At 69.7% G+C, this 111,797-nt stretch carries 97 protein-coding genes and 2 pseudogenes; 40 read left to right on the top strand and 59 right to left on the bottom strand.

Annotated features, from left to right (window positions below; translation table 11 throughout):
- Positions 1 to 342: 342 nt before the first annotated feature.
- From AB0I66_RS42255 to AB0I66_RS42205, 11 genes are all read right to left on the bottom strand, one after another.
- Entirely contained in the window at positions 343 to 900 is a 558-nt protein-coding gene (locus AB0I66_RS42255; RefSeq protein ID WP_363213422.1) for an XRE family transcriptional regulator, read from the bottom strand.
- Positions 901 to 907: 7 nt separating this feature from the next.
- Positions 908 to 3,073, bottom strand: coding sequence for a transcriptional regulator (locus AB0I66_RS42250; RefSeq protein ID WP_363213421.1), 2,166 nt, complete (start codon positions 3,071 to 3,073; stop codon positions 908 to 910).
- Between the two features lie 94 nt (positions 3,074 to 3,167).
- The gene (locus tag AB0I66_RS42245) at positions 3,168 to 3,848 is read right to left on the bottom strand and encodes an HAD-IA family hydrolase (RefSeq protein ID WP_363213420.1); all 681 of its coding nucleotides are present in this window, start codon (positions 3,846 to 3,848) and stop codon (positions 3,168 to 3,170) included.
- 11 nt (positions 3,849 to 3,859) lie between these two features.
- The gene (locus AB0I66_RS42240) at positions 3,860 to 5,080 is read right to left on the bottom strand and encodes a hypothetical protein (protein WP_363213419.1); all 1,221 of its coding nucleotides are present in this window, start codon (positions 5,078 to 5,080) and stop codon (positions 3,860 to 3,862) included.
- Between the two features lie 7 nt (positions 5,081 to 5,087).
- Positions 5,088 to 6,317, bottom strand: coding sequence for an MFS transporter (locus tag AB0I66_RS42235; RefSeq protein WP_363213418.1), 1,230 nt, complete (start codon positions 6,315 to 6,317; stop codon positions 5,088 to 5,090).
- Positions 6,314 to 7,414 (bottom strand): GNAT family N-acetyltransferase, encoded by a 1,101-nt coding sequence (locus tag AB0I66_RS42230; protein WP_363213417.1) that lies wholly within the window; start codon positions 7,412 to 7,414, stop codon positions 6,314 to 6,316. Before AB0I66_RS42230 ends, AB0I66_RS42235 begins: the two co-directional genes overlap by 4 nt.
- A complete protein-coding gene (locus tag AB0I66_RS42225; RefSeq protein WP_363213416.1) occupies positions 7,393 to 8,313 on the bottom strand; it encodes a phosphotransferase in 921 nt (306 codons plus the stop codon). Before AB0I66_RS42225 ends, AB0I66_RS42230 begins: the two co-directional genes overlap by 22 nt.
- The gene (locus tag AB0I66_RS42220; RefSeq protein WP_363213415.1) at positions 8,310 to 9,467 is read right to left on the bottom strand and encodes a radical SAM protein; all 1,158 of its coding nucleotides are present in this window, start codon (positions 9,465 to 9,467) and stop codon (positions 8,310 to 8,312) included. The genes AB0I66_RS42225 and AB0I66_RS42220 overlap by 4 nt, the downstream gene beginning before the upstream one ends.
- Positions 9,468 to 9,777: 310 nt before the next feature.
- Positions 9,778 to 11,397: an MDR family MFS transporter gene (locus tag AB0I66_RS42215; RefSeq protein WP_363213414.1), complete on the bottom strand. Its 1,620-nt coding sequence runs from the start codon at positions 11,395 to 11,397 to the stop codon at positions 9,778 to 9,780.
- Positions 11,398 to 11,674: 277 nt separating this feature from the next.
- Positions 11,675 to 12,379 carry an HAD family phosphatase gene (locus AB0I66_RS42210; protein ID WP_363213413.1) on the bottom strand — a complete coding sequence of 235 codons (705 nt, stop codon included), beginning with the start codon at positions 12,377 to 12,379 and terminating at the stop codon, positions 11,675 to 11,677.
- A gap of 53 nt (positions 12,380 to 12,432) precedes the next feature.
- Complete coding sequence (locus tag AB0I66_RS42205) at positions 12,433 to 12,855, bottom strand: nuclear transport factor 2 family protein (RefSeq protein WP_363213412.1); 423 nt, start codon at positions 12,853 to 12,855, stop codon at positions 12,433 to 12,435.
- A gap of 242 nt (positions 12,856 to 13,097) precedes the next feature.
- Here AB0I66_RS42205 and AB0I66_RS42200 point away from each other — a divergent pair, with 242 nt between their 5' ends.
- Both AB0I66_RS42200 and AB0I66_RS42195 read left to right on the top strand, forming a co-directional pair.
- Positions 13,098 to 14,543, top strand: a complete 1,446-nt coding sequence (locus tag AB0I66_RS42200; RefSeq protein WP_363213411.1) for a multicopper oxidase family protein — start codon at positions 13,098 to 13,100, stop codon at positions 14,541 to 14,543.
- A gap of 306 nt (positions 14,544 to 14,849) precedes the next feature.
- Positions 14,850 to 15,500, top strand: coding sequence for a ScbR family autoregulator-binding transcription factor (locus AB0I66_RS42195; RefSeq protein ID WP_363213410.1), 651 nt, complete (start codon positions 14,850 to 14,852; stop codon positions 15,498 to 15,500).
- 11 nt (positions 15,501 to 15,511) lie between these two features.
- On the opposite strand, the gene AB0I66_RS42190 is transcribed toward AB0I66_RS42195, so the two are convergent.
- Positions 15,512 to 16,282: a glucose 1-dehydrogenase gene (locus AB0I66_RS42190; RefSeq protein WP_363213409.1), complete on the bottom strand. Its 771-nt coding sequence runs from the start codon at positions 16,280 to 16,282 to the stop codon at positions 15,512 to 15,514.
- Positions 16,283 to 16,445: 163 nt separating this feature from the next.
- Complete coding sequence (locus AB0I66_RS42185; protein ID WP_363213408.1) at positions 16,446 to 17,096, bottom strand: ScbR family autoregulator-binding transcription factor; 651 nt, start codon at positions 17,094 to 17,096, stop codon at positions 16,446 to 16,448.
- Between the two features lie 634 nt (positions 17,097 to 17,730).
- Here AB0I66_RS42185 and AB0I66_RS42180 point away from each other — a divergent pair.
- From AB0I66_RS42180 to AB0I66_RS42150, 7 genes are read left to right on the top strand one after another with little or no spacing between them, the layout of a single operon-like run.
- Entirely contained in the window at positions 17,731 to 18,885 is a 1,155-nt protein-coding gene (locus tag AB0I66_RS42180) for an inositol-3-phosphate synthase (RefSeq protein ID WP_363213407.1), read from the top strand.
- Complete coding sequence (locus AB0I66_RS42175; RefSeq protein WP_363213406.1) at positions 18,882 to 19,835, top strand: SCO3242 family prenyltransferase; 954 nt, start codon at positions 18,882 to 18,884, stop codon at positions 19,833 to 19,835. The genes AB0I66_RS42180 and AB0I66_RS42175 overlap by 4 nt, the downstream gene beginning before the upstream one ends.
- Positions 19,832 to 20,788, top strand: a complete 957-nt coding sequence (locus AB0I66_RS42170; protein ID WP_363213405.1) for a sugar phosphate isomerase/epimerase family protein — start codon at positions 19,832 to 19,834, stop codon at positions 20,786 to 20,788. Before AB0I66_RS42175 ends, AB0I66_RS42170 begins: the two co-directional genes overlap by 4 nt.
- Entirely contained in the window at positions 20,782 to 21,384 is a 603-nt protein-coding gene (locus AB0I66_RS42165) for an EboA domain-containing protein (protein WP_363213404.1), read from the top strand. Before AB0I66_RS42170 ends, AB0I66_RS42165 begins: the two co-directional genes overlap by 7 nt.
- Positions 21,384 to 22,238 carry a TatD family hydrolase gene (locus tag AB0I66_RS42160; RefSeq protein WP_363213403.1) on the top strand — a complete coding sequence of 285 codons (855 nt, stop codon included), beginning with the start codon at positions 21,384 to 21,386 and terminating at the stop codon, positions 22,236 to 22,238. Before AB0I66_RS42165 ends, AB0I66_RS42160 begins: the two co-directional genes overlap by 1 nt.
- A gap of 3 nt (positions 22,239 to 22,241) precedes the next feature.
- A complete protein-coding gene (gene eboE, locus AB0I66_RS42155) occupies positions 22,242 to 23,411 on the top strand; it encodes a metabolite traffic protein EboE (RefSeq protein WP_363213402.1) in 1,170 nt (389 codons plus the stop codon).
- Positions 23,408 to 24,793, top strand: coding sequence for a nucleotide pyrophosphatase/phosphodiesterase family protein (locus AB0I66_RS42150; RefSeq protein ID WP_363213401.1), 1,386 nt, complete (start codon positions 23,408 to 23,410; stop codon positions 24,791 to 24,793). Before eboE ends, AB0I66_RS42150 begins: the two co-directional genes overlap by 4 nt.
- Before the next feature lie 29 nt (positions 24,794 to 24,822).
- Here the strand turns inward: AB0I66_RS42150 and AB0I66_RS42145 are convergent, their stop codons facing one another.
- Complete coding sequence (locus AB0I66_RS42145; protein WP_363213400.1) at positions 24,823 to 25,311, bottom strand: PhzA/PhzB family protein; 489 nt, start codon at positions 25,309 to 25,311, stop codon at positions 24,823 to 24,825.
- 185 nt (positions 25,312 to 25,496) lie between these two features.
- Between AB0I66_RS42145 and AB0I66_RS42140 the strand changes: the two genes are divergently transcribed.
- Complete coding sequence (locus AB0I66_RS42140) at positions 25,497 to 26,501, top strand: methyltransferase (protein WP_363213399.1); 1,005 nt, start codon at positions 25,497 to 25,499, stop codon at positions 26,499 to 26,501.
- A gap of 31 nt (positions 26,502 to 26,532) precedes the next feature.
- On the opposite strand, the gene AB0I66_RS42135 is transcribed toward AB0I66_RS42140, so the two are convergent.
- The 4 genes from AB0I66_RS42135 to AB0I66_RS42120 form a co-directional block, all read right to left on the bottom strand.
- Positions 26,533 to 28,458 (bottom strand): anthranilate synthase family protein, encoded by a 1,926-nt coding sequence (locus AB0I66_RS42135; protein WP_363213398.1) that lies wholly within the window; start codon positions 28,456 to 28,458, stop codon positions 26,533 to 26,535.
- Entirely contained in the window at positions 28,455 to 29,078 is a 624-nt protein-coding gene (locus AB0I66_RS42130; protein WP_363213397.1) for an isochorismatase family protein, read from the bottom strand. The genes AB0I66_RS42135 and AB0I66_RS42130 overlap by 4 nt, the downstream gene beginning before the upstream one ends.
- A 31-nt stretch (positions 29,079 to 29,109) precedes the next feature.
- Positions 29,110 to 30,288 (bottom strand): 3-deoxy-7-phosphoheptulonate synthase, encoded by a 1,179-nt coding sequence (locus tag AB0I66_RS42125; RefSeq protein ID WP_363213396.1) that lies wholly within the window; start codon positions 30,286 to 30,288, stop codon positions 29,110 to 29,112.
- A gap of 205 nt (positions 30,289 to 30,493) precedes the next feature.
- Positions 30,494 to 30,685, bottom strand: a complete 192-nt coding sequence (locus AB0I66_RS42120; protein WP_363213395.1) for a hypothetical protein — start codon at positions 30,683 to 30,685, stop codon at positions 30,494 to 30,496.
- A gap of 319 nt (positions 30,686 to 31,004) precedes the next feature.
- Here AB0I66_RS42120 and AB0I66_RS42115 point away from each other — a divergent pair, with 319 nt between their 5' ends.
- The gene (locus tag AB0I66_RS42115; RefSeq protein WP_363213394.1) at positions 31,005 to 31,991 is read left to right on the top strand and encodes a BTAD domain-containing putative transcriptional regulator; all 987 of its coding nucleotides are present in this window, start codon (positions 31,005 to 31,007) and stop codon (positions 31,989 to 31,991) included.
- Positions 31,992 to 32,013: 22 nt separating this feature from the next.
- On the opposite strand, the gene AB0I66_RS42110 is transcribed toward AB0I66_RS42115, so the two are convergent.
- Positions 32,014 to 33,153: a ParB N-terminal domain-containing protein gene (locus AB0I66_RS42110; RefSeq protein ID WP_363213393.1), complete on the bottom strand. Its 1,140-nt coding sequence runs from the start codon at positions 33,151 to 33,153 to the stop codon at positions 32,014 to 32,016.
- Between the two features lie 498 nt (positions 33,154 to 33,651).
- Here AB0I66_RS42110 and AB0I66_RS42105 point away from each other — a divergent pair, with 498 nt between their 5' ends.
- Both AB0I66_RS42105 and pcaB read left to right on the top strand, forming a co-directional pair.
- Positions 33,652 to 35,649, top strand: a complete 1,998-nt coding sequence (locus AB0I66_RS42105; RefSeq protein WP_363213392.1) for an FAD/NAD(P)-binding protein — start codon at positions 33,652 to 33,654, stop codon at positions 35,647 to 35,649.
- On the top strand, positions 35,646 to 37,082 hold the full coding sequence (gene pcaB / locus AB0I66_RS42100; protein WP_363213391.1) for a 3-carboxy-cis,cis-muconate cycloisomerase: 1,437 nt from the start codon (positions 35,646 to 35,648) through the stop codon (positions 37,080 to 37,082). The genes AB0I66_RS42105 and pcaB overlap by 4 nt, the downstream gene beginning before the upstream one ends.
- Before the next feature lie 61 nt (positions 37,083 to 37,143).
- Here pcaB and AB0I66_RS42095 read toward each other — a convergent pair whose 3' ends face one another.
- From AB0I66_RS42095 to AB0I66_RS42065, 7 genes are all read right to left on the bottom strand, one after another.
- Entirely contained in the window at positions 37,144 to 37,548 is a 405-nt protein-coding gene (locus AB0I66_RS42095) for a GNAT family N-acetyltransferase (protein WP_363213390.1), read from the bottom strand.
- Positions 37,532 to 38,818: an adenylosuccinate lyase gene (gene purB, locus AB0I66_RS42090; protein ID WP_363213389.1), complete on the bottom strand. Its 1,287-nt coding sequence runs from the start codon at positions 38,816 to 38,818 to the stop codon at positions 37,532 to 37,534. Before purB ends, AB0I66_RS42095 begins: the two co-directional genes overlap by 17 nt.
- A gap of 57 nt (positions 38,819 to 38,875) precedes the next feature.
- Entirely contained in the window at positions 38,876 to 40,375 is a 1,500-nt protein-coding gene (locus AB0I66_RS42085) for a glutamine synthetase family protein (RefSeq protein ID WP_363213388.1), read from the bottom strand.
- 3 nt (positions 40,376 to 40,378) lie between these two features.
- Entirely contained in the window at positions 40,379 to 41,788 is a 1,410-nt protein-coding gene (locus AB0I66_RS42080) for an amidase family protein (RefSeq protein ID WP_363213387.1), read from the bottom strand.
- Positions 41,778 to 43,772 (bottom strand): hypothetical protein, encoded by a 1,995-nt coding sequence (locus AB0I66_RS42075; RefSeq protein ID WP_363213386.1) that lies wholly within the window; start codon positions 43,770 to 43,772, stop codon positions 41,778 to 41,780. Before AB0I66_RS42075 ends, AB0I66_RS42080 begins: the two co-directional genes overlap by 11 nt.
- On the bottom strand, positions 43,772 to 44,098 hold the full coding sequence (locus AB0I66_RS42070) for a 4Fe-4S dicluster domain-containing protein (protein ID WP_363213385.1): 327 nt from the start codon (positions 44,096 to 44,098) through the stop codon (positions 43,772 to 43,774). Before AB0I66_RS42070 ends, AB0I66_RS42075 begins: the two co-directional genes overlap by 1 nt.
- 189 nt (positions 44,099 to 44,287) lie before the next feature.
- On the bottom strand, positions 44,288 to 45,109 hold the full coding sequence (locus tag AB0I66_RS42065) for an AfsR/SARP family transcriptional regulator (protein ID WP_363213384.1): 822 nt from the start codon (positions 45,107 to 45,109) through the stop codon (positions 44,288 to 44,290).
- 462 nt (positions 45,110 to 45,571) lie between these two features.
- Between AB0I66_RS42065 and rfbB the strand changes: the two genes are divergently transcribed.
- The 3 genes from rfbB (at position 45,572) to AB0I66_RS42050 (ending at position 49,066) form a co-directional block, all read left to right on the top strand.
- Positions 45,572 to 46,588 (top strand): dTDP-glucose 4,6-dehydratase, encoded by a 1,017-nt coding sequence (rfbB, locus tag AB0I66_RS42060; RefSeq protein ID WP_363213383.1) that lies wholly within the window; start codon positions 45,572 to 45,574, stop codon positions 46,586 to 46,588.
- Positions 46,585 to 47,889, top strand: a complete 1,305-nt coding sequence (gene rfbH / locus AB0I66_RS42055; RefSeq protein WP_363213382.1) for a lipopolysaccharide biosynthesis protein RfbH — start codon at positions 46,585 to 46,587, stop codon at positions 47,887 to 47,889. Before rfbB ends, rfbH begins: the two co-directional genes overlap by 4 nt.
- A 91-nt stretch (positions 47,890 to 47,980) precedes the next feature.
- Positions 47,981 to 49,066: a methyltransferase gene (locus tag AB0I66_RS42050; protein WP_363213381.1), complete on the top strand. Its 1,086-nt coding sequence runs from the start codon at positions 47,981 to 47,983 to the stop codon at positions 49,064 to 49,066.
- 66 nt (positions 49,067 to 49,132) lie between these two features.
- Here the strand turns inward: AB0I66_RS42050 and AB0I66_RS42045 are convergent, their stop codons facing one another.
- The 10 genes from AB0I66_RS42045 to AB0I66_RS42000 form a co-directional block, all read right to left on the bottom strand.
- Positions 49,133 to 50,680, bottom strand: a complete 1,548-nt coding sequence (locus AB0I66_RS42045; protein ID WP_363213380.1) for an FAD-dependent monooxygenase — start codon at positions 50,678 to 50,680, stop codon at positions 49,133 to 49,135.
- The gene (locus AB0I66_RS42040) at positions 50,655 to 52,223 is read right to left on the bottom strand and encodes an FAD-dependent oxidoreductase (protein WP_363213379.1); all 1,569 of its coding nucleotides are present in this window, start codon (positions 52,221 to 52,223) and stop codon (positions 50,655 to 50,657) included. The genes AB0I66_RS42045 and AB0I66_RS42040 overlap by 26 nt, the downstream gene beginning before the upstream one ends.
- 2 nt (positions 52,224 to 52,225) lie before the next feature.
- On the bottom strand, positions 52,226 to 53,167 hold the full coding sequence (locus AB0I66_RS42035; protein ID WP_363213378.1) for an aromatase/cyclase: 942 nt from the start codon (positions 53,165 to 53,167) through the stop codon (positions 52,226 to 52,228).
- Between the two features lie 35 nt (positions 53,168 to 53,202).
- Positions 53,203 to 53,988: an SDR family NAD(P)-dependent oxidoreductase gene (locus AB0I66_RS42030; protein WP_363213377.1), complete on the bottom strand. Its 786-nt coding sequence runs from the start codon at positions 53,986 to 53,988 to the stop codon at positions 53,203 to 53,205.
- An 11-nt stretch (positions 53,989 to 53,999) separates the two neighbouring features.
- On the bottom strand, positions 54,000 to 54,269 hold the full coding sequence (locus tag AB0I66_RS42025) for an acyl carrier protein (RefSeq protein ID WP_363213376.1): 270 nt from the start codon (positions 54,267 to 54,269) through the stop codon (positions 54,000 to 54,002).
- 43 nt (positions 54,270 to 54,312) lie between these two features.
- Positions 54,313 to 55,527 (bottom strand): ketosynthase chain-length factor, encoded by a 1,215-nt coding sequence (locus tag AB0I66_RS42020; protein ID WP_363213375.1) that lies wholly within the window; start codon positions 55,525 to 55,527, stop codon positions 54,313 to 54,315.
- Positions 55,524 to 56,795, bottom strand: a complete 1,272-nt coding sequence (locus AB0I66_RS42015) for a beta-ketoacyl-[acyl-carrier-protein] synthase family protein (RefSeq protein ID WP_363213374.1) — start codon at positions 56,793 to 56,795, stop codon at positions 55,524 to 55,526. The genes AB0I66_RS42020 and AB0I66_RS42015 overlap by 4 nt, the downstream gene beginning before the upstream one ends.
- Entirely contained in the window at positions 56,792 to 57,121 is a 330-nt protein-coding gene (locus AB0I66_RS42010) for a TcmI family type II polyketide cyclase (RefSeq protein ID WP_363213373.1), read from the bottom strand. The genes AB0I66_RS42015 and AB0I66_RS42010 overlap by 4 nt, the downstream gene beginning before the upstream one ends.
- A gap of 232 nt (positions 57,122 to 57,353) precedes the next feature.
- Positions 57,354 to 58,049: an antibiotic biosynthesis monooxygenase family protein gene (locus AB0I66_RS42005; RefSeq protein WP_363213372.1), complete on the bottom strand. Its 696-nt coding sequence runs from the start codon at positions 58,047 to 58,049 to the stop codon at positions 57,354 to 57,356.
- Positions 58,050 to 58,133: 84 nt separating this feature from the next.
- Positions 58,134 to 59,600 (bottom strand): FAD-dependent monooxygenase, encoded by a 1,467-nt coding sequence (locus AB0I66_RS42000; RefSeq protein ID WP_363213371.1) that lies wholly within the window; start codon positions 59,598 to 59,600, stop codon positions 58,134 to 58,136.
- A 140-nt stretch (positions 59,601 to 59,740) separates the two neighbouring features.
- On the opposite strand from AB0I66_RS42000, the gene AB0I66_RS41995 reads away from it, so the two are divergent.
- A complete protein-coding gene (locus tag AB0I66_RS41995) occupies positions 59,741 to 60,193 on the top strand; it encodes a nuclear transport factor 2 family protein (protein WP_363213370.1) in 453 nt (150 codons plus the stop codon).
- 99 nt (positions 60,194 to 60,292) lie between these two features.
- Here AB0I66_RS41995 and AB0I66_RS41990 read toward each other — a convergent pair whose 3' ends face one another.
- Positions 60,293 to 60,712 (bottom strand): TIGR03618 family F420-dependent PPOX class oxidoreductase, encoded by a 420-nt coding sequence (locus tag AB0I66_RS41990; protein ID WP_363213369.1) that lies wholly within the window; start codon positions 60,710 to 60,712, stop codon positions 60,293 to 60,295.
- Positions 60,713 to 61,049: 337 nt separating this feature from the next.
- Positions 61,050 to 61,193, bottom strand: coding sequence for a hypothetical protein (locus tag AB0I66_RS41985; protein WP_363213368.1), 144 nt, complete (start codon positions 61,191 to 61,193; stop codon positions 61,050 to 61,052).
- 84 nt (positions 61,194 to 61,277) lie between these two features.
- On the opposite strand from AB0I66_RS41985, the gene AB0I66_RS41980 reads away from it, so the two are divergent.
- On the top strand, positions 61,278 to 62,162 hold the full coding sequence (locus AB0I66_RS41980) for a sigma-70 family RNA polymerase sigma factor (protein ID WP_363213367.1): 885 nt from the start codon (positions 61,278 to 61,280) through the stop codon (positions 62,160 to 62,162).
- A 56-nt stretch (positions 62,163 to 62,218) separates the two neighbouring features.
- On the opposite strand, the gene AB0I66_RS41975 is transcribed toward AB0I66_RS41980, so the two are convergent.
- The gene (locus AB0I66_RS41975; protein ID WP_363213366.1) at positions 62,219 to 62,908 is read right to left on the bottom strand and encodes a type 1 glutamine amidotransferase; all 690 of its coding nucleotides are present in this window, start codon (positions 62,906 to 62,908) and stop codon (positions 62,219 to 62,221) included.
- A 252-nt stretch (positions 62,909 to 63,160) separates the two neighbouring features.
- Here AB0I66_RS41975 and AB0I66_RS41970 point away from each other — a divergent pair, with 252 nt between their 5' ends.
- Complete coding sequence (locus AB0I66_RS41970) at positions 63,161 to 64,321, top strand: nucleotide disphospho-sugar-binding domain-containing protein (protein WP_363213365.1); 1,161 nt, start codon at positions 63,161 to 63,163, stop codon at positions 64,319 to 64,321.
- Between the two features lie 116 nt (positions 64,322 to 64,437).
- Here AB0I66_RS41970 and AB0I66_RS41965 read toward each other — a convergent pair whose 3' ends face one another.
- Positions 64,438 to 65,352, bottom strand: a complete 915-nt coding sequence (locus AB0I66_RS41965) for an alpha/beta hydrolase (protein WP_363213364.1) — start codon at positions 65,350 to 65,352, stop codon at positions 64,438 to 64,440.
- Between the two features lie 186 nt (positions 65,353 to 65,538).
- On the opposite strand from AB0I66_RS41965, the gene AB0I66_RS41960 reads away from it, so the two are divergent.
- Positions 65,539 to 66,303: an SDR family oxidoreductase gene (locus tag AB0I66_RS41960; RefSeq protein WP_363213363.1), complete on the top strand. Its 765-nt coding sequence runs from the start codon at positions 65,539 to 65,541 to the stop codon at positions 66,301 to 66,303.
- A 73-nt stretch (positions 66,304 to 66,376) separates the two neighbouring features.
- Here AB0I66_RS41960 and AB0I66_RS41955 read toward each other — a convergent pair whose 3' ends face one another.
- The gene (locus tag AB0I66_RS41955) at positions 66,377 to 67,861 is read right to left on the bottom strand and encodes an FAD-dependent monooxygenase (protein WP_363213362.1); all 1,485 of its coding nucleotides are present in this window, start codon (positions 67,859 to 67,861) and stop codon (positions 66,377 to 66,379) included.
- Between the two features lie 132 nt (positions 67,862 to 67,993).
- On the bottom strand, positions 67,994 to 69,484 hold the full coding sequence (locus tag AB0I66_RS41950; protein WP_363213361.1) for an FAD-dependent monooxygenase: 1,491 nt from the start codon (positions 69,482 to 69,484) through the stop codon (positions 67,994 to 67,996).
- 298 nt (positions 69,485 to 69,782) lie between these two features.
- Here AB0I66_RS41950 and AB0I66_RS41945 point away from each other — a divergent pair, with 298 nt between their 5' ends.
- A complete protein-coding gene (locus tag AB0I66_RS41945) occupies positions 69,783 to 70,241 on the top strand; it encodes a TIGR03618 family F420-dependent PPOX class oxidoreductase (RefSeq protein ID WP_363213360.1) in 459 nt (152 codons plus the stop codon).
- 44 nt (positions 70,242 to 70,285) lie between these two features.
- Positions 70,286 to 71,242, top strand: coding sequence for an aromatase/cyclase (locus AB0I66_RS41940; RefSeq protein ID WP_363213359.1), 957 nt, complete (start codon positions 70,286 to 70,288; stop codon positions 71,240 to 71,242).
- Between the two features lie 11 nt (positions 71,243 to 71,253).
- Here AB0I66_RS41940 and metF read toward each other — a convergent pair whose 3' ends face one another.
- From metF to AB0I66_RS41915, 5 genes and pseudogenes are all read right to left on the bottom strand, one after another.
- The gene (gene metF, locus AB0I66_RS41935; protein WP_363213358.1) at positions 71,254 to 72,126 is read right to left on the bottom strand and encodes a methylenetetrahydrofolate reductase [NAD(P)H]; all 873 of its coding nucleotides are present in this window, start codon (positions 72,124 to 72,126) and stop codon (positions 71,254 to 71,256) included.
- 52 nt (positions 72,127 to 72,178) lie between these two features.
- A pseudogene (locus AB0I66_RS41930) lies at positions 72,179 to 72,918 on the bottom strand (PfkB family carbohydrate kinase); the annotation flags it as partial.
- Positions 72,919 to 73,044: 126 nt separating this feature from the next.
- Positions 73,045 to 74,271 carry a methionine adenosyltransferase gene (gene metK, locus AB0I66_RS41925; RefSeq protein ID WP_363213357.1) on the bottom strand — a complete coding sequence of 409 codons (1,227 nt, stop codon included), beginning with the start codon at positions 74,269 to 74,271 and terminating at the stop codon, positions 73,045 to 73,047.
- A gap of 135 nt (positions 74,272 to 74,406) precedes the next feature.
- Positions 74,407 to 75,282 (bottom strand): AfsR/SARP family transcriptional regulator, encoded by an 876-nt coding sequence (locus AB0I66_RS41920; protein ID WP_363213356.1) that lies wholly within the window; start codon positions 75,280 to 75,282, stop codon positions 74,407 to 74,409.
- 442 nt (positions 75,283 to 75,724) lie between these two features.
- Entirely contained in the window at positions 75,725 to 75,934 is a 210-nt protein-coding gene (locus AB0I66_RS41915) for an acyl-CoA carboxylase subunit epsilon (RefSeq protein WP_363213355.1), read from the bottom strand.
- 334 nt (positions 75,935 to 76,268) lie between these two features.
- On the opposite strand from AB0I66_RS41915, the gene AB0I66_RS41910 reads away from it, so the two are divergent.
- The 17 genes and pseudogenes from AB0I66_RS41910 to AB0I66_RS41830 all read left to right on the top strand — a co-directional run bounded on the left by AB0I66_RS41910 (position 76,269) and on the right by AB0I66_RS41830 (position 94,137).
- On the top strand, positions 76,269 to 77,171 hold the full coding sequence (locus AB0I66_RS41910) for a ScbA/BarX family gamma-butyrolactone biosynthesis protein (RefSeq protein WP_363213425.1): 903 nt from the start codon (positions 76,269 to 76,271) through the stop codon (positions 77,169 to 77,171).
- Positions 77,172 to 77,561: 390 nt separating this feature from the next.
- The gene (locus AB0I66_RS41905; protein WP_363213354.1) at positions 77,562 to 78,398 is read left to right on the top strand and encodes an AfsR/SARP family transcriptional regulator; all 837 of its coding nucleotides are present in this window, start codon (positions 77,562 to 77,564) and stop codon (positions 78,396 to 78,398) included.
- Between the two features lie 154 nt (positions 78,399 to 78,552).
- Positions 78,553 to 79,371, top strand: a pseudogene (locus AB0I66_RS41900) (AfsR/SARP family transcriptional regulator); the annotation flags it as partial.
- 359 nt (positions 79,372 to 79,730) lie between these two features.
- Entirely contained in the window at positions 79,731 to 80,885 is a 1,155-nt protein-coding gene (locus AB0I66_RS41895) for a ScyD/ScyE family protein (protein WP_363213353.1), read from the top strand.
- Positions 80,886 to 81,138: 253 nt separating this feature from the next.
- Positions 81,139 to 81,273 carry a hypothetical protein gene (locus AB0I66_RS41890; RefSeq protein WP_363213352.1) on the top strand — a complete coding sequence of 45 codons (135 nt, stop codon included), beginning with the start codon at positions 81,139 to 81,141 and terminating at the stop codon, positions 81,271 to 81,273.
- A gap of 121 nt (positions 81,274 to 81,394) precedes the next feature.
- Positions 81,395 to 81,685, top strand: a complete 291-nt coding sequence (locus AB0I66_RS41885; protein WP_363213351.1) for a DUF6059 family protein — start codon at positions 81,395 to 81,397, stop codon at positions 81,683 to 81,685.
- 324 nt (positions 81,686 to 82,009) lie between these two features.
- Complete coding sequence (locus AB0I66_RS41880; protein ID WP_363213350.1) at positions 82,010 to 82,849, top strand: PhzF family phenazine biosynthesis isomerase; 840 nt, start codon at positions 82,010 to 82,012, stop codon at positions 82,847 to 82,849.
- On the top strand, positions 82,842 to 83,546 hold the full coding sequence (phzG, locus tag AB0I66_RS41875) for a phenazine biosynthesis FMN-dependent oxidase PhzG (RefSeq protein WP_363213349.1): 705 nt from the start codon (positions 82,842 to 82,844) through the stop codon (positions 83,544 to 83,546). Before AB0I66_RS41880 ends, phzG begins: the two co-directional genes overlap by 8 nt.
- A 154-nt stretch (positions 83,547 to 83,700) precedes the next feature.
- Positions 83,701 to 84,504 (top strand): 4'-phosphopantetheinyl transferase superfamily protein, encoded by an 804-nt coding sequence (locus tag AB0I66_RS41870; RefSeq protein WP_363213348.1) that lies wholly within the window; start codon positions 83,701 to 83,703, stop codon positions 84,502 to 84,504.
- A 10-nt stretch (positions 84,505 to 84,514) separates the two neighbouring features.
- Positions 84,515 to 86,080, top strand: coding sequence for an acyl-CoA carboxylase subunit beta (locus AB0I66_RS41865; RefSeq protein WP_363213347.1), 1,566 nt, complete (start codon positions 84,515 to 84,517; stop codon positions 86,078 to 86,080).
- Positions 86,081 to 86,085: 5 nt separating this feature from the next.
- Positions 86,086 to 87,045: an alpha/beta hydrolase gene (locus AB0I66_RS41860; protein ID WP_363213346.1), complete on the top strand. Its 960-nt coding sequence runs from the start codon at positions 86,086 to 86,088 to the stop codon at positions 87,043 to 87,045.
- Positions 87,045 to 88,112, top strand: a complete 1,068-nt coding sequence (locus AB0I66_RS41855) for a glucose-1-phosphate thymidylyltransferase (RefSeq protein ID WP_363213345.1) — start codon at positions 87,045 to 87,047, stop codon at positions 88,110 to 88,112. The genes AB0I66_RS41860 and AB0I66_RS41855 overlap by 1 nt, the downstream gene beginning before the upstream one ends.
- A 103-nt stretch (positions 88,113 to 88,215) precedes the next feature.
- Positions 88,216 to 88,674 carry a carboxymuconolactone decarboxylase family protein gene (locus tag AB0I66_RS41850; protein WP_363213344.1) on the top strand — a complete coding sequence of 153 codons (459 nt, stop codon included), beginning with the start codon at positions 88,216 to 88,218 and terminating at the stop codon, positions 88,672 to 88,674.
- Between the two features lie 537 nt (positions 88,675 to 89,211).
- Positions 89,212 to 90,447 (top strand): class I SAM-dependent methyltransferase, encoded by a 1,236-nt coding sequence (locus AB0I66_RS41845; protein ID WP_363213343.1) that lies wholly within the window; start codon positions 89,212 to 89,214, stop codon positions 90,445 to 90,447.
- Positions 90,448 to 90,636: 189 nt separating this feature from the next.
- Positions 90,637 to 91,602 (top strand): NAD(P)-dependent oxidoreductase, encoded by a 966-nt coding sequence (locus tag AB0I66_RS41840; protein WP_363213342.1) that lies wholly within the window; start codon positions 90,637 to 90,639, stop codon positions 91,600 to 91,602.
- 21 nt (positions 91,603 to 91,623) lie between these two features.
- The gene (locus tag AB0I66_RS41835) at positions 91,624 to 92,775 is read left to right on the top strand and encodes a nucleotide disphospho-sugar-binding domain-containing protein (protein ID WP_363213341.1); all 1,152 of its coding nucleotides are present in this window, start codon (positions 91,624 to 91,626) and stop codon (positions 92,773 to 92,775) included.
- 423 nt (positions 92,776 to 93,198) lie between these two features.
- On the top strand, positions 93,199 to 94,137 hold the full coding sequence (locus tag AB0I66_RS41830) for a ScbA/BarX family gamma-butyrolactone biosynthesis protein (protein WP_363213340.1): 939 nt from the start codon (positions 93,199 to 93,201) through the stop codon (positions 94,135 to 94,137).
- A gap of 83 nt (positions 94,138 to 94,220) precedes the next feature.
- On the opposite strand, the gene AB0I66_RS41825 is transcribed toward AB0I66_RS41830, so the two are convergent.
- The 8 genes from AB0I66_RS41825 to AB0I66_RS41790 all read right to left on the bottom strand — a co-directional run bounded on the left by AB0I66_RS41825 (position 94,221) and on the right by AB0I66_RS41790 (position 103,390).
- Positions 94,221 to 94,640, bottom strand: a complete 420-nt coding sequence (locus AB0I66_RS41825; RefSeq protein WP_363213339.1) for a GAF domain-containing protein — start codon at positions 94,638 to 94,640, stop codon at positions 94,221 to 94,223.
- 95 nt (positions 94,641 to 94,735) lie between these two features.
- Positions 94,736 to 95,137, bottom strand: a complete 402-nt coding sequence (locus AB0I66_RS41820; RefSeq protein WP_363213338.1) for a DUF6009 family protein — start codon at positions 95,135 to 95,137, stop codon at positions 94,736 to 94,738.
- A gap of 127 nt (positions 95,138 to 95,264) precedes the next feature.
- Positions 95,265 to 96,671: a phage/plasmid primase, P4 family gene (locus AB0I66_RS41815; protein WP_363213424.1), complete on the bottom strand. Its 1,407-nt coding sequence runs from the start codon at positions 96,669 to 96,671 to the stop codon at positions 95,265 to 95,267.
- A 505-nt stretch (positions 96,672 to 97,176) separates the two neighbouring features.
- Positions 97,177 to 98,694 (bottom strand): phage/plasmid primase, P4 family, encoded by a 1,518-nt coding sequence (locus tag AB0I66_RS41810; RefSeq protein WP_363213337.1) that lies wholly within the window; start codon positions 98,692 to 98,694, stop codon positions 97,177 to 97,179.
- Positions 98,691 to 99,806 (bottom strand): bifunctional DNA primase/polymerase, encoded by a 1,116-nt coding sequence (locus AB0I66_RS41805; protein ID WP_363213336.1) that lies wholly within the window; start codon positions 99,804 to 99,806, stop codon positions 98,691 to 98,693. Before AB0I66_RS41805 ends, AB0I66_RS41810 begins: the two co-directional genes overlap by 4 nt.
- Before the next feature lie 464 nt (positions 99,807 to 100,270).
- Positions 100,271 to 100,660 carry a DUF6009 family protein gene (locus AB0I66_RS41800; RefSeq protein ID WP_363213335.1) on the bottom strand — a complete coding sequence of 130 codons (390 nt, stop codon included), beginning with the start codon at positions 100,658 to 100,660 and terminating at the stop codon, positions 100,271 to 100,273.
- 151 nt (positions 100,661 to 100,811) lie between these two features.
- Positions 100,812 to 102,377: a phage/plasmid primase, P4 family gene (locus AB0I66_RS41795; RefSeq protein ID WP_363213334.1), complete on the bottom strand. Its 1,566-nt coding sequence runs from the start codon at positions 102,375 to 102,377 to the stop codon at positions 100,812 to 100,814.
- The gene (locus tag AB0I66_RS41790) at positions 102,374 to 103,390 is read right to left on the bottom strand and encodes a bifunctional DNA primase/polymerase (protein WP_363213423.1); all 1,017 of its coding nucleotides are present in this window, start codon (positions 103,388 to 103,390) and stop codon (positions 102,374 to 102,376) included. Before AB0I66_RS41790 ends, AB0I66_RS41795 begins: the two co-directional genes overlap by 4 nt.
- A gap of 1,031 nt (positions 103,391 to 104,421) precedes the next feature.
- Between AB0I66_RS41790 and AB0I66_RS41785 the strand changes: the two genes are divergently transcribed.
- Positions 104,422 to 104,571, top strand: a complete 150-nt coding sequence (locus AB0I66_RS41785) for a hypothetical protein (RefSeq protein WP_363213333.1) — start codon at positions 104,422 to 104,424, stop codon at positions 104,569 to 104,571.
- Positions 104,572 to 105,496: 925 nt separating this feature from the next.
- Here the strand turns inward: AB0I66_RS41785 and AB0I66_RS41780 are convergent.
- From AB0I66_RS41780 to AB0I66_RS41765, 4 genes are all read right to left on the bottom strand, one after another.
- Positions 105,497 to 105,763 (bottom strand): hypothetical protein, encoded by a 267-nt coding sequence (locus AB0I66_RS41780; protein WP_363213332.1) that lies wholly within the window; start codon positions 105,761 to 105,763, stop codon positions 105,497 to 105,499.
- Between the two features lie 674 nt (positions 105,764 to 106,437).
- A complete protein-coding gene (locus AB0I66_RS41775; protein ID WP_363213331.1) occupies positions 106,438 to 107,631 on the bottom strand; it encodes a ParB/RepB/Spo0J family partition protein in 1,194 nt (397 codons plus the stop codon).
- Positions 107,628 to 108,782 carry a ParA family protein gene (locus tag AB0I66_RS41770; RefSeq protein ID WP_363213330.1) on the bottom strand — a complete coding sequence of 385 codons (1,155 nt, stop codon included), beginning with the start codon at positions 108,780 to 108,782 and terminating at the stop codon, positions 107,628 to 107,630. Before AB0I66_RS41770 ends, AB0I66_RS41775 begins: the two co-directional genes overlap by 4 nt.
- Positions 108,783 to 108,936: 154 nt before the next feature.
- Positions 108,937 to 111,450: a Helicase associated domain protein gene (locus AB0I66_RS41765; RefSeq protein WP_363213329.1), complete on the bottom strand. Its 2,514-nt coding sequence runs from the start codon at positions 111,448 to 111,450 to the stop codon at positions 108,937 to 108,939.
- Positions 111,451 to 111,797 lie beyond the last annotated feature (347 nt).

Raw genomic sequence — 111,797 nt, 5'->3', positions numbered from 1 at the left:
CCGATGGGTCCGCTCCGCTCCCCCACCTGACGGCCCCTCCGGCTTCGCCTCCTGGGCCCTACTAAGGCCCGCTGACGCGGGCCCAGCCAGCTACGAGCAGGAGATGGTCTTCATCTGGTGATGAGCCGCAAAGCCCCGCACGGTCACCGCCGCCCAGGCTTGCTATCAGCTTGGTCCTGTACATACCCCGGTATGTACGCCATGTGCGTGCTATAGCGCTCTCGCTGTGCGGAGTGACCTGAGGTTGTGGTGCTTCAAAATTATTCGCGGATTTAGTCTGGAATGGATGGATCACTCTGACCGCCTACCGGTTTTGGATATTGGTAGGGGACACGAGGCTGGCTACAGATCGAACTCCAAGCGCTCCACGTCCGTGAAGCGGACCTCCTCCAAGGAGCCCGCGCGGCGGCCGCCGTCCTGGAAGTACGTCTCCTTGAGTCCTTCGGCGGCGATCTGCCGCAGCTGGTCGTCACCGGCGCCCTGCTCCCGGGCGTCGAAGAGGCGAGCGGCGAACCGAGGGGGGAGCGCGACGGTCAGGTCCCTGATCCGGTTCTCGTCCGTCGTCCCGATCGGCGCGACGTAACCGAGACGGGCCCGGGTGTCGATGACGATGCCGTCCGTCGTCGCCGCCTTCTGCCGGGCCTTCGCCCGGATCTGCGGCTGCCACCGGGCACGGACCTCCCTCTCCAACCGGGCCGCGAGGTCCGCGCGGGGCTTCTTGATCTGGTCCTTCACGTACCGCTCCACGGTGCGCTGGGAGATCCGCAGCATCCGAGCGACCGCCTTGGTGCCCTTGAGCTGCTTGACGAGATAGCGCATTCTCGCGCCGGCCGACTTCGGAATGGGGCGCGTGAACGCCTTCTGTACCGCCTGGTCAAGGCCGTCACCGAACATGCTCATCGCCTACCTACTCCCCGTTGTCCTGGTCGGTGACGGTGCCGTCCTTGATGTACCGGGCGAGGTTGAGCTCCGGTGCATGGAACTGCTCCCGTACGCCTTCGCCCCACAGCACACTCTGGGTGCCCTCCCACTTGACCAGGCCGGGGTTGACCCCGAGCTTGAAACCGCCGGGCAGGGGCTTGCCCTCGCGGTAGGGCAGGAAGTCCAGCGGGGACTCGCCGTCGACCGCGTACACAACGCAGTCCGAGAGGATCGCCACCGGGTACTGCCCGGTGAACGCCGCGTGCCTGAGCAGCTTGCGGTGGAGGTTGATCCGGGTGCGGGAGATGACGGCGGCGCGGATGTCGGGCCGCCAGGTGGGCCTGGACAGGGCGCGCCACGGCAGGCCGGGCTTCCAGCCCTCGCCGCGCGGGCGTTCGCGGAGTTTGCCCAGGCCGCCCTTGACGGTCGCTTTGACGGCGGAGACGACGACGGCCAGTTCCGGGTCACGCTGCCGGTAGCCGTCCATCGCCGCCAGGAAGTCCTGCGGCGCGATGTCGGCGGGCACCCCGAGGTCGGCCATGGTGGCCAGGTACGCGTCGCGCAGTCGGTTGTACCAGCTGTCCAGGTAGCGGCCGTTGTCGTGCCGCACCCATGCCTCGGTCGGTCTCACCTCGTAGCCGAGCTCCACCGCGTACGCCACGGTGGGTGTCGCGTACCAGGCCGGCCCCTGCGGGTGCTCGCCCTTCGGCGTGAACGGGCTCGGCAGCAGGCTGCCGTCCAGTTCCACCTGCTCCTTGCCCAGCTTCACCCTCGACAGGTCGACGTGACTCAGGTCGACGAGCCAGGAGCCGGGCAGCTTTGGGTCGAACGCCGGAGCCTTGACGTGGGTCGGCGCGCCGAGGCCGACGATCAGGCCGTTCGCTCCGGCGGCGAAGGCCATGTTGACGTCGAGGCCGACCAGGTTGCGGCGCATGCACTCGGCGTCGGTGAGCGGGCGTGCCCAGTCATAGGCCTCCTCGAACAGCTTCTCCGCGGGTCCGCGGACGTGAAAGCGGGGGAGGTCGGCGAGGAGCGGGTGCCCATCGGGAGCCTCGCACGGTGCGCAGTCGACCGGGTCCTTGCCCAGGGAGCCGGGGTTGTGCTCGGAGTGGCGTTTGCCGTCCGTGTCCGGCGCGCTCGCGCGGGTCGGCGGCTGCAGTGCGGTCATCAGCTCCAGGCCGGTGACGGCAGTCGAGCCACGTGGCGTCATGACCCGGGAGGCGTATGTGCCAAGGAGCCGGGCCAGTTCCGCGGGTGGGAGCTGTCCGGCCGGGCCCCAGTGGCGGGTGTCGAGCGCGTGCCACGAAGGGACGCACAGCTGGACGCAGGAGCGTTCCGAGCCCTGCGCGGGGCGGTAGACACGCGCCCATGGGCCGAACCCTCGCTTCGTCAACTGCCAGTTCGCGCGCGCGAGTTGCTTGATGACCTTGTGGTTCTCCGGGATACGTCCGGCGAGCTGCTCGTCCGCGGTAAGGGTCACCGGCAGTCCGTAGCGCTCCAGTGCGGCCTCGGTGAGCACGAGCAGGGGATCGGCGTCTTTGCCCGGCCCGGACAGTCTCGGCGCCCCGAGCCTGGCCTCCTTCAGGGTCCAGTCGATCAGGGCCGGGATCGACTTCGCGGGCACGTCGAGGACCAGGCCGCCGACGCAGTACGCGACCACATGTCCGTCGGCGGCGTCGATGACCGCGAGGGGACCGTTCTCGAAGCGTGCGTCGACGGCGGCCTGGCCGGTGCCGGGCTTCGCCGCGGCCTTCTTCACCCCCGGCCGACGCTGGGCCGGGGCGGAGCGTGCCGTGGTGTCGACGGTCCGTGCGTCCTCGACGGCTGCGGCGGCCGGGGGCTCGGGGGTGTTGGCGGGGGCGGCGGTGTCGGCCGTGCCGATCGTGTTGGCGGAAGCAAGGGGTGGGGCAGGGTAGAGCTTCGCGAGCTGCTCCAGCAGGCGTGCGTACGCTTCGCGCTCCGGACCCCGCGGCTCCGTCCTGGTCTTGGGGGATTCCCAGCCACTGACGGTCGCGCGGCGCACCTGGAGGGCCCCGGCAACCTGATCCAGCGTCAGACCGTGGGCCTGTCGGAGCCGCTTGCGTTCTTCCGGCGGCGGCAGCGGGGAACGGGACGCGACCAGGGCGTCGACGGCGTCGAACAAGTCGGACAAGGGGCACCTCCTGCCCCACACCCTACCGCCGGAACCGTACAGACTGCGTACATTGAGCGCACGTCGCACGCACGAGTCGCGTACGGAGGTATCTCTAGAGGTCCAGGTGCAGGAGCAGGCCCGACAACGACTCGATCTTCTCACCCGGGTACGTGGGGTGCTTGCCGTCACGGTCGATGAGGATGCCGTGCAGTCCTGCGGCGCGAGCCCCGCCCATGTCCGAGTAGACCGAATCGCCCACATAGTGAAGGGTCGCGGGGTCTTTCCCGATGGCCTCGGCCGCAAGGTGGAAAATGCGGGGGTCCGGCTTGCTGATCCCGGTGCGGTAGGAGGTCAGCACGGTGTCGAAGACCGTGTCCAGCCCGGTGTGTCCGAGGACATCGAAGAGCAGGTCGTCGAAGTTGGAGACGATCGCCACCGGTATGCGTTCGGCCGCGAGACGCTCGATGACGGGTGCGACATCGGGAAATACCGCGTAGTTCGCCGGCTCCAGGATCGTCTTGGCGGCCGCTTCGGCGATCCGCAGTCGATCCACCTCGCCGGCGCGCAGGTCGGCCGCCTCGATGATCCTGCGGACGAAGACGGCCCACTCGCGTACGCGGTTGACGGAGTCCGGTGCGTCGTCGGGCCACCCGAGGGTGCTGCCCACATGGTCGAGGGCGTGTTCCACGCGGTCCGTGGCGCACACGTGACCGTGATCCGCCGCGGTCGAGGCGATGACGTCGTGGATGGGCGGCGTCAGGTCGAAGAGGGTTCCCGCAGCGTCGAACAGCACACCATCAGGTTTCAACGGAGCCTCCCCCTTTCAGAGATGGCCTGGTCGAGCTGCAGCTCTTCCAGGGCGGTTCGCAACCGACCCGCGCGCGCGAGCACACGGTGGAGCAAGGGGTCGGTGGCACGGAAGTAGGAGGTGAGACGGGTCAGGCTGCAGCCCCGGAGGGTCTTCGCCAGATAAGTGGAGTCGCCGTAGTGGATGCGCATCCCGCCCACTTGGGTGGCGTAGGCGATCAGCTCGTAATAGGCGATGTTGAAGTAGGCCGCCTTTTCGGCGCGGAAGGCACCAAGACGCGTCAGGATTCTGTGGGTCCTGTGGTCCTCGAAGAAGGCGATGAACCCCACAGGAGACGACGTCGGTGTATCTGCGGACGGCGACGTCTCCTCGGCGTCGGCGCGCAGAACCTTGAGCCCGGGGATGGTGGCGGCGCGGGTGAAGCGGTCCTGTACCGCGCGGGTGTCGGCCTGGTGGCCATAGCGGCGGTAGCGGGCCAGTTGGAGTGCGGCGAGATCCTCGGTCAGGCCCTCGGGGCCTTGGACACGGACCGTGGCGTGTTCGCCTTCGAAGAGGCTGCGCTCCTTGCGAAGGACCTTGCGGCGGTGGGCGCGGAAGCCGCCGAAGTACGCCTCCAGGTCCGCATAGGCGGAGGTGTCCAGGACGGCGTCCGCCCCCACGGTGACGGCGCTGTAACCGCGGGCCCGCAAGACCTGGTGCAGTGCTTGTTCCGCGGCGTTGTCCTCCCGGAGATTGCCGAACTGGACCACCGGCAGCCCCAGCTCCCCGGCCTGCGCCTCCACGCCGTCGACAAGGGTGTCCAGGCTGTCGGCGCGCGCCTTCGGGCCGAGGGTCACGCCGGAGAACACGCAGCCGGGTGTGACCACGGCCAGCGTGTCCGTCGCCCGGGCAGGCAGTTGCGAGCGCACATGGGCGAGCTCCGCCGCGGCGGACTCGCGCTGCGGCTGAGCCGTCTGCTGTATCAGCTCCTCCACAGGGGAACCACAGACGATCTCCCAGGTCGCGTAGGTGCGGTGGGCAGCGCTGTGCGGCACGGGGTAGCAGCTGGCGAGCGCTCCGCCCGCGCAGAGGTAGTACTGGTCGCGGCTGACGCGGCCTTCCTCCGCCGCCAGCCACGGCAGCGACCTGTGCAGCCCGCTGTCGCCGCCTTGTACGTCGGCGCCGTGCGTCATGGCTTCTCGTATGGACGTCCAGGTCGTCCAGGTCTTCGCACGCATCAGTGCGTCAGCACTCCTTCTGCCCGCGGAACTCACGCAGCCGACGGTCGGTGGCCAGCGCGGTGACCGACGCGGCAGTCCACGCCGCGGCCGCCCACAGCAGTGGTGTGGGCCCGGTCCACGAAGCGATCAGCGGTGCCAGCACATAGCCGGCGGGAAGGAAGGCGAAGGACCCGACGGACGCCAGGGCGCCGACTTTGGAGAGGTGCTCCTGGGGCACGGAACGCTGGACGGCCGTCGTGACCAATACGCCGTAGGCCCCTACCGAGGCTCCTGCCAGGACCTGCGCCACCGCCAGCGGGGCGAGCCCGGATCCGGCGGCCAGGAGCAGCGGTGGAAGTCCCATGGCGAGCAGGCTCAGTGCGGCCGTGAAGACCGGCCGGGGCAGCGCCGCTCTGCCGCTGACCAGGCTGCCGAGGAGTTCACCGGCCGCGAAGAGCAGCATGAGCAGCGCCCAGGAGTTCGCCGACATGCGCTGCGTCACCAGGCCCGGGCCAAGGACCATGAACGGCGCGGACACCAGCAGAAGAATGGTGCTGTCGACGAGGGTCATGCGCAGCAGCCAGGGAAGGCCCCGCATGGCGCGCCAGCCCTCCCGCATCGCGGACACGCCTTGCCCCTCGCCCTCCTCCACGGCCGCGGCGCCGCGGGGCAGGCCCCACAGGAGTACGGCCGCCAGGAGGAAGGACAAGCCGTCGAGCGCGAGCGCCCAGGCCGCATCCCCCAGGGCGAAGCAGACGGCAGTGATCACGGGGCCGAGCAGTGCGGCCGCCCCGGTCCACGCACCGATCAACGCGTTCGCGGCTCCCAGGTGTGGGGCCGGGACGCAGTGCGGGAGGTAGCCGAAAGTGGCGGGGTAACCGGCGGCCACCGAGATGCCGTAGGCGCCCTGGCAGAGCACGGCCCACCACAGGTCGGCCCCGCTGACCAGCACGATCACGGTGATGAGCTGGGCCGATCCGCAGACGATCGACGAGGCGACCATGAGGGGCCGCTTGGCCGTGCGGTCGGCGGCGATGCCGCCGAAGACCAGGAAGACGATCTTGGGGAGGATGGCCGCGGCCAGCATGCCCCCCAACCAGCCCGCGGAATAGCCGAGTTCGGTCATGGCCAGGGCGAGCGCGGTGGGGACCACGGCGTCACCGATCAGGGAGATGGCGCGCGAGGCGAAGAACCGGCGGAACGGTCCGGTGGCGAACAGGGCGCGATACCCGGCTTGTTCGGCGGTGACCGTCACGGCGCGTCCGGACGGCGGAGGGACGTGGGCAGCGGGTCGGGGAGGTCGTCCGAGCGTGCGCTCAGGCCCTGGCGTGCCCGGCCGACGGCGCCGTCGCCGGCGAGCGCGACGGTCCACAGGGGTTCGAGGCGCGCTCCACGCCGCATCTTCGTGTCCGATGCGGCGATCCCCAGATGCACCGCGCGGGCGCCGAGGCGGTGGGCGAGCCGGAGAGGTTCGTAGAACATGAGACTAAAGTAGGAATTCCGGGTTTCCCGCAGGGATTCGTCGACGCCGAAGAGACGCACCCACAGCACGTCCGCGTGGTGGAAGACGACATGGCATCCCACGGCTCGCCCGTCCAGGCGGGCGAGGATCACATGGGCGCCGGGTATCTGCGCGCACAGGGCGAGGTAGGGAAGGAAATCGGCGGGCGGGCGGGCGTAGGAGGGGTCGTACTTCTTCTCGTGGAGGACGAGCAGACGTGCGATCTCGCCAAGCGGCGCACTCTGGTCCAAGGGGGTGGTCTCGAACCGCAGGCCGTTGTCGGTGACCTGCCTCAGGTCCGCCTTGATCTGGCGTCTGCGGCTGTGGCCGACCGAGTCGAGGTAGCCGTCGAATCCGCTGTCGGGGACGTCGAGCCATGCCTCCCACGCCACCAGCCCCGCCGGGTGTCCCTGGGCGGTGAACCGTGCGGCGTCGACGCTGGAGAGGTAGGGCAGAAGCACCGTACGCCCCCGGGCGACGTCCTGGAGTCCGGCGGTGAGGGTGTCGGTCGCAAGGGGGCTTACGCCGAGGAGCAGTTCGTTGCGGTATCCCGTACGGGGTCCGATGACGACGCAGTCCTTGGCGGGGACGTGATCCGCGAGGAGGAACTCCGGGTGGTAGCGGCGTGCTTGTGTGCCGGTTCCTTCGGTGACGGCGCAGAGCGCCAGATCACGGTCCTGACGCAACAGCGCATAGGCGTACTTGTGCCCGTGCCGTTCCAGGAGTCTGAACCAGGCGGCGCTGGAGTAGAGCGTTCCGGCGGGAGCCAGGTCCTGCGCCGGGGCCTGGTCGAAGGACGGGAGCGTCCGGGCGGCGCAGAGCGGTGACCTCAGCGAACGATCTGCGCGCACAGGTGCTCCAACCGTTCCCGGGACGACGCCAGCAGTTCCTGGTCATCGATTTCCTCCACCGCCACGACGGTCAGCAGCGCCGCGATGTCCAGTTCGTAGAAGTCCAGGATCCTTTGGTGGTGTGCGACGTCGGTGTCGTCGAGTCCGTAGCCGGCCCGGAAGGCCTCGGTGAAAAGTCCGCAGAAGCGGATCCGTGCGAGCTCGAGCCAGGGGTCACCGGTGATCGCGTTCGCGACGTCGATGACCGCCGCGATGCTCCCCTGCCGCACGCAGATGTTGGGCGGCCGCAGGTCGAGGTGGAGGAGAGCGCCCGTCCGGTCCGCGTCGTCGGGCACGTCGGCCGCACACCGGGAGAGCACCGTGTCGGTGGACAGCCCGGGGCAGTACTTCTCGGCGGCGCGCAGCCGGTCGGTGAGGCGCCCGAGAACGTAGGACGGCCATGGGCCCGGCGGGCGACCTACCGTCGTGCCCGGGCGGATGGAGTGGATCGCACGGGTGATGCGCCCCAGCTCATGCTGCTGGTCCTCGTTCAGCTCCTCCGTCGGCTGGTGTTCGATGTGCTCGCACAGCATCCAGGAGAGGCCGTCCGGGGCGCCGCGCCGCCGCCAGTCGAGGACGGAAGGGGCCGGTACGCCCGCCTTGGCCAGCAGTCCAAGGACGTGCACTTCCTTGGCGAGTACGTCGGCGAAGTCGACGGCGCCCTCGTAGTCGGTCTGCAGGACCTCGTGGCGGGGGGAGCGCACGACCCCGGCGATCCTGCCGTCGGGGTGACGGGCGAGGTCGGCGAAGTAGTCCACTCCTTCACGCCATGGAGCGACGCGGATGCCGGGATCACCGAGGGCGCGGCCGACTTCCGCTTTGAGAGCGGTGGTCCGGGCCGTGGCCGTCTCTGTCGTCATCGTGCGGTCACCTGTTCCACCGGGTAGGTCGCGCGGTCCCGCCAGTACGCCTCCGTCACGGCGTATATCTCCTGGACAGCGCCCAGTCCGGCGGCGATCTCCTCCTGGTCGAGCCAGCTCTTGGTGACGGTGTTCTGGTCCCGGTCCCCGAACGTCTCGACGGGCAGGTCGAGATGCCCGCGTTCATTGCCGTAGTGCGCGGCGAGCCAGTTGATGTTGACGGCGGGCATGATGTCCACGAATTCCCTGACCCATTGAACTGTTCCTTTGTAGTCGTCCCCAGGGATACCCATGATGAAGTTGGGGATCACATAGAGCCCCAGCTCGCGGATGGTTTCGCTCGCCTTGTAGAGGTGCTTGGTACGAAAGGGCTTGCGAAGGTATTTGAGGAGACCGTCGTGCGCTGTCTCGACCCCGAACTCGACGTACCGCACGCCCATGTCCCGGCAGTCGGCGAGGAACCCGGGCCTGGCCGCCAGGGACGGCGGGGTCTGAATGATGAATCCCTCGAAGCCTTCATGAGAGGCGGCGAAAATGTCCCGGACCTTGCCCAGGTCCTGCCAGTTGTTCGCCACCGGATCGCCGAACGACTTGTCGTCGAGGAAGGCGAGCCGGAAATCCAGGGGCGCGAAGGCGGCTATCTCGGCCTCGTAGCCCGCGGGGTCGGCGGGGACGACCTGCGTGGGGACGGTGCAGAAGTTGCAGCGGAACGAGCATCCGTTGCTCATGCTGAACCGGGGAATGCACTGGAGCCCGTCGAAGAGCCGGTAGTCGAGCGTGGTCCGCGGGCGTGCCCCGGGCAGGAAGTCGGGCAGGTTCGTGACGTCGTGGAGGAAGCTCACGTGGGGGTACCCCACGAACACCTCCGGGTCGACATAGCCCCCGACGACCATCGTCGCGCCGGTGGAGGCCAGATGGAGCAGCTGCTCCACATTGGCGTCCAGCGCCGAGAAGAAGAACACGTCGCCCTCGGCGGCCTCCGCGAGCCTGCGGTGCGCGACGTCGAGATCGTCGACGACCATCAGCTCTTTGTGGAAATGCTCGTCGGGGAGCATGGAGGCGACGATGGGTATCCAGTACGGGATTTCCATGAAGTGTTGTGGCATGTAGTAGCCACGCATGCGGGCGTAGGAACGCCGGTAGTAGTCCCTCATGGTGCTGTCCTCGGTCAACAGGAGGTCGCTGAACTGGACCAGGACGGCTCGGGACGCCCCTCCCTCACCGGAAGGGCGAATTCCTCTTCTGATGCCGACTGTTGGAATGTGCACGGACATGGTTTTCCCCCCGCCGGTCACGCGCTGGACACGGACAGGCCACGCTAGCTGTGGGGCACAACCAGAGCAATGGTGCGGGTGTGGCCTGAGGGATCAACGGCCAGGTGAGGGCACAGACCGGGTGTCCGGCACGCGAACCAGCGGGGGATGATGGTTCGCGGCGACACCCGGTCTGTGGTCGAGGGGCCCGTCAGTGAGCGGGCGGGGCGGCATCCCGCTCGGGGGCGGCCGGGGATACGCGCGGGGCCGTGTCGTCGTCGTCCAGGTCTTGGCCCGCGACGGTACGCAGCGGGACCTCCCTCACCAGCCAGGACACCGCGAACATCAGCACGGAGAGCACGAGCGCGACCACGATGGTGCCGTGCAGGCCACTGGTGACGGCGGCCTGGTAGGCGTGCCGGACCTGCTGCGGCATGTCCGTGAGCATCTCCGGTGTCACGCTGCTGTCCGGCCCGGTCAGCTTCTCGGCCCCGCGCGTGCCAAGCCTGGCGGTCAACTCATCGGCCATACGTGCCACATAGACGCCGCCCAGCGCGGCGACGCCGAGCGAGCCGCCGACCGTACGGATCAGGGTGAGGGAGCCACTGGCGGCGCCCATGTCGCGGGGCTCCGCGCTGTTCAGCGTGATGAGCAGGGTGCTCTGCATCATGAAGCCCAGGCCGATGCCGAGGATCAGGGTGGTCGCGGAGGCGACGGCCACCGCGGTGTCCACCTGGAACGTGAGCAGGGCCAGCGTGCCGATGACACTCACCAGGCCGCCCAGGATCGGGTAGAGGCGGTACTTGCCCGTCGTGCTGATCCGCCGTCCGACCAGCGTCTGCACGCCGAGCATGCCGAACATCAGGGGCAACAGCAGCATGCCGCTGACGGTGGGCGACAGCTCTTTGACGAACTGCATGTACTGCGGGAGGTAGTTGGTGGCCCCGATCAGCAGCGCACCGAGGAGAAAGGTGAGCACCTGGGCGACGGCGAAGTTGTGGTTGCGGAAGAGGCCGGGCGGGATCAGCGGTTCGGGGGCCCGGCGCTCCACCCGCACGAACCATGCGGTCGCCGCCACCGCGGTCACCGCGAGCCCCAGGATCTGGGGCGACAGCCAGTCGTACGCGCCGCCTCCCCAGGTGGAGAGCAGCGTCACGGACACGACGGAGACGACCAGGAGCAGGGCGCCCGGGTAGTCGATCCGCACCGCGCGGGTGGCCGGCTTCAGCTTGATGCTGATGCCCACCACGATCAGGGCGATGGCCCCGAGCGGCACGTTGATGTAGAAGACCCAGCGCCAGCTGAGATGGTCGGTGAAGAAGCCTCCGACGAGTGGCCCCGCCACATAGGCGATGGGCATCATGACACCGAGCATGGTCTGTACGCGGCCGCTCTCCCGCGGCGGGACGAGCACCCCGATGATGGCCAGGGCACCCACCATGAGCCCGCCGGCGCCGAGTCCCTGCACGGCCCGGAAGGCGATGAGCTGGTTGATGTCCTGTGCCATGCCGGAGAGCACGGAGCCGATCAGGAAAAGCACGACCGCGGCCATGAAGATGCCTTTTCGGCCCAGGAGGTCGCCGAGCTTGCCCCAGATCGCCGTGGAGGCGGCCGTGGCGAGCAGATAGGCCGTCACCACCCAGGCGAAGCGGTCGAGGCCCCCGAGTTCGCCGACGATCGTCGGCAGCGCCGTGCCGACGATCAGTGCGTCGAGCATGCCGAGAAACATGCCGATCAGCAGCCCGAAGACCCCCAGGTAGGTGCCCGGAGGAAGCGGTGGCCGCCGCGCGGGACCGGGTGAGGACTCCTGCGGCGCTCGGTCCGTTTCCATGGTTCCTCCCCGATCGTCCGCTGTGGGTCAGGCCGCGCAGGGCATACGGCCCGTGCGTCGCGCGGGGCGTGGCCCCACCGGGCGAGTCGGTCGCGCGGGGTCTTGGCCGCGGCGTTCGCGGACCGGGTCGGAATCGTCGACTCGCCCTCAGCGGCTCCTGTCGCCGTCGCGAGCACAGTAGCCAAGGATCGGCGGCGCGCCCGGTCGTCTTGAGCGGATCTCCAGGAAAGGTCCATGGCGGTCGCGGCGTCCGGATGTCGGTGGTCCGGCCCGGCGGTCAGCGCCAGAGGGCCCCGGCGGCCGCCTCCGCGTCGACGGCCCGCAGCAAGGTCTCGTCGATGTCCTTGAGCGAGCCGACGATGTGCCGGGCTCCGGCCTCCACCATCATCTGTCGCTGGAAGTCGTGCTCGGAGTCGACCGGGTGCCCGATGAAGGCGACGCCGACGTCCCTTGCGGTCTCCGCGACGCGGGCCACGTCGTCGATGAAGAGCACCTGGTCGGGGCGGAGCCCGAAGAGTTCGGTGATCTCTTGGATGCCGGGGCGGAAGTCATTGGTGCAGACGTAGCCGGGCTCGTCGAAGCAGTGGGCGAACCGGCCCAGGTGGCGGTCGAAGTGCGACCGCTCAAGACCGCCGTAACAGACCGTCCTCGCGCCCAGCGAGCGCAGCGTCTCCAGCAGTTCGGCCGCGCCGTCGAGCACATGCACCGGGTGCTCCCGTATGTACTCCTCGCGCTGGGCGAAGTAGTCCTTGAGCAACTGCTCCGCCGTGCCGCCGAGTTCGTCCGCCGCCCGCTGGGCGGCGACGAGCTGCGGCTGCGACAGGAGCTCCCGCTCGAAGCGGGCACTGTAGGTTCCCCCGCGCGATTCAACGAGGCGCCGCATGACCGGGCTGAAGCTGTCGTTGAGGAGCACGCCGTCGATGTTCACCGCGACCAGGCTCAGGTGCCGCAACAAGGTGTCTCCCATTGAGTCGGTGAGCATGCCGCCACAGACCGTACTCCCGTCCGAGGTGGGGATGACTGTTCCCTTGCCGTCTACGGGACCGACGGGCCCTGGCCGAGAACGTCGATGTGCCGGTCGTCGACCAGGAGTTCGCGCCCCGGCCCCGCGTCCCGCACCAGGGTGTCCCTGCAGGTGCACACCTGGTGCACGCGTGAGGCGCCGCTCGCGTCGGTGGCGTAGACGACCGTGTTCGCACGCACGTGCACGGCGCCGTCGGGGCGCTCCTCGATCTCGAACATGCCGGTCATGTGGCGGCGCCGCTCGCCGGCCGCGGCGATCGCCTCCGTCGCCGCGCGGGCTCCCGCGATCAGTCCGGCGCGACCGCGCATCGGCTCCGACCGGCTGGAGATCCGGCAGACCGCGTCCTTGGTGAAGGTGGCAGCCCACCCCTCGGCGTCGCCCTCGTCGAGGCGCCGCATCTGGCGGGCGTAGAACTCCGCCACCTCCGCGTACATGGGATCTCCGTTCCATGGGCCGACGTGCCGTACGAGGGCGGGCCGTTGCTTCTTGAGGGCCTCGCCGCCTCGACGCGCACAGGCTGTGGCACTCCGCCCGCGCCCGGGTCGAGCGGCCGTCGAGCGGTGCCGTGTCCGGCCGCGCGGGGGACGCGGTGCGGGCCGCGCGCGAGGGAAGCCCGAGTTCCGCGTGCTGACCTGCTCTCGCACATCTTGTCCCGAAGGCAGTAGGAGGAACGCCCATGGCCACCCGTCGCGGAGTGCTCGGTGCAGGACTGTCCGCCGCGGGCGTCGGGCTCACCGGGGTCTCGCTGCTGCCCGTCCTGAACGCGCAGGCGGCCACCCCGGAGCCCGCCGCCGGCACGGCGGTGCAGCCGTTCGCCGAGCCGATGCCGCTGGTTCCCGTGCTCAAGCCGGTGTGCACCGCGAACGGCACGGACACCTACGACATGACCATGCGCACCGTCAGCCGGGGAATCCTGCCCGGCCTGAAGACCGAACTGCGCACCTACAACGGCCAGTTCCCCGGCCCCACCATCAAGGCCCGCAGGGGGCGGCCGGTCGTCATCCGTCAGCGCAACGAGCTGGCCGTGGACACCTCCATGCACCTGCACGGCGCCTCGGTGCCGCCGAGCGACGACGGCTCCCCGATGGACACCATCGCGCCCGGCACCAGACGCGAGTACACGTATCCCAACAAGCAGGCGCACGCCTCGCTCTGGTACCACGACCACGCCCACCACGTGGAGTCCGAGAACGTCTACCGCGGGATGCACGGCAGTTACCTCCTCACCGACGACGAGGAGGAGGCGCTGCCACTGCCCAAGGGCGCCTACGACGTCGTGATCGGGATACGCGACGCGCACTTCGACACGGCCACCGGCGCGCTCGTCTACCAGATGAGCGACCGGGCCCGCAGCACCATCCTGGTGAACGGGGCGCCGTCCCCGTACTTCGAGGTGGCCGCCCGCTCCTACCGGCTGCGCTTCGCCAACCACTCCAACCAGCGCTTCGTCGAACTGCGCCTGGAGGACGGCGGCGATATGGTGCAGATCGCCTCCGACGGTGGTCTGCTGCCGCGCCCGCACACCACCAAGGCGGTGTACCTGACGTCCGGTGAACGGGCCGATGTGGTCGTGGACTTCTCCCGCTACCCCGTCGGCACCAAGATCGTCCTGAAGAACACCGGCTTCGGGGCGAACGCGGACACCGGCCAGGTGATGCGGTTCGACGTGGTGCGCACCGCCAAGGACAGCAGTTCGGTGCCGGACGTCCTGCGCAAGCTGCCGCCGCTGCCCGCGCCCACCGCCGAGCGCTCGGTCGTCCTGCGCATGGACGAGGACGGCCGGCCCGGCCCCAAGGCGTACATCGACGAGAAGCTTTACGACCCCGCGCGCGTCGACGCGCGCATCCGCGCCGGTGCCAGCGAGGTCTGGACCGTCACCAACGCCAACACCAAGGCGCCGCACAACTTCCACATGCACCTGGTGCAGTTCCGGGTCCTGGAGCGGGGCGGCGCGGCGCCGGGGCCCGAGGAGGCGGGTCTGAAGGACACGGTGCGGCTGCTGCCCGGCGAGACGGTCAAGCTGCAGGCCACCTTCGACACCTACCGGGGTGAGTACGTCTACCACTGCCACATGCTCGACCACTCGGCCATGGGCATGATGGCGACGATGAAGATCGGCTGACCACGCGGCGGCGCGAGCGGTCCGATCCTGGACGGGAAAGCTCCGCTCCTGCTCGTCGGCGGGGCATCTGCCGCGGCTCATCCAGACCGCAACGCCTGTTTTGCGGATCGGGGTCGGGCGGAGGCACAGCGGCACAGCCTTTGCCGGAGCCGGTGACCGGCACCGTCAGCACCCGCGTCATGGCCACGGTCTGTGACAACAAGCGCGTGTAAGGTACCCTCTAGACGGTTTCTTTTCACTCATCCACCGCTCTGGACACGGGCACTGAGCACAAGGGATGGTCTCGTGGCGCGACAAGAACGTGCAGTGCGAACCCGCCGCGCCGTGGTGGAGGCCGCAGCAAGGGTCTTCGCGGAGTACGGCTACTCATCGGCCACGGTGTCGGACATCCTCAAGGTGGCCGGCGTGACCAAGGGCGCCCTGTACTTCCACTTCGACTCCAAGGAAGCCCTCGCGCGGGGCATCATCGAGGCGCAGGTCGAACGACCCCTGCCACCCCAGGAGCTCAAGGTCCAGGAGTGGATGGACCAGGGCCTGCTGATCGCATACCAGCTGCCGCGCGACCCGGTGGTGCGCGCGGGCGCCGTGCTCTCCTCCGACCCGCTGGGCAGGGAGCACTACGGCAGTGCCTGGCCCGTGCTGATAGAGCGCTCGGCGCGGGCGCTGGCCGAGGCCAAGGAACGCGGCGAGATCCTCGGCCACGTCGTGCCGCAGCAGACCGCCGAGCTGGTGGCCAGCGCGTTTCACGGCGTGCAGCTGTTCTCCCAGCTGGAGACGGGTATGTCGGATGTCGAGCGCCGGATCGCCGTGCTGTACGAGCACCTGATGCCGACGATCGCCATTCCCGCCATCCTGGCCCGCCTCGACCTGTCGCCCGACCGCGGTGCGCGCCTGTACGCACAGATGGAAGCGGCCCAGGAGACGGAGGCGGCGCAGCAGCCCGCCTCCGTCGGCTGAACCGCTCCGCGTCACCAGGTGGTGCGGCCACCGTCCACGGGCACGGTGGCCCCGGTGACGAACGAGGCCCGCTCACTGCACAACCACGCGGCCACCTCGGCGACTTCCTCCGGCGCGGCCATCCGGTTCTGCGGCGCGGACGCCATGCTCTTCGCCTCCTGCCCGGGCACCCGGGCGAACCAGTCCTCGACCATCTCGGAGCGCGTCAGACCGGGGGCTATCGCGTTGACCCGGATGTCACTGCGCGCGTACTCGACCGCGGCCGCCTTGGTCAGGCCGATCACGGCGTGCTTGGCCGCGATGTAGGGCGCGGGCACGGAGCTCGCCACCAGGCCCGCCACACTGCTCGTGTTCACGATCGAGCCGCCCCCGGTCTCGGTCATCGCCGTGATCTCGTGGCGCAGGCAGTTCCACACGCCGCGCACATTGGTGTCCATGACGAGGTCGTATGACGCGTCGTCGAGCAGGTGCAGCGGTGCCAGCTCTCCCCCGGTGCCCGCGTTGTTGAAGGCCGCGTCGAGACGCCCGTACGTCTCCACCGCGTACGCCACGGCGCGCTCCACGTCGGCGGAGACCTGGACGTCCCCCGTGCGGTACGAGGCCTGCGCGCCGTCCGCGCTCAGTTCGGCCGCCAGCTTCGCGATGCGCTCCTCGCGCCGGGCGAACAGGACCACCCGCGCGCCCTCCCCCGCGAACACCCGGGCCGCCGCGGCACCGATGCCGCTGCTCGCCCCGGTGATCAGCGCGACTCTTCCCTCGAGCAAACCCTGTCTTTGCCTCATTGCGCCCAACCCCCCTGCTCAGGAGACGTGTTGCCCGGCCGGCATGTTCCGCCGTGGCACCGTCCCGGCCTGCTGAAGCCCGAAGCGTAGCCTTCGTGTTCGATGTCGAAGGACGAATTGATGGCTTCGGACAACTGGCCGCTCCCGGACAGAAGTCGGGAGGTCAGCCGGGTGGCACATGGTGCGTGCCGTCATGGGGCGAGCTGGTGCCCGCCGGGTTGAGCCGGGGCGCCGTGCGGGGGTCGGCAACCGAGGGCAGCAGCGCCTTCCAGAAGCTGGTGAGCGTCTGATCGGTCAGCCACTCCTTGTCGGCACGGCTCAGCACCGCCAGGCCCACCGTCGTGGCCACCACGGCGTTCACGACGCCCTCCTGCGAGACGCCCGGCGCGAGCGACTCCTCGTCCGCGGCGCGGGCCACGAACCCGTGCACGTAGGTCCGCCACTCCTGGCAGAGGTCGCGGCGTGCGCGCTCCCCCGCCTCACAGCTCAACAGGAATCCGGCCCGCACCACCACATCCCAGAGCAGGAGATGGACCAACCGGTGCGAGAGGTCCGTCAGCCCCTGAAGCGCACTCACGTCGTGCGACGGCACGCTCTCCACCGCCTGGCGCAGAGCGCGCGCGGCGGCGCTCTCGACGGCGCCGGCCACCTCGGCCTTGCTGTCGAAATGGAAATGCAGGGCCCCACGGCTCACCCCGGCACCCGAACTGATCTCGTTCAGGCTGGCCTTCTCATAGCCGTGCCGCTCGAACAGCTCGGCCGCCGAGTTGATGAGGGCGGTCTGGGTACGGGCGGCCCGTTCCTGTTGGCTCACTGTTGCTCTCCCGCTACAGAGGGACTTTCCTTGGTACATATAAAACCAACTTGCCGGTTTTAGATCCAGTATTGCGACAGATCGGGCTGGATCAATGACGCAGCGCGACTCGCCCCAACCACCGCACACCGGTGTGCGGCAAGGGCACCGGCTTCGAGGGGCCGACCAGGCGATACCCCCCGACCCTTCCAACTCCTGGCCGGAATCAGAGGTTCCGGAGGGCCGGGCCCGGGCGAGGCTGAGCCCGGCGCACTTCACCGGGAACCAAGGAAGCAGACCATTCGGTTTGCTAATTGATGCCGAAAAGCCCGCCACAAGCCTCCAGAGAGGGAGTCAGCCACGCTCGCCCACAGCGCCCGCAGACCTCCTCGCGGCGACGAAACCCTGGGAAGAGCAACCGCCATTGCCCTATATTTCACCCTAATACACCCTGCATGCGCGGGAATTGAGGGCACCAGCAGCCGCAGTCGCAGTCCGGCTCGAACCTTGCTTGAGACCGCATCCATGCCGCAGACGGACCCCTGGAAAAAGACCGGACGTACGGTACTCTCCGAATGGATCTACGGTACGTCAGATTCCGGCGACGGAGCGCACGCCGCCCCCCGCCGAACCGATGCTCTCCAGGAGGACTTCCGTGTCCGAGCATGCCGAGCCGACCGGTCCCCGCATCGGCCCCGATGGCGGGACCGGCACAGGCGTATGGTTCATCGGCGCCCGCGGCTCCGTCGCCACGACCGCGGTCGCCGGGTGCGCCGCCCTCGCCGCTGGACTGTGTCCGCCCACAGGCATGGTCACCGAGACCGAGCCCTTCACGGCTGCCGCTCTGCCCGCCCTGTCCTCCTTCGTCTTCGGCGGTCACGACACCGTCGACTGGCCGCTGCCCAAGCGCGCCGAGGCCCTCGCCGAGCAGGGTGTCCTGCCGCACGGGCTCGCACGCGCCGTACAGGGTGAACTGGCGGCGGCCGACCGGGAGATACGCCCCGGCGGGCCGTTGCCCGGCGACACCCGCGGCGACGAGGAGCTGATCGCCGCCTTCGCCGCCGACATCGCCGACTTCACGCGGCGCACCGGCGTCGCCCGCACCGTCGTGGTGAACGTCGCCTCCACCGAGCCCGCTCCGGCCGAGGGCTCCCCGCGGCTGCCCAGCAGTTCGCTGTACGCCGCCGCCGCCCTGCGCGCGGGCTGCGCGTACGTGAACTTCACGCCGTCGACCGGGATACGTCACCCGGCGCTCGCCGACGCGGCCACCGCCGCCGGGGTGCCGTACGCGGGCCGGGACGGCAAGACCGGGCAGACGCTGCTGCGGGCGGTGCTCGCGCCCATGTTCCGGCAGCGGGCCCTAGACGTACGGGCCTGGTCGGGCACGAATCTGCTCGGCGGCGGCGACGGGGCGGCGCTCGCCGATTCCGCGGCCGCCGCGGCGAAGAACGCGGGCAAGAACCGGGTCCTCGAGGACACCCTCGGGTCGCTGCCCGAGGGTGAGGTGCACATCGACGACGTGCCCGCACTCGGCGAGTGGAAGACCGCCTGGGACCACGTCGCCTTCGAGGGCTTCCTCGGCTCACGAATGATCCTGCAGACCATCTGGCAGGGCTGCGACTCGGCCCTCGCGGCGCCGCTCGTGCTCGACCTGGCCCGGCTCGCCGCCCGCGCCCACGAGGCGGGCATCACCGGACCCCTGCCCGGACTCGGCTTCTACTTCAAGGATCCGGACGGCGGCTCGTCGGCGCTCGCCGAGCAGTACGACGCCCTCGTCGGCTTCGTCGCGCGCCTGCGGGAGGCCAAGTGAGCAGGCCCCGAGACTGGGCTGAACTGCTGCGTGTCTCCGCCCTGTTCACCGTCCCCGGCGACGCGCTCGCCGGGGCGGCGGCGAGCGGGCTGCGCCCCGGCGCCCGTACCGCGCTCGCCGCCGGTGCCTCGCTGTGCCTGTACGAGGCCGGGATGGCGCTCAACGACTGGGCCGACCAGCAGGAGGACGCCGTCGAGCGTCCGCACCGGCCGCTCCCTTCGGGCCGGATCACGTCCGGGCAGGCGCTGGCGACGGCCGCGGGACTGACCGTGGCCGGGGTCGGCCTCGCCCTCGCCGCGGGCCGCCGCGCCGCGCTCACCGCCACCGCGCTCGCCGGGACGGTGTGGGCTTACGACCTGCGCCTGAAGCACACCCCCGCGGGCCCGGCCGCGATGGCGACGGCGCGCGCGCTCGATCTTCTGCTGGGAGCCGTGGCGACCGCCGCCTCTCCTTCCGGCACCGGGAGTTCGGGCCCGGCGGTGCGTCGTGCCCTGCTGCCCGCCGCCGCGCTCGGCGCGCACACGTACGCCCTCACCGCCGTCTCCCGCACCGAGACCCGCGGGGGCTCGCCGGGCAGGTCGCTCGCCGCGCTGGGCGCGACAGCGGCGATCGGGGCTCTGGCCGGGGCGGGAGGCCGCCCGCGTGGCAGGGGCACCTCACACGGTCCGGGTGTCGTCGGAGGCGGCCGCTTCGGGGCCGTCTCACCCCGGGGCTCCGTCCGTGTCGCACTCGCCGGTGCCTACGTGGCGACGGCGGCGCGGCCGTTCCTGCACGCCGCGCTCAACCCCTCGCCCGCGCTGACCCAGCAGGCCGTCGGCGGTGGCATCCGCGCCATGATCCCGCTCCAGGCGGCCCTCGCGGCACGCTCCGGCGCGCTCGCCCCTGCGGCGCTGCTCACCGGGCTCGTCCCCGTTGCCCGCCGGATCGCCCGGAAGGTGAGCCCCACATGAGCCTTCGCCTGGGCTACGGCACCAACGGCCTGACCGACCTGCGGCTCGACGACGCCCTGGGCCTCCTTGCCGACCTCGGGTTCGACGGCGTGGGTCTGACCCTGGACCACATGCACCTCGACCCGCTCGGGCCCGGTCTGGCCGACCGGGTGAGCCACGTCGCGGGCCGCCTCGACGCGCTCGGCCTGTCCGTGACCGTCGAGACCGGCGCCCGCTACGTCCTTGACCCCCGCCGCAAGCACGGCCCGACCCTGCTCGACGCGGACCCCGGGGCGCGCGCGGCGCGGACCTCGCTGCTCGTCACGGCGGTGCGGGTGGGCGCGGAGCTCGGCGCCCACGCGGTGCACTGCTTCAGCGGCGTCCGTCCGCCGGACGTCGACGAGGACACCGCCTGGAAGCTGCTGGCCGATGCCCTCGGCCCGGTCGTCGACGCGGCGGAGAAGGCCGATGTGCCCCTCGCCTTCGAGCCCGAGCCGGGGCAACTCGTGCAATCGCTGGCCGACTTCCACCGGCTGCGGGTCATGCTCGGCGATCACCCCCTGCTGGGGCTCACCCTCGACATCGGGCACTGCCGGTGCCTGGAGCCGCTGTCGCCGCAGGAGTGCGTCAAGGCCTCGGCGCCGTGGCTGCGGCACGTGCAGATCGAGGACATGCGGCGCGGGGTCCACGAGCATCTGCCTTTCGGGGACGGCGAGATCGACTTCCCGCCCGTGCTGGCCGCGCTCGATGCCTCCGGGTACCAGGGCCTGACCGTGGTCGAACTGCCACGCCACTCGCACGCGGGCCCTGAACTCGCCCGCACATCGCTTGAGTTCCTGCGCGCACAGCACCCCGCGGCCGCGGCGCACCGGCCCCCGGCCGCACCGCCACCACCGGCGGCGATCGCAGCGCCCGGCGCGGCGCGACACCGCCGTATCCCCGGCACCGTCCGACTGAAGGACCCTGCATGCTGAGCACCCGCGAGGAACTCCTGACCCGCGTCGGCTCCGACAGCGCGGCCTGGCTGGACGCCGCCCTCGACGACGCGCGCACCGCCCCGAAGGACCCCGCGCCGCGGAAGATGCCGGCGTGGGAGCTGCGCTTTGCCGAAGCCGGGCGTCGTTGTGGCCAGGACCACGCGGATGCCGCCCGCGTACTGCTCCTGCACGCGGCCGGAGCGGACCCGGCCACCCTCACCCGTGTCTACGGACAAGGCGCCGCGGCCGAGCGCCGTGCCGTCCTGCTCGCCCTGCCCCACCTGGTCCGGGGCCCGGAGGCGCTGCCGCTGGTCGAGGACGCCCTGCGCACCAACGACACCCGGCTCGTGTCCGCGGCCGTCGGGGCGTACGCCGCAGCGCATCTGGACGCCCATGCCTGGCGCCACGCCGTGCTGAAGTGCCTGTTCACCCAGGTGCCGCTGGCCGCCGTCGCCGCCCTGGCCGACCGGGCCCGGGGCGACGGCGAACTGGCCCGCATGCTGCGGGACTTCGCCGCGGAGCGCACCGCCGCGGGACGACCGGTGCCCGATGACCTGAATCACGTGCTCGCCCTGACGGCCAAGGGAGCCTGATGCGCATCTTCGACCCCCACATCCACATGACGTCGCGCACCACCGACGACTACCAGGCCATGTACGCGGCCGGCGTCCGTGCCGTCGTCGAGCCCGCGTTCTGGCTGGGTCAGCCCCGCACCTCACCCGCCTCCTTCTACGACTACTTCGACGCCCTGCTCGGCTGGGAGCCCTTCCGCGCGGCCCAGTACGGCATCGCCCACCACTGCACCATCGCCCTCAACCCCAAAGAGGCCAACGACCCCCGCTGCACCGCGGTCCTGGACGAGCTGCCCCGTTACCTGGTCAAGGACGGCGTCGTGGCGGTCGGCGAGATCGGCTACGACTCCATGACCCCCGCCGAGGACACCGCCCTGTCCACGCAACTCTCCCTCGCCGCCGAGCACGGCCTGCCCGCGATGGTCCACACCCCGCACCGCGACAAGCTCGCCGGCCTGCGCCGCACCATCGACGTCGTCCGGGAGTCCGCGCTGCCGCTGGACCGTGTTCTGATCGACCATCTCAACGAGACCACGGTCAAGGAGGCCAAGGACAGCGGTTGCTGGCTCGGCTTCTCCGTCTATCCCGACACCAAGATGGACGAGGACCGGATGGTGGCCATCCTGCGTGATCACGGGCCCGAACGGGTCCTGGTCAACTCCGCCGCCGACTGGGGCAAGAGCGACCCGCTCAAGACCCGCAAGGTCGCCGACGCCATGCTCGCCTCCGGATTCGGCGAGGACGACGTCGACCTGGTGCTCTGGCGCAACCCGGTCGCCTTCTACGGACTCAGCGGCAGGCTCCGGCTCGACGTCACCGAAGCGGGAGCGCAGCCCCTGCACGAGGGCAACTCCATCCTCCGCGGGGGTGAGTGAGGCGTGCGCTTCCTGCATCCCGACGGCTCGACCGTGCACCTCGCCTACTGCACGAACGTGCATCCCGCCGAGACCTTCGACGGCGTCGTCGACCAGCTGGGCGCCCACTGCGAGCCGGTCCGCAGCCGGCTCGGCGTCGAGCGCCTCGGCATCGGCCTGTGGCTGGCCCGCGACGCGGTCCGCGCCCTGAACACCGACCGGCACGCGCTGCGCAGGCTCCGCTCCGAGCTGGACCGGCGCGGCCTCGAGGTCGTCACCCTCAACGGCTTCCCCTATGAGGGCTTCGGCGCCGAAGAGGTCAAGTACCGCGTGTACAAACCGGACTGGGCCGACCCGGAGCGCCTGGAGTACACCAGCGACCTGGCCTGCCTGCTCGCCCAGTTGCTGCCGCCCGACGTCTCCGAGGGAACCATCTCCACCCTGCCGCTGGCCTGGCGCACCGGATTCGACGAGCAGGCAGCCGAGATCACGCACAAAGCCCTGTCCGAACTGGCCTTCCGTCTGGACGCGCTGGAGTCCGCCACCGGCCGCTCGATCCGTCTCGCGCTGGAGCCGGAGCCCGGCTGCGCCGTGGAGACCACCGCCGACGCCATCGCCCCGCTCGCCGACCTGCCGGGCCATCGCATCGGCCTGTGTCTGGACACCTGCCACCTCGCGACGAGCTTCGAGGAGCCGGCGCCGGCGCTCGCCGCCCTGATGCAGGCGGGCGTGTCGATACCCAAGGTGCAGCTCTCGGCGGCCCTGCACGCGGACAACCCCCGTGATCCTGAGGTCCGTTCCGCGCTCGCCGCCTTCGACGAACCGCGGTTCCTGCACCAGACACGGGCGAGCATGGACGGCACCCTGTACGCCACCGACGATCTCGGTCCCGCGCTGGCCGGGGACACGCTGCCGGACGAGGTGCCCTGGCGCGCCCACTTCCATGTGCCGCTGCACGCCCCGCCCGCGCCACCGCTGACCTCCACCCTGGACGTGCTGGCCGAGTCGCTCGCCACGCTGGTCGGCGGGGCCGAGGCACGCAGCAGGCACTTCGAGGTCGAGACCTACACCTGGCAGGCCCTGCCTGCCGCGGCCCGGCCGGACACCGACGCGGAGCTCGCCGACGGCATCGCGGCCGAACTCGCCCTGGCCAGTGATCTGCTGACCGGCATCGGACTCAAGGAGCAGACGTGACGACGACCCGCCCGACGCCGCTGCTCGTCCTGGACGTGGTGGGCCTGACCCCCGCGCTCCTGGACCACATGCCACGTCTGAAGGCGCTCGGCGGCAGTGGTTCGCGCGCCGGTCTGGACACGGTCCTGCCTGCCGTCACCTGCGCCGCCCAGTCGACGTTCCTCACCGGCACCACCCCCGCCGGGCACGGCATCGTCGGCAACGGCTGGTACTTCCGCGAGCTCGGCGACGTACTCCTGTGGCGCCAGCACAACGGGCTCGTCCAGGGCGAGAAGCTGTGGGACGCGGCCCGCCGCCTGTACCCCGGCTATACCGTCGCCAATGTCTGCTGGTGGTACGCGATGGGCGCGGACACCGACTTCACGGTCACCCCGCGCCCGGTCTACTACGCCGACGGCCGCAAGGAGCCGGACTGCTACACCCGGCCGCCGGCCCTGCACGACGAGCTGACGGACGAGCTGGGCACGTTTCCGCTCTTCAACTTCTGGGGGCCCACGGCTGACCTGGTCTCCAGCCAGTGGATCATCGACGCGACGCGGTACCTGAACCGCACCCGGCAGCCGGACCTGGCACTGTGTTACGTCCCGCATCTCGACTACGACCTCCAGCGCTTCGGCCCCGACGACCCGCGCTCGCTGCGGGCCGCCGCCGAGCTCGATGCGGCGCTCACGCCGCTGCTCGACGAGGCCGACGCCGAGGGCCGCACGGTCGTCGTCCTGTCCGAGTACGGCATCACGAACGTCAGCCGTCCCGTGGACATCAACCGCGCGCTGCGCCGCGCCGGTTATTTGGAGGTGCACACCCAGGGCGGCATGGAGTACCTGGACCCGATGGCATCGCGGGCCTTCGCCGTCGCCGACCACCAGCTCGCGCACGTGTATGTGCGCGATCCCGCGGACCTGGCCGGAGTGCGGCGGGTCCTCGAGTCCCTCGCCGGGGTCGGCGAACTCCTGGACGACGCGGGAAAGAAGGAGCAGGGCCTGGATCACCCGCGCTCCGGCGAGCTCGTCGCCGTCGCCGAACCCGACGCATGGTTCACGTACTACTACTGGCTCGACGACGCCCGTGCCCCCGACTTCGCGCGGCTCGTCGACATCCACCGCAAGCCGGGATACGACCCCGCCGAGCTGTTCATGGACCCGCTCGACCCCTACGTGAAGGTCAAGGCGGCCAAGGCGCTGGCCCGCAAGAAGCTGGGCATGCGCTATCGGATGGCCGTCGTGCCCCTGGACCCGGCGCCGGTGCGCGGCAGCCACGGCCGGCTCCCCGATCGCCCCGAGGACGGGCCGGTGCTGCTGTGCTCACGGCCCGGGGAAGTGGCGGGCACGCTGGCCGCCACCGAGGTCAAGGGCCTGCTGCTGCGTCTTGCGGGAATCGGCTGAGACCCTCTCGTCACTCGTGCGGCCGGTTCTCAGGTGGGGATGCCCTCGCGCCTGACCTTGGGCACGGGGATGCCCAGGGCCCGCAGCTGCTGGAAGGGGTTCATGAACTCGCGGTTCCGCACGATCTTCCCGTCGTCCAGCTCGAAGGAGTGCAGGAAGTGGTTCTCGTAGGTGCCCTCGGGATATCCGGGGAAGAGGATCTTTCCGTGTCCGTCGCACTCGACCCAGAAGAAGTCCGGGTCCTGCGTCTCGAAGACCTGGATGTTGTACCACTCCCAGTCGGGGAACATCTTGAGCGACCACACGCCGTGCTCGCGGAGCCGGTCGCGGCCCTTGATGACGATGGGTTCCCCGGTGTCGCTGGTCCACAGGCCGCCGCTGCCGCGCTCGACGAAGAGCTCGTGCCGGCGCAGCCGGGCCTGCCCCTTGGTGTCCGCCAGGTACTTCTCGACGGTGGCACGGTTCTTGCGGCGCAGTTCGGCGGCGTCGGTGAAGCCGTGCGGTACGTCGTCAGCCATGGTGTCCCCTCAGCGGCGTGGTCGGACGGTCCGGCTGAATTCTGGCGGGGTCCGCTCGGGGCGGGGTCGAGCGGTGTTCGAGCAGCGTGCGACGCGCGGGGCCCAGGCTGAGACGCGCATGCCGGACCTCGTGCATCCTCCGTGCACCCCGAGACCTCGTACGGCATGGGAGAGGACCTTTACCGATGGCAGGCGACCACCCCGAGGAGCTGCTCGAACTCGCCCTGGGCTATGTGTACTCGGCGGCCTTGCACACAGTTGCGCGCTTCGGTGTGGCCGACCACCTGGTGGACGGTCCGCGCACCGCCGACGAACTGGCCAAGGAGGTGGGGGCGAACGGCCCGCACCTGTACCGGCTCCTGCGGTTCCTGGCCACGAAGGGCGTCTTTCGCGAGGACGGCGAGGGCCTCTTCCATCTCACGCCGCTGGCGGAGCCGCTGCGCACGGACGCGGAGCGGTCCCTGCGTGACTACATCATGGTGCGCGGCGAGCGGCCCTTCTGGGAGTCGGCGGGCCACCTGCACGACGCGGTCCGCACGGGCACCACCGCTTTCGAGGATCTGTACGGCATCCCGTTCTACGACTATGTCGCCGCCGAGCCGCGGTTCGGCCGGGCGTTCAACTCCAGCATGGCGGCGTTCTCGGAGGCGTTGAGCAACGACATCGCCCAGGTATGCGACTTCCCCGACGCCAAGAGCGTCGTCGACGTGGGCGGCGGGCGCGGCGGTCTGCTGCGTGCGGTCCTTCGGCGCAACCCCCACCTGACGGGCACGCTCGTCGACCTGGAGAACGTGGTGGCCGGGCATGTGCTGGACGTGCCGGACCTGACCGGGCGGTGGAGCGCGGTGCCCGGGGACTTCTTCGATTCCGTGCCGACCGGCGCCGATGTCTATCTCCTCAAGCACGTCCTTGCGAGCTGGCCCGACGAGCAGTGTCTGCGGATCCTGCGGACGTGCCGCGCCGCCATGCCCGCGCACGGGCGTCTCCTTGCCGTCAACGCGATGATCCCGGCGGGCAACGAGCCGCACCCGGGCAAGACCATCGACATGCTGATGATGACGGTCCTCAACGGCAGGGGCCGTACGCGCGCGGAGTACGAGGAGCTGCTGACCTCGGCGGGCTTCGCCGTCACGCGTTTCGTCGAGCCCTCGCCGCACGCGTCGGTCGTCGAGGCGGTCGCGGCCCTCTGAACCCTGTCGCCCCGTCTTTCGCCCCTGCCGGTCAGGAGGCGCGGGAGGCGGGGGACAGCGCGAGCAGGTCGGTGAGGACCGTGCCGATGATGCGGATGCCGTCCCTGGTGAGCACGGACTCGGCGTGGAACTGGAGAGAGGCGAAGTTCTCGCCGCGCAGCGCGTGTACCTCCCCGGTGGCCGCGTCCCGGCTGACCCGGACCGGGCCCACTCGGTCGGGGATGACCAAGTCGTCGTCGCTGACCAGGGCGAAGGTGTTGTAGAACCCGACGTGTTCGGCGGTTCCGAACAGGTCGATCTCCCTTTGCACGCCTTGGTTGGGCACGGCCCTGCGGCGCAGCGGCAGACCCAGCCTGAGGCCCAGGACCTGGTGGCTGAGGCAGACGGCGAAGAACGGCCTGCGTTCGCGCAGCAGGGTGTCGACGGCCGTGTGCAGGTGCCGCATCTTGGGGTGTGCTGCCTCCTGCGGGTCGCCCGGGCCCGGGCCCATGACGACCAGGTCGTGGCCGTCGAAGGAGTACTCCTCGTCGTAGCGGCGGATCGTCACCCGCAGGCCGAGGGAGCGCAGTTGCTGCCCGATCATCGAAGTGAAGGTGTCCTCGGCGTCGACGACCAGAACGCTGCGCCCGGCCAGCATCCCGGGCCCGGTGGCGCGGGCCGCGGTGTCGGTCAGCCAGAAGTCGGCGATGGCGTCGTTGCGCCGCTGCAGGGCGCGGCGCACGCTCGGGTGGGCGGCGAAGCGGTCCGTGCCGTCCCCGTTCAGGGCGGCGACCAGTCCGGCGGCCTTGGCACGGGTCTCCGCCGCCTCGGACGCGGGGTCGGAGTGGCGCACGATGGTGGCGCCGACTCCGATGCCGACGCGCCCCTCGGGGGTGATGTCGGCGGTACGGATGAGGATCGCGGAGTCCATGACCCGCTGCCCGTGGCTGTCCCTGCCGATGAGGGCGGCGGTGCCGCTGTAGTAGCCGCGGCCGCCCGGCTCGTACTGGTGGATGGTGCGGCAGGCGCTCTCCAGCGGGCTGCCGGTGACCGTCGGCGCGAACATCGTCTCGCGCAGGATGTCCCGCACGTCACGGTCGGTGCGGCCCTCGATGAAGTACTCGGTGTGCGCGAGGCGGGCCATCTCCTTCAGGTACGGGCCCACGACGCGGCCGCCCTGGCCGCAGATCCGCGCCATCATCTTCAGTTCTTCGTCGAGCACCATGTACAGCTCGTCGGTCTCCTTGCGGTCGCCCAGAAAGTCCAGGACGCCCGCGAGGGTGGGGCCGGTCGGCGGATAGCGGTAGGTGCCGCTGATGGGGTTCATGACGGCCGTGCCGTCGTGGAGGCTGACGTGGCGCTCGGGTGAGGCGCCGACCAGGGTGTGGGTCCCGGTGTGGATCAGGAACGTCCAGTGGACGCCCGACTCGCGTTCCATCAGCCGCCGGAAGATGGCCGGGGCGCTGCGCGGCCCGTAGTCCGTGATGTCGGCGACGTAGGTCCGCTTGATGACGAAGTTCGCGCCCTCTCCCGTCCCGATCATCTCCTTGACGACGCGGCGCACCACTTCCTCGTACGCTGCGTCGTCGACGTCGAAGCCGCCGCCGGACAATGGGGTCGGCACGTCGGGCAGGCGGGCCAGCGCCTCGCCCAGGGGCAGTTGCTGCTGCCCGGTCACGGTCATCGCCACCAGCGGTCTCCCGTCGTCGGCGCAGGCGAAGCCCCGCTCGGCGAGCTGCCGGTAGGGGACGACGACCAAGGCCTCGTGGTGCGCGCCGAGGCCCCGGGAGGCGGGCAGCGGGATGTCGGCGAGCGTGGCGGGCAGGGACACCGGGCCCGTGAGCACGTCGACGACGCCGGGCCCGCCCATGCCGGGCCGGTGCAGCAGGGCATAGGGCCCCAGCTCCCCGGCCAGCGCCCGGTCGAGCAGGTCGCCGGTGCTCTTGTTCCGGTGCGGTGCGAAGGGGCCTTGTTTCATGCGAACACGTCCTTGGCCGTGGTGACGCGGGCGCAGCGCTCGGCGGCGTAGGCGAGGGCCGAGCGGTGGTGGGCCTGCGAGAAGTCGGCCGTGGCATCGGCGACGAGGAAGGGCTGGATGTCGTTCGTGAACGCCTCGACGGCGGTGGCCAGCACGCCGACGTGGGCGTAGACGCCGCAGAGGATGAGCTGGTCGCGGCCCTGCTCGCGCATCCACTGGAGCAGGTCGGTGCGGAAGAAGGCGCTGTAGCGCCACTTGGTGAACATCCGGTCGTGCTCGGCGGGCGCGAGCGCGTCGACCACCTGGCGGTCCTCGGGGGCGGTGCGCATGCCCGGGCCCCAGAAGTCCTTGAGCAGGCCGCGCTGTGCGTCGCTCATGCCGCCGGGCTGGGCGGTGTAGGCGACCGGGACGCCGAGGGCGGCGCAGCGTTCACGCAGCAGCACCGTGCCCCGCACCAGCTCCGCGCGCAGGGTGTCGGGGAACGGTTTGAGGAAGTAGCGCTGCATGTCGTGGACGAGGAGGACCGCCCGGTGCGGCTGCGCGCTCCAGTGCACCACGGGGGCGGGCAGGTCGCCCGCGGCGGGCAGCGGGTAGGGGGTGATGGGGGGTATGCCGGTCATGGCTCCACTTCCTGGTGGCTTTCCCGGTGGCTCAGGCGGTCCAGGACGAGACCACGGATCTGGCCTGCCAGGGATTGAGGCGGGGGTCGCAGTGCGAGGTGTAGCGCTCGCCCACGGAGTCGATGTCGGCCTCGGTGGTGGCGCATTCGGTGACATAGCCGGGGGTGGTCTCCAGGTGCAGACCCCCGGGGACGCCGCCCGCGCCGCGCACGGCATCGACGAACCGGGACACCTCCAGCGAGACGGTGGGCACGAGTCGGGTCTTGCGGCCGCCGGGCGCCGTCACGGTGTTGCCGTGCATGGGGTCGCTGAGCCAGACGACGGGATGGCCCGCGCCGCGTACTGCGGCGACGAGGCGCGGCAGCCGCTCGGCGACGGTGTCGGCCCCCATGCGCGCGATGAGGGTGAGCCGTCCGGGCTCGCGCAACGGGTCGAGCCGCTCGCACAGGGCGAGCAGGTCGCCGGGGCGTGTGCTGGGGCCGATCTTGCAGGCGACCGGGTTGCTCACCCGGGCGAGCAGGGCGACGTGGGCGCCCTCGACCTGGCGGGTGCGTTCACCGATCCACGGCCAGTGGGTCGAGCCGAGGAACAGGCGGCCCGTCCGGTCGTCGGTGCGCAGCAGGGGTATCTCGTAGTCGAGCAGCAGTGCCTCGTGGCTCGTCCACACCCGGTGGTCCGCGGTGTCGCCGGCCGCGGGGTGTTCGCGCCAGCCCAGGTGCCCGACGATGTCGTCGGCGGCCATGTAGCCGGTGAGGATGCGCAGGGGGTCGGGGCGCCGGGTCTCGTGGTCCGGCTCGGGGCCGTTGACCATGTGGCCCCGGAACACGGGCAGTTCGACGCCGTCGACGCACTCGGTGGCCCGGGAGCGGGGCTTGGCGAACTGCCCCCCGATGCGGCCCGCGCGCAGGACGGGCTTGTGGGTGGCGCGGCCGAGGGTGCCGGCGAGCAGGTCCACGAGGGCAGTCTTGCGCGCGACGTGATGGCGGGTGCACTCCCCCGGGTCTTCGGCGCGGTCCCCGCTCTGCAGCACCATGGCCTCGCCGAGTGCCACCCCGGAGAGCAGCGTCCGCAGCGTGGCCACGTCGTCGGCCCGTACGAGCGGGGGGCGTGCGGCCAACGCCTGGCCCACCCTGCGCACTTGCAGGGGGTCGCTCCACTCGGGCTGCTGCGATGCCCCACGGATGCGAATCCCCCGCATGACGTCCTCCATGAGGCTCCGATCCCGCGGCGTCGTCTGTCGATGGCACATGAATAGGGGGATGGGGAATTTCGAGCAACCCAATACTGCGCGGGTCGCCAAATGCCCGCAAGGCAAATTCATGAGCGCGCGACGGGGGCGCGACGGACACGCGACGGGCGTTCCATGAGCGCTCGAGGCATATTCGAGCGGGGGACCTCAGGCGCAATTCACGGCTTTATCGGGCCCGTTCGGATTCGAGTTCATGGGCCGCGTACACCGTGAGGAAGACGGTGAGCCCAAGGACGCCGCCGACGCCCGGGCAAGGGACGGGAACGGGCTGCGCGCGGCCCGCCGACAGCGTGCCGTACGCGCGCAGGGCGGCGGCCTCGAGTTCGTGTGACGGCTGGTGCGGTTGCTGAGTCGGCATGGCAGCACTCCTCCAGTTGACGAAACGCTATCCACACGTGTCACGGCCGGGCAATGCGTCTCGCCTTTCCGGCAGCCAAATTCGAGCGGGCCTCCAGGAATCCGAGACGGCGCCTGATGTGCTGCGCAGATGAATCGGTCCGGAAGCGCTTGAACCGCCCTTGAGGACACGCCCATAAACCCCTGCGTGCCGCTGGGGAGAGTCCGTACCGCCGGCACCGGCCCACTACTGTCCGCGAGAGGAGCCAACGGGGATCGCCGGGACTCCTGTTCAGGGGGCTCCACCGCCAACCCGTCCGAGCTCCCGGAGGAAGGTCGAGATGGAGTTTCGGATCCTTGGTTCCGTGCAGATCTACGACGACCGGGCCGACCTGCGGATCGTGCCCTCCGGCGTCAAGCAGCGCGCGCTGCTCGGCGCCTTGGTGGTGAGCAGCGGCAAGGAGCTGCCCGCGGGCCGGCTGGTCGACGAGCTGTGGGGCGACAACCCTCCGGCTCACGCGGCCAACGCCCTGCAGGCCCACGTGACCCGGCTGCGTCGGCTGCTGCGGGACGCGAGCGGCACGGACGCCCGCGACGGACGGCTGTCGACGCGGCCGACGGGGTACGTGCTGCGGGCCGACGACACATCCACCGACGCCCATCGCTTCCACCAACTGGTCGCCGGGGCACAGGAACTGACCGCAGGTGATCCGGGCCGGTCGGTGCAGCTGCTGCGTTCGGCGCTGTCCCTGTGGCGTGGCCGCGCGTTCGAGGGCAGTGAGCGCGGCCCCATCTGCTCGTCGGAGGCCTCGATCCTGGAAGAGGCCCGCATGGCGGCGCTGGAGCTGCTGTACGACGCGTCATTGCGCGCCGGGCAGTACGAGCGCGTCGCCGGTGAGTTGGAAGGCCTGACGGCCAGCCATCCGCTGCGCGAGCGCTTCTGCGAACTGCTGATGATCTCCTTGTACCGGTGTGGGCGGCGGGCCGAGGCGCTGGGCGCGTACGAGCGGGTGCACCGTCGGCTGATCCGCGACCTGGGGGTGGAGCCGGGGCCTTCGCTGCGCCGGTGCCGGGAGGCGATCTTGTATCACTCCCACCCCGACCTGGTCAGGGACGGCGCACCGGAGCCGGTCGCGTCGGCGGCGGGCGCGCGGCCCCACGTGGGGGTGGGTGTGCGGCCCGAGGAGGAGATGGGCGTGCGCCTCCTGCGCGACGAGGTCGCCGCGTTGCAGCGCCGCGTCGACCAGCTCTTCCAGGAGCAGCAGGTCCTGGTCGACCGGATCACCCGGCTCACCGGCACCGAAGTGCCCTCCCTGCCCGTGCCGTGAGCCGGTCCTCGCGCCCGGCGCGCTAGGCACCCGCCCCGAAGCTGCCGAGCTCGGCGGCACCGGCGTTCTCCTGCTGTTCCTCGTAGGCCCGCAGTTCGTCGGCGAACATCCGCCACAGTTCGGAGTAGCCGCTGATGAGGGCGGCCATCTGCCCGGTGCAGTGCGGGGGCAGGCTGGAGATGATCTGCTGCCGTTCCCGGGCCATGAGCGAGCAGGCCTCCAGCATGCGCAGAACGTTGCGGCCGGCCTCTGTCAGCCGCAGCGAGGGGTCCCTGCGCAGCGACTCGAAGATCGTGAACAGCTCACCCGGCGATTTGGTCTCGGTGTTCTGCTCGGGCGCGGGCCGTTCGCCCCGCGGGCCGCGCTGTGCGGCCCGGCCGCGCTGGCGTGGTGTGACGGGGTCGTCGCCACGCGACATCCGCTTGCGCACGTCGGCGACGGTAACCGGAGATATGCCCGCCTTGCGTGCCACCGCGCGCAGCGAGGCGGTGGGATCGGCCCGTAGCAACTCCCCCGCGAGTTCCCGGCCGCGCACCGTGTTCAGCGGCCGCAGCCGGCCGTCGAGGCCGATGCGCCGCTCACCGCGCGCCGGGTCGACCAGGCGCCGCCTGATCTCGGAGACCTTCTTCGCCGAGAGCCCCGCGATGACCGCGATGGCCCGGTCCGACCAGTAGGGATGCATCGTGACGATCCGCTCGACGGCGGCGGTGCGGTCGGTCTGCGACAGCGGACGTCCCTGGACGATGTTCATCGCCACCGCCAGCAGTACCGCGTCCTGGGCGGAGCCCTCGAAGAAGCGGGCCGCGATGTGCTCCCGGCCCCGCAGTTGCGCCGCGCGCAGCCGGTGCAGTCCGTCGATCACGGTCATGGTGTCCCGGTGCACCACGATCGGCGGCAGCTCCGTCTCCAGCTCCGCGAGGGTCAGCGCCCACTTTCCGTCGACCCCGCCGGTCCTGGGGGTCTCGCAGACCTTTACGTCGGACAGCCGCACCCTCACCACCGGCCCCCCGTGCAGCATGGTGTCGCGCAGGGCGAGCAGGCTGTCGGAGCTGGTGTCGCTCTTGACGGCGGCACCGGCGTCAAGGCCCGTGGTGAAAGCGGAACTCGTGTCCGGGCCGGCGTCGCATCCCGTTCGCCTGCGCACAGGCACAGGCACGGGCATGACCTGATTCCTTCTCACCGCGACTCCTCGTCATTGGCGGGCGTGGTCGGGACGGCCCGTCCATGGGCCGGTGAGGTCGACGAGGACACTTCCAACGCGGGCTGACGCGGCACTGACGCAGCGCTGACTCCCGCTCGTCGCCCCTCGCCCGCGAGCCCACCGCGCCGACGCACGCGGCTCCCGCGCGCCCGTCGGCCGTCGCCTCGAGCGGAGCTCCAACGATGCTCACAGACCGTCTTCGACTCTGATGACCGCGGCTGACCACCGGCCCAGGCGGGCCCTAGCGAGAGCCGAGTTGCCGTTGAGCGGCACGGCCGACCCTTGCGGAGAAGGAGGCGCGATGGTTGTCAGGCCCGCGCACCGGACACCGGTGGACGGCCCCAGGCCCTCGGCCGTCAGCGACGAGGGCTGCAGCCTGGTTCGGCCCGGAACCCATGATCCTCGGGGAGGCAGCCGCGCCGCGGGCCGGCCGTCCCCGTCTGCGAGCGGAGTGTCCTTGTGAGCAGCGGACGTATCGAAGTGTGCCTTGTCGGCGCCGGACCCCGGGGGCTGTCCGTACTGGAACGGCTCTGTGCGCAGGAACGCAAGTCCCCCCGCTACGGCCAGGTGACCATTCACGTCGTCGATCCCGGGCCGCCCGGATCGGGCCACGTGTGGCGCCCTTCGCAGTCCCGGCACCTGTTGATGAACACCGTCGCCTCCCAGGTGACCGTGTTCACGGACGCCAGCGTCACCATCGAAGGACCGCTGGAGGAGGGCCCGAGCCTCTTCCAGTGGGCCAGGGACCTCGCCGCGCGAGGAGCCCTCGCCGGCACTCCCGTCGCCGGGCCGGACGTGCCGAGTGCGGAAGTGCTCGCGGAGGCCCGGGCCTTGGGGCCGGACACCTACCCCACCCGTGCCCTCTACGGCCAGTACCTGACCTGGGCGTTCGCGCACGTCGCCGAGAGCGCCGCCGATCACGTGGAGGTGCGGGTGCACCGGTCCCGGGCGGTGCGGCTGGACGACGGCGGCCCCTACGGCGATTCCTTCGGGCCGCAGACGGTGGTCCTGGAGGACGGCACCGAGCTGACCGGCCTGTCGGCGGTGGTGCTCGCACAGGGCCACGTGCCGACGGCCGCCGACGACGCCGAGAGTCGGCTGCGGGACTTCGCCCGCCGGGGCGGCCTGACCTACATCGCACCGGCCAACCCGGCGGATGTGGACCTTTCCCGCATCGCCCCGGGCCAGAGCGTGCTCCTGCGGGGCCTTGGTCTGAACTTCTTCGACTACATGGCGCTCTTCACCCGGGCCCGCGGCGGTGTCTTCGAACGGGTCGAGGGCCGTCTGGTCTACCGGCCGTCGGGCCGCGAGCCCAGGCTGTACGCGGGTTCGCGGCGCGGGGTGCCCTACCAGGCGCGGGGCGAGAACGAGAAGGGTGCCCACGGGCGTTACCTGCCCCGGCTGCTGACGGCCACGTACATCGCCGGTCTCAAGGACCGCGGCTCCGCTCCCTCTGCCGTCCGCTTCGGCACCGACCTGTGGCCGCTGATCGCCAAGGAGGTGCAGTGCGTCTACTACGAGACGCTGATCGCCGGGCGTCACGGCCCCTCCCGTGCCGCCGAGTTCGCCGACCGCTACCTGCGCACGAAGGACGGCGCGGCCGAGGAGTCCCTGCTGCGGCGCTCCGGCGTCGAGTCGCACGAACGCTGGGACTGGGAACGGATCTCGCGCCCCTACGACGCGGACGACCTGCGTGATGTGGCGTCCTTCCGCCGCTGGTTGCGCTCCTACCTCGACCGGGACGTGGCACTGGCCCGCGAAGGCAATGTCAGCGGCCCGTACAAGGCGGCGCTCGACGTGCTGCGGGATCTGCGCAACGAGCTGCGGCTCGCCGTCGACCACGGCGGACTGGACGGTGCCTCGTACCGCGACGAGCTGGACCGGTGGTACACGCCTCTGAACGCCTACCTGTCGATCGGTCCGCCCGTCTCCCGTACGGAGGAGATGGCCGCGCTGATCGACGCGGGCGTATTGACGGCGATCGGTCCGGGGATGGACGTGAGCACGCGGGAGGACGATGCCGGGGGCCCCTGCTTCATCGGGACCTCGCACGACGTCCCCGATTCCCGCGTCCGTGCCACCGCCCTGATCGAGGCCCGGCTGCCGCAGATCGACCTGCGGCGCACCGCCGACCCGCTGATGCGCCACCTGCTGGCCACCGGGCAGTGCCGTCCGTACCGGATCCCGGCGGCCGACGGGGACGACTACGAGACCGGCGGCCTGGCGGTCACCGTTCGCCCCTACCGCGTGCTGGACGCCTACGGGGTGCCCCACCCCCGGCGCTTCGCCCATGGGGTGCCCACCGAGGCGGTGCACTGGGTGACCGCTGCCGGAATACGCCCGGGGGTGGGCTCCGTGACGCTGGAGGACTCCGATGCCATCGCCGCAGCGGTCCTTGAGCTGCCCCAGCCACGGCTCACCGTGGACGACGACATGAGGGAAGAGGCCTCGGCATGAGCGGGACACACGAGGACGGGAGCGGCACGCTGCCCGCGTACCTGGACGCCGGGCTGCTGTCCCCGGCGCGGGTGGGCACGCCGGTGGAGGCCGCCGTCGGCGACGGTGCCTGGCTGCAGGCCATGCTGGACGCGGAGGCCGCGCTGGTGCGGGCCCAGGCGCGGTGCGGCATGGCGCCCGCCGACGCGGCGGCCCTCATCACGGACGCGGCCCGCGCACGGAATCTGGATGTGCGGGCGCTGGCGCTTGCCGCGCGCGAGACGGCCAATCCCGTGGTGGGTCTGGTCAAGGCGTTCTCGGCGGTGGTGAGCGAGAGGTCCCGGGCCGCCGCGGAGTACGTGCACCGAGGCTCCACCAGCCAGGACGTCTTCGACACCGGCGCCATGCTGGTGGCCGCGCGGGCGCTGCGGCTGATCCGGGCGGACCTGGACGCCGTGAGCGCGGCGCTGGCCGAGCTGGCGGGGGCGCACCGGCAGACGGTGATGGCCGGGCGCACGCTTGGCCTGCACGCGGTGCCGACCACCTTCGGCCTGAAGGCGGCCGGCTGGCGGCAGTTGGTGGGGGATTCGGCCGGACGCCTGGGGCGTCTTGCCGAGACGGGGCTTCCGGTGTCGCTGGGTGGCGCGGCCGGTACGTTGGCGGGCTATCTGAGTTACGCGGGTGAGGGTGCCGACGCCGACAGCATGCTGAAGCTGACCGCGCTGTACGCCGAGGAGACGGGGCTGAGCGCCCCGGCACTGCCCTGGCATGCGCTGCGTACCCCGGTCGCCGACCTGGCGGGGGCGCTGGCGCACACCGCCGGGGCACTCGGCAAGATCGCCGCGGACGTACTGGTGCTGACCCGCACCGAGGTCGGTGAGGTGGCCGAGCCGTCCGTGGCGGGCCGGGGCGCCTCGTCGGCGATGCCGCACAAACGCAACCCGGTGCTGGCCACACTCATCCGTTCGGCGGCCGTGCAAGTGCCCGCGCTGGCCTCGGTGCTGATGCAGTGCCTGTCCACCGAGGACGAACGGTCGGCGGGAATGTGGCACGCCGAGTGGCAGCCGCTGCGGGAGTGCCTGCGGCTGACCGGCGGCGCGGCACACGCCGCGGTCGAGCTGGTCCAGGGTCTGTCGGTGCACCCGGAGCGGATGCGCGCGAACACCGCGGCGACCGGCGGGCAGCTCGTCTCCGAGCGGGCCTCGGCGGTGCTGTCCCCCGTGCTGGGCAAGGCGGCGGCCAAGCGAGTGCTGAGCGACGCCTCGACGCTGGCGGCCGCGGACGGCCGTCCGCTTGCCGACGTGCTGGCCAAACTTCCGCAGGTGCGGGGCCTGTTCACCCGCGAGGAACTGACCGAGCTGCTCGACCCGGCCGCCTACACCGGGGTGGCCGCGGCCCTGGTGGACCGCGCGCTCTCCCTGCCGGCCGGCGATGCGGGGGGCGGCGCGGCCTGACACGGCTGAAGGCGGAGGGAGCGCGTTGCTCCCTCCGCCGCAGCGCGGCCCCTCGGGGGTGTCAGGGGTTGAGGACCCACGCGGAGTTGTGCGCCGTGAAGCCGATGTGGGGGTAGTAGTCCTTGGCGGCCGGTGCGGACAGCAGCACGATCTTGGCGGCGGGCGCCTCTTTGCGCGTGGCGTCGATGAGCGCGCGGCCGACGCCCGAGCCCTGGTGCGAGCGGACAACGGCGATGTCCGACAGGTAGGTGACGTAGGAGAAGTCCGAGACGCTGCGAGCGATGCCGATCAGTGTGCCCTCCTCGTCACGCGCGACGACGACGAGGTTCGCGTGACGCACCATCTCCGCCATGCGCTGCCGGTCGTCCACGGGCCGCCGCTCGCCCAGACCGGAGTCACGGTAGACGGCGAGCACCTGGTCCAGGTCCAGGTCCTCGCCACGGGTGCGGTCAGTCGTCCAGGACACTGAGGTCCTCCAATCGGTTGCGGATCACGTCGTGGTGGGTCAGGAAACGCTGCGGTGTGAGGTCCCGCAAGGTGATGCCGGTCGCCGCGAGCGAGTCGGCGAAGTGCTCGCCGGTGGTGGCCGTACGGTTGGCGGCTGCCTGCACGTCGCGGTAGGCCTGCTCCCGCGGGATGCCCCGGCCGAGGAGTTCGGCCAGGACCGAGGAGCTGTAGACGAGCCCGTCGGTCTGGTCGATGTGCGCACGCATGCGCTCGGTGTTGACCTGTAGGTGGGTGATGAGGTCGGCGGCGGCCTCAGCCTGGAAGTGGGCGACGGACAGCGCGTCGGGCAAGATGACGCGCTCGACGGACTGGTGGGCCAGATCGCGTTCGTGCCACAGCGCCACGTCTTCCAGGGCGGCGGTGGCGTAGCCGCGCAGCAGCCGCGACAGACCGCACAGCCGCTCGCTGGTGGTCGGGTTGCGCTTGTGGGGCATGGCGCTCGACCCCTGGTAGGCGCTGCTGCGCCGCTCCTCGACCTCGCGGACCTCGGTGCGCTGCAACAGCCGCATCTCCAGGGCGATCTGCTCGACGCACGCGCCCAGCGTCGCGACGGCCTGCACGAGCTGTGCGTGCCGGTCGCGGGCCACGACCTGGCTGGGGGCGGGTTCGATGCCGAGCCCCAGGGACTCGCAGACGTGGGCCTCGACGAAAGGATCGATGAGGGCGTACGTGCCCACGGAACCGGAGATGGTGCCGACGGCCACCGCCTCGCGCGCGGCGGCCAGGCGGGTCATCGAGCGGTCCACGGCGAAGGCGTGACCGGCGAGTTTGTGCCCGAAGGTGGTGGGTTCGGCGTGCACGCCGTGGGTGCGCCCGACCATGACCGTGTCCCAGTGCTCCAGGGCGCGCCCGACCAGGACCCGGCGCAGCCGGCGGGCCGACTCGAGCAGCAGGTCGGCCGCCTTGCCCAGCGTATGACCCAGTGCGGTGTCGACCAGGTCGTAGCTGGTCATGCCGAGGTGGACCCACACGGCGGAGGACTCGGGGATGTTCTCGCAGTAGGCGGACAGGAACGACAGGACCTCGTGGTCACGTTCCTTCTCGATCTCCGCGACGCGCGTCGGCAACGGCACGCTCGCACGGCGCATGTCCTCGACGGCTTCCTCGGGGACGACACCGAGCCGCATCTGCGCCTCGGAAGCGAGGATCTCCACCCGGACCCAGGTCGCATAGCGGTTCTGGTCGGAGAACAGCTCTGCCATTTCGGGCAGCGTGTAACGAGGAATCATGGCACTGCTTTCGTCCGTGGGTTGGTCGGGGCGGCGTCGTCGCGGGCGAGGCCGCGGTCAGTAGGCGCCGAAGTACTCGCGCTGCTCCCACTGCGTCACCTGGCCGGGCTGGGGCGGGTGCTGCGCGCTCCAGGCCTCGTAGCGGTTCAGTTCGCTCTCCTTGAGCTTGGTCAGGCACGCCTTGAGGGGTTCACCGAGCAGTTGACCGGCACGACCGGCGCGGAAGGCGTCCAGGGAGTCGCGCAGCGACTGCGGCACCAGGTGGTCGCCGGGCAGCGGGGCCCCGGCGGGGGCGCCGGAGGCCAGACCGTCGAAACCGGCGAAGAGCTGAGCGGCGAGGTTCAGGTACGGGTTGGCGCACGGTTCGCCCACGCGGTTCTCGATGTGCGCGCCGGCTCCGGTGCCGACCACCCGCAGCATCGCGCTGCGGTCCTCCACCTGCCAGCCGATGCGGGTGGGGGCCAGGGTGTGCTGGGCGGCAAGGCGGCGATAGCCGTTGACGGTGGGAACCGACAGCACGAACAGGTCGCGTGCCCAGTCCAGCAGCCCGTCCGCGTACGCCTTCCCGTCGGGGGACATGCTGCCCGAGGGCCCTTCGGCCTCGAACAGGTTGCGGCCCGTGGCGAGTTCGACGACGGACTGGTTCAAATGCCAGCCGCTGGGGTCCGCGCTCTCGATGGCGGGCTGGGCCATGAAGGACGCGTGGTGGCCGCGCCGGGCGCAGAACTGCTTGGTGACGGTGCGGAACAGCAGCATCGCGTCGGCGGCGTCCATGGCGGCCATGGGGCTGAAGGTGGTCTCGACCTGGCCGGGGCCCGACTCGTGCTCCATGGAACGCAGCGGCAGGCCGAGTTCCAGCAGACGCAGGGCCAGCGGGTCCGTCAGGGGGGCGACGGTGTCGTAGTGGGCGTCGAGGTTGAACTGGTAGCCGGCGTTGACGGCGGTGACCCGGGGTGCCTGGCCCTGCAGGCCGAAACCGTTGCCCGCGTTGCCCGGTTCGTCGTCGAGACGACGGGTGAGGTACCACTCGACCTCCAGGCCGATCGCGGGGGCCAGGCCGCGGTCGCCGTACCGCTCGAGGACACGGCGCAGCACGTTGCGGGAGGACAGCGGGTGCGGTGTGCCGTCCCGCAGGTACTCGTCCGCGATGACCCACGCGGTGCGCGGCGCACGGTCGGGAAGAATCTGGAAGGTGAGGGGGTCGGGCACGGCGATGAAGTTGCCCGCGCCGTTGATCTCCTCGACGCCGATGCCGGGGTCGCCGCCCAGGAAGTCCACGGCGACCGCGTGGCCGGTGTCGAAGAGGAATGGGCCGGGGCTGAAGTTCATGCCGTTGCGCAGCACGGCGCGGAAGGCGTCGGCGGTGAGCGTCTTGGAGCGGGCCAGGCCATGAGGGTCGCCGAAGACCAGACGGACCAGGTCGACCTGTGCCAGCTCGGCTTCGATGCGTTCGGCGGCGGCAAGCCGGGCGTCGTCCCACAGGCCGTGATCGGCGACGAAGGAGGGACGCCCGACACTGCCCTGCTCGGACAGGGAGGTCCAGGACCGGATGCGCATGGTTCAGGGCGTCCTTTCGCCAGGGGCGGATAGTGCGGAGGTGGGCTCGGGCGGGCGCGGCGGCCCGCCCAGTTCGGCCTCCAGCTGTTGGGCGGCGGCCAGAACGAGTGCGTCGGCGCCGACCGGGCCGACCAGTTGCACGCCGGCCGGCAGGCCGGAGCGTGTCAGCCCCGCGGGCAGGGACACCGCGGGCTGCCCGGTCATGTTGAACGGGTAGGCCGCCGGCGCCCACGACAGCCACTGCAGGTCGCGTGGGTCGGCGGCCCGGTCGGGCGCGATGGTGTCGGCTCGCAGGGGTTCGATGGGCACGGTGGCCATGGCCAGCAGGTCGTAGCGCTCCATGACGGCGCGCAGCCTGGCCCGCAGCGTCTGGCGGACGCCCTCGGCGCGCATGACGGTCTCACCGCTCAGCGTGCGCCCGTACCGGACGATTTCCAGACGGCCCGGGTCGCACCACTCCTCGGCCCAGGGCAGGGTGTCGGCGGCCTCCGCCGCGGCGAGGATGTCGATCAGCGCCGGGTAGGGATCGTCGTAGGGCGGCGGGATGGATTCGACCTGGTGCCCCAGGCCGGTCAGCGCCCGGCGGGCTTGTTCGGTGACCTCGGCGATCTGCGCGCTGGTGACGTCGTGGTGGATCCAGCCCACGCGCAGCCTGCGGCGGTCGCGGGCGCGGTCCAGGGAGACCAGTGCCGAGTCCGGGTCGTCGGTGTGCGGTCCCGAGGCCACCTGGGCGATCAGGGCGGCGTCGGCGACGGTCCGCGTCAAGGGCCCCTGGTGGGCGAGTCGGTCGATGCTGTTGGGCGAGTACGGCAACCGCCCGTAGCTGGGTTTGTAGCCGACGACACCGCAGAACGCGGCCGGTATGCGGATGGAGCCCGCCCCGTCGGTGCCCAGGGACACCTGGCACAGGCCGGTGGCGACGGCTGCCGCGCCGCCGCCGGTGGAACCGCCCGCGGTCAGGGCGGGATCGTAGGGGTTACGGGTGGAGGGGCTGACGCGGCTGACGGTGGAGGCGCTCCAGCCGTACTCGGACGTCGTGGTCTTGCCCACGATCACCGCGCCCGCGGCCCGCAGCCGTGCCACGGCGGGCGCGTCGCGGGGGGCACGGTTGTTGCGCAGCAGGGAGCCCCGCCGGGTGGGCAGATCCCGCGTCTGCAGCAGATCCTTCACCGAGACGGTGACGCCGAGCAGCGGCATGTCCCGCCACGCCTCGGCCCCCATCTCCCGGATACGGATGTCGGCCTTCTCCGCGGCGGCCAGGGCCTCGTCGCCCGCGACGGCCACGAAGGCGCCCAGCGCGTCCTGCTCGGCGATGGCGGTCAGGGTGGCCTGCACGTGTTCGGTCACCGTGCGCCCGGAGGCCAGCCACCGTCGGCGGGTGGCGGCGATCGGGTGGCCGGGGTCAGGGCGCACGATGGGCCCGCCCCGGCTGTCCCGTGCGGGGTCCGGTCCCGGCGGTGCCGGGCTCGTTGCCGGTGACCTGCTTCCAGTGCCAGGGCGAGTCGAACGCGGTGACCTCGAAGTGCTCTCCCGCCGCGGCCAGTTCGGCCGCCGCGCCGGTGGCCGTGGCGACGAAGCCGGAGACGCGGTGCGCCGCCAGCAGGTCCTGCTCGGTGAAGGGCGGGCCCTCGCAGCGCAGCAGCCGCAGGTCGATGAATCCGTTGAAGACTTTCCCGTCGACGCCGACCGACTGCGGGGACCGGATGGAGAAGCGGACCTTGTTGTTGACGTGCCCGTGGTGGTGCTGGTCGGAGTAGAGGGAGATGTCGGGGATGGTGGGGGGAACGAAGTGGTCGCGGTCGACGACCGCGCGGGCGCGGGGCAGGTTCCCGGGCACGAAGTGCCAGGAGTTGTACTGCATGCGCGAGGACATGGCCCAGGCGGTGTCGGCGACGGCGCTCACAGAGCCCCCGAAGTGCCGGCTCGCGTCCGGCAGGGGGACGACACAGCAGAAGTAGTGGGTGAGGTCCCACGCGCAGATCCGCTCCCACTGCTGGTCCCGCATCGCGGCGATCAGCGCGGGCAGGGAACGTATGCCGCGGCTCATGGCGAAGTCGGCGCGCAGCGCGGAGCCGACGGCGCCGACCGCGTGATGCACCAGCGACTCCAGGCCGGTGCCGTTGTCGCCGTGCGGCGCGGCCAGCCAGGCCGGGTCGCTGATGACCTCCTGGCCGAGTTCGGCCAACGTGGTGCCGGTCAGCGGCAGCCGGGCTCGCAGGTCCGCGCAGATCGCCGCCTCCGCCTCGAGGGCGGGTGCGGCGACGGGCCCGGCGATACGTTCGATCTTGTGCATCAGCGCGCCGTGGATTTCGCGGTAGAGCTGGGCGCCGCGGCCGACCTCGGGCCGTCGCTCGCGCAAGTCCTCGGCCAGGGCGGTGAGTTCGGCCGCGCCGTGCGAGGCGGCGGGCGCGATACCGGGAGCGGGCAGGACCTCGTTGTAGCCGCTGCGGATGCGTTCGAGCATGAACGCGATGTGGTCGGTGGTGATCTGGGTGCCGTTCGCCTCTTCCACCCGGCCGAAGCCGGAGGAGGCGATCAGCAGGGAGAGGCAGACGACGAGCTGCACGTCGCTGTCGGACCACAGCTCGAGCGGCACCCCGTGCAGGCTGCTGAGGGTGCAGTCGGGGTGTCCGGGCCACAGGGTCTTGCCGGTGAGCGTGTTCTGGTCGCGGAAGTTCGTGTACTGGTTGTCCTCCTGGTACAGCACGAACGGCGCGGTGCGCTGTGCGGCTTCCTTGGCCAGCTCCAGCAGTTCGTCGCGGCCCTTGGCGCCCTGACCTGCCAGCCACAGCCGGCAGTCGGCCACGGACTCGGCCCGGCGGGCGGCGGCACGGACAAGTTCCTGCCGGTAGCCGTGCAGGTCTCGTCGCGACCAGGGCACGCGCAGGATGCCCCCGGCCAGGCGGTCGCGGTCCAGGGGCGGCTGGGAGGGGCCACGCAGCACGATGCGGCCGCTGGTGCTCAGGCCTATCTCGCCGAGGAAGGTCAGTTCCTCGTCCCCTTCGTCATCGGATACGTCCTCGTCGTCGAGCGAGGCGGGGTCGAGCGCGGCGGCGGGACCGGGGGCGCCCTGCTGGTCCTGCTCGCGCCAGGTCAGGCCGAAGAGCGCCTTGAGGGCGGCCTCGTCGCTCCGGCTCATCGCACGCAGCTGGACGTCGGCCGGGACATGTCCGTCGAGCGTCAGCAGGATCTCTACTGCGGCGCGCAGGTCACCGGCCTGTTCGGCCCGGTGCCAGGCGCGTGTGAGCAGGCCGGGGAAGCCCGCGTCGGAGGGCCGCACGTGGTCGGGAGCTGCGGTGGTGCCCGCGGGGTTGCCGAGCCTGCTCGGGCGTCGGCTGATCCGCTTGCGGGCGTTGGCTGCGCGGCGGGACTCGCCACGCTCGACAGGAGCGGACATCAGGCACCTTCGGTGGTGAGTTCAATGTGGTTCCACACGGATTCCTCGGTCGGCGTCCAGTCCTCGTCGACGTAGATGCAGTCGACGGGGCACTCCAGGACGCACGACGGGCAGCCCGAGCACAGCTCAGGGATGATCACGACATCGAGACCGATGTCGAAGATGGCCCCGAACTCCGCCGGGCAGCTGCGCAGGCAGGTGTCGCACGTGATGCACTCGGAGGTCTCGATGCGGCGCGGCGGCTTCTTCCAGCTCTCGCCGCGGGTGCGATCGGCGATCCGCTGGTCCCGCCCGGACGGCACCTGCGGGGCTGTGGTTTCTCTCACAACGTCTTCCACGGGCGCTGCCCCCTTTTGAGTCGTCTCGGCCTCTGTCGGCGACCGAATGCCTTCGATTCTCACGGCGCGGTCTCGACCGGAGCCGCAGCGTCGCTGGAGCGACGGTCGAACCGCACACCGGCACTTCGCTCCCGCGCGGGCGGGCTCGACCGGCCGCTCAGCCGGGCCGGACGGGGCTCACGCCGCGTACAGGTCGAAGGTCGAGGACCGGCGCGGTCCGGCGATGACGTCGAGCCGGGGGTCCACCGCGAGCATCGCCTGGTGCATGCGCTGCAGTTGCGGCGATGGCTCCACGCCGAGCTCGGTGATCAGCCGGTGCCGCAGCCGGCGGTAGACGTCGAGCGCGGAGGCCTGCCGGCCCGACCGGTAGAGGGCCACCATCGCCTGCGAGTGCAGCCCTTCGTTGCGCGGGTGACGTGCGATCAGGTCGGCCAGTTCGGCGATCAGTTCGACATGCCGGCCCAGCCGCAGTTCGGCGTCGATGCGCCTCTCACGGGCGACAAGACGACTCTCCTCCAGCCGCATCACCTCGATCTGCAGGATCGGTCCCGCGTGCACGTCGACGAGTGCGGCCCCCTCCCACATGCCAAGTGCCTTGCTCAGGCAGTGGGACGCGCGTTGGTCCTCGCCGCGGTCGAAGGCCTGGCGGCCCTCCGCGATCAGCCGCTCGTAGGTGTGGACGTCGACAGCGGCGGCGGGGATGTTCAGCATGTAGCCGTCGTAGCGCGTGGCCAGGATCTCCTTGACGCTCTCGGAGTGCTCGGGGCCCAGCGCCTTGGCGATCAGGCGGCGGAGCTGCAGGATGTAGGTCTGCAGTGTGGTCTGCGAACTCTGCGGCAGGTCGGTCCCCCAGAGCTCTTCCATCAAGGTGGGCACCGGCACCACCCGGCCGGGATACAGAGCCAGAAAGGCGAGTACCTGCCGCGGCTTTCTGGCGGTCGGCACGATGGACTGTCCGTTTATTTCGGCTTCCAGCGCGCCCAGAACTCTTACCTGCATGTTCCCCCACACTCCTTGTCGACCATGAAATATTTCCGAGTCGAGGCCCTCTGCGCCCTCTCGCCAATTCCCTCTCGGATTTCCGAACGTAGTTCAGTTTTGTAAGTGATGCCGATGATTGTCCAGGCGGTGATGGCGCGGCAGTCGTCCCGGCCCCGTCCACGGAGCCCGCGGAACACGGGTGTTCAACCTCGGAAACACCGCGGTTGAACTCCGTAACTGCCCATCGGCGGACCGGCTCCGCAGTTTCTCCAGCGAATCCCTACCGGTACACGAGACCTCGTGGCGCACTGCCGATAGCTTGTCGCCGATGGTGCACATCGGCGGCGGCCGCCAAAACCCGTCGGAACCCCAAGGAGAGAAAGTGAAAGCTCTGGTGTTGTCAGGCGGGTCGGGGGGCCCGATCGCCGACGGGCCCGCCCACGGCATCGGTGCCCGCCCGCGGATCGAGGTCGTTGCCTGATGAAACTCCTGGTAACGGGCGGTGCCGGATTCATCGGCTCGCATTACGTACGAGCACTGCTCGCCGGTGAATATCCCGGTTACGAACAGGCCCACGTCACCGTGCTCGACGTCCTGAGCTACGCCGGCCGCAGGGACAACCTGCCGACCGGCCATCCCCGGTTGGACTTCGTACGGGGCGATATCTGTGATCTCCCCTTGCTTCTCGACCTGTTGCCGGGCCACGACGCGGTGGTGCATTTCGCCGCGGAATCACATGTGGACCGCTCGGTGCACTCCGCGGCGGAGTTCGTACGGACCAATGTGAACGGCACGCAGAACCTCTTGGAGGCGTGCCTGCGCCGCGGCATACCCCGGTTCGTTCACGTCTCGACGGACGAGGTGTACGGCTCCACCACCGACGGTTCGTGGACCGAGGACGCCCCGCTGATGCCCAACTCGCCTTATGCGGCGTCCAAGGCGAGTTCCGACCTGATCGCCCGCGCGTACTGGCGCACCCACGGCCTTGACGTATCCATCACCCGCTGCACCAACAACTTCGGGCCCTACCAGTTCCCCGAGAAGCTGATCCCGCTTTTCGTGACGAACCTGATGGAGGGCAAGCCCCTTCCGCTCTACGGCGACGGGCTCAACGTACGCGAGTGGCTGCACGTGGACGACCACTGCCGGGCGATCCAGGCGGTACTCACCTCCGGCGGGGCGGGAGAGGTCTACAACATCGGCGGCGGCACGGGACACACCAACCTGGAACTCACCGAACGGCTCCTGGAGTTGTGCGGAGCGGACCGCTCGATGATCCGGCATGTCGCCGACCGCAAGGGCCACGACCTGCGCTACGCGCTCGACGACAGCAAGATCCGCGAGCGGCTGGGTTACGGCCCGCGGGTCGCGTTCGACCAGGGACTGGCGGACACCGTCGCCTGGTACAGGGACAACCCCGGGTGGTGGAAGTCGGTGGACAGCAGCCGCACCACCGCCGAGGCATCCGACACCACTGGCGGCGGAGGCCCCATATGAGCGAGCGCAAGGCCCTGGTTCTCGACGAGGTCCGCAAGTACCACGCCGACCAGCAGGCCGACACCGGCTTCATCCCCGGCGTCACCGAGATCTGGCCGTCCGGCGCGGTGATCGACGCCGACGACCGGGCCGCCCTGGTGGAGGCCGCACTCGACTTGCGGATCGCCACCGGAGCGCGCTCGCGCGAGTTCGAGTCCCGCTTCGCCAGGATGCTCGGGCGGCGCAAGGCGCACCTGACCAACTCCGGTTCGTCCGCCAACCTGCTGGCGCTGACCGCACTGACCTCGCACGTGCGCGGTGACCGTGCGCTGCAGCCGGGCGACGAGGTGATCACGGTCGCGGCGGGCTTCCCCACCACGGTGAACCCGATCGTGCAGAACGGGCTCGTTCCCGTCTTCGTGGACGTCGAGCTCCCGATCTACAACACCACCGCGGAGCGGGTCGCGGCGGCGATCGGCCCCAAGACCAGGGCGATCATGATCGCGCACGCGCTGGGCAACCCGTTCGAGGTCGGCGAGATCGCCGACCTGGCCAAGGAGCACGGCCTGGCCTTCGTCGAGGACAACTGCGACGCGGTGGGGGCCACGTACGACGGACGCCTGACGGGCACCTTCGGTGATCTGGCGACGGTCAGCTTCTACCCCGCCCACCATCTGACGATGGGTGAGGGCGGCATCGTCGTGACGTCGGACCTGAAGGTTGCCCGCGCCGTGGAGTCGCTGCGCGACTGGGGCCGTGACTGCTGGTGCGAGCCGGGCGAGACCAACACCTGTCTCAAGCGGTTCGCCCACAAGATGGGCAATCTGCCCCACGGCTACGACCACAAGTACACGTTCTCCCACATCGGTTACAACCTGAAGACGACCGATCTGCAGGCCGGGCTCGGACTGTCCCAGCTGGAGAAGCTGGACAGTTTCGTGGCTGCCCGCAGGCACAACTGGCAGCGGCTCCGCGAGGGCCTGGACGGCGTGCCGTTCCTGTGGCTGCCCGAGCCGACCCCGCGCAGCGAGCCGAGCTGGTTCGGCTTCGTCATCACCGTCGATCCGAAGGCACCGTTCGACCGGGCGGCGCTGGTGAACTTCCTGGAGAACCGGCAGATCGGCACGCGCCAGCTGTTCGCGGGAAACCTGACCCGCCAGCCGGCCTGGGCGGGGCGTCCGCACCGGGTGGTCGGCGACCTCAGGAACAGCGACTTGATCACCGAGCAGACCTTCTGGGTCGGGGTCTACCCCGGCCTGACCGACGAGATGCTCGACTACGTCATCGCCTCGGTCAAGGAATTCGTCGGCAGTCATCGATGACGACGCCCGGCCGGCGCCCGCCACGTGCGGGCGTGCCGGCCGGACCTCAGCTGGACATCCCCTTTCGAGAGATCACACCGGAGGTATTCACATGCCCGCGTTTCCACCCCCGCCGGTTGTCCGAGCCGTGGAGAAGAGCCGGGCGGACCTGCAGCGCGCCTCCCGGGACCTGGCGCCGCCTCCGTTCGCCCTGCTGGAGGTGGTGATGGGGTCGATGGTCACCCAGTCGATCTACGTCGCCGCCAAGCTCGACATCGCCGGGACGCTGGCCGACGGGCCGCTGCGGCCGGCGCAGATCGCCGAGCGGGTGGAGGCGAACGAGGACGCGGTGGCACGGCTGCTGCGCCTGCTGGCCGCCCACCAGATCTTCGAGCAGCAGCCGGACGGCGCGTACGCGCTCACCCCGATGGCTGACGCGCTGCGTGCCGACCACCCGATGTCCATGCGGGACATCGCCCTTCTGATGGGGCATCCGATCCACTGGGAGGACTGGGCTCATCTCCTGGAAGCCGTCGTCACCGGGGAGCCGAGCCTGCCCAAGCTGCGCGGCATGGGGGCCTTTGAATACCTGACGAAGAACGCCGAGTACGGCGAGGTGTTCATGAAGGGCATGGGCGCCATGTCGGAGACCGAGACGTGGCCGATCCTCGCGGCCTACGACTTCTCCGGTTTCGACACCGTGGTGGACTTCTGCGGCGGCCGCGGCAGCCTGATCGCCGGGATCCTGCAGCAGGCGCCCCACATATCCGGGGTTCTCTCCGACCCCCGGGTCGAGGGGAACGGGGCGGCCGAGTTCCTGGCCGCGCAGGGCGTGGACGGGCGCTGCAAGACCGTCGCCGCCGACATGTTCGCCCCGGTGGTGGAAGGCGGGGACGCCTACGTCCTCAAGCACATCGTGCACGACTGGCCCGAGGAGCAGGTACTGCAGATCCTGGGCAACGTACGGGCGGCCATGAAGCCCGGCGGCAAACTGCTGCTGATCGAGATGGTGCCGCCGGAGACCGGCAACGACCCGCACTCCGGCAAGCTGGTCGACATGTGGCTCATGCTCCTGGTCGGCGGCAAGGAGCGCACCGCCTCGCAGTACGCCGACCTGGTCGCCCGGGCCGGCTTCAAGATGGAGCGCGTGGTGGAGACCGCCGCGGCGGTGTCCGTCGTGGAGGCCATCGCGGTCTGACCCGGCAGGGCGTTCCGCACGAAGCGGCCCCGGAGCCCATGGCTCCGGGGCCGCTTCGTGGTGTCGTCAGACGGGCGTCCGGCTGTCGGTTCCCGGTTCGTCGGCCGGCCCGAACCACCGCTCGAGCGCGGCCCGCAGTCCCTTCGGGGCGCCGTCGTCGGCCGGGCTGCCCGCCCAGGCCACGTAACCGTCGGGGCGCACGAGCACGGCGGTGGCGCCCGCCAGGACGTCCTGGTCGGCCGATCGCGCCGTCACCGTCGCCACGGACACCCCGCCCTGCCAGGCGGATGCCTCCCGGCGAAGGTCCGCGTCATCGGCCAGGTCCAGCAGCACTCCGCGGCCGGAGTGCAGCAGCTGAGCGATGCGGACGGTGCCCTCGGCACGGCTGAACTGCCTCGGCGGCAGTCGGCGGCCGGTCAGCGGGTGGCTGTCGTCCCCGCCGAGGTCGTAGCGGATGTCGACGTGGCTGACCATGCCGGCCAGGTGGCGCTTGACGTCGTCGTACTGAATCAGTTCGCCGAAGATCTCGCGCAGCGGCTCGGACTCGGCGCCGCCGAGATAGACGGTGCCCTGGGCGCGGGTGTTCATCAGCAGACGCAGACCGGCCGCGTGCCGTTCGTCGTGGTAACTGTCCAGGAGTTCGTGGCTGTTGTCGCCCCGTATCACCGCGGCGAGCTTCCAGCCGAGGTTGAAGGCGTCCTGCACGCCGCTGCTCAGGCCCTGGCCGCCTGCGGGCAGATGGATGTGGGCGGCGTCGCCGGCCAGGAAGACCCGGCCGCGCCGGTACTGCTCGGCCTGGCGGGTGGCGTCGGTGAAGGAGCTCACCCAGTCCGCGCCGCCGCCCGAGATGTCCTCTCCGGTGATGTGCTGCCAGGCGCGTGCCACCTCCTCGAAGGTGACGGTGGTCTCGCGCTCGTGGGCGGGCGTGCCGTCGGGGCAGACGATGATGCGGTCCACGCCCTCGCTCAGGGGGGCCGACATCACCATGCCGTGGGCGGTGCGTTCGCCCAGCGGGCGGGGGCGCAGCTCGACGCCGGTGATGTCGGCCAGGTACATGCCGCGGGTGGCGTCGCGCCCCGGGAAGGCGAACCCGGCCGCGGCCCGCACCCGGCTGGAGCCTCCGTCGCAGCCCACCAGCCAGTGGGCGTGCAGGCGTTGCTCCTGGCCCCGCGCGTCGCGCACCGTGAGGTGCACGCTGTCGCCGTCGAGGTATCCCTCGTCCAGGGAGACGAACTCCCACCCGCGCCGGATGTCGGCGCCCAGCCCGCCCGCCCAGTCCTCCAGAACCTTCTCGGTGATGCTCTGCGGGATGCCGCGCGCACCGAAGTGGGCGTCGGGCAGCGCGGTGAAGTCGAACACGGTCCCGCCGAAGTGGCCCATGGGGCTGACCTCGACGGTGTCACCCTGGCCGAAGCCGGGCAGCAGCCCGCGCGCGTCGAACACCTCCATGGCGCGGGCAGTGAAACCAAGGCCACGGGACTGGCCGGTGGGCTGGGCGAGTTTCTCCACTACGATGACGCGCGCCCCGCCCAGGCGCAGTTCACCGGCGAGCATCAGCCCGGTCGGTCCTGCACCGATGACGATGACGTCAGCATCGACCCCTGTCGCTGCCATGATGAGAGATCCCTCCTGGTGATGGGCGAAACTTGTGGTGGAACGCCCCGGCGCGGAACTGGCCCGTGGCCGTGTCGGCGGACGGGCCGAACCAGCGGGTCAACGCCTCGGTCAACCCCCGCTCGCCTTCGCCCGCCCAGGCCACGTAGCCGTCGGGGCGGACCAGGACCGCGTCGGCCGGCAGGTCCGGTGCGCTGCCGCGTTCGGCTTGGCCGCGCACGACCGTGATGCGGTCTTGCCACCCCGCGTGCCGCGCAACGCCGCCGCGGCGGCCGGTCAGGTCGAGCAGCACTCCCCCGCCGCCGCGCAGCAGGGCCGCGGTGGTGACGGCATCCGGGCCGACCCGCAGCGTCGACGGCGGCAGCCGGGTCCCCGGCAGCGGGTGTGCGCCGCCTCCCATGTCGTAGCGGATGTCCAGTCCGCTGATCATGCCTGCCAGGCGGGCCCGCACTTCCTCGTGGCCCATCAGCTCGGCAAGCACCGACCGCAGCGACTCGACCTCGGGGCCGCCGAGCAGCAGGAGCGCCTGGGAGCGGATGTTGGACAGCACTCCGGCCCCCACCGCGTGCCGCTCGTCGTGGTAGCTGTCCAGGAGTTCGCCGGTGTTCTCGCCCCGTATCACCGCGGCGAGCTTCCAGCCGAGGTTGAAGGCGTCCTGAAGGCCGAGGTTGAGGGCTTGCCCGCCGATGGGCATCTGCCGGTGCGCGGCGTCTCCGGCAAACAGCACCCGGCCGTGCCGGTATCGGGTCAGCTGGCGGGAGGCGTCCCCGAAGGAGTTCACCCACAGCGGGGTGCCGCTCGAGATGTCCTCGCCGGTGACCTGCTTCCAGGCCGCGGTGATCTCCTCGAAGGAGGTCTCGTCCTGGCGTTCGCGTACCCGGGCGCCGAAGGCGTGCACCATCACGCGGGTCACGCCGTCCGCGCGGCGTGCGGCTATGGCCAGTCCGTCGTCGAGCCGCTCGAAGCGGCGGTTGCGCACGTCGATGCCGGCCACGTCGGCCCGCAGCAGTTCGCGGACCGCGTCATGGCCGGGGAAGTCGGCTCCCACCAGCCGCCGGACCGTGCTGTCCTCGCCGTCGCAGGCCACCACGTAGGAAGCGGGGATCACGACGTCGCCTCCGGGGCCCACCGCCCGCACCCGCACCCGGCCGGTGTCCTCGACGACCTCGACGACCTCGGTGCCCCGGCGGAGGACGGCGCCGAGGGCGCACGCCTCCCGCTGCAGGACCGCCTCGGTGGCTGTCTGGGGCACCTTCCACTGTCCGGGGTGGGAGCTGGGCAGCGTCAGGTCCATCGGTATGCCGCCGAAGTGGCCGCGCACTTCGCCCGGCGGCGAGCCGAAGTGCGGCAGCAGGCCGCGGCTGTCGAAGATCTCCATGGTGCGGGCATGCAGGGTGGAGGCGCGGGAGGCAGTGGTGGGAGCGTCACGCCGCTCCAGCACCACCACCTCAACTCCCCTGCGCGCCAGCTCACTTGCCAGCAGCAGTCCGACGGGACCGGCCCCCACCACCACGACATCGGTGGGCGGAGCAGCCGCGGTCACGATCAGGCCTTCTGCTCGGCATAGGACTTGGCGTGTCCGAGCGTCGCCCTGCTGTTGGCCGACAGCGCCTCGCGCACATAGGCGCGGGCGTCCTCGACGCCTGCCTGCTCGCCCAGCACACGGGCGATGTTGGCGGTGTTGAGGGTCACCGTGTGCTGTGAGGAGGCCGCGGTGCCCCGCTCGTTCTCCTCGAAGGTCCACTCCCCGGTGTGCAGGGTCATCAGCGCAGGCAGCGTGACCTGCTTGTAGACGATCTTGTGGTGCGGGAAGACCACCCGGTAGGAGGCAGTGGTGTGGACCGAGCCGTCCTTGGCCCGGGTGTCCATCTCCAGGTGCTGCAGACCGGGGGTGTCCTCGGTCAGTCGCGCGACGGCCACGTGCGGGAGCCGCTCGGACCAGAACTGGGCGTCGTTGATGAAGTCGAAGACGTCCTTGGCCTGGCCGTCGATCTGCACGGTGTCGGTGAAGGAGAACGTCAGCTCGCCGGTGTCGGCGGCGTGTGCCGCCTCCACGTTGACCTTGAGCGCGGCCAGTTCCGATGTGCTGTTCTTGTCGACCGCCCGCTCGATCCACAGCAGGTCGTGCGGATCGTCGCCGATGGCCGTGTAGTCGTGCAGCAGCCGTACCCGGGAACGGTCCGCAGCCAGCGGCTCGATGATCCAGGCGCCGCCCATGGTCGCCACGGGCGGTGCGGACACCTCCTGGCGGAAGGTGATCCGCAGGGCCTGCGGGTCCAGGGTGCGGCGCGAGGTCCACGTCTTGGCCGTGCCGTTGGCGGTGGCCCAGATGTGGATGCGCTCCTGCTCCACGCCGGTCGGCTCACGGTCGACGAAGATGGTGGGCGGGAAGATCCGCGGCCAGTGGACCACGTCCGCGAGCATCTGGTAGATCGCGGCGGCCGGTGCGTCGATGGTGATCTCGTGCTCCACCTCACGCGTCGTCATGACCTGTGACTCCTTTGCCTGTCGTGGATGGGGTGTCAGAAATTGCCGAGGCCTCCGCAGACGTTCAGGGCCTGGGACGTGATCGATGCGGCGGTGTCGGAGGCCAGGTAGCCGACGAGACCGGCCACTTCCTCGGGGCTCGAGTACCGTCCGAGCGGGATCTTCGCCTGGAACTTCTGCAGGATCTCGTCCTCGGATGCCTGGTAGGCGGCCGCGTAGCCCTGCCGCACCCGCTGCGCCATCGGCGTCTCGACGTAACCGGGGCATACGGCGTTGACGGTGATGCCGGTCGGGGCCAGCTCGTTGCCCAGCGCCTTGGTGAAGCCGACCACGCCGTGCTTGGAGGCGGAGTACGGGGCGCCGAGCACCACGCCCTGCTTGCCCGCGGTGGAGGCGATGTTGATGATCCGGCCGCGGTCCTTGGCCCGCATCCCGCCACCGGTCAGCACCGCGCGCGTGACCCGGAAGACACTGTTGAGGTTCGTCTCGATGACATCGAGCCACAGCTCGTCGTCCAGGTCGGCGGTGACGCCGCCGCCGGACCGCCCGGCATTGTTGACCAGCACGTCGATGGTGCCGAAGCGCTGTACGGCGGCGGCGACGAACGCCTCGACCGATGCGGTGTCCCGCACGTCCACGGCCGAGCCGTCCACGTCCAGGCCGGCGGCGGTGAGTTCCTTGACCGTCAGCTCCACGTTCTCCGCGGTGCGTGCGCCGATGTAGACGCGGTGGTCGGCGGCCAGCAGGCGGGCCGCCGCCAGGCCGATGCCGGAGGTGGCGCCGGTGACGATGGCCACCTTGGACTTGGGTGTCTGCGTCATGTCAGGTCCTTTCACGCCACGCGGCTGGGAACGAGCTGGTGGTTGACGACATCGAGGAAGGCCCGGGGGGTGTTGGCGTCGCTGAGGGCCGTCTCGTCCAGGGCTATGCCGTACTGGCGCTCGACGAGGCTGCCTGCCTCGAGCAGCGCGAGCGACTCGTAGCCCAGCACCTCGAAGTCCGTGTCGAGGATGTCGCCGTCCAGGTCGACGTCCTCGGCTTCGCCCGCTGCCTGCCGCAGGACGGTCTTGAGGTCTTCCAGGGAGAATGCGTTGCCGGCCATGGGATCGGCCCTTTCGTTCGTGGTCGTGTGATTGCGCGGCACCTCAGTCGGCGGCGCGCACGATCATGGCGGAGTTGAAGCCGCCGCTGCCGCGGGCCAGGACCAGCGCGGAGCGCACCGGGGCCCGCCGCGGCTGTCCGATGACCAGGTCCAGGGCGTAGTCCCGGCACGGATCGATGTTCACCGTCGGGGGGATGACGCCGTCGCGGATCGCGAGGAACGCCGCCGCCAGGTCCAGCGGAGCCGCCCCGGAGTACAGCCGCCCGGTCATCGTCTTGGGTACGGTCACCGGTACGCGGCGGTCGCCGAACACGGCACCGATGGCCTCGGCCTCGATCCGGTCCGCGACCGGATCGGCGGCGCCGTCGGCGAAGATCACGTCGATCTGTCCGGGCTCCATGCCGGCGTCGGCGAGGGCCAGGTCGATCGCCGCCCGCAGCGTCGGCGGGCGGCCGCTGCCGGGACGGGGATCCATGGTGGAGCCGTAGCCGGCGATCTCGCCGTAGACGCGTGCCCCGCGCTCGCGTGCCGCGCGAGCGTCCTCGGTGATGAGGATCGCGCCGCCCTCGCCGGGCACGTACCCGCACGAGTCGCGGTCGAAGGGCAGGTAGGCGCGCGTCGGTTCGTCGCTGGTGGAGAGCTTCCCGGTGGACAGCTGCGCCACCCAGCCCCAAGGGCAGATCGAGGCGTCCACGGCTCCCGTGACGATCAGGGGTGTGCCCTTGCGGATCTGCCGACGCGCCTGCGCCACCGCGTCCAGGCCGCCCGCGCCCTCACTGACCACGACCCCCGAGGGGCCCTTCATGCCGTTGCGGATGGAGATCTGCCCGCTGTTGACGGCGTAGAACCAGGCGAAGGACTGGTAGGCCGAGACGTACTGGCTGCCACGGCTCCACAGGTTGCGCAGCTCGCCCTGGCCGAACTCGAAGCCGCCCGCGGACGAGGCGGTGATCACGCCCATGTCGAAGTCCGGTACGTCCTTGGGTGTCACCTCCGCGTCGGACAGCGCCCAGTCCGTGGCGACCAGCGACAGGCGCGTCACGCGGTCCGTCTGCGGCAGCAGCCGGCTGGAGAGGTGCTGCTCCGCGTGGAAACCGGGCACCTCCCCCGCCAGCCGCGCCGGATAGGCCGACGGGTCGAAGTTGGTGATGCGCGCGATGCCGGTCTTCCCGCCGCACGTCGCCGACCACCAGTCGTTGACGCCGAGTCCGTTCGCCGCGGCCACGCTGATGCCGGTGACCACCACCTGTCCGGTCACCGCATGCTCCTCTCAGGGGCGGCAAGCACCATCGCGCTCTGGAATCCGCCGAAGCCGCTGCCCACGGTCAGCACCGCGTCGGTGCGCTGTTCACGTGCGGTCAGCGGCACGTAGTCCAGGTCGCATTCCGGGTCGCGGTTGTGCAGGTTGGCCGTCGGGGGCACCACGTCGTGCTCCATGGCCAGGGCGGAGGCGGCGATCTCGATCGAACCGATCGCCCCCAGCGAGTGCCCCACCATGGACTTGATGGAGCTCATCGGGGTGCGGTAGGCGTGATCGCCCAGACTCCGCTTCACCGCCGCGGTCTCGTGCCGGTCGTTCTGCTTGGTGCCCGAGCCGTGGGCGTTGACGTAGTCGATCTCGTCGGGGTTCACCCGCGCCTCGTCCAGGGCGGCCCGAATGGCCTCCGCCATCTCCAGGCCGTCCGGGCGCAGACCGGTCATGTGGTAGGCGTTGGAGCGGGTGGCGTAGCCGGCGATCTCCGCGTAGATGTGCGCGCCGCGGGCACGGGCCGCCTCGAGCTCCTCCAGCACGAAGAACGCCGCGCCCTCGCCCAGCACGAAGCCGTTGCGTGTCGCGTCGAACGGCCGCGAGGCGCATTCGGGGTCGTCGTGCCGGGGGGTGGTGGCCTTGATCGCGTCGAAGCACGCCATCGTGATGGGGGAGATCGGGGCGTCGGACGATCCGGCCACCGCCACGTCCGCCGATCCCTCGCGGATCAGCTCGACCGCGTAACCGACCGAGTCGATGCCGGAGGTGCAGCCGGTGGACACCACCGTGCACGCCCCCTCGGCGCCCACGGCCCAGGCCACCTCCGTGGCGAAGGAACTGGGCACCATGTGGTTGTAGAGGTGGGGGACGGCGTAGTTGTGGTCCACGATGTCCAGCCGGCCGCCGTCGCTGACCACCCGGTACTCCTGGTCCAGGGCCATCGTGGCGCCCACGGCGCTGCCCACGGTCACCGCGACGCGCCGCGGATCGAGTTCGGCCGCCACCAGGCCGCTGTCCTCCATCGCGTTGCGTGCCGCGACCACCGCGAACTGCGCGGCCCGGTCCATCCGGCGGATCTCATGCGGGGTCAGACCGTGGTCGTACGGGTCGAAGTCGGCCTCGGCGGCCACCCGTGACCGAAACGGCGTGGGATCGAAGAAGGTGATCCCGCGCGTGGCGGTGCGGCCGCTGCTCAGCAGGCCCCAGAAGTCTTTTCTGCCGACTCCACCGGGAGCGATCACCTCGATCCCGGTGAGGACAACACGTCGCCCTGTCAACGGGACGCCTCCCAGTGGTAGAAGCGCGTGGCCATCGCGTCGGCCGGTGACCGCCAGGTCTTGGGGTCGTACGCCTCGATGAACGGCTTGAGGTCATTGCTGATCCGGACGAACTGCGGGTCCGCCTTGGCGGTCTCGATCCGCTCCGCGCCATCGGTCTCGTCGAAGTCCTGCAGGTGGAAGTACAGGCCCTGGTAGGAGAACAGCTGGCGGCGGCGTGTCCCCATGCGGTCGGGCATGTCGGTGGCGTCGAAAGCAGCGAACAACTCGGCCACTTCATTGCTGGTGACCGGTGCCATCCGGGCGACGATCAGCGTGCTGTGCATAGGGGTTGCCTCCTCAAACGGCAGCTTGGACGGCGCGGCAATCGGCTTGCGCGCGGCGGCCGGTGCGGGGCCGCAGCCTTGACCGTGCGGCCTGCCGGTAGCGCCGCGCACGGGCCCTGCCGGAATATGACCGGAGCCGCACTCGGGACGGTGCCGCGGGCGCGGCGCGCACCGCCCGTACGGGGTCCGTGAAGGTCCGATCGGGCGGTGCGGCCGTGCGGGGTCGGTCCCCTCAGGCGTCGGCGGAGCGGGTGAGCACCACCTGGTAGGTGTTGGAGTCCACGGACGTCGCGAGCTCCTGCACCCGGGCCTCGGCCTTCTGCCGGGTGGCCGGCTTCTCGGCCTCGGGCAGGTTGCGGTAGGCGTCGTAGGCGTCCTTGCTCTCCCACTGGGAGTAGAGCACCACGAACGACCCCTCGATGCCGCGAGCGCGCAGCCCCTTGAAGACCGAGAGCGAGCGGAACCCGGTGACGTCGGCGAAGTCCGCCTGCTCCGGGCTGAGGACCTCGACGAGCTCCGCCTGGTTCTCCTCGGCCACGCCGATGACGGTGATGGCGGTGTAGTCGTCACGCGTGGGGTCGACCTCCACGACGCCGCCCAGCGAGGGGTGGGTCACCGTGTGGGCGATCTCGTTCTGCAGCAGGCGGATCGACGTGGTGATCTCGCCGAACACCGGAAGCGTGCGGTGCTTGAACTCCTCACCGGCGTAACGGTTCTCCAGGTCCACGCTGCTGCGCCACTGGATGAGGTTGGCCGTCCCGGGGCTGTCCACGCCCGCGTGCACCGTGCTGGACATCCAGCCCTCGTACGCCGCCGCCTGGACGATCTTGGTCATCTCCTGGACCAGCGAGTCCTGCTTCTCGGGCGCGTCGGTGGTGAAGAGATTGAGAACTGTCAGGTGGTTGTCCTGGGTGGTGATGGCAGGCATCGATTACGTCTCTTCCTGTGAGTATGAGTGGAGCGGAACTGGCTGCTTGCACGGCCGGTGCCGGCCTGCTGCGGTACGGGACGCTCAGGCGGTGGCCGGACCGAACCAGCGGGCCAGGGCGTCGGTCAGCGTGTCGGTGGACTCGCCGAGGTCTCCGGCCCAGGCGACGTAGCCGTCGGGCCGCACCAGCAGTCCCGCGGCGGGCGTCTCGTGGTCGAAGCTCTCCACGGCGACCGTCTCGACCCGGTCCGCCCAGCCCGCGGCCGCCGCGCCCAGCTCGCCCGTGAAGTCGAGCAGGACCCCGCGGCCGGCGTGCAGCAGCGTGACGGCGGTGGTCTTCGTGCCGTCCACCACGATCTCCCGGTCCGGCAGCCGGCGGCCGAGCAGCGGGTGGCCGCCCTCCCCCACGTCGTGGCGGATGTCCAGTCCGGTGACCATGCCCGCGAGATGGCGCTGCACGGACTCGTGGGAGAGCAGCTCGGCGAAGACCTCGCGCAGCGGGGACATCTCTTCGCCGCCCAGGTACAGCAGGCGCTGGGCCAGTGTGTTGGTCAGGATGCGCGCTCCGACGGGGTGCCGCTCGCTGTGGTAGGTGTCGAGGAGGCCCTGCGGCGCCTGGCCCTTGATCTCCAGGGCCAGCTTCCAGCCGAGGTTGACCGCGTCCTGGACGCCCGCGCTCATCCCCTGGGCCCCGATGGGCAGGTGGGTGTGAGCGGCGTCGCCCGCCACCAGCACCCGGCCCTTCCGGTAGGCGGCGGCCTGTCGGCTGACGTCGGTGGTCGAGCTGACCCACAGCGGGCGCGCCCCTGTCAGGTCGTCACCCGAAAGGCGCTCGAAGGCCTCACGGACCTCCTCGAAGGTGATCGCCTGTCCGGCGGGACGCAGCGGCGTGGCGGCGTCGAAGTAGATGATGCGGCTGCGCTCGGGACCGATCGGGATGACCATCACCATCCCGCCGGGGACCGCCTCGCCGCTGAAGCGCGGCCGCAGCCGCACCCCCTCGACGTCGGCGAACCGCAGCTCGATGGACGGCTCTGTTCCCGGGTAGTCGATCCCGGCGAGATTGCGGACGACGCTGCGCGCACCGTCACAGCCCACGACGTACCGGGCCGTGATCTCGAACTCGCCCTGGTCCCCGACGGCCTGTACGCGTACTCCGTCGGCGTCGGTCTCCAGGCCGGTGACCTCGACTCCGCGCCGTACCTGGGCGCCCAGTTCGGCCGCCCAGCCGCCTATCACCGCTTCCGTACGCGACTGGGGGATGCCGCGCGCCCCGTACGAACCGCCCTCGATCACCTGGTAGTCCAGCGGCACACCGCCGAAATGACCGGCCGGAATCACCTGTACGTCGCCAAAACGTGCCGTGAGACCGCGCTGGGCGAATTCTTCTATCGTGCGCGCGGAAAATCCAAGAGCGCGCGAAAACTGCATCGGCTCGGCCAGCTTTTCCAGGACCGTTACCGAGACTCCACTGAGCCTCAATTCTCCCGCGAGCATGAGTCCAGTGGGGCCCGCACCCACAATCAAGACGTCCGTGTCAAAGGAGTTCATCTTCCCTCTTCTCGCTTGCGTCAGACAAGTATTACGGCGATCAACGCGAAGCGTAAACAGCGTTCAACACAGCTCGAAACGATGTCGCGGATGGCATTCTTTCCTGCATGACCTTCACCAGCGCAAGAGATGAATCACGCATGGAGAAAACAGAATCAAAGACCGAGTCCGAAGTACGAGTGGCGGCGCTGCTCAGCCGCTATCTCGTCTCGCTCGACGAGCAGGAGCTCGACGCCGCGTGGGCGGCCGGCCTGTTCACCCAGGACGCCGTCGTGGCATTCCCCATCAGTCGTCATGAAGGCCTTGAGGGGATGGCCGCGTACCACTCCACCGCCCTGTCGGCGTTCGCCGCCACCATGCACCTCGGCTCACCCGCCGACGTCGAAGTGGCCGACGGCCGCGCGACGTTGCGCGCCAACCTGGTCTCCACGCACGTCCACCACACCGGCGGGCAGGAGGGCTCGTCCCCTCCGCTCTTCACCACGGGAACGCTGGTCCACGGCCGGGCCCGCCTCACGCCGCTCGGATGGCGCCTCTCGGAGCTGACCTTCAGCCTCGTGTGGTCCAACGGCAGCCCACGGACGGGGAGTTAGTCGCCTCACACACAGCTGCCCCGGCCGCGCGGATCGGGCCGATCCGCGCGGCCGGGGCGCCTGGCGCTGCGCGGGCGGCGGTCCTGTGCCGGTCCGCGATCAGATGTTGAGGCTCAGCACCCGGTCCACGGCGATCTCCACGACCACCCGGCCGGGGCGGTTGGGCGGCGGCGACCAGTACCGGCGCGTGTACCGGTCCACGCCATCGGCCATCCGCCCGGGATCCTGCACGACCCGCGCCGTGCCCTCCAGGGTGACCCACGCGAAGCCGTCCACCTGGCACAGCGCCACGCGGCCGCCCGGGGCCGCCAGCAGGTTGCGCGCCTTGCGCGACGAACGCACCGTCAGCACCCGCGCGAGGCCCGACTCCGCGTCCCAGGTGAAGCGCACCGGCGCCACGTGGGGAGCCCCGTCCGGCCTCATCGTGGTGAACGTCGCCACGAACCGGGCGTCGTTCAAGAACGCCTCGACCGACGCGGACACCGTCACGGGTGCGGGGTGCGGCTGGGGGAGCGACATCGCCTGTGCGTCCTAACTCTCGGTGGGCGGGCCACAGCGTCGGCGCCGGGTGTTCGACTGCTGACGCGCCGCACTCGCGCACCGCCGTGTTCGCACCCCGAACTCCCGCACCGGGGCCGGGAGTCGTGATCGCTGCATGCGTGTGACCGTACCGCCGGGGCTGGGCGGGGGAAACGGCCGTCGACCAGGTCTCCACCGGCTCTTGAACGGCCGGGGGCAGACCGGGGCCTGCCAACCCGACGGATTGGCAGGCCCCGGGTTTGCGGGCGGGGCGGTCCGGGGGATGATCCCGCCCGCGCCCACGCCAGTGGGCGGCGGATCTCGAGAACGACCGTGGTCAGCCGATGCCCGGCGACGCGGTCGGCAGGTGAACCAGCGACAGCGGCAGCGGGCAGGTCCCGCCGGCGGCGATCATCTTGTGAAGGCGCTGGATCACGGTGTAGACGTCGAGGTCCCGCCTGCCGCTCGTACGAGCTTCCATTTTTCCTGCTCCTTCCGCTGGTTACTTGATCGGGCTTGCGTCCGTCACTACCTATGACGGAGCAGAGCCGAGGAAGGTAACAACATGTCCGAGACCAGCCCGACCGACCCGGTGGCCGAGGCGTTCGAGTCCCAGCGCGACCGGATGCACTCGGTCGCCTACCGCATGCTCGGATCACACGCCGACGCCGAGGACGCAGTCCAGGAGGCCTGGCTGCGCCTGTCCCGCCAGGACACCCAGACCATCGACAACCTCGCCGGCTGGCTGACCACCGTGGTGGGACGGATCAGCCTCGACGTCCTGCGCTCGCGCCAGGCGCGCCAGGAGGCGTCCTACGAGGATCAACTGCCCGAACTGGTGATGGCGCTCGACGACGACATCGCCCCCGAGGACAACGCGGTGCTCGCCGACTCCGTCGGCCTCGCCCTGCTCGTCGTCCTGGAGTCGCTCGGGCCCGCCGAGCGGCTCGCGTTCGTGCTGCACGACCTGTTCGCGGTGCCGTTCGAGGAGATCGGCACGATTCTCGGCAAGTCCACCGCGGCCTCCAAGATGCTCGCCAGCCGGGCGCGCAAAAAGGTTCAGGCCACGCGCCAGGCAGGGGGCGACGAACGGGAACAACGCGAGGTCGTCCAGGCCTTCTTGGCGGCCAGCCGGCACGGCGACTTCGAAGGACTGCTGCGGGTGCTCGACCCCCAGGTGAAGATGGCCGTCGACACGCCCGCCGGCATGAGGGTCACCATCGGCGCCGCCGAGGTCGCCGCCGGCGCGAAGGTGGCCCAGAGCGCCACCAACACCCTCGCACGCCCGGTGCTGGTCAACGGCCGCCCGGGGATTGTCGCCTGGCACCAGGACGGCCGGCCGATGTCGGTGCTCGCCTTCACCGTCATCGACGGCCGGATCACCAAGATCACGGCCGTGGTCGACCCGGCCAAGCTCGCGCTCGCGGACCTGCCCGAACCGCCGGCCTGATCGCCGGACCGCCTGCCAGGAAGGCTTCGGCCCAGGCCTTCCTGGCAGCACCCGGCTCAGCAGGCAGCGTCGACGAAAGCCTTGAACAGCCCCGCGATCTCGGTCCCACCCTCCTCGGCATGTGGCTGGAATCCGACCAGGAAGCGCGCCGAGGGGTCCTCGGCCGCCTCGATGACGCCGTCCTCCTGCGCCCAGGCGGTCGCACGCAGCCCGGCACCGAGTTCGGCCACCCCCTGGTGGTGGTGGCACTGGCCGGTGGTCGTCTCACCGAGGACGCCGCCGAGCAGGGAGTCCGGCGCGACCCTGATGTCGCGCGGTGTGTGGCGCCCCGGCACGGTGGGACCGTGAACGGGCAGGTGCTGGTGGAGCGTTCCGCCCCGCGACACGGCGATCACCTGCAGCCCGCGGCAGACGCCGAGGACCGGGATGCCGCGCCGCTCCGCGATGGCCAGAGCGGCGAGATCCGTGGCGTCACGCAGTTCGTCGGGCGGGAAGGTGTGCGGGTCGCGCTCGGCTCCGTAACGTGCGGGGTCCAGGTCGGCGCCACCGGTTATCAACAGCGCGTCGACCCTGGCCATCACGTCCTCGACGGCTTCGAGCATCGGCGGCAGCAGCAGCGGTGAGCCGCCCGCCTCGGTCACTTTGGTGAGATACGCCCAGGGCTGTACGGCAGCCGGGATGGCGCCCCAGACACCCCAGGTCGCGGTGGCCGCGTCCGCGGTCACCGCCACAACTGGCTTGTTCACTGATAGACCCCTCCTATTTACGCTCGATACGCGCCGTGACTATGGCCGTAAAAGGCCCGGTACCGCAACGTTCTTCGGGTCCGGACGGTGTTCAAGCCTGGTTTTCCGCAGTTGAACGACCGGTGTACATGTGCGGCGTTGACTCGATCCGCCCACCAGCAGCAGTATTGCCGCCATTGGTGACACCATCTCTCGGGAGAGAAGGAACCTTTCCAACAAGATCGTCGCCTCACGGGAAGCCTCTAAAATTCCATGAAATTCCTCTTCATAGCCGGTGGCAGTTCGGCAACTGTCTTCACCGTCGCACCCCTGGCAACGGCACTGCGTAATGCGGGGCATGAGATTCTGGTGGCCGCCAACGAGCCGCTTCCCGACACCGCGGCCAGTCTCGGTCTCCCCTCGGTCTCCATGGTCCCCCAGCCTGTCTTCCATTTCATGCGGTTCGACCGCGACGGAAATCCGATAGACCCGCCCAAGGACCCGCGGGAAAACATGCTGCACACCGGCAGGTCCTTCGGCAGGATGGCCGCCGCCGGGCTCGGCACCCTGCGGGAGATCGCGCGGGACTGGCGTCCCGACGTGATCGTCGGCGGCTCGATGACCTATGCCGCGGGGCTGCTCGCCGCCCACCTCGGCATCCCCTACGTACGCCAGGCCTGGGACGTCGTCCCGACCGACGGCGCCGACCCCGGCGCCGAAGAGGAACTCAGGCCCGAGCTGGACGAACTGGGCCTGGCCGGCCTGCCCGATCCCACCCTGGCCATCGACATCTGTCCCCCCTCGCTCCGGCCCTGCCTGCCCGCGTCGACCAGCCATGAGGGACAGCTCATGCACTGGATTCCGGGCAACGGCCAGCGCCGCCTCGAGCGGTGGATGTACACCCGCCCCGACAACCGGCGCCGCGTGGTGATCACGACAGGTACCCGGGCGCTTGCCTTCCACTCCGCGGACGCGCTGCGCAGGCTGGTGGAGCAGCTGACGGGCACGGGGGCCGAGGTGCTGATCGCCGCGCCCGAACAGGTCGCCGAGAAGTTCGGCAGCGTCCTGAAGGACGACGTCCACATCGGCTGGCTTCCGCTGGACGTGGTCGTTCCCACCTGCGATCTGCTGGTGCACCACGGCGGTGGTGTCACCGCCATGACCGCCATGAACGCCGGTGTGCCGCAACTGATCGCGCCCGAGGCCTCGTACATGGAGATCGTCGCGCGGGCCCTGGCCGACTTCGGTGCCGGAATCGCCCTTCCGACCCAGCAGCCGGACAAGGACCAGACGGATGCGATCTTCTCCGGCTGCCAGGAGATCCTGTCCGACTCCCGGTTCGGGCAACGGGCACGCGACCTGTCCGCGGAGATGGCCACGCTTCCCTCGCCCGCCGAAGTCGCGCTGACGATGGAGAAGCTCACCGCCGTATGAACACGTGCCCGGGCCTCGCCCACCCTGTCGCCTCGGGCTGCAGGGTGGGCGAGGCCCGGGCGGTCGGCTTCTCCCGGGAGCGCGCGCAAGTGCGTTCCGGTGCCCCGCGCCGGCGCCTACCGGGCGAGAAAGCCGAGCAACTCGCTGGCCACCAGGTCCGGGTCGTCCTCGGCGAGCCAGTGCATGGACTTGTCGACGCGCACCATGCGCACGTCGGTCGCGATGCCCGACAGCTGTTCCCGCACTTGGTCGAACTGCGTGGGCGCCGCGAGACCGAGCACCGGAACCGTCACCTTGTCGTACCCCTTCAGATCCTCGATGTCCTGGTGGTACGCCTGGTAGTAGCCGTTGGTCGCGCGGATGCCCGCCGGGGTGTCGTAGGCCCGCGCGTAGACGGCGCGGTCGAAGGCCGTGACCGACTCCTGGTCCTTGAGCGAGTTGGAGTACAGCCAGTCGATCAGGTGCCAGCCGCGTCCGGAGAGGATTTCCTCGGGCAGGCCGGGCACCTGGTTGAACGCCATCCACCACATGTTGAAGCCGGTGTTGGGACGGCGCAGCATCGGCCTGCTGTAGTAACTCTCGTCGGGGTGCACCACGTCGAGCAGGGCGAGCCGCCGGGTGGCCTCGGGATAATTCGCGGCGAAGCTGAATCCGACCATCGCCCCGATGTCGTGTCCCACGATGTGGGCGCTGCTGTACCCCAGCGAGCGGATGAGTTCGTGGACATCGCGCGCCATGTTCTTCTTCGAGAATCCGTCCGACGGCTTCAGGTCGTCCGGAACTCCGATGCCGCGATGGTCCACGGCAATGACCCGGTACTTCTCGGCGAGCTGCGGCATGAGCTTTCGATAGGCCCACCACGTCTCCGGCCAGCCGTGCAGCAGGACGACCGGATCTCCGCTGCCTCCCGCGACGTAGTGCAACCGCGTACCGTTCACGTCCGCGTATTCACTGCGGAAGTCACCACCCAGCGACAATGCGAGCTCCGCGTTGTCCGGCACGTCAACGGGCTGAAATGATCGAGTCGTCATGCTCATTACCCCACCCTTTGTCAGATTTCCCTGAATATAGCCAATGCTCTCGCCGTTCGACTGTGCGTGAGGTTGCACTTGAACACGCTCTTCGCACTCGACGTGGACGCCTCGACTCGTCATGCTGAGGCCCCGAGAAAGCGACGTTAATTATTTTGGCATCACTTGTGGAGGGGAATTACTGACATGGGTAGGCTCACCGGAAAGACGGCTCTGGTCACCGGCGCAAGCCGGGGCATCGGGCGCGGCATCGCCCGTCGGCTGGCGCGGGAGGGCGCGCTGGTGGCTGTGCACTACGCCTCCGGCGAGGCCGAGGCGAAGGAGACGGTCGCCCTGATCGACGAGGAGGGCGGACGCGCGTTCACCGTGCGCGGCGACGTGTCCGAGGCCGAGGAGATAGCGGGTCTGTTCGCCACGCTGGAGCAGGAGCTCAAGGGGCGGACCGGATCCACCGGCCTGGACATCCTGGTCAACAACGCGGCGTTCGGCGGACGGCCCACGCTGCCCGAGGACGTCACCACAAGGCTGCTCGACCAGTACCTGACCGTGAACGCGCGGGCCCCCTTCCTGATCGCGCAGCGCGCGCTCAAGCTGATGCCCTCGGGCGGCCGGATCGTGAACATCTCCTCGGGGATCACCCGCAGCGCCCAGCCGGACATGATCGCCTACGCGATGTCCAAGAGCGTCGTCGACCAGCTGACCCTGCACCTGGCCCGCCACGTCGCCGGCCGCGGCATCACGGTCAACAGTGTCGCGCCGGGCCGTACCGACAACGGCAGTCCGCTCTTCTCCAACCCGGCCGCCGTGGCACACATGGCCGAGCTCTCGGCGTTCAAGCGCGTCGGCCAGGTCGAGGACATCGCCGATGTCGTGGCGTTCGTCGTGTCCGACGAAGCCCGGTGGATCACCGGAAGCGTCATCGACGCGACCGGCGGTTCGCTGCTCGGCTGACGTACGTGCAGGGGCCTGACGTGCCGGGGCCGCGACGGCAGACGCCGTCGCGGCCCCGGCACGTTCCCCTGGTTCACGCCGAGGCGCCGAACCAGCGTTCGAGGGCGGTACGGAGCTTGTCGTCCCCGGAAGCGGTCCAGACCACGTGACCGTCCGGGCGCAGCAGCACCGCCTCGGGAGTACCGACGTCCCCGGTGATACCCGCGGCATTCCAGGATCCGGCGATGACGTCGACGCGGCCGGACCAGCCCTTGGCGAGATCGGCCGACTCCGTGTCGCTCTCCCCCGCGCCGGTGAGGATGAGGACACCGCGGCCGGCGTGCAGCAACTCGGCCACTGTGACGGGAGTACCGTCCCGGCCCGTCAGCTCCAGCGCCGGGTCGAGGCGCCTGCCCAGCAGCGGGTGGCCGCCACCTCCCACGTCGTAACGGACGCCCAGGCCGCTGACCTCGCCGGCCAGGTAGCGCGCGGCGTCGGGGATCTCGACGAGTTCGCGCAGCACCTCACGCAGCGGCTCCATCTCCTCGCCGCTGAGGTAGAGCAGCGACTGGGCGAGGGTGTTGCGGATCAACTCCTCGCCGATCGGGTGGCGTTCGTCGTGGTAGGTGTCCAGCAGCCCCTCGGGCGCCCAGCCGTTCACGGTGGCGGCCAGTTTCCAGCCGAGGTTCACCGCGTCCTGCAGCCCGACGCTCAGTCCCTGCGCGCCCAGCGGGGCATGGTCGTGGGCGGCGTCGCCGACGACCAGGACGCGTCCGCGCCGGTACTGGTCGGCCTGGCCCGTCGCGTTGGTGAGGGCGGTCATCCAGCGGGCGGAGGCGTGGTGGATGGACTCACCCGTCATGCGCTGCCAGGCGTCGGCGACCTCGGTGAACGTGAGGTCGCCGACCCCGTGGTCGGGGCGGATGCCCGGCTCGTGAATGACGATCCGGTCGACGCCCGGCTCCAGGGTGACCGAAAGGACCATGCCGCCGCCGGGCACACGCTCGCCGATGGGGCGCATCCGCAGGTCGGCGCCGACCACGTCGGCCAGGTACATGCCGCGGGTGGCGGCAAGGCCGGGAAAGTCGATGCCGGCGAGGGCGCGCACGGTGCTGCGGGAGCCGTCGCAGCCCACGAGGTACTGCGCCGAGTCCTGCCCGGGACCGTCGGGGCCCTCGAAGGTGACCACGATCTGGTCGTCGGTCTCGGTGAAGCCGGTCACCTCGCAGCCGCGGCGGATGGTGGCGCCCAGGCCGGTGGACCACTCCTCGAGCAGTTCCTCGGTGCGGGACTGGGGCAGCCCCATGACGCCGAAGTGGTTCTCGGCGAGCTTGCCGAAGTCGATGCGGACGCCGCCGAAATGGCCTTGCTTGCCCCATCTGAATTCGCCGAGGCGCGTGAGCAGGCCACGCTGGTCGAGCAGTTCGGCGGTGCGCCCGGTGAAACCGAGGCCTCGGGATTCGCCGGTGGCGGCGGGCAGCTTGTCGTAGACGACGACGTCCACGCCGGCCAGCCGCAGTTCACCGGCGAGCATCAGCCCCACCGGCCCAGCGCCGACGATGATCACGCCCTGGGACATTTTCACGCTCCTCACGCAGACGAAAGACGCCTCGAGTTGGGGAAACCGTCAGATAACAAGGGGGTGCCGCCGCGGTCTCCGGCAGGCGGAAGACCCCGGCCGGCCGGGAAGACCGCGGCGGCCGGGAAGGCGTCAGGCCGCCGGGACGGCGGCGCGGGGCCGGCCGAACCAGAGCTCCAGTGCCTGGGGCAGGCTGTCGCCGCTCGGGGCGGCCCAGGCGATGTAGCCGTCGGGGCGCAGCAGAGCCGCTCGCGGCAGCGGCCTGTCGCCCGCGGTCGTGGCGTCCCAGGTCCCGATGGCCACATCGATCCGGTCCGCCCAGCCGTCGGCCGTCCGCAGCATCTCGTCCTCGTCGCTGCCGGATTCGACGACGAGCACGGGCCGGCCCGAGTGCAGCAGTTCGGCCACGCGCACCGCACCGTCTCCGGCACGCCGCAGCACCAGGTCGGGCGACAGCCGCAGTCCGGCCAGGGGGTGGGTCGCCTCGCCCATGTCGTAGCGGACGTCGAGGCCACTGACGATGCCGGCCAGATGCCGTGCCACTTCCGGGATGCCCACCAGTTCGCCCATCACCTCGCGCAGCGGCTCCATCTCCTCGCCGCTGAGGTAGAGCCGTGTCTGGGCCCGGGTGTTGCGCATCAGCATCTGTCCCACCGGGTGCCGCTCGGTGTGGTACGTGTCGAGAAGCCCCTCGGGAGCCCACCCGGCGATGTCGGCGGCAAGCTTCCAGCCGAGGTTCACCGCGTCCTGGACCCCGACGCTCATGCCCTGGGCCCCGGCCGGCATGTGGATGTGCGCGGCGTCCCCGGCCAGGAACACACGGCCGGACCGATAGGCGGATGCCTGCCGGGTGGTGTCGGTGAACGAGCTGATCCAGCGGACCTCGGCGTCGTGGATGGACTCACCCGTCATGCGCTGCCAGGCGTCGGCGATCTCGGTGAACCGCAGCTTGCTGCGGTCCTCGTGAGGGCGCAGGTTCTCGTCGTGAATGACGATTCGGTCGACGCCGTTCTGCAGGTCGAAGGCCATCACCATGCCGCCGTCGACGCGTTCGCCGATGGGCCTTGGCCGTACGCCGCTGCCGACCACGTCGGCCATGTACATCCCCCGGGTGGCGGCCCAGCCGGGGAAGTCGATGCCTGCCAGGTTCCTCACGAGGCTGCGGGCCCCGTCACAGCCCACCAGGTAGCGTGCCGTCTCCTCGCCGGGCCCGTCGGGGCCCTCGAACCGCACGGTGACGTCGTCCGCGGTCTGCCGGCAGGCGGTGATCTCATGGCTTCGGTGGACCACGACGCCCAGTTCCCGGAGCCAGGCCTCCAGGATCTCCTCGGTGTGGAACTGCGGAATTCCCCGGACGCTGAAGTGATTGTCGTCGAGCTTGCCGAAATCGATGCGCACGCCGCCGAAATGCCCTTGGGCCCACTCCACTTCGCCGAATCGCTCCAGCAGGCGCCGCTGGTCGAAGACCTCGGCCGCCCGCCGGGTGAACCCCACTCCGCGGGACTCACCGCTCGGCGCGGGCAGCTTCTCGTACACGGCCACATCCGCGCCGCCGAGCCTCAGTTCACCGGCGAGCATCAGCCCGACCGGCCCGGCGCCGACAACGATCGCGTCCTTGGTCACGTTTTCTACTCCTCGTGCAAATGGATGCCGTCGGCGTGAGCGCAACCTGACGCCGGTAAGGCGGCGTTCTCAGGCACGATAACCAAATATCGGTGTGTTCAACCGAGTTCCGCGCCCGGTTGGACAGCGCTGCGGGCCACGGTAGCCGTCAATGTCCGAGCGCGGTTTCTCGCAGTTGAACACCTGTCGCGCTGATGTAACTTTGGCTCGCTCCATCGACAGCCAGCAGTATTGCCATTCCAGGCCTCGTCGGCCGGCTATACCGCGGAGATCAAAATCTTGAAGGAGAACGCATCCCGTGACCACCAGCTCTCGAAGCAAGCCAATAGTCGGCGGAATGCCGGAGGGCCACCGGGACACGCAGTCCTGGCCCCTTTCCGCTGAGATCGAGGATTTCCTCGCCGAGCCGAACCAGGCCATTCTCGTGACCCAGCGGCCCAACGGCACACCCCATGCGGTGCCCGTGAGCTTCACCTGGGACGGTGAGGCGCGCGTGGCTCGAGTCCTGACCGGGGCCAAGTCGAAGAAGGCTCGGAACCTGGTCGCGGCGCCGGGCAGCCGGGTGGCGCTGTGCCAGCGCGACCAGATCTCCTCCTGGGTCACCCTCGAAGGCACCGGCACGGTCAGCGAGGACCCCGAGCGGCTGGCGGACGGCGCACGGCGGTACGTCGAGCGCTACGGGAAGGAATGGCTCAACCCGCCCGGCGCCGCGGTCATCGAGGTCGCCGTCGACGTCGTCATGGCCCGGAACGTCTGAGTTCTCGTCGTCCTTCGACCCTCCTCGACTTCAGGAGCATGAGCATGCCTGCTTCTTACGCCACATCCACCAGCAACGCGGTCGAGCACGAGGTCGTGGTCTCGGCCCCGGCAACCGTCGTCTACCGGCTGCTCTCCAAAGAGGCGAACTGGCCGAGGATCTTCCCCGCGACCGTCTACGTCGACCAGGTCGCGACGGTGGGGCGCGGGGACACCGTCAGGATCTGGGAGGCCGTGAACGGCGAGGCGAAGACCTCGACGACGCACCGGGTGTTCGACCCGTACGGGCTGCGCGTCGAGTTCCGCAGGGAGGAGCCCGGCCTGCCAGTCACGTCGCTGGAGGGCACGTGGATCATCGAGCCGCGCTCCGCGACCGAGTCCAGGGTGCGTCTGCTGCACAACTACCGGGCCCCTGAGGCCGATCCGGGTGACCTGGCGCGGATCCACGCGGAGGTGGACGGCGCCTGCCGGTCGGAGCTGGCCGCCCTCAGGTCCGGCGTGGAGTCGGCGCACGCCGCGGCGGGGTGGACCTTCTCGTTCACCGACACGGTGCAGATCGACGGATCCGCCAAGGACGTCTACGACTTCATCAACGACGCGCACCGGTGGCAGGAGCGGCTGCCGCACGTGGCGCGGGTGCGCCTGACCGAGGACACACCCGGCCTGCAGACCCTGGAGATGGACACGCGGGCCAAGGACGGCTCGACGCACACGACCACGTCGTACCGGGTCACGTTCCCGCACCGCAGGATCGCCTACAAGCAGATCACCTTGCCCGCCCTGATGACGCTGCACACCGGCATCTGGACGTTCAAGGAGACCGACGGCGGTGTGGCCGCGTCCTCGCAGCACACCGTCGTGCTCAACACGGACAACATCACCAGGATCCTGGGCCCGGACGCCGATGTCGCGCAGGCACGCGACTACGTCCGTACCGCGTTGAGCACCAACAGCACGGCGACGCTCCGGCACGCCAAGGAGTACGCCGAGAAGCGGCGCTGAGACCCGTGACGTCAGCGGTGCCCCGCGAGGACCTGCGGGGCGCTCGCCCGGTTCAGTACGTTGCGGTGGATGTCCAGGGCCGCCGTGGACTTGTTGAGGGTGATGTAGTGCAGGCCGGGGGCCTCTTCGGCCAGCAGCCGCTCAGCCATGGCAGTGGCATGCTCGACCCCTATGCGGTGTCCGTCGGCCGGGTTCTCGCGTGCGGCCTGAAGGCGGCGCGCCAGGTCCGCGGGGAAGCTCGCACCGGAGAGTTCGGCGAAGCGGCCGATCTGGCGGACGTCGGTGGCCGGCATGATCTCGGGGATGATCGGGGTGTCACAGCCCGCGGCCGCCACCCGGTCGCGCAGCCGCAGATAGTCCTCCGCGTCGAAGAACATCTGGGTGATGGCGTAGTCGGCGCCTGCCCGGCACTTGGCGACGAAGTGCCGGATGTCGCTGTCCCAGTCCGCCGAACGCGGATGACGTTCGGGAAACGCCGCCACGCCGATCCGGAAGTCCCCCAACTCCCTTACCAGAGCGACCAGTTCGTGGGCGTGGGTGAAGCCGTCCGGGTGTGGGATCCAGGGTGCGTTCGGGTCGCCCGGCGGGTCGCCGCGCAGCACCAGGACCTCCCGGATCCCCGCGTCGGCGTACTGACCGATGATGTGCCGCAGCTGTGCGACGCTGTGCCCGACGGCCGTCAGATGGGCGACCGGGCGCAGGGTCGTCTCGGCGGCGATGCGGCGCGTCACGTCGATGGTGCGCTCGCGTGAGGACCCGCCCGCGCCATAGGTGACGGACACGACGTCGGGGGCGAACGGTTCGACACGGCGGATGGCCTCCCACAGGGCCCGCTCGCCCTTGGCCGTCTTCGGGGGAAAGAACTCGAAGGAGTACGTCGTCATGGCCTGCTCCCTGCCGTGTGGAAAGAGGACGGCGCCGGCGGTCCGGCCGCCGTTGGAAGGCGTCGCCGGCGCCCGTGGGGTCGGCGATCTTCTGCGCGGGTACGGCCGGGACCCGCCGGACGGGGGCCGCGGACCGGTCGAGGCGGACCTCGGCCTCGCCCAGTGTGGTGATCCAGGTGCCGACCCGGCCGAGCAGGTCTTGCCGCGTCCCGCCGGTGCGCTCGACGAGGAGGGCGGCCTCGTACTCGTTGGTGAACAGCCGGCGCGCGCCGTCGAGAATCGGCGTGCCTGCTCGCGGTCGAGGCGGGCGAGCTGCTGGGAGGGGTCGGCGGCGACCGGGATGCCGAGGCGGTGCGCCGTGGCGGTGTGCCGCAGCATGACCGCGGGGTCGTCGGCGCCGACCAGGACGAGCGCGGGTCTGCCGGTGCGCCCGATGACCTCGGCCATGGCGCCCGCGTAGAAGGTGGCGATCTGGTTCTGGTCGATGTCCGTGGTGCAGACGAAGCGCGCGGTGTGCAGCGTCCGGCTGACCCGCACCGCGGAGGTGTCGACGCCGTTGGCCCGCAGCCAGGTGTCGTACTCGGTGAAGTCGACGCCCGCCGCTCCCACCAGGATCGGGTCGAGGCGGAAGACGATGTTGACGGCGACCCCTCCCCTGCGCTCCTCGAGGCGGTCGGCGAGGAACGACAGGCAGACGCGCTCGAGTTGCTCCTTGCGCAGCTGCTCGGCGAAGCGTCCGGGGAAGACCATCAGATGGGCGGTGGCGATCGATCCGGTCACGGCGATACGCACGGGAAGCACTCCTTGGACCTGGGGCGGCGGGCCGACGTCGGGGCCGGGAGGGGAAGCGGTGCGCGGCCGGGGGAGACCGCGCACCGCTGGTCGAGACGCCGGGCTGCCCCGGCGGGTGTGCGCCCCTCAGAGCGCTGTGGCCGCCTTGCGCAGGGCGTCGGCGCGGTCGGTGCGCTCCCAGGTGAAGTCCGCCAGCTCACGGCCGAAGTGACCGTAGGCGGCGGTCTGGGCGTAGATGGGGCGCAGCAGGTCGAGGTCGCGGATGATCGCGGCCGGGCGGAGGTCGAAGACCTCCGTGACAGCGGCCGCGATCGTGTCGGTGTCGACCGTGTTCGTGCCGAAGGTCTCCACGAACAGGCCCACAGGTTCGGCCTTGCCGATCGCGTAGGCGACCTGTATCTCGCAGCGCGCCGCGAGACCCGCCGCCACGACGTTCTTCGCGACCCAGCGCATGGCGTACGCCGCCGAGCGGTCGACCTTGGAGGGGTCCTTGCCGGAGAAGGCGCCGCCGCCGTGGCGGGCCATGCCGCCGTACGTGTCGATGATGATCTTGCGGCCGGTCAGACCCGCGTCACCCATCGGGCCGCCGATCTCGAAACGGCCCGTGGGGTTGACCAGGAGGCGGTACCCGTCGGTGTCCAGCTTGATGGCGTCGTCGGCGAGCTGGGCCAGCACGTGCTCGACGACGTGTTCGCGGATGTCCGGGGTGAGCAGCGTGTCCAGGTCGATGCCGCTCGCGTGCTGCGAGGAGATGACGACCGTGTCCAGGCGGACCGGACGGTCGTCCACGTACTCGATGGTGACCTGCGTCTTGCCGTCCGGGCGCAGGTAGGGGACGGTGCCGTCCTTGCGCACCTGCGTCAGCCGCCGCGAGAGGCGGTTGGCCAGCTCGATCGGCAGCGGCATCAGGGTGGGTGTCTCGTCCGTCGCGTAGCCGAACATCAGGCCCTGGTCGCCTGCGCCCTGCTGGTCGAGCTCATCCCCTTCTTCCGCGCGAAAGGCACCCTCGACCCGCTCCTCGTACGCCGTGTCGACACCTTGCGCGATGTCGGGCGACTGCGCGCCGATCGACACCGACACACCGCACGAGGCACCGTCGAAGCCCTTGGCCGAGGAGTCGTAGCCGATGTCCAGGATCACCCGGCGCACCAGCTGGGCGATGTCGGCATACGCGGAGGTCGTCACCTCGCCGGCGATGTGCACCTGACCGGTGGTGATGAGGGTCTCGACCGCGACGCGCGAGCTGGGGTCCTGGCTGAGCAGGGCGTCCAGGATGGTGTCGCTGATCTGGTCGGCGATCTTGTCGGGGTGTCCCTCGGTCACGGATTCCGAGGTGAACAGGGAGCGGGACATGGCACTCCAGAACGGTGGTGGGTGGGACACCAGCAGACCGTGCCGCGCCCCGGCATCCCTGGAGCGCACCTGGAACCCGGGTCGACCGGGAGCGCGAGGACCTTGCCTCCCGGGCTGCGTTGCCCGGCCGGGAAATCAACGCACGGGCGCGAGCCGCTCCTTGGCCGCGTGGACCGCGTGCGCGGCGGCCTTGGGCGAGCCGGAAAGCTCGGCCGCGGGCTCGTCGTTGGCCGCGAGGATGGACTGCTGCAGTCGGCGCAGCCCCGCGGACGGCTCAAGGCCAAGGCCCCGTACGAGCGTGGCGCGCAGTCGTCGGTAGACGTCCAGGGCCTCGCTGCGCCGCCCCGAGCGGTACAGCGCCAGCATGAACTGGGCGTGCAGACTCTCGTGCGTGCGATACCGGTTCACCAGCACGGTCAGCTCGGCCAGCGCCTCGCGGTGGCGTCCCAGGCGCAGTTCGGCCTCGATGCGCTTCTCCAGCGCGCACAGTCGGCTCTCCTCCAGACGCTTGGTCTCCATCTCCAGCTGCGCCCCCGCCTGGACGTCCGCGAAGGCGGTCCCGGACCACAGGGTCAGCGCGTCGCGCAACTGGCGCGCCGCACCGGCGAAGTCGCCCGCGTCCATGGCGCGGTATCCCAGTCCCGCGAGGTGCTCGAAGGTGCGCACGTCGCTGCACCCGTCGCCGCTGGAGAGCAGGTACCCGCCGGGCATCGTCACCAGCACGTCCTTCGCGGCGCGCCGCTCCCCCTCCCCGAGGGCTTGCTGCGCCTCGCTCTTTTCCGCGGCCAGGGTGATGAGTTCGCGCAGCTGAAGGACGTATGTCTGCAGGGTCGTACGGCCGCTGCGCGGCGGGTTGGCGCCCCAGAGCTCCTCCATCAGCGCGGAGACGGGTACCACCCGGTCTGCGTGCAGCGCCAGCAGTGCCAGAACCTGTCTGGGTTTGGGGGCCGTTGGTGTGATGGAGAACCCGTTCTCCCGCACCGAGAACGTACCGAGCACTTCGATGTCCACAGCTTCCCCCCTGAACCTGGACGGTGCCGCACACGCGGCCACCTCTACCGCACCCAGATTCAATTAGATCCACAGCACCCTGTCAATACAAAACCGGATAGCTGGTTTCTAGTGGGGCGCCACCGGCGCGCAGGCGGCCAACCACCCGCCCGCGAGCGCACATCAAGGGGTTATTGCACCATTTGCACACTCTGGTCCCGACCGGTGTCGCTGGCCGCGCGCCGGATTCACCGCCCATACCCGCCTGCGAAGACGTGTTCGCAGAATGTTTCGGCGGCACATCCGTGCCTTGCCGAGCCCCCGGACCACAGGCTGCCCTCTCCCCGCTCCCCTCAGGCTCTCCCGGATTCCTCTCAGACCTCTGCGACCCAACGCCCGTGCACGGAAGCCAAGTTGTTCGGCGAAACCGACCGCCCGAAACCAACCGTCCGGTTCTGAAGCGTCAGCGCCAGCTGTGCGGTGCCTGGTAGGGCATGGTCCGCTCCCGGCGGCTCCACAGTGCGCCGCGCCGTTCTCCGCGACCCTCCGCACGGGGCTCGCACCGACCGGCGGCCAGCGAGAGGAGCGTCACGGTGACGGCGGCCAGTTCCTCTTCCGTGGCGTTCCCGCGCTCGATCCTCAGCAGCGCGTCCTTGCTTTGGGCGTCACCCACGGCGTCCCTCCCTTTCGTTCCGGAACACCGTCGGCCTCGCCGCTCAAAGGCGACTCAAGGATCCCTTGAGCATCGCCGGAAGGCACCGGGAACCACAGCGGCCCGGAGGGCCGAACCCGTGGGGACAAACGCCCTCTGACAGGGCATCACGTACGCCGGCGCGGCTCCATGACGGGGCGTCATAAATCAGCCCTTGAAAATAAAACCGGTGAGTATGTAGTTTACGGGCCACGCGCTTCTAATCGTTTCCTGGGGGGGAAGATTCATGAGCAGTGCGACAGCGGCTCTGACTAAAGGTGCCCGGAGCAACAGTTCTGCCGACGAAAGATCCGATCTGGCCGCGCGGTGCGAACTTCCCAGGCTCACGACCACGGTGCCCAAAGAATACGTGCACCGTGCATCACTTGCCGAGGTGTTTCTCACCAGCTGCGAGAAGACCGGCGAGGACACCTTCGCGCTGACCGGCCAGTGGCCTCGCGCCCACACGTTCTTCAACAGCCCTGACGGCCGGAGCCACGACCATCTGCAGGCCGTCGAGACGGTCCGTCAGGTCGGCATATTCCTCGCGCATTCGGAATTCGGGATTCCCCTGGGCCATCAGTTCGTGATGCGGGACATCTCCGCCACCACCTTTCCCGGGCACCTCGGGATAAGACAGACGCCCAGCGACCTGATGATCGAGGCGGTCTTCACCAAAGAACGGCGCAACACCGTCCTCGGCGTGGACATCACCATTCGGCGTGACGGCCACGTCGTGGCCACGGGAGACGGGCATTTCACCTGTGTGTCGCCCGCCGCCTATCGCCGACTGCGCGGCGCCGCACTCGCGACGTCGATCGACTACCGCCCCACCGGCCAGGACCCGTCCGGCTACGGCCGCACCCGCCCCATCGACGTGGTGCTCGCCCCGGCCGACCGCGCCGGCGTCTGGCGGCTCAACCCGGACCCCGACCACCCGGTGATGTTCGACCACGGCGGCGATCACATGCCCGGCATGGTCCTGCTCGAAGCCTCGCGCCAGGCCTCCTGCGCCCTGCTCGAACCGGGCACCTCCGTGCTCCCCACCTCGACGGTCAACACCTTCCAGCAGTACGCCGAGTTCGGCGAGCCCTGCTGGATCGAGGCCGTCGAACTGCCCGGACAGCGACCGGGAATGTTCGGCGCCCAGGTGACCGGCCACCAGGGCGGCCGGCAGGTGTTCAGGACCCACCTCTCCGGCATCCGTATCCCCTCCTGACCCGCCTCCCGCCTCCCGCGCCCGGTGTGCGACCACGTCCCCACGTGGTCGCACACCGGGCGCGGCTTTTTGCCGACAAGCCGGGCACTGACCGGCCTGCGACCGCGCAACGACCCGGCAATATTAGACCACTTGGTCCGTTAACAAGCGCCTTTCACTGACCCACCTTCGCCAACCTCACTCCAAGAAGCGGAACTTGACGTTCATGTTCCGCCGAAGTTCGGCATCATAAAGGATATTCAGCATAAAATTGCGTTGCCGACAGATGGGAAGCGCGTTAAATACAGGTCATGCGGTTTAGTATTGACAGACTGCTCGTGCGGTTTTTAGGCTACGGCCAGCACCTGATGCAGCCTCAGAGTCAGTTGCGCACGGGACAGGGGAGATCGCGTGAACATAGAAGTACTGGGCATTTTGGACATCCGTGAGAACGGTGTCTCCATCACGCCCACCGCACCGAAGCCCAGACAACTGCTCGCCCTGCTCGCGCTCCATGCCGATCAGCCGGTCTCCGTCGCGACCCTGACCGAGGAGCTATGGGGCAGCAATCCGCCGCGCAGTGCGCGAACCACTCTGCAGACCTACGTACTTCAGCTGCGTGAGCTGATCGAGACGGCCCTTGAGCGAGGACAGACCAGGGGCGAAGTGCGGCGCACGGCCAAATCCGTCCTGGCCACCGTGCCGGGCGGCTACCTGCTCGACAGCGGTGGAGGCAGCAGCGACGTAAGGGAGTTCGAGCAGCTGGCGTCTGCGGGCTACCGCGCCGCCGACGCCGGGGACCACCAGGGCGCGGCACGGCAGCTGAGAAAGGCCCTGGATCTGTGGACCGGTCCGCCCTTCGCCGATGTGCACACCGGCGAGCAGCTCCAGACGGAGATCATGCGCCTGGAGGAGATCCGGCTCTGCGCCGTGGATCAGTGCATCGGTGCCGAGCTCCGGCTCGGCCGGCACCGCGATCTCCTCGCCGAACTCACTGTTCTCGTCAGCCGCCATCCGGCGCACGAGAGTCTGCACGCCCAGTTCATGCTGGCCCTGCACCGCTCCGGGCGGCGCGTCGAGGCGCTCGAGGTGTATCAGCACCTGCGCGCCACGCTGGTCCGGGAACTCGGACTCGAACCGTCCGCCGAACTGCAGCGGATTCAGCGCCAGATCCTCAAGTCGGGGCCGGAAGCCGCGCTCAGCCGGCCCGTGGTCCCCCGCTCCGAGGACCTCGCTCGCTGCGGCTGACAGGATTCGCGGTCAGCATTTTCGCTCCGTGCCCTCTTTAGGTCCACTCGATATGCGCTCAAACAAGCGGGGATTCAGGTCGTTCCCCGGCTAGCGTGCCGCTCGCCGATGGCTTGTGTGCCCGGAGATTGCCTGTCGAATGGCGGAGGAAGCAATGGAGATCAAAGTTCTGGGGCCTCTGCATGCCGCCGTGAACGGCGTGTCGATGGTCCCGACTGCCGGAAAGCCCCGACAAGTTCTTGCCCTGCTCGCGCTGCATCCGGGCCGCGTCGTGTCCGTCGGAACGCTGATGGAGGAAATCTGGGGAACCCAACCACCGCGGAGCGCGATGACGACGCTGCAGACGTACATGCTGCAGTTGCGCAGATGCCTGGGCACCGCCCTCGGGCCCGACGCGGCAGGGGCGGCGAAGGAGATCCTGGCCACTCGGCACGGCGGCTATCTGCTGCGGACGCCACCGGAGTCCGTGGACGTGCAGACGTTCGAGCACCTGGTCGCGGAAGGCCAGCAGGCCTTCGACGCGGGCGAGGATGAGCGGGCGGCCCGCTGCTTCCGGCAGGCGCTCGCCTTGTGGCAGGGACCTGCCCTGGTGGACGTACGCCGCGGCCCGGTCCTCTCGATCGAGGTGCTGCGCCTGGAGCAGGCCCGCCTTGTCACCGTCGAGCGGCGGGTCGACGTGGACCTGCGGTTGGGACGGCACGCCGAACTGACCGCGGAATTGGGTGAGTTGACCGCCCGCCACCCCCAGCACGAAGGCCTGCACGCGCAGGCGATGGTCGCGTTGTACCGGTCGGGACGGCAGGCGTCGGCCCTGGACGTCTACCGCAAGATGCGCGAGCGGCTGATCGAGGATCTGGGTGTGGAGCCTTCACCGCAACTCCAGCGACTGCACCAGGCGATCCTCGCGGTCGACCCCAATCTCGACGTGGTCGCGGGGCCGCGGCGTGGCTCGACCTTCGACCGGTACGCCGCCTGGACCCCGCCGGGAGTGCACTGGGCACAGGAAGCTCCCGCCTGCGGCGGCCCGTTGTCCCCCGCGCCGGGTCGCGCCGGTGGCCACGAGGGCGCTCGGGCGGGCCAGCGATCGAGGGCCGGTCGAGAAGCGCTGAAATTCTAGTGGAGATGGTTCCACCGGGCAGTCGGGAAAAGTCCGCCGCCGTACCTGGGCGTATGGCATATCGCCGGAGGAATTTCGATGCCGCGCACCAGATTCTGAACAACTGAGCGCAGGCAGAGGCTATTCAGCCGGAGGACGGACCCGGTTTTTGCCGTCTATGGTGGCGCCGGTCGAAATCGCCCTCATACGTGGGGCATGTCAATTCGAGGAGAAGCATGTCAAGAGCATTCAAGCCTTGGTCCGGTGCCTTCGTGACAGCGGCGATCGCGGTCAGCCTTGCGGCGACCTCGATACCGAGCTCGGCCGCGCCCACCCCCGCCTCCCACAAGAAGCGGACCGGGGTGGCGTCCACCCCCGTCGTCCTGGCGACGGGTCTGCACAGCCCCCGGGATGTCACCGTTTCCCACGACGGCTCGGTCCTGGTCGCGGAGTCCGGCACCGGCTCGGGCAAGGCGTGCCCGGGCAAGCCGAACATGCCCGTGCGGTGCTTCGGGCTGACCGCTTCCATCTACAAGGTGAAGGGCAAGAAGAAGGGCCGCGTCGTCACCGGCCTGCCTTCCCAGGAGCTCGTCCCGCCGGGCGGCACGAGCGGCTCCATGTACGGGCCGAACCAGGTCGAGGCGCTGCGGAACGGCTCCTACCGTGCGGTCTACGGTCTGATCGGTCTGCCCTCCACCCGCCCCGAGCTGGGCGCCGGCAGCGAGCCGCTCGCCACGCTCAGCATCGTCAACGGCAAGGTCCTGGGCGACCTGGCCGCTCACGAGGCGGCCCACGACCCCGACGCGCCGCTGGGCAACACGCAGCCGGACGCCTCCAACCCGCAGCGCTACGTCCGGGACGGCAAGGACTTCCTGGTGACCGACGCCGCGGGCAACACGGTCATCCGGGTGCACCCCGACGGCACCACCGAGACCGAGCTGGTCATCCCGAACAACGTCCTGCCGGCGGCCCCCGGAAGCGACACGAAGGCGACCGAGGTCGAGGGCGTGCCCACCGGCATCGTGCGCGGCCGTGACGGCGCGTTCTACATTTCCGACCTGAGCGGCGCCCGCAACGACCTCGGCCGCGTCTGGCGTTACGTGCCGGGCGAGAAGCCGACCGTCTTCGCCAAGGGTCTGTCGAACGCCATCGACCTCGCCGTGGCCCCGAACGGGGACCTGATCACCCTGTCGTACGCCACGGGCGCGCCGGGCGTTCCCTCCGGTGCCCTGACGCGGATCGACAGGCGCACCGGCGCCCTCACCCCGATCAAGAGCGACACCCCGCTGAACATGCCCACCGGACTTGCCGTCTCACCCAAGGGCGACATCTACGTCACCAACAACACCCTGACGAACAACGGCGAGCTCCTGAAGTTCTCGGCCCGCTGACCCCGGCGGCCAAGGGCCCCCGCGTTTCGCCTGTGACCCTCCGGTCGTGCCGGTTCACGCCCGCCCCTTCTCAGGTGGGCGTGAACCGGCACAGGCAGGTCCGAACGCTGCCGGGACGGCGTCGGCGGTCGACGCCCCGCCCCCAGCGCGCTTCGAGCGTCCCTGTTGTGCGGCCGCGCATGCTGGTTGTGAACCAGATCACTCCATCGGCGGCCGGGACACCGCCGTTGAGCCGAGCGAGCAGGAGGAACAGGTGTACGACACAGCCGAGGACGACCGAATCGACCCCCGAGAAGCGACCGAGCCCTCCCTGTACCGCGTGCTGCGGCTCGCCGGAGTCGACGACGACGACATCGCGGAGCCCAACGTCGTGCGCGGCATCGACTGACGGCCGAAGCCGTTGACCGCTGCGGCCGCGCGTCCGAGCGCGCCGAGTGTTCGAGCGGGACGCGAGCGGCACTTGGCAGCCTGTGCCCCGGCATGCGACACGAAGACGCGAAGGGGCGAGCATGAAACAGTCCGAGGAGCGCACGCGGGCGTGGCCCGCCCGCTTTTGGCGCATGGTCTGGCGTTCCCTGGTGTGTGTGGGCGCCATCTACACCGGGCCGGTCGTGTACCACTACGCAGTGGCCAGAAACACGTCGGGCCCCTACGCCCATGACCCCTTCGCCGGGTACGCGCCGGGCGGACTTCATTTGGTGGCGGCGCAGCCCCGCGGTCTTCCGCCCGGTCATCCCGAGCGCATGCGGCCGGACATCCCGCTGTCCGAGACGGAACTGCGGATGGCTCGCGAGCTGTGACCGGCCCACGGGCCGCCACTCGAATGCGCTCGCCGGACTCTTCAGCAGAGCGGAATACTTGACACATCGAGGCCCTGGTTGCGGGCGACGGCTTCAAGGCCGTCCGCGACCAGGGCCTCGACGCATGAGCGGCGGCCCACGCCGTGGCTCACGCCCGATCGTCCGTGCGGCGGGGTTCCAGCCGGAATCTGTGCTCTCTCAAGGCGGGTCACCCATCGTGAAATGTGGCCTGGCCGACGTGCCGGTCCCCATCAGACACGGCCGGCCGATCGTTCCCGTGAACGCCCCGGCCACGGCACAGCCCTGTGACGAGTGAGGAAGCGTATGCACAAGTACGTTGTCGTCGACGCGTTCTCCAAGCAACCCCTGAGCGGCAATCCGGTGGCCGTCTTCTTCGGAAGCGATGACCTGAGCGCCCATCAGATGCAGCGCATCGCCCGGGAGATGAACCTCTCGGAGACCACGTTCGTGCTGCGACCGCGTGCGGCCGGCAGCGACGCCCATGTGCGGATCTTCACCCCCGTCAACGAACTTCCCTTCGCGGGCCACCCGATGCTCGGCACCGCCGTGGCCCTGGGCGGCCTCACCGAGGCGGACCAGTTGCGCCTCGAGACCGCCATGGGTGTCATTCCCTTCACACTCGAACGGTCCGACGAAGGGGTCATCCGTGCCACGATGCGGCAGCCGGTGCCGCGCTGGCAGCCCTTCGACCGCAGCGACGAACTCCTCCAGGCGCTGGACACCGGCTCGTCGACGCTTCCCGTCGACATCTATGTGAACGGTCCGCGGCACGTCCTCGTCGGATTCGAGAGCGTGGAGGCCCTCTCGAAGGTGGAACCCGACCACCGTGCCTTGTCCCGCTTCCCCGACATGGCCGTCAACTGCATCGCAGGCAGCGGCAGTTCATGGCGCAACCGCATGTTCTCGCCTGCCTACGGAGTGGTGGAGGACGCTGCCACGGGGTCGGCCGCAGGTCCCATCGCCATCCATCTCGCGCGGCACGGCCTGAGCCCCTACGGGCAGGACGTCAGCATCCTGCAGGGTGTCGAGATGGGCCGTCCCTCGCTCATGGAGGCACGGGTCCACGGGCAGGGCGACCGGGTCGACTCCGTCGAGGTCTCGGGGCACGGAGTCGTCGCCGCCGAGGGGGTGCTCCATGTCTGACTCCGAGACGGCCTCCTCGACCAGAACCCCGGACGCCGCGAACGGGCGCCGTGCGCCGACGCGTTCCGAGTCGCTGACCGCCAGCGAGGAGATGCCTTTCCCCGAGTACCGCCTGCCGCCGGCCGACCCGATGGCGTTGCTCGTCACGTGGCTCGAACGCAGTGTCGCCCTGGGCGTCAGGGAACCTCGCGCCCTGGCCCTGGCCACGGCCGACGCCCGGGGCCGTACGTCGTCCCGCGTCGTCGTGCTCGGCTCGGCGACGCGGGACGGGATCGACTTCATCACCCATGCCGACAGCCGGAAGGGACGGGAACTGGCCGAGAACCCCTGGGCCTCGGGCGTCCTGTACTGGAGGGAGACCAGCCAGCAGATCACGCTGGCCGGTCCCGTGCACCGGTTGCCCGACGCGCACGCAGAGAGCCTGTGGCACGCGCGGCCGGTGTTCACCCACGCCATGAGCACGGCCTCGCGGCAGAGCAGGCCCCTGGACAGCCTGGACGATGTGGATGCACTGCGCTCCAGGGCAAAGGAGTTGGGCACTTCGCGTGAAGCGCTGCCCTGCCCCGGGACGTTCGCCGCCTACCGGCTCGTCCCCGCCGGCGTCGAGTTCTGGGCGAACGGCACCGACCGGCTGCACGAGCGGCTGCGCTACGAGCGCACTGCCGGCGGCTGGAAGGCCAGCAGACTCCAGCCGTGAAACCTCACCCGTCCGTCCGACCGGGACGTACAGCACGATCTTGCGGCGGTCCGCGCGGCCGCCGCCGAGCCACCACCACCCCCAGGAACCGGAGACCACCATGGCGATGTGGCCGATCATGCCATCAGGGCCGTGGCCGCCGCCGGGGTCAGCCATGGCACCGGATCAGCTCGACCTGTGGCTCATCCGCACCCCCAGCAGCGGCGCACAGCCCGCCCTGGACCTGTCCGAGCTCGATGACACCGAGCGGACACGGACCGACAGCTTTCGTCGGCAGGCCGACGGACTGCTGTACGCCGCCGCGCACGCCGCGCTGCGCCGCCTGCTCAGCCGGTACACCGGTCTGGCGCCGCGCAGCGTGCGGTTCACACGCGAGCCGTGCCCCGCCTGCGGCGGAGCGCACGGCCGCCCCGCGCTGGCCGACCCGCCGGTACCGCTGCACTTCTCGCTGTCCCACAGCTTCGGGGTGGCGTTGCTGGGCTTCGCCCCCGTGCCGCTCGGCGTGGACGTGGAGAGGATGCCGAGGGAGGAAACCGTCGAGGCCTGCGAGCCCGCCCTGCACGTGCGCGAACGCGCCGAGCTCGCGGCGGTGTCGCCGGCCGATCGCCGGGCCGTGTTCGGCTGGCTGTGGACGCGCAAGGAGGCCTACCTCAAAGGGCTGGGCGTCGGCCTCGGCCGCGGGCCCGCACAGGACTACCTGGGAGCCCGCGGATCGGAGCATCCGGCGGGCTGGACGGTGCACGGCATCCCCTGTTTCGCGGACCATGTCGCCGCGGTGGCGGTCCCCCACGCCGGCCCCGCCGAGGCGGGCGTGCGCTGTGTTCCGGCGCACTGGCTGGGCTCCTCCGACGCCTGGCGCACCGAGGACGCCCCGGCGGGCCTGCGCGTCCCCCTGGCGGTGGCGGGCCGTGCCACCACCCCGCCGGCTCTGTGGTCAATCCCGATGCTCTCCGACTGAGGAGGACCCCATGCCCAACGCAACCAGCAGCCTGCACCATCGAGTCGAGGAGTTGACGGACCGCAAACGCGCCGCGCAGGACGGCCCCGACGCCGCTGCCACCGAGCGTCAGCACGGCAAGGGCAAGCTGACCGCCCACGAACGCATCGACCTGCTGCTCGACAAGGGTTCGTTCAACGAGGTGGAGCAGCTGCGCAGGCACCGGGCCACGGGGTTCGGCCTGGAGGACAGGAGACCGGACGGGGACGGGGTCGTCACCGGCTGGGGGACCGTGGGCGGCCGGACCGTGTTCGTGTACGCCCATGACTTCCGGGTCTTTGGCGGGGCGCTCGGCGAGGCACACGCCGAGAAGATCCACAAGGTCATGGATCTGGCCGAGGCGGCTGGGGCGCCGCTGGTGTCGCTGAACGACGGCGCGGGAGCCCGTATCCAGGAGGGGGTGTCCGCTCTCGCCGGCTACGGCGGCATCTTCAGGCGCAACACGCGTGCGTCCGGGGTCATCCCCCAGATCTCCGTCATGCTGGGCCCCTGCGCCGGAGGCGCCGCCTACTCCCCGGCACTGACCGACTTCGTGTTCATGGTGCGCGACACCGCGCAGATGTTCATCACCGGGCCGGACGTGGTCAGGGCCGTGACGGGCGAAGAGATCACGCAGAACGCGCTGGGCGGCGCGGATGTGCACGCCGCGAACTCCGGCGTGGCCCACTTCGCCTATGACGACGAGGAGCACTGCCTGGAAGAAGTGCGCTTCCTGCTGTCCCTGCTGCCCGCGAACAACCGGGAGCTCGCGCCCGTCGTACCCACCGACGATCCCGTGGACCGGCCCAACGACCGGCTGCTGGAGCTGATACCGACCGAGCAGGGCCAGGCGTACGACGTCCGTGACGTCATCGGGGAGATCGTCGACGACGGCGAGTACTTCGAGGTCCACCCGGCCTGGGCGACCAACATCGTCTGTGCGCTGACCCGGCTCGACGGCCAGGTGGTGGGCATCGTGGCCAACCAGCCCGCCAGCCTCGCGGGCGTCCTGGACATCGAGGCGTCCGAGAAGGGCGCCCGGTTCGTGCAGTTCTGCGATGCCTTCAACATTCCGCTGGTCACCTTGGTCGATGTGCCCGGCTTCCTTCCCGGGGTGGACCAGGAGCACAACGGAATCATCCGGCGCGGGGCGAAGCTGCTGTTCGCCTACTGCAACGCCACCGTTCCGCGGATCTCACTGATCCTGCGCAAGGCCTACGGCGGTGCCTACATCGTCATGGATTCCCGGTCCATCGGCGCGGACCTGGCGCTGGCCTGGCCGACCAACGAGATCGCGGTGATGGGTGCCGAGGGCGCGGCCAACGTCGTGTTCCGGCGCGAGATCAACGCGGCCGACGACCCCGAGGCCGTCCGTGCCAAACGCATCAAGGAATACAAAGAGGAACTGATGCATCCGTACTACGCGGCGGAGCGCGGGCTCGTGGACGACGTCATCGATCCGCGGTCGACGCGAGCGGTGCTGATCCGGTCGCTCGGCATGCTCCGTGCCAAACACACCGATCTGCCCTCGCGCAAACACGGCAACGCGCCGCAGTGACGCCCATGAGCCACTCCTCGATGACCGTTGCCGCGCGTGAGGTCCCCCAGACCACCGCCGTCGTTCTCGACGCCGACGGCGTCCAGCTGTCCGGCCTGCTCGCCCGGCCCGCGGGAGGCGTCACGAACGCCGTGGTGGTCGCCGTGCACGGCGGCGGGATGCGCGCCGGCTACTTCGACAGCCAAGCGCGCGCCGGTCTGTCCCTGTTGGCGATCGGGGCGCAGCTCGGCTACACCGTCCTGGCCGTCGACCGCCCCGGCTACGGTCTTTCCGCCGACCGTTTCCCGCACGGGATCCCACTGGCCGAACAGGCTGGGGTCCTGCACAACTGCCTTGCCGCCTATGCCCGTTCGCATGACATCGGCGCCGGGTTCTTCGTCGTCGGGCACTCCAACGGCGGCAAGCTCGCCCTGGCCGTCGCAGCCCATGACCGCGCACCCGGGCTCATCGGGGTGGACGTCTCAGGGATCGGCACCCGGATGGCGGTGAGAGGCGACGAACTGCCCGGGCCGGGCGGACACGGCGACTGGCGGCGGCACTGGGGTTCTCTGCGCCTGTATCCGCCGGACGCCTTCCGTTTCGGCCGCGAACTGATCGCGCCCGTTCCCGCAACGGAGGCCGAAGAGGCGCTCGACTGGCCGCGGTTGTATCCGCGGCTCGCCGCCCGGATCAAGGTCCCGATCCGGTTCACCTTCGCCGAACAGGAGCGGTGGTGGCTGCACGACGACGCCGCCGTCGCCGAGCTGCTGCGGCCGCTGACAGCCCCGAAGGCGACGGTCGACCGCCTGCCCGACGCCGGTCACAACATCAGCCTCGGCTGGGCCGCGCGCACCTACCACCTCAAGGTCCTGGCCTTCCTCGAAGAGTGTCTGCTCGCCCATGACGCGGCGCCGGTCCTCTCCGACCGGCGGCACGCGACCGTCACGAAATGTCCTGAACCGTATGCGCGAAAGGAGCACGTGTGATGAAGGCACTGGTGTTGTCGGGTGGGTCGGGGACGAGGCTGCGCCCCTTCAGCCATTCCATGCCCAAGCAACTGATCCCGATTGCCAACAGGCCCGTTCTGGAGCATGTCCTGAACGGAGTGCGCGAGCTGGGGGTGACCGAAGTCGGCATCATCGTCGGCGACCGTTCCGCGCAGATCGCCGCGGCGGTCGGTGACGGGTCCCGGCTGGGACTCGACATCACCTACATCCATCAGGACGAGCCACTGGGCCTGGCGCACTGCGTGGTCCTGGCCCAGGAGTTCCTGGGGGACGACGACTTCGTCATGTACCTGGGCGACAACATGCTTCCGGACGGGGTCACGGACATCGCGCGGGAGTTCACCCAGAAGCGTCCCGCGGCCCAGGTCGTCGTGCACAAGGTCGCGGACCCCCGTTCCTTCGGCGTCGCCGAGCTCGACCATGAAGGACGCATCGAACGGCTCGTGGAGAAGCCGCAGAACCCCAAGAGCGATCTCGCCCTCATCGGCGTCTACTTCTTCACGCCGGCGATCCACGAAGCGGTCGCCGCGATCAGCCCGAGCCCGCGCGGCGAACTGGAGATCACCGACGCCGTGCAGTGGCTGGTGACCGAGGGCGCGCAGGTCACCGCAAGCGAGTACGGCGGCTACTGGAAGGACACCGGCCGCGTCGAGGACGTCCTGGAGTGCAACAGCAAGCTGCTGGAGGGACTGCTGCCGTCGGTGCAGGGCGAGGTCGACGACGCCAGTGTCCTGATCGGCCCGGTCGTCGTGGAGAAGGGCGCCCGCGTGGTCGGATCGCGCATCGTGGGGCCCGTCATCGTCGGCGCCGGCACCACGATCGAGTACAGCCACATAGGCCCGAACACCTCCATCGGCGACAACTGCGTGCTGCGGCACACACACATCGACTCATCCATCGCCCTGGAGGGCGCCAGGGTCACGGACGTACGAGGCCTGCACAGTTCGCTCATCGGCCGGATGGCCAGCGTCGGTCCCGCGGACGGGCACACACCGCATCACCGGCTGGTCGTCGGGGACCACACACGGATCGAGGTCGCCGCGTGAGAGATGAGTTCGGAGCACGTTGTTACCTTCTTTGAAGCTGCTCCGTCATATGGGTAACGGGCACGAGAGGCCCACAACATAAAGCCGATGAAGGAGAGCACTCATGGAAAACCGACTCAAGAACAAGGACACGAACAACGCCGATGTGTGGACCGCGGTCCAGCACCTGCACAAGGCGATTGCGGCCGGTGGCGTCGACCCGAAGCTTCTTACGCTGGTCCACCTGCGCGTGAGCCAGATCAACGGCTGCGCGCCGTGCATCTACGCCAGCATCGCCGGTGGAAAGAAGGCCGGTGAGACCGACGACCGTCTGCACAATGTGGTGGCTTGGCGCGAGGCGCCTTTCTACACCGACGCGGAGCGCGCGGCACTGGCACTTGCCGAGGGTGCAACCCGGCTGCAGGATGGCGCGGAAGGCGTCAGCGACGCGGTCTGGGAAGAGATCAACGTCCACTTCACCGAGGAGCAGATCGGCGCGATCAACCTCGAGATCGCCACGACCAACTTCTTCAACCGGCTCAACCGCATCATCAAGGAGCCGGCGGGCAAGACCTGGGGCTGAGCCAGGCATGGCACTCCACCCCTGACCGGGCAGTGGCGAATGGGCCGGCCGAGAGATCCTCGCGATCTCTCGGCCGGCCCATTTGTCTTTCCTTTTGCTCGCGTTCGGGCCCGCATGGAAAACGTGATTTCGTGCTCCCTCCCGGCCACATCTCATGAACTGCGCTCAGGCGGGGCTGCACATCCGGTCAAGATTCCCTACAGCACGAGACCACCGGGGCATGCGAGAGGCGGTGACATGGCAGCTTAGGTGCTCAACGACGTCCTTTCCGCGGTTGAACACTTGGGCCGATTGACGTTCGTCTGACATGCTTTTGCGGTGTTCTGAAAGCCAACACCTCACCCCCGTCGCACAGCAGTTTCGCCTTTGTCACCGCCCAGCGTTCGCTGATGAAGCGACACCGGCGCCGGCCGGATTCATTGGCTCGCACTACGAATGCACATGCTCGCCGCCGAGTCCCATGTGGACCGTTCCATTGACGACGCAGGCGATTTCATACACACCAACGAAGTTTCATCCTGTCGGTTGGAGAACCAGATGGCGATCGCTGAGTGCCGCGCGTGCGGTAACCGTTCCCTGCTTCCCGTACTCGACCTCGGTTCGCAGGCGTTGACCGGAATCTTCCCCCGTGAGCGGGACGAAGAGGTCCCGGTGGCGCCGCTGGAGCTCATCAGGTGCTCGCCGGAGGGCTGTGGCCTGGTGCAGCTGCGGCACACGGCCGACCCGTCCGTGATGTACGGCGACAGCTACGGCTACCGTTCCGGCATCCGGCCGTTCATGATCAACCACCTGCGGGACAAGGTCGACGCCGTGCGACGGACCGTCGACCTGGAGGCCGACGACCTGGTCCTGGACATCGGGAGCAACGACTCGACGTTGCTGCGCCACTACCCGGCCGACGGCCCGAAGCTCGTCGGCATCGACCCGACCGGGGAGAAGTGGCGCCAGTACTACCCCGAGCACATCGACCTGATCCCCGATTTCTTCTCGCGGGAGGCGTTCGGCGCCCGTTACGGCGAGCGCAAGGCGAAGGTCGTCACGTCGATCGCCATGTTCTACGACCTCCCCGACCCGGTGAAGTTCATGCGGGACGTGCGTGACGTCCTGGCCGACGACGGCGTGTGGATGCTGGAGTTGAGCTACCTGCCGTCGATGCTGGCGGCCACGGCCTACGACGTCATCTGCCACGAGCACCTCGAGTACTACGCGCTGCGCCCCATCGAGTGGATGGCCGAGCAGGTGGGCCTGAAGGTCATCCGCGCCGAGGTCACCGACGTCTACGGCGGCAGTCTGTGCCTGACCCTCGCGAAGTCCGGGACCAAGCACGAGGTCGACGACGTGGCGGTCGAACGGCTGCGCAAGCAGGAGGACGCGCTCGGTCTGGACACCGCGGCGCCGTTCGACGCGTTCGCCGCGCGGGTGCGCGAGCACCGCTCGGAGCTGCGCGGGTTCCTGGCCGACTCCCGGGCGGCGGGCAAGCTGACGCTGGGCTACGGTGCGTCGACCAAGGGCAACGTCGTCCTGCAGTACTGCGACATCGACGAGCGTGACCTGCCCTGCATCGGCGAGGTCAGCTCGGAGAAGTCGGGCCGCTACACGCCGGGCACCCGCATCCCCATCGTCTCCGAGCAGGAGGCGCTGTCCCAGAAGCCCGACCAACTGCTGGTGCTGCCGTGGGTCTACCGCGACGGTTACGTGGAGCGGGAGCAGGACTTCCTCGCCCGCGGCGGCAAGCTGGTGTTCCCGCTTCCGGCGCCGCTGTCCCTCGTGTGACCAGGCCGGCGCCGGGCGGGCACGCCCGGCGCGGCCGCCTCTTCTCCGGCACCGGCCACCGGTCCCCCAGCCCACGGTGCTCAGGCACTGCCTGGGCGCGGCGCCACGAACACCGAGAGGATCGGCTGCGCCTGTCATGAGACTCATCTTCGTTGTCGCGCCCTTGGCGGCCGCCGGCAGGTGGCGCACGTGAGGCGCGTAGTGGTTCTCGGCGGCAGCGGCGCCCTCGGCAGCCGGGTGTGCCAGGAGTTCGCCGCGGCGGGCTGCAGTGTGCTCAGCGTGTCCCGGTCCGGCGCACGCGCGCCGTGGTGGCCGAGCAGCATCGACTCAACGGCTCTGGACCTGACCGCCGTTGACACCGGCGGGCTGCGCCGGACGCTTGCCGGGGCGGATGTCGTCGTCAACGCGTCCACCGTCGTGTGGCGGACCACCGAGGAAGCCATGCGGGCCCTGCACGTGGAGTTCGTCGACCGGCTGGTCGAGGTGCTCGCCGGCCCGCGGCCTCGGCTCGTCCAGCTGGGCAGCAGTTACGAGTACGGGCCGGGCGCGGTGGGTGTGAGCACCACCGAGGACGACCCACTTGCCCCCACCTCCTTCTACGGCGTGACCAAGCGGCACAGCACAGAGACCGTACGGCGTGCCGCACTCGAGCACGGGGTGGACGGCGTGGTGCTCCGGGTGGCGAACGTGGCGGGCCCCGGCGCGGGCGGCAACAGTCTGCCCGGCAAGGTGGCCCGGCAGCTCGCGGCGGGTGAGAGGCAACTGCGGCTCTCCCCGCTGACCTGCTGGCGCGACTACGTGGACGTGCGGGACGTGGTCGACGCGGTCGTGGCCGCGGCGACCGTGCCCGCAGCGGACGTCAGCGGCCAGGTGTTCAACATCGCCGGTGGCACCGCGACCGCGGTCCTCGACCTCGTGCACCGGCTCATCGCGCTGTCCGGGGTGCCCGCCCGGATCGTCGAGCTGGCCGGCCGCTCGGTCCTTGAACCGATGCCATGGCAGCAGCTGGACATCTCCCGCGCCCGTCACCTGCTCGGCTGGCAGCCGACCCGGAACCTGGACGACTCGCTCACGGACATGCTCGCCGCCGAGCGAGCACCCGCGAGGTCGGCCAGGTCGCACAGCAAGCAAAGACGACGTCCGTCGACCAGTTGAGAGAGTCCGGAGGAAACACCGATGCGCGTGATGATGATGAGTACCCCGGTGCCCACGCATTTCGCCCCGCTCGTGCCGCTGGCCTGGGCCCTGCGCGCCGGGGGGGCCGAGGTGCTGGTCACCGCGCAACCCGATGTCATGCCCATGATCCGCTCGGCGGGGCTCGTCGGCGCCCCGGTCGGCGAGATGCTCGACGGGGACAAGCACCTGATCGCCTTCCTGCCCGAAGGCAAGCGCCCGCTGGAGAGCTTCACCCGGTTCGCGCCGGAGGAGATGGGCTTCTACGGTCGCGTGTGGATGGACCAGGCCCGGAGCAACGTCCATGAGTACCTTCAGCTGGCCCGCGAGTTCCGACCGGATCTGATCATCGCGGACCAGGTGGAGTACTCCTCGCTGCTCATCGGGGGCGTGCTGGGCATTCCCGTGGTGCACCACCGCTGGGGCGTCGACCCCATCTCCGACCTGGCGCTGCGCGAGGCCCGCGTCGAACTCGCCGATGTGGCCGAGGAGTTGGGCCTCGACGAACTGCCGATGCCGACCCAGACGCTCGATCCCTGCCCGCCGTCGCTGCAGCTGGACTCGACGAGCGTGGGGGCGCCGATCAGGCACGTGCCGTTCAACGGGTTCGGCGAACCGCCGGCGTGGCGCAAGAAGCCGCGGGCGCGCCGGGTCGTGGTGACGTTGGGCACCCGCACGATGCAGCTCAACGGCGTGCCGCACGTGCGCCGGGTGCTCCAGGCGACCGCGAGCGTGCCGGACGTCGAGGTCATCGCCACCGTGGGCCCCGATTACTGGGACGCGCTCGGCCCGATGCCGTCCGCGGTTCGGCTCGTGCCGCCCACTCCGCTGCACCTGTTCATCGACAGCTGCGACGCGATGGTGCACCACAGCGGGTCGAGCACCATGCTCACCGCGGCCACGGTCGGCCTGCCCCAGCTGACGCTTCCCCAATGGTCGGATCAATTCGCATTGGGTGAGCAACTCGAGGCGGTCGGTGCGGGCATCACTCTCGACACCGTGGCCGATCAGGACAATCACGAGCTGGTACGGGATTCCGTGGAACTGCTGCTCGACAAGCCCGGATACCGTGCCGCGGCAGAGGAACTCGGCCGCGAAATCGCCGCCATGCCGACACCGGCCGCAGTGGCCCTGGACATGTTCCGGAAATACTGAATCGCAAAGAAGGCCCACGAGCCGCCCCGCATTCCATAGATTCCGATCTTCACCGAGACGGACCGCGGGGCGGCTCTTCGGTGTCCACAGAGGCCCCATAACCGCACGCCCGGTCTCGCAAGGGCAGCCGTCCGTCCGGAACAGACCAAGATCAACGCATTCCGACGTCACTCAATGGAGCAGCAAAGCCCCTCCAGCTACCGTGCGTCACGGAATGCACGCCTCAACTCAGGCCCTGGCAGAACCCCTTGAAAATCAAACCGGTTAGTATGTATCTTTGCCACCTTCTCATCGCCTCCCGGGGGGAACAGGTTCATGAGCGGTGCGGTAGCGCCCCAGGCAAAAGATCACCGGGTCATCAGCGAAACCCTTCGAAGATCCAGTCGGACCGAACCGAGCGAACTTCCCCGGCTCACCACCACCGTGCCCAAGGAATACGTGCACCGGGCTTCACTTGCCGAGGTATTCCTCACCAGTTGCGAGAAGACGAGCGAATGCACTTTCACGCTCACCGGACAGTGGCCACGCGCCCACACCTTCTTCAGCAGCCCCGACGGCCGGAGCCACGATCACCTGCAGGCCGTCGAGACGGTCCGTCAGATCGGCCTGTACCTCGCCCACGCCGAGTTCGGCGTCCCCCTCGGCAATCAGTTCGTGATGCGGGACATATCCGCCACCACCTACCCCGAGCACATGGGGATCGGGCACACGCCGAGCGATCTCATGATCGAAGCCCGCTGGACCTCACAGCGGCGCGACCTGGTGTCCGGCGTACACGTCACCATCCGGCGCGGCGAACACCTGGTGGCAAGAGGCGAAGGGCATTTCACCTGCGTCTCCCCCGCTGCCTACCGCCGTCTGCGCAATGCCGCCGCCGGTTCCGCGATCGACTACCGCCCCACCGGTCAGGACCCGGCCGACTTCGGCCGTACGCTCCCGAGCGACCTGGTCCTCGCCGCCAGTGACCGGCCTGGCCTCTGGCTGCTGAACCCCGACCCCGCCCATCCGGTGATGTTCGACCACGCCGGCGATCACGTCCCGGGCATGGTCCTGCTCGAAGCCGCACGCCAGGGCGCATGTGCCCTGCTCGGACCGGGCCTCACCGTCATCCCCACGGCGACGGTCAACCTCTTTGAACGGTACGTCGAGTTCACCAGCCCCTGCTGGATCGAAGCCACCGAACTGCCGGCACGGCAACCAGGTGTGCTCCACGCCCTGGTGACGGGCCATCAGAATGGTCACCAGACCTTCAGCACCCAACTCTCGGGCCCCATCGTCACCAGCCGCGGCACGCCTTTCGCCGGGCGTGAGATCGCATCGGCGGATCTGCCGTCACCCCCCACCGGCGCCGCAGCGAACTGAGTGGCCGCGCGCAACCGCACAGCACCGGCATGCGTAAGCCTCCCTCCAGCGGCGCTGGAGGGAGGCTTACGCATGCCGGTTCACTACGCCGACCACAGTGCTTCTGCCTCGCGCGTCAGCAGGGCGAGCTCCAGGTCGTCCATGGCGCGCTCCCCCTGGTAGGCGATCCCGACGACACCCCGGATCTCACCGGCCGCGTCGTGGACGGGAATCGCCACGGCGGCCTGGGCGTCCACGGCCTTGGCTCCCGGCCGTACGTCACCACTCGTGTCGGTCTTCAGGTTGCAGGTGGACACCGCCACACCACGTTCGAAGGCCAGACCCGCCATGCCCTTGCCCTTCGGCACGACACGTACGACCGCGGCGACCGGCGGGGGGATGTTCACGGCGGCGGCCAGAAGCATGTCGTCGCCCTCACGCGCATGAACCGTGCCCGCCACCCCGCCATGGGCCGCGATCCACCGCCGCAATCGGGCGTCGGTCCCCTCTGAAGCTTCGCTCATGATCGGGAGTCTGGCACGGCGACGGTCGAGAGCCGCTCGAGAACCGGTCGAGCGTCCGGCGCCCGTACACGGGGCTCGCTCGCATGTCCCCGGCCCTACAACGGCAGCGTGATCCCGAGCTCCCGCATCGCGGAGGACGGCGGCCCGCCCTCCGAACGCTCCGTCTTGTAGCCCTTGGCGCCGGGGGCGAGGGTGCGGGGGTCGACGGCCTCAGCCGGGGCCCCGGTCGCGTACAGGCCGCTCGGGTCGGTGTCGCGATCGTGCGGCAGAAGCCAGAAGACCCGACGGCGGAACGTGCCCGACGAGCGCGACGCCTTGGCGCCGGGGCCGAGCACCGCGTACCCGACCATGCGGCCGTCGCGGTGGTAGGCCGGTTTACCCTTGCGGGTCGGCAGCCGGTCGAGGTTCTGACGGACGTAGTCCAGCGCGGTGGAGTCTTCGAGCCAGACGATATCCGTCTCCTCACGGATCTCATCCAGGTCGATGAGCGCACTCATGCTGTCCTACCCTCTCGTGCCATGTCCGCCGCCATCTGCCGGGGTCCATGGGCCAGATACCCATCAGATGGCAAAAATATGGCGGCCGGAGTCGTGGTCGGCCGGATGTCCTGGCTAGATACCGTCATCAGGCATCCTCCTCGTCGGCAAGCAGTCCGATGCCCGGGTAGTACTTGCGCTGGTTCGAAAGGATCATCTGCTTGGGCGAGTCCAGCCCAATGGTCTCGCGCACACGAGCGGCGAAGGAGCGGGACGTCATGGCCGGCGCACCCTCATTGTGGCACCACGCCTTGTACGCGGCGTACAGCTGCGCCTGTTCCGCTCGTCGATCCGAGTCGAGCGCACAGCTCTCGCCGAGGAATCGGCCGGTGTGGTCCTCCGTGTCGGCGTACGCGGTGGTGGCGATGCGTACGCGCTCGGGCCCGGTGAGGTCCTTGTCCCCGCCCAGGTAGCGGCGGGCACCTTCGATCAGCCAGTTGAGGATGCCGGGGCCTTCCTCGGTGACCAGGATGTCCGCCAGGTTGTCGATCTTCCGTTCGTCGGACACCGTCCGCTCGAACGGGAGGAGTCGCATGCGGCGCCAGAACGCGAAGCCACCGGTGCCCACTTCGGGCCGGTGATTGCCGAGCAGCCAGAGTTTGTGGGTCGGGGCGAAGCTGAAGAAGTCCTGCCGCATGCGACGCGCCTTGATCCGGTCGCCGCCGGTCAGCAGCTTCACCCGCGCCTCGTCGAACTTGTCGCCCGGCTTGACCTCGGAACACACGATGACCCGGCGCCCGTGCAACTCGGCGAGGTCGGTGGGGTGCCCCTCGAATGGCCTGGCCATCAGGAAGCCCGGAGGGGCGGCGTCGGCGTAATCACCCAACAGCTTCATCAGCACGTCCAGGAGAACCGACTTGCCGTTCTTGCCGACGCCGAACAAGAACGGCATGACCTGACCGCCGACGTCACCGGTGACCGAATAGCCGAGCAGCAACTGCAGGAAGCCGATCATCTCGGTGCCCTCGTCGTCGTCCCCGAAGGTGTCGGCGAGGAACCGGTTCCAGCGCGGGGTCGGCATCGGCCGGGGGCCGACCGACGTCGAGCGCGAGTGGAAGTCCTTGTTGGAGTCAGGGGTGCGCACGAGCCCGGTGCGCAGGTCCACGATTCCCGTGGGGGTGCACAGGGCGTAGGGGTCGGCGTCCAGGAGCGCCGCGTTGAGCACCATGCCCGGCGCGGACTTGGCCTGCGCAAGCATCGCGTTCATCCCGGAGGTGCTCAGGGCTCGCCTGCGGTGCTGCTGCAGTTCGGTGGTGGTGTGGAGGCCGCGGGGGTCCTTCCCGGCGATGGACTCGGCGAGGTCGCCCGCGGCCCAGAGCACGGTGTCGTCCTCGTCGATCTGCCAGCGTGTGGTGTCCCAGCGGTACCAGCCGAGCCCGGGCACGTGCCGGTAATCGGCGGCGTACAGCTTCACGAAGAGCTTGGCGTTGCCGCGGTCGGTGAGGCTGTCAGGGAGCAGGCCGGCAGGCGTGGCGACACTTTCCGGTGAGGCCATGGCCTCACCGATCGGCAGGGGCAACTGGCCGCCCTCGTGCGCTACTTCGTGGACGGCCTCGTGAGCGGCAAGGATCTGGCCCGCGACGGCTTCCGCGTCGAAGTCGACCAAGATGCCGCTCCGGTCCGGGCCCGGCTTCAGCGGCGGGTCGCTGCGCGGAAACCGCAGATCAGCACCCATCTAGCCCCCCATCAGCGACCGAAGCGACTCAATGACCGACATAGATTAGCGAAGTCCTGACCACTGGTGCGCGCTTAAGGTCAAGGCCTGTACGTGCTGTTGACGACGGGACCAACTGCCCGTTCGGACACCGCCCTTCCTGTCCCACCAGCACCAACAGCCGTTCGGCGCTGCAGGAAACAGCGTCGGTCCTCGTCGCTCCGTCGCCTTCGCCTCCACCGGTTCTCAAGCGGTTTTCGGCTCGGTCTGGGCAGCGACTGAAGCGACCGAGAATCGAAGTCCTCCCGACGGCCTGCCGGAGGGGGTTTCTGGGTGATCGGGCAGCTCATGCCCTTGCTTCGTCGGCGAGCAGCCCGATGCCCGGGTAGTACTTGCGCGAGTTCGACAGGATCATCTCCTTAGGCGAGGCCAGGCCGACCAGCTCACGGGCCCGAGCGGCGAACGCGCGCGAGGAGATGACGGGGACGCCCTCACGCCGGCACCAGCCCTTGTACTCGGCGTACAGGCCTGCTTGCTCTGCACGGCAGTCGGGGCCCAACTGGCAGGCCTCGTCGAAGAAGCGGCCGATGTGGTCCTCGGTCTCCGCGTACGCGGTGGTGGCGATGCGTACGCGCTCGGGCCCGGTGAGGTCCTTGTCCCCGCCCAGGTAGCGGCGGGCACCTTCGATCAGCCAGTTGAGGATGCCGGGGCCCTCCTCGGTGACCAGGATGTCCGCCAGGTTGTCGATCTTCCGGTCATCAGAGACGACACGCTCGAACGGGAGAAGTCGCATGCGACGCCAGAACGCGAAGCCACCGGTGCCCACTTCGGGCCGGTGATTGGCCAGCAGCCACAGTTTGTGGGTCGGGGCGAAGCTGAAGAAGTCCTGCCGCATACGGCGGGCCTTGATCCGGTCGCCGCCGGTCAGGAGCTTCACCCGCGCCTCGTCGAACTTGTCCCCGGGCTTGACCTCGGAACACACGATGACGCGGCGCCCGTGCAGCTCGGCGAGGTCGGTGGGGTGGCCTTCGAAGGGTTTGGCCATCAGGAAGCCCGGAGGGGCGGCGTCGGCGTAATCACCCAGAAGCTTCATCAGGACGTCCAGGAGAACGGACTTGCCGTTCTTGCCGGAGCCGAAGAGGAACGGCATGACCTGGCCGCCGACGTCGCCGGTGACGGAGTATCCGAGCAGCAGCTGCAGGAAGTTGATCATTTCCTGGTCGCCGGGGCCGCCACCGAAGGTGTCGGTCAGGAAGCGCTGCCAGCGCGGCGTCGGTGTCCGCTCGGGGCCGACGGTGGTGGAGCGGGAGTGGAAGTCCTTGTTCGGGTCCGGGGCGCGCAGCAGGCCGGTGCGCAGGTCCACGATGCCCTCGGTGGTGCACAGGGCGTAGGGGTCGGCGTCCAGGAGCGCCGCGTTGAGCACCATGCCCGGCGCGGACTTGGCCTGCGCAAGCATCGCGTTGATGCCGGTGGTGCTCATCGCCCGACGGATGTACTGATGGAGCGCCGAGGTGGTGAACACACCACGGGGGTCGGTGGTCGCGAAGGCTTCGGCGAGGTCGCCCGCGGCCCACACGACGGTGTCGTCCTCGTCGGGCTGCCAGCGGGTGCGCTGCCAGCGGTACCAGCCGAGCCCGGGCACGTGCCGGAACTCGGCGCCGTACAGCTTCACGAAGAGCTTGGCGTTGCCGCGGTCGGTCAGCGTGTCCGGGAGCAGCCCTGCCGCCGACGCACCGGTCGCCGGAGCCGCACGGCCGGTGGCCTGAGCGGGCAGAGAGACGGGGGCGGCCTGGGCCCGGATCTGGGCGGCAACGGCCTCCGGGTCGAAGCAGGGCAGTACGTCGGACTTTTCGGAGGAGGTCACCGGCGCCTCCCCGGGTGGAGGGGACGTCGCATCCCTGCGTCCAGACCGCCGCGGATGATCTGTGCCGCCCTGCGGCCCTGTCCGGGACGGACCGCGGCGGCGGTGTCGAGCAGGGCGCGTTCTGCGGTGCCTGCGGGCAGGAGCCCGGCGGCGACGAGCCCTCCGAAGGTGTAGGCAGCGCGGTTGAGCCGGTCGGAGAAGCCCGCGCCTTCGGCGACCTGGCCACAGGCGGCGATATCGGCGAGAGCGGCCGTGACGGTGTGCTGAACGGCGTCCTGGCCCCCGCCGGCGGCCAGGACCGCCGCGCGGGCGCGCGGCGGGACCGTCCGGGGCTCTGGTACGGGTGGGGCTGGCCGATGGCCGGTGCGCTCGAGGTCGCCGGCCAGCCAGTCGGGCAGCGCGGCCGGCTCTTCGGCGCCTTCCAGCGGGGTGTACGTGCCCGACGTCGTGGTGGTGTGCGGGGCGATGATGTAGCCGCCGTGGGCACGGACGTCGACCTGCCAGGCCAGGGCACGGCCCCGGCCGGAGCCGGTCGAGCACTGCCAGCCCGCGGCCGGGTCGGTCCGATACCAGACGTGGAGTCCACCCGACGGCGTACGGACGCGCAGCGTCGCATGGTCCGTGGCGGGGTCGGGCATGCCGCGAAGCGCGGCGAGGACGGCCAGGGTGTGGAAACCGTTCGCCAGACCCGTGAGGTCGATGTGTTCGCCGATGTGGATACCCGGCAGGATCCGGTCCCGGGAAGGGACTTGGGCCTGGTGGGCGTCGATGTCGATGACGACCAGACCGGCCGGACCGCAGGCGACTCCGACGCCGAGGCCGGGCCGCGGACCCCACCACCGGGTGATCCGCTCAGGATCGAGCGTGGCCGCATAGAAGCCGTGGCACCAGCGGCCATCCGCCGTGCAGGGGCAGTCGGCCCGCGAGTGGCCCTGCACGCGGCAGCGCTCGCAGTTGGCGGCCGGGGTCTTGCGTCCCGGTGCCAGCGGATGGACCGGCCAGCCGCGTGCCGCGCACGCCCGGGCGGTGGTCAACGACCTCGCAGCGACCGGAGCTTCGTCCAAGGGTGGCTGCTGTAAGTCGCTGCGAAAAAGCCGCAGCTCAGCAGACATTCAGTTCCCCCATCAGCGACCGAAGCGACTCAACGAAGGACATAGATTATCGAAGGATCCCGGCAGGCGGGCGGAGCCGATACGGAAAGCCACGCGCCGGACCGCCGAGGAGAGAGCATCCCGCTCCCTGAGCCGACGGCGTCCTGTCCTCCTCAGCGACTCAAGAATGCGGCAGCGACCGAGGAGCCTTCAGTCGCTGCTCTCCGAGTCACCACAAAACCCCAGGTCAGAATAGCTACGCTGACCAAAACAGCGACTGAAGCGACTCAAGGTCCCTATCTATAACGCACACACGCGCACACGCGAATGTCTTTATATACTCGACTCAGAGTCGCTTGAGTCGCTGTTTAGCCCGTCACACCGCTCTGACCTGCATGTATCCAGTAGACCGAAGAGAGCGACCCAACAGCTCGCTCGGTAGCTGGCCCTTCAGTCGCTGCCGACAGCCCTTTTTCAGAGCTAGATCACGAACGAGCGGGAACTATGTCGCCGGTCGCCTGGGACCGGGGCGTCTTCGATCCAGCCTTTCCCGCTGCCACCGTTCGCGGGTCGACGGCTTCCAGCGGCGAGCCCACCCGGTACGGGCACTCGGGGTCGTCGGGCCGGTTCGGACGGTCGTGCGGCAGCAGATAGAACGTGCGGCGGGAGAAGAGACCACTGTCGGCGCTGCGCGACGCGTTCGGCGCCAGGTTGGAGTAGCCGATCATCCGGCCGTCGCGTTCGTAGCGCGGCTTTCCCTTGCGGGTGCCGACCTTGTCCAGGGCCTGCCGGACGTAGTCCATGTCCGCGGTGTCCTCCAGCCAAACGACCTCGGCTTCCTGGACGAGATCGCCTTCCTGCGGAATCGCGCTCATCAGGCCTCCTGGCTCTTGGCGGCCGGGCACCGGCCTTCGGGTGTCGCATCCACGCGGCCCGCACTCCCTGCTCCGTTACGGGCGAGCGGGAGAAGCAGGCGTCGTCCATCGTACGGTCGGCGCGCGAGCTCACAGGGACTGCGGCGTTCGCTCACTGCCACGGTCCCCCACCACCGGCGGGAGTGTCGTCTGTGAGCAGAGCCAGGCCGGGGTACAGCTTGGTCGCATTGTTCTTGATCATATCGGCGGGTGAAGCCAGGCCCAGTTCCTGCCGGATGCGGCTGGCGAACGCGCGGCTGGTGGAGGGCCTGATGCCTTCGTCGGAACACCAACGGCCGTAGGTCTCGTACAGGAGCTTCTGCTCCACGCGCAGGTCCGAGCCTGAGCCGCCGTCCGGACCTTTGGTGCAGCATTCGGAGAGGAAGCGCCCCACGTGGTCCTCAGTGGTCTCGTAGGCGGCCGTGGCCACGCGGACGGAGGCCGGGCCGGTCAGCGGATCGCGGGTGGCCAGGTAGCGCTTCGCGCCCTCGATCAGCCAGTGCAGGATGCCGGGGCCTTCGTCACGGACCAGTTCGGCGGCCAGGTTGTCGATCTTCCGCTCGTCGGGGACGCTGCGTTCGAAGGGGATGATCCGCATGCGCCGCCAGAACGCGTAGCCGCCAGTGCCTACTTCGGGACGATGGTTGCCCAGCAGCCACAGCTTGTGCGTGGGGGTGAAGGTGAAGAAATTCTGTCGCATCCGCCGCGCGGTGATGGTGTCGCCGCCGGTGAGGAGTTTGACGCGGGCCTCGTTGAACTTGTCGTTGGGCTTGAGCTCGCTGCACACCACGATGCGCCGCCCGTGCAGCTCGGTCAGCTCGGTGGAGTGCTCGGTGAACTTGCCCTTCTCCATCAGGAACCCGGGCGGCGCGGCGTTGGCGTAGTCGCCCAGGATCTGCGTCATCACCTCCAGCAGCACGCTCTTGCCGTTGGCGCCCGACCCGTAGAGGAAGGGCAGCACCTGCGCGCCGACGTCCCCGGTGATGGAGTAGCCGAGCAGCAGGTGCAGGAAACGGGTGGTCTCCAGGCCCTTCGCGTCCTCGCCGAAGGTGTCACGCAGGAAGCTGTCCCAGCGCGGGATCGGCATGGCGTGCGGTGCCACGAGGGTGGCGCGGGAATGCATGTCGGTGAGGGGATCGGGCTTGCGCAGCGTGCCGGAGCGCAGGTCGACAACCCCGGCCGGGGTGCACAGGGCGTAGATGTCGCCGTCCAGGATCTCCGGGTCCAGGCGCAGCCCGGGGGCGGCCTGTGCCTGGTAGAGCAGGGCTTTGAGGCCGGAGGTGGACTCGGAGTGCCGACGGTGCGCCGCCAGCTGGCGGTCGGTGAACCGACCAGAGGGGTCATGGTCGGGGATCTGCTCGGCCATCTCGCCGGCCGCCCACACCGCCGCTTCATCACCGCCGGACAGCTTCCAGCGGTATTCGTCCCAGGAGTGCCAGCCCATCCCGATCACGTAGCGGAACTGGTCGCGGTAGAGGCGGGCGAACAGCTTGGCGTTGCCGCGATCGGTCAGGGAACCGGGCATCACGACGTCCGGGGCCGGGGCCGCGGGCGAGTAACGATCGGTCTGCTGGGCCGGGAGGCCGGGATGCGCATCGGGCAGCGTGAAGTCCAGGCTCTGCTGGTGGATCTGGGCGGCGGCCGCTTCGGCATCGAAGCGTGCAGGCTCGGCGCTCATGAACGTCCTCGGGGGTGGAGGGGGCGCTGGGCGCCCGCAGACAGAGCGGACTCGATGATCGTGCGGTTGCGGTGTTCCTGGGCAGGGCGTGCGGTGTGAGCCGCTTCCCGCAGCAGCTCCCGCACCTCTGTCTCCGTGAGGTGGCCGCCCTGGACCAGGCCGCCGGCCGTGTAGGCGGCGCGGTTGAGTTTTTCCGTGAAGCTGGCGCCTTCGGGCACGGCCGCGCAGGCGGCGACCTCGGCCAGCAGCGGATCCAGGAAGCGCTCGGATCCCTTCGTCGAACGCCGCCGGCGCGGAGCACCGGGTACGGCGGCGGGGTAAGGGATCGGGGCAGGGACATGGTGGGTGCGGACGAGTTCTTCGGCCAGCCACCTGGGGAGCGGTGCGGGACGGCGTGCGTCTCCCACGGGTCGGTAACTGCCCGCGGCGGTCCGGGTCGTGGGGGCGACGATGTAGCCGTTGTCGGAACGCACGTCCACCTGCCAGGCCAGCGCCGTTTTCGGGCTCGACCCCGTGGAGGATCGGTAGCGGGTGGCGGGGTCCGGGTTGCGGTACCAGATGTGCAGCCCGCCGGACGGCGTGCGCACGCGCAGAGTCCCGGTGTCCTCCACGGGGCTGGGCTGGCTACGGAGCGCTGCCAGCAGCGCCAGAGTGTCGAAGCCCGTGGCCAGACCGTCCAGGTTGACCTGCGGGGCGATCGGGATCCCCGGCAGAAGACGGGACCGTTCGGGCACCTGCGCTGCATGGGCGTCCACATCCAGGACGACCAGGTCCGCGGGGCCGCAGGAGACACCGACGCCGAACCGGGACTCCGCGTGCCACCAGGTATCGATGCGGTCGAGGTCGGTGGTCGCAGCGTGAAAACCGTGGCACCAGCGTCCGGCCGCTTTGCACGGGCACGACACAGGGCTGTGCCGATCCTTCTTGCATGCCGGGCAGTTGGCCGGCGGAACCTTCTGCAGCGGCGCCAGCGGATGCACAGGCCACCCTGCCCGGGCACACCACCGGGCGATCGCGTTTCCGTGCACGGCCTCGCCCGGGACCAACGGGGCGGTCGAGGGCTGGCGGATCACCGGATCGTCCTTGTCACATTTTGGGGCGGTTTCTGAACATCCCTCGTCCTGCAGCAGGGCTCCGGTCAGGAGCGGTCTCCAGCGGAACCAACGGGTCTGAAGGGACTGAGGATTCAGGTTTGCGGCACGAGCGTAGCCCACACAGGATCCCGACACGGGAACACCCCTGCGTGTCGGGGATTCTCGGTCCCGTCAGTCCCGCAGGGGCGGGAGACCGGAGCGGGCCTGCGCAGGGGATTCAGTCCCGCAACGGGCGGAGCGCTTCAGTCCCGCACCACGAAATGGCCTGGTCAGGGCGGTGTGATGGCCACCAACGGGACTGACGGGACCGACATCAGTAGTTATAAGCTGCTGGGAGAGATCCTCTTGTACATGTGCGGGCGCGTGTTGGAGATGTTCTGTTCAGGTGATAACTGTCAGGTTGGGTCCCGTCAGTCCCGTAATTGATGGCGATATGCCTCCTGACCTGCTCTTTCTTTGCGGGACTGAGAGCGGGACCGAAAAGAGGCGGGACTCAGAGCCCCGACCACCCGGATGTCCCTGCCATGTGCGAAGTTCAGTCCCGTCAGCCCCGTGCGGCTTTGCCTCGGGCCACATGATGGGGCCACGTATGTCCATCTCCCCGTAGGAGAAGTCGGCAGCTCCAGCTCGAGCACGGTCTGGGCCGCGTGCACAGAGGACAGTCCGGTGCGCCTTCGCCGGATCAACTGGCGGATGGTCAGGTCCCAGATATTGAGTTCGCCGTTTGCTGTTTGCCGAAGTTCCCGGCGGTCAGCCGGCATCGGGCCGGCAGCCACCTCTCCAACGGCAACTGTCACGACCACTTGCCGGGGTGCCTCCCGATCGGGTGTACCGGTGAGTCAGAGGCCAAGCCGAGGAAAATGCACCTAGCCGCCCAACTCCGCGACCACCACCGAGCGGTCACCGCCCGCCGCCGCCCCGCCCCTCATCCAGGAGACGTTGCGAAACTGGTGGAATCGCCCTCCGGCCAGCCCAGCGTCAACCGCGGCGGCGCGGGTGCCTTCGTCGCCGAAGTCCTCCTCAGCGCGGTAGGCGCTGGCTGCCCCCAGCCGAGCAAGGTGCTGACCGTCGGACAGCCCGGTTACGACGAGGTGCCCTGACCCGCTGTGCACCAGTGCTGGTTTCCCATCCACCTCGGCCCCCGCCGCGGCTTGGACGCCAGTGGCACGGCAGCTGTGGGCGGTCGTCGTTGATCAGACCGAGGTGCGCCCACAGTGTTGCCCAGGGCCGATGAGGGGGCGCCCCGGGCCACGTCACGCGCGCCTCTCGATGAGCTCCGTCCGCAAGTTCTCCTCCTCTGCTGCGAGGAGGAAGGCTGCGTCGTCGAGCAACGGGTCCCGAGAAAACCTCAAGGTCCTTCTCCTGCGCCGCAAGCCTGGCAGCCGTTGACAGCGAGGGCCGGAATCATTGCCCGCTTACTGTTCCTTCCGACGAGCCTGGGGCCGGCCGCCGCCCCGTAGAGAGCCGTCGCCAAAGGGAGTGGACGTATCACGGCGTCGACTAGGGCTGCCTGTTCATCAGCGCCACCCACAGCATCGCCCTGGCCCCACTCCCCCGCGCGCGGACTATCCGCGTGGGTACGCGCCAAGGCAGCTACGCAGTCCGGCGCACCTGACCGATCAAGTGCCGGTACTCCCCTACCGACAGGGAAGCTCACAACCATGGTGCGCTCGGGAACCTGTGCTTTCGCCGACGAAGGACGATGCTGGGGCCGGCCATTCTCGGCCGCACTCGTTGGAACAATCCTTCATCCCGGAGAAGACAGCGCTTGTTCGCGTCAGCCTCCTGCTGTTCCCCGGACGAGTGCGGCGGCCCGGGCGAGGCTTGGGCGACGCCTCATTCGGGGACGGCGCAATTCCAGAACCTGCACCTTGTTGTCCGCGGACAACAAACTCGCGGCAAGTGGAGGAGACGCGTAGCGCTGAACGAGCTGCTCCCCCGGCGACCTATGTCGTTCGTGCTGCCGACCAAGCTTCAGCCCGGTCCGGGCGGGAGCGTCCTTCCTAGCCCCCCCTCCCCTGCTCGCTACTCGGACACCTTGGTCCAGCGCTCTTCGCCCGGCAGATCCCAGTACTTGAGGGCGAGCTCATCGGGCTCTGTCCGGTTGAGAAGGTCGGTTAGCTCGTTTGCGGGGTCGCCCTCCACGGCACCTGCCACCTTGCTGAGACCGTGCCGCTGGCCCGGGACAACCTGCTCCCCCTCGATCTCACCCTTGCCGATGATGCTGCCGTCGTAGGGCAAGAGCTCAAGGGTGTTCCACTCATCGTGCTGCGGTGCGCTGACCAAAGCCATGGTGTAGGTGTGGCCGGGTTCCAGAGCCTCACTGCGTGCCCCGTCTCGTGGCAGGCGAGTGACTTGCTGAAGCTTTCGTGCTTGAAGCGGTTGTAGTGCTGATCGCACTTCGTGCCGGTGACCGCATCGTTGCACCAGGTCAGGGCATTGAGTCCCGGGGGTGGTATGGAGGCCTGCTGGTAGACGATGTCCGTCTCGGAGCCGCCGCTGTACGAGGGGCTCGAGTCCCACTTAATGACGAGGTCGGTCGGCGAGTACTCGGCGTCGATGACGTCGTCGACGCGTTTCTTGCTGGCGCTCAAGAGGGCGCCCAGCCGATACATGGTTACGTCCCGGTTGTCCGTCAGGCAGTAGATGGGTCTGTCGATGTCTCTGTCGGCACAACCCCAAACTGTGTTGCCCGTCGGCTAGATGTTGTCCGCTGCTAGGGGAGTTCCCGGTCCCGGAACCAACTGCGGTCCGGCTTGTTGTCCGCGGACAACAAACGCACCTTCAGGTGGCACTGCCGAACACGGCCGATGCCTGCTGCCCCGTGCCATCAGGTGCGTCTCGCGGCTGGGGGATGGGACATGGCCTACAGAGGCGGGCCGCAGAAGGCGTGACAGGCAACACGAGAGGGCCCCACCGGATCGATCCGGAGGGGCCCTCTCGATGGTTGATCGCGCGACTCTGGCCTACTCGTCCTCTTCGGCTTGGAGAAGCCAAACCAACTTCTTGAGGTCTTCCCGGCTCATGCAGCGTCGTACTTGTCGATCGACCCAGGCCGGGTCCGTCCAGGGAAGGGCATCTACCAGCTCAGAGCCGGCCTGGTGAGGTACGGCGACAACCTGGTCCGCGACAGGGTCGGCAGCCCGACGGGGGCGCGACTTGTTGTCCGCGGACAACAAACCCGCTTCCTGGCCACCCCCCGGCGTACCCGCCTTGGGCTTGGCAGACTTTCCTACCGACTGCGGGCTGCTCGGCTTGTTGTCCGCGGACAACAAACTTGTCGACGCGGGCGGCTCGGATGATTGCGGGGGAGCGGTATCAACGTTGTTGTCCGCGGACAACAACGGCACGTCCTCAGCTGTCGCACCGGCCGTCTTGGCCGCCTGCAGTATGGCCTTCTCTTTCGCCCTCTCCTGAGCTTCGCCTTCCTTCACTGCCTTCAGATGAGCGACGAGGTCAGCCGCCTCAAGGCCAGGGTGGTCCTTCAGATGGCGGGCCAGGGCGCGCCCGTCCCGCTCTGCGATGTCCCCGGAGCTGAGCATGTACTGGACCTCGTGCGGCAGTTCCAGCAGCACTAGCTGGTTGGTGATCCAGGACCGGTCCTTGCCGAGACGCTCCGCGGCTCGGGTACGGGCTCCCCGTGAGGACTGCTCGGAGCAGATCCCCACGAGTTCCTGCACACCACGGGCACGCTCTATGACGTCGAAATCTTCCCGGTCAAGGTTCTCCTTGAGCAGGTGGTTGACGAACTCCTCCCGGGAGGAAGCGAGATCGTCGCGAACCACGAAGTCAAGTACGTCCAGACCGACGTGCACGGCGCTGCGATACCGGCGTTCACCGTTGACCAGGACATGTTCTGCGGTACCGATCTGCGGCTCGTGGTCGGGCCACAGCGCGAGGTAGGCGTCCCGGGATACCGCCACGCAGGCGGCGAGCTGTGCTTGGCGCAGCTCCTCACCGAAACGGGACTTCTCGTCGTCGGTGCCGAAGTTCCGCCGAGGGTTGAGGGGAGTGGGGGCGACCTCATCGAGGTGGAGCCGTACGAGCTCGTAGGCCGGCACGTCCCCTTGCGCGACGGCCTTGGCACGGCCGCGGTCGCTGCGGCCGCGCGGCACCTTCCCGAAAGAGGAGCCGGTACCCAGTCGGTCGGCGGCCTTCATCCGTTCACCGCCACGGCGATGGTGCGCATGGCGTCGGACTGCTCGCAGTTGGGTGCGCAGAACAGCAGCGGCTGCTTGAGGCGGGCCGCTTCACGCTGCTCCTTGCGCTCGGGGATGACAGCGAGCACCGGGGGTTCGCCGATGGACTTCCAGCTGTCGAGGGAGGAGGTGGCGATGTAGCCCTTGCGGGCGTCGTACATGTTCACGATGAAGCCCAGCTTGGCGATCTCAATGTCGAGGTCCTCGGACAGGTCCTCGATCTGATCGAAGAGCATGTCGTAGGCATCGGCGGAGGAGTCCTCGGCCAACACGGGGATCAGGACCCCCGACGTGCCCGGCGCCTCATCGTCGCGGGTGCGTCCGTAGTACAGGGCGGTGTCCATGGAGTAGCCCAGACTGGGCGGGCAGTCGATGACGATGTAATCGAACTCGACCTCAAGCGGCTCCAGCGCCTTCTCCAGCGCCGTTTCCTTGATCCGCACGTGCCGGGTGGTGGCCAGCTTGGCGTCCAGGAGGAAGGCGTCCTTGCAGCCGGGCAGCAGAAACAGACGGCCGCCGAAAGTGCCTTCCTCTATCGGGACGAGCAGGTCGCGCAGCTTCCCCTTGCCCTCACCCAGCATGTGCTTGGCCAGGCTGGGGTCGTCGATGCCGAGCATCGGATAGCCGAGCTGCTTGGTCAGGTGACACTGCGGGTCGAAGTCGATCAGCAGAACGCGCTGCCCTGACTCCGCGAGAGCTTCGGCGACGCCGGCGGACGTGGCGGTCTTGCCGACGCCTCCCTTCTGGTTGCCGAAGACCAGACGACGCGCTCCGGTCGGCCGCGGAGTGCGGCGAGGGGAGGGGGAGCTGTCCAGCCAGAGACGGATGGCCTGCGCCAGCCCTTGGTTGATGGCGATCCCACGGGACTTGCAGTCGCTCTTGAGGCCGGCATACAAGCCGGTCGGCACGTATGTCGAGAAGGAGCTGCCGCCCGAGGTGTCGACTTGAGAGCGGGGTGAGGAAGCAGCACGCCACGCGTGGATGCCCTCGGTCACAGCATCCTTGATGTCCACGCCCAACTCTGCGGCGCGGACCTTGAGTTCTTGGCGGAGGGCGCCCGGTAGCTTGGCGACTACCTTTTCCCGATCATCGGGATCGTATGGGACGGTCATGTGGGTACCTTACTAACCGCTGTGACTGGAGTGAAAGAGCATTCCACGCGTGTCGCGCGGTTGACGGGGCGCCAGTGGCAGCAGGAGCGACCACGGACCAGCTGGTCAAACTGCTAAGCGGCGCCAGTGCGGATGGCGGAATGAGCGCAGGTCGTTACGTCCATCGCATGCCGATGGTGGAGAGTTGTTCTACCCGTTCTGGGGCGAGCGTCGTGGCTCTGCTGCGTTGGTTGCTGATCCACGTCCCGAGTCGAAGATCTCGTTTTTCCTGGTTTGGGTCGGTGATCGTTTCGATGTGTTTTCTTGGTACGCGAAGGTGTCCTTCGCGCTCGAAGTACTGTCGGGCGGCGGCGTAGTGGATCGCCCACTTGGTGGCTTGGCTGGTGCGTGGCTTCGGTTTCTCGTCTTCGGTGGCGGGCTGGATGCCGAGGACCTGCTCGCACATCCACTGCTGGACGGCGGTGAGCTGGTCCCACCCGAGCCGCTGCGCGCGGACCCACCGCCCGAGATCCTCGCCCTGGCGCAGGACCTCGCCCGCCTCGGTGGGCAGCGTCTCACCGGCGTCCAGGTACATCCGGACGAGGTGGAAGCAGCGCTGCCAGGTGACCGGCCAGCTCGGGCACCAGGACGCGTCGATGTCTTCCAGTTGCTCGCGCCGTTCGTCCGACAAGGCCCCGGCCGACGTTTCCACCGGCAGCCCTTCGGCGCGCCGTCGTTCGTTCTCGGCGGCCTTGCGGGCGGCTGCCCGCGCGTTCTTCAGGAAGATGCCCACTTTCGAGCCTTGGTAGGTGGCGTCCAGTGGGGCCAGGAGGTGTCCGTGTTCGGCGGCCCACCCGCGCGCGGCAGACAGCCCTTCCTCCCAGGCGACGTCGTAGTGGGACCAGATCATGCCGAGCTTGTCCAGCTGGGCGATGCGGTCGGCGTCCATGTCGCCGCGGGCGTAGAACCGGCGGGCGTCGGCGGTCCACTGCCCCAGGGGGAATCCGGCGAGTGCGGCCGGCCACCCCTCGCTTTCTGCCGCTTGGTCGTCGATAGCCGGGACGCGGAACGTGAACGGCACCTTCAGATCGCCGTGCTCGCGGGTGTAGACGACGGCGGCTTCGATGCCGCGTCGCCAGTGCTGGTGTTCGGGGTTGAGGACGCGGAGGTTAATGAATGCTGCCAGCTGTGCAGGGTCGCGTGGCATGGAGAACTTCAGCAGTTCCCGAGCCGGCGCCGACAGTTGGTCGCTTCGGTGACTCTCGCCCTCGTCCTTTGCGCTACGGCTCTGGACGCCGTTGTCGTAGCTTGGCGCCTGTTGCTCGGCGAGCTGCTCGACGACTCGGGTGTCGTGCGCCCTGAGGGCTTCCAGGAGTTTGGCGAGCCCGCTGTATGCCCTGGAGGTGAGCATGTTGTCCGCTGTCTCACCCGGCCCGAGCAGGACGGGCACCACGAGGGAGGCGACCTTGCCTTCGCCGGGCTGCATGCGCAGGGCGCGGCCGACGGCTTGGACGAGGTCGGGCATGGAGCCGTGCACGTCGGCCCAGTAGACGGAGTCGCAGTTCTTGGTGTCGACGCCTTCGCCCAGTACCTTCACCGAGCTCAGGTAGCCCTTCTCCACGACCGTGCCGTCATCTGTGATCCCGGCCGCGAACTCTCCCAGCACCCGGCGCCGGTGGCCCGGCTTGTGCTCCCCGCACAGCCAGTTGGCCCAGATCTTCTTTGGGTATGGCTCGGGGTCGACGGCGTGCAGTTTGGCGGCGACGTCCGGGAGGCTGGTCGCGAACGCTTCGGCTTCTTTCACGACGTGGTGGAAGACCAGTGTGCGTCGGAAGGCCTCTTGCGACGATGCTTTGAGCAGGGCGGTCTGGAGGGCTGCGAGCCGAGTCCCGCGGACCTGGTCCGAGCGTCCCTCGGCGCCCAGGAGCTGTGCGGCTTGGAGTTGGGTGTCGATGATGTCTACGCACACCACTTGGTAGGGGGCGCAGATTCCTCGGTCGATTGCTTCCGAGAGCGTCAGCGTGTAGCAGCGGGTGCCGAACGGCCCGTTTGCGGCGTCCTCCATCGATGCGACCAGTTCGCCCGGCATGCCCGCGGCATCCTCGTCCAGTTGCCACAGCCGGGGTGTGGCGGTCATGTAGAGGCGGCGCAGGGAGGGGATGCGAGTGTTGTCGTGGACGACCGCCCACGGTTTGCCCAGCCGCCCCGAGGTCCGGTGTGCCTCATCGACCACGATCAGGTCCCAGCCCGGAAGGCCGGCTCTGTGCGCGCGCTCCAGCGTGCCCAGTCCAAGAGAGGCGTATGTGGCGAACACGGTGACCTTGTCGAACGGCCGCACCCAGTCGACCAGTTCCTGTACGTCCGTGGTGTTGGCGAAGCTTGCCTCCTCACCCCGCAGCGAGGACACCCCGATCATCGGCCCCCGGCGGCCACCCTCACGCCATGCCACCTCGGTCTGAGTCAAGAGATCCAGCGAGGGCACGAGCACCAGCACGCGGCCTGCGTGGAGCTCTTGTGCGCTGCGAACCGCGACCCGAGTCTTCCCGGACCCGGTCGCCATGATCACCTGCGTTCGGAGCCCTCGTTCCGGCACAAGTGATCTTGCAGGCAATTCGAGGGCGCGCACGACCGCGTCAATGGCTTCTCGCTGGGCTGCTTCTCGCTGGTCGGTGCGGCCTGTGATGGACATGCATCGCCTACCTTCGGCTGGGGTGCGACCAGCTCAAGAGGATCCGTAGGGGAGTGGGGTTGTACTGAGGTTCCAGCTCACTGCTCTGCCCATCATGGTCATCAGCAAGGCTTCGGGATGGATCTCGATAGCCCTTAGGAGCAGAGTCAGAGGGGTGGACTAGGATTCCAGATCTTATCTGAGCCCTAGAATGATGCAAATATTCTCACAGAGATTCACACTGATTCCTGAGAAGCACCCGGGTACCCACCCCGTAGCTGGCTGGGCCCGCGTCAGCGGGCCTTAGTAGGGCCCAGGAGGCGAAGCCGGAGGGGCCGTCAGGTGGGGGAGCGGAGCGGACCCATCGG

Source organism: Streptomyces sp. NPDC050439, from assembly GCF_040655335.1.
Lineage (GTDB): Bacteria > Actinomycetota > Actinomycetes > Streptomycetales > Streptomycetaceae > Streptomyces.
The sequence above is the reverse complement of the archived record's forward strand: the minus strand, read 5'-3'. Positions and strand labels throughout refer to the sequence as shown.

Excerpts from the sequence above, each read along its gene's own strand:
- AB0I66_RS42255 (WP_363213422.1), bottom strand. The coding sequence starts at position 900 with ATGAGCATGTTCGGTGACGGCCTTGACCAGGCGGTACAGAAGGCGTTC.
- AB0I66_RS42240 (WP_363213419.1), bottom strand. The coding sequence starts at position 5,080 with ATGCGTGCGAAGACCTGGACGACCTGGACGTCCATACGAGAAGCCATG.
- AB0I66_RS42225 (WP_363213416.1), bottom strand. The coding sequence starts at position 8,313 with ATGACGACAGAGACGGCCACGGCCCGGACCACCGCTCTCAAAGCGGAA.
- AB0I66_RS42220 (WP_363213415.1), bottom strand. The coding sequence starts at position 9,467 with ATGAGGGACTACTACCGGCGTTCCTACGCCCGCATGCGTGGCTACTAC.
- AB0I66_RS42215 (WP_363213414.1), bottom strand. The coding sequence starts at position 11,397 with ATGGAAACGGACCGAGCGCCGCAGGAGTCCTCACCCGGTCCCGCGCGG.
- AB0I66_RS42210 (WP_363213413.1), bottom strand. The coding sequence starts at position 12,379 with ATGCTCACCGACTCAATGGGAGACACCTTGTTGCGGCACCTGAGCCTG.
- AB0I66_RS42205 (WP_363213412.1), bottom strand. The coding sequence starts at position 12,855 with ATGTACGCGGAGGTGGCGGAGTTCTACGCCCGCCAGATGCGGCGCCTC.
- AB0I66_RS42200 (WP_363213411.1), top strand. The coding sequence starts at position 13,098 with ATGGCCACCCGTCGCGGAGTGCTCGGTGCAGGACTGTCCGCCGCGGGC.
- AB0I66_RS42190 (WP_363213409.1), bottom strand. The coding sequence starts at position 16,282 with ATGAGGCAAAGACAGGGTTTGCTCGAGGGAAGAGTCGCGCTGATCACC.
- AB0I66_RS42170 (WP_363213405.1), top strand. The coding sequence starts at position 19,832 with ATGAGCCTTCGCCTGGGCTACGGCACCAACGGCCTGACCGACCTGCGG.
- AB0I66_RS42165 (WP_363213404.1), top strand. The coding sequence starts at position 20,782 with ATGCTGAGCACCCGCGAGGAACTCCTGACCCGCGTCGGCTCCGACAGC.
- AB0I66_RS42160 (WP_363213403.1), top strand. The coding sequence starts at position 21,384 with ATGCGCATCTTCGACCCCCACATCCACATGACGTCGCGCACCACCGAC.
- AB0I66_RS42145 (WP_363213400.1), bottom strand. The coding sequence starts at position 25,311 with ATGGCTGACGACGTACCGCACGGCTTCACCGACGCCGCCGAACTGCGC.
- AB0I66_RS42140 (WP_363213399.1), top strand. The coding sequence starts at position 25,497 with ATGGCAGGCGACCACCCCGAGGAGCTGCTCGAACTCGCCCTGGGCTAT.
- AB0I66_RS42135 (WP_363213398.1), bottom strand. The coding sequence starts at position 28,458 with ATGAAACAAGGCCCCTTCGCACCGCACCGGAACAAGAGCACCGGCGAC.
- AB0I66_RS42130 (WP_363213397.1), bottom strand. The coding sequence starts at position 29,078 with ATGACCGGCATACCCCCCATCACCCCCTACCCGCTGCCCGCCGCGGGC.
- AB0I66_RS42125 (WP_363213396.1), bottom strand. The coding sequence starts at position 30,288 with ATGGAGGACGTCATGCGGGGGATTCGCATCCGTGGGGCATCGCAGCAG.
- AB0I66_RS42120 (WP_363213395.1), bottom strand. The coding sequence starts at position 30,685 with ATGCCGACTCAGCAACCGCACCAGCCGTCACACGAACTCGAGGCCGCC.
- AB0I66_RS42115 (WP_363213394.1), top strand. The coding sequence starts at position 31,005 with ATGGAGTTTCGGATCCTTGGTTCCGTGCAGATCTACGACGACCGGGCC.
- AB0I66_RS42110 (WP_363213393.1), bottom strand. The coding sequence starts at position 33,153 with ATGCCCGTGCCTGTGCCTGTGCGCAGGCGAACGGGATGCGACGCCGGC.
- pcaB (WP_363213391.1), top strand. The coding sequence starts at position 35,646 with ATGAGCGGGACACACGAGGACGGGAGCGGCACGCTGCCCGCGTACCTG.
- purB (WP_363213389.1), bottom strand. The coding sequence starts at position 38,818 with ATGATTCCTCGTTACACGCTGCCCGAAATGGCAGAGCTGTTCTCCGAC.
- AB0I66_RS42085 (WP_363213388.1), bottom strand. The coding sequence starts at position 40,375 with ATGCGCATCCGGTCCTGGACCTCCCTGTCCGAGCAGGGCAGTGTCGGG.
- AB0I66_RS42075 (WP_363213386.1), bottom strand. The coding sequence starts at position 43,772 with ATGTCCGCTCCTGTCGAGCGTGGCGAGTCCCGCCGCGCAGCCAACGCC.
- AB0I66_RS42065 (WP_363213384.1), bottom strand. The coding sequence starts at position 45,109 with ATGCAGGTAAGAGTTCTGGGCGCGCTGGAAGCCGAAATAAACGGACAG.
- rfbB (WP_363213383.1), top strand. The coding sequence starts at position 45,572 with ATGAAACTCCTGGTAACGGGCGGTGCCGGATTCATCGGCTCGCATTAC.
- rfbH (WP_363213382.1), top strand. The coding sequence starts at position 46,585 with ATGAGCGAGCGCAAGGCCCTGGTTCTCGACGAGGTCCGCAAGTACCAC.
- AB0I66_RS42050 (WP_363213381.1), top strand. The coding sequence starts at position 47,981 with ATGCCCGCGTTTCCACCCCCGCCGGTTGTCCGAGCCGTGGAGAAGAGC.
- AB0I66_RS42045 (WP_363213380.1), bottom strand. The coding sequence starts at position 50,680 with ATGGCAGCGACAGGGGTCGATGCTGACGTCATCGTCATCGGTGCAGGA.
- AB0I66_RS42035 (WP_363213378.1), bottom strand. The coding sequence starts at position 53,167 with ATGACGACGCGTGAGGTGGAGCACGAGATCACCATCGACGCACCGGCC.
- AB0I66_RS42030 (WP_363213377.1), bottom strand. The coding sequence starts at position 53,988 with ATGACGCAGACACCCAAGTCCAAGGTGGCCATCGTCACCGGCGCCACC.
- AB0I66_RS42025 (WP_363213376.1), bottom strand. The coding sequence starts at position 54,269 with ATGGCCGGCAACGCATTCTCCCTGGAAGACCTCAAGACCGTCCTGCGG.
- AB0I66_RS42010 (WP_363213373.1), bottom strand. The coding sequence starts at position 57,121 with ATGCACAGCACGCTGATCGTCGCCCGGATGGCACCGGTCACCAGCAAT.
- AB0I66_RS42005 (WP_363213372.1), bottom strand. The coding sequence starts at position 58,049 with ATGCCTGCCATCACCACCCAGGACAACCACCTGACAGTTCTCAATCTC.
- AB0I66_RS42000 (WP_363213371.1), bottom strand. The coding sequence starts at position 59,600 with ATGAACTCCTTTGACACGGACGTCTTGATTGTGGGTGCGGGCCCCACT.
- AB0I66_RS41995 (WP_363213370.1), top strand. The coding sequence starts at position 59,741 with ATGGAGAAAACAGAATCAAAGACCGAGTCCGAAGTACGAGTGGCGGCG.
- AB0I66_RS41990 (WP_363213369.1), bottom strand. The coding sequence starts at position 60,712 with ATGTCGCTCCCCCAGCCGCACCCCGCACCCGTGACGGTGTCCGCGTCG.
- AB0I66_RS41985 (WP_363213368.1), bottom strand. The coding sequence starts at position 61,193 with ATGGAAGCTCGTACGAGCGGCAGGCGGGACCTCGACGTCTACACCGTG.
- AB0I66_RS41980 (WP_363213367.1), top strand. The coding sequence starts at position 61,278 with ATGTCCGAGACCAGCCCGACCGACCCGGTGGCCGAGGCGTTCGAGTCC.
- AB0I66_RS41970 (WP_363213365.1), top strand. The coding sequence starts at position 63,161 with ATGAAATTCCTCTTCATAGCCGGTGGCAGTTCGGCAACTGTCTTCACC.
- AB0I66_RS41965 (WP_363213364.1), bottom strand. The coding sequence starts at position 65,352 with ATGACGACTCGATCATTTCAGCCCGTTGACGTGCCGGACAACGCGGAG.
- AB0I66_RS41960 (WP_363213363.1), top strand. The coding sequence starts at position 65,539 with ATGGGTAGGCTCACCGGAAAGACGGCTCTGGTCACCGGCGCAAGCCGG.
- AB0I66_RS41955 (WP_363213362.1), bottom strand. The coding sequence starts at position 67,861 with ATGTCCCAGGGCGTGATCATCGTCGGCGCTGGGCCGGTGGGGCTGATG.
- AB0I66_RS41940 (WP_363213359.1), top strand. The coding sequence starts at position 70,286 with ATGCCTGCTTCTTACGCCACATCCACCAGCAACGCGGTCGAGCACGAG.
- metF (WP_363213358.1), bottom strand. The coding sequence starts at position 72,126 with ATGACGACGTACTCCTTCGAGTTCTTTCCCCCGAAGACGGCCAAGGGC.
- metK (WP_363213357.1), bottom strand. The coding sequence starts at position 74,271 with ATGTCCCGCTCCCTGTTCACCTCGGAATCCGTGACCGAGGGACACCCC.
- AB0I66_RS41895 (WP_363213353.1), top strand. The coding sequence starts at position 79,731 with ATGTCAAGAGCATTCAAGCCTTGGTCCGGTGCCTTCGTGACAGCGGCG.
- AB0I66_RS41885 (WP_363213351.1), top strand. The coding sequence starts at position 81,395 with ATGAAACAGTCCGAGGAGCGCACGCGGGCGTGGCCCGCCCGCTTTTGG.
- AB0I66_RS41880 (WP_363213350.1), top strand. The coding sequence starts at position 82,010 with ATGCACAAGTACGTTGTCGTCGACGCGTTCTCCAAGCAACCCCTGAGC.
- phzG (WP_363213349.1), top strand. The coding sequence starts at position 82,842 with ATGTCTGACTCCGAGACGGCCTCCTCGACCAGAACCCCGGACGCCGCG.
- AB0I66_RS41870 (WP_363213348.1), top strand. The coding sequence starts at position 83,701 with ATGGCACCGGATCAGCTCGACCTGTGGCTCATCCGCACCCCCAGCAGC.
- AB0I66_RS41865 (WP_363213347.1), top strand. The coding sequence starts at position 84,515 with ATGCCCAACGCAACCAGCAGCCTGCACCATCGAGTCGAGGAGTTGACG.
- AB0I66_RS41860 (WP_363213346.1), top strand. The coding sequence starts at position 86,086 with ATGAGCCACTCCTCGATGACCGTTGCCGCGCGTGAGGTCCCCCAGACC.
- AB0I66_RS41855 (WP_363213345.1), top strand. The coding sequence starts at position 87,045 with ATGAAGGCACTGGTGTTGTCGGGTGGGTCGGGGACGAGGCTGCGCCCC.
- AB0I66_RS41850 (WP_363213344.1), top strand. The coding sequence starts at position 88,216 with ATGGAAAACCGACTCAAGAACAAGGACACGAACAACGCCGATGTGTGG.
- AB0I66_RS41845 (WP_363213343.1), top strand. The coding sequence starts at position 89,212 with ATGGCGATCGCTGAGTGCCGCGCGTGCGGTAACCGTTCCCTGCTTCCC.
- AB0I66_RS41835 (WP_363213341.1), top strand. The coding sequence starts at position 91,624 with ATGCGCGTGATGATGATGAGTACCCCGGTGCCCACGCATTTCGCCCCG.
- AB0I66_RS41825 (WP_363213339.1), bottom strand. The coding sequence starts at position 94,640 with ATGAGCGAAGCTTCAGAGGGGACCGACGCCCGATTGCGGCGGTGGATC.
- AB0I66_RS41820 (WP_363213338.1), bottom strand. The coding sequence starts at position 95,137 with ATGAGTGCGCTCATCGACCTGGATGAGATCCGTGAGGAGACGGATATC.
- AB0I66_RS41815 (WP_363213424.1), bottom strand. The coding sequence starts at position 96,671 with ATGGCCTCACCGGAAAGTGTCGCCACGCCTGCCGGCCTGCTCCCTGAC.
- AB0I66_RS41805 (WP_363213336.1), bottom strand. The coding sequence starts at position 99,806 with ATGTCTGCTGAGCTGCGGCTTTTTCGCAGCGACTTACAGCAGCCACCC.
- AB0I66_RS41800 (WP_363213335.1), bottom strand. The coding sequence starts at position 100,660 with ATGAGCGCGATTCCGCAGGAAGGCGATCTCGTCCAGGAAGCCGAGGTC.
- AB0I66_RS41795 (WP_363213334.1), bottom strand. The coding sequence starts at position 102,377 with ATGAGCGCCGAGCCTGCACGCTTCGATGCCGAAGCGGCCGCCGCCCAG.
- AB0I66_RS41780 (WP_363213332.1), bottom strand. The coding sequence starts at position 105,763 with ATGGCTTTGGTCAGCGCACCGCAGCACGATGAGTGGAACACCCTTGAG.
- AB0I66_RS41775 (WP_363213331.1), bottom strand. The coding sequence starts at position 107,631 with ATGAAGGCCGCCGACCGACTGGGTACCGGCTCCTCTTTCGGGAAGGTG.
- AB0I66_RS41770 (WP_363213330.1), bottom strand. The coding sequence starts at position 108,782 with ATGACCGTCCCATACGATCCCGATGATCGGGAAAAGGTAGTCGCCAAG.
- AB0I66_RS41765 (WP_363213329.1), bottom strand. The coding sequence starts at position 111,450 with ATGTCCATCACAGGCCGCACCGACCAGCGAGAAGCAGCCCAGCGAGAA.